This is a genomic window from Agrobacterium leguminum (genome assembly GCF_005144435.2).
GTDB lineage: Bacteria > Pseudomonadota > Alphaproteobacteria > Rhizobiales > Rhizobiaceae > Agrobacterium > Agrobacterium leguminum.
Window position 1 is genome coordinate 1,282,672 of the sequence record NZ_CP120212.1, and the last position, 113,798, is coordinate 1,396,469.

At 59.5% G+C, this 113,798-nt stretch carries 101 protein-coding genes and 1 pseudogene (2 of these 102 only partly in view); 66 read left to right on the forward strand and 36 right to left on the reverse strand.

Annotated features, from left to right (window positions below; genetic code table 11):
* The 5 genes in view from CFBP4996_RS20525 to CFBP4996_RS20545 are tightly spaced (at most 24 nt apart) and all read left to right on the forward strand, a layout consistent with a single transcriptional unit that may run on beyond the window.
* Positions 1–294, forward strand: partial view of an ABC transporter substrate-binding protein gene (locus tag CFBP4996_RS20525; protein ID WP_080854005.1) — the 3' end only. The gene continues 747 nt to the left of window position 1, outside the view; the window shows 294 of its 1,041 coding nt (coding positions 748–1,041); its start codon lies off the left edge, out of view; the stop codon is at positions 292–294.
* Positions 295–318: 24 nt separating this feature from the next.
* Positions 319–1,191 (forward strand): ABC transporter permease, encoded by an 873-nt coding sequence (locus CFBP4996_RS20530; RefSeq protein ID WP_080854004.1) that lies wholly within the window; start codon positions 319–321, stop codon positions 1,189–1,191.
* A 2-nt stretch (positions 1,192–1,193) separates the two neighbouring features.
* The gene (locus tag CFBP4996_RS20535; RefSeq protein WP_080854003.1) at positions 1,194–1,991 is read left to right on the forward strand and encodes an ABC transporter permease; all 798 of its coding nucleotides are present in this window, start codon (positions 1,194–1,196) and stop codon (positions 1,989–1,991) included.
* Positions 1,988–3,682 carry a GMC family oxidoreductase gene (locus CFBP4996_RS20540; RefSeq protein ID WP_080854002.1) on the forward strand — a complete coding sequence of 565 codons (1,695 nt, stop codon included), beginning with the start codon at positions 1,988–1,990 and terminating at the stop codon, positions 3,680–3,682. The genes CFBP4996_RS20535 and CFBP4996_RS20540 overlap by 4 nt, the downstream gene beginning before the upstream one ends.
* Before the next feature lie 17 nt (positions 3,683–3,699).
* Entirely contained in the window at positions 3,700–5,124 is a 1,425-nt protein-coding gene (locus CFBP4996_RS20545; protein ID WP_080854001.1) for an aldehyde dehydrogenase family protein, read from the forward strand.
* A 70-nt stretch (positions 5,125–5,194) separates the two neighbouring features.
* Here the strand turns inward: CFBP4996_RS20545 and CFBP4996_RS20550 are convergent, their stop codons facing one another.
* The 7 genes from CFBP4996_RS20550 to CFBP4996_RS20580 form a co-directional block, all read right to left on the reverse strand.
* Positions 5,195–5,905, reverse strand: coding sequence for an anti-sigma factor (locus CFBP4996_RS20550; protein ID WP_080854000.1), 711 nt, complete (start codon positions 5,903–5,905; stop codon positions 5,195–5,197).
* Positions 5,902–6,444: a sigma-70 family RNA polymerase sigma factor gene (locus CFBP4996_RS20555; protein ID WP_080853999.1), complete on the reverse strand. Its 543-nt coding sequence runs from the start codon at positions 6,442–6,444 to the stop codon at positions 5,902–5,904. The genes CFBP4996_RS20550 and CFBP4996_RS20555 overlap by 4 nt, the downstream gene beginning before the upstream one ends.
* A gap of 140 nt (positions 6,445–6,584) precedes the next feature.
* Entirely contained in the window at positions 6,585–7,013 is a 429-nt protein-coding gene (locus tag CFBP4996_RS20560) for a DUF2177 family protein (protein ID WP_080853998.1), read from the reverse strand.
* Positions 7,014–7,081: 68 nt separating this feature from the next.
* Entirely contained in the window at positions 7,082–7,459 is a 378-nt protein-coding gene (locus CFBP4996_RS20565; protein ID WP_031234429.1) for a DUF2147 domain-containing protein, read from the reverse strand.
* A 27-nt stretch (positions 7,460–7,486) separates the two neighbouring features.
* A complete protein-coding gene (locus tag CFBP4996_RS20570; RefSeq protein ID WP_080853997.1) occupies positions 7,487–8,719 on the reverse strand; it encodes an SAM-dependent methyltransferase in 1,233 nt (410 codons plus the stop codon).
* Positions 8,706–9,524, reverse strand: coding sequence for a DUF1365 domain-containing protein (locus tag CFBP4996_RS20575; RefSeq protein ID WP_080853996.1), 819 nt, complete (start codon positions 9,522–9,524; stop codon positions 8,706–8,708). Before CFBP4996_RS20575 ends, CFBP4996_RS20570 begins: the two co-directional genes overlap by 14 nt.
* The gene (locus CFBP4996_RS20580) at positions 9,521–10,891 is read right to left on the reverse strand and encodes an NAD(P)/FAD-dependent oxidoreductase (protein WP_080853995.1); all 1,371 of its coding nucleotides are present in this window, start codon (positions 10,889–10,891) and stop codon (positions 9,521–9,523) included. The genes CFBP4996_RS20575 and CFBP4996_RS20580 overlap by 4 nt, the downstream gene beginning before the upstream one ends.
* 192 nt (positions 10,892–11,083) lie before the next feature.
* Between CFBP4996_RS20580 and CFBP4996_RS20585 the strand changes: the two genes are divergently transcribed.
* From CFBP4996_RS20585 to CFBP4996_RS20595, 3 genes and pseudogenes are all read left to right on the forward strand, one after another.
* Positions 11,084–11,872 carry a DUF1295 domain-containing protein gene (locus tag CFBP4996_RS20585; RefSeq protein ID WP_080853994.1) on the forward strand — a complete coding sequence of 263 codons (789 nt, stop codon included), beginning with the start codon at positions 11,084–11,086 and terminating at the stop codon, positions 11,870–11,872.
* Positions 11,869–12,894, forward strand: a complete 1,026-nt coding sequence (locus CFBP4996_RS20590) for an SAM-dependent methyltransferase (protein ID WP_080853993.1) — start codon at positions 11,869–11,871, stop codon at positions 12,892–12,894. The genes CFBP4996_RS20585 and CFBP4996_RS20590 overlap by 4 nt, the downstream gene beginning before the upstream one ends.
* 509 nt (positions 12,895–13,403) lie before the next feature.
* Positions 13,404–13,592, forward strand: a pseudogene (locus tag CFBP4996_RS20595) (ISNCY family transposase); the annotation flags it as partial.
* Between the two features lie 617 nt (positions 13,593–14,209).
* Here CFBP4996_RS20595 and CFBP4996_RS20600 read toward each other — a convergent pair.
* Positions 14,210–14,836: a GDSL-type esterase/lipase family protein gene (locus CFBP4996_RS20600; RefSeq protein WP_080853990.1), complete on the reverse strand. Its 627-nt coding sequence runs from the start codon at positions 14,834–14,836 to the stop codon at positions 14,210–14,212.
* Between the two features lie 67 nt (positions 14,837–14,903).
* Positions 14,904–15,815, reverse strand: a complete 912-nt coding sequence (locus tag CFBP4996_RS20605; protein WP_080854831.1) for a 2-dehydro-3-deoxygalactonokinase — start codon at positions 15,813–15,815, stop codon at positions 14,904–14,906.
* A gap of 115 nt (positions 15,816–15,930) precedes the next feature.
* On the opposite strand from CFBP4996_RS20605, the gene CFBP4996_RS20610 reads away from it, so the two are divergent.
* From CFBP4996_RS20610 to CFBP4996_RS20660, 11 genes are all read left to right on the forward strand, one after another.
* Positions 15,931–16,839 (forward strand): dihydrodipicolinate synthase family protein, encoded by a 909-nt coding sequence (locus CFBP4996_RS20610; RefSeq protein ID WP_080853989.1) that lies wholly within the window; start codon positions 15,931–15,933, stop codon positions 16,837–16,839.
* On the forward strand, positions 16,836–18,002 hold the full coding sequence (locus CFBP4996_RS20615) for a mandelate racemase/muconate lactonizing enzyme family protein (RefSeq protein WP_080853988.1): 1,167 nt from the start codon (positions 16,836–16,838) through the stop codon (positions 18,000–18,002). Before CFBP4996_RS20610 ends, CFBP4996_RS20615 begins: the two co-directional genes overlap by 4 nt.
* Before the next feature lie 24 nt (positions 18,003–18,026).
* Positions 18,027–19,298 (forward strand): ABC transporter substrate-binding protein, encoded by a 1,272-nt coding sequence (locus CFBP4996_RS20620; protein ID WP_080853987.1) that lies wholly within the window; start codon positions 18,027–18,029, stop codon positions 19,296–19,298.
* 82 nt (positions 19,299–19,380) lie between these two features.
* Positions 19,381–20,307 carry a carbohydrate ABC transporter permease gene (locus CFBP4996_RS20625; protein ID WP_080853986.1) on the forward strand — a complete coding sequence of 309 codons (927 nt, stop codon included), beginning with the start codon at positions 19,381–19,383 and terminating at the stop codon, positions 20,305–20,307.
* Positions 20,308–20,317: 10 nt separating this feature from the next.
* Positions 20,318–21,148: a carbohydrate ABC transporter permease gene (locus CFBP4996_RS20630; RefSeq protein ID WP_046800465.1), complete on the forward strand. Its 831-nt coding sequence runs from the start codon at positions 20,318–20,320 to the stop codon at positions 21,146–21,148.
* 2 nt (positions 21,149–21,150) lie between these two features.
* Entirely contained in the window at positions 21,151–22,233 is a 1,083-nt protein-coding gene (locus CFBP4996_RS20635) for an ABC transporter ATP-binding protein (protein WP_080853985.1), read from the forward strand.
* The gene (locus CFBP4996_RS20640; protein ID WP_080853984.1) at positions 22,230–23,213 is read left to right on the forward strand and encodes an NAD-dependent epimerase/dehydratase family protein; all 984 of its coding nucleotides are present in this window, start codon (positions 22,230–22,232) and stop codon (positions 23,211–23,213) included. Before CFBP4996_RS20635 ends, CFBP4996_RS20640 begins: the two co-directional genes overlap by 4 nt.
* Positions 23,210–24,892, forward strand: coding sequence for an SMP-30/gluconolactonase/LRE family protein (locus tag CFBP4996_RS20645; RefSeq protein ID WP_080853983.1), 1,683 nt, complete (start codon positions 23,210–23,212; stop codon positions 24,890–24,892). Before CFBP4996_RS20640 ends, CFBP4996_RS20645 begins: the two co-directional genes overlap by 4 nt.
* Positions 24,893–24,895: 3 nt before the next feature.
* Positions 24,896–25,657: an SDR family NAD(P)-dependent oxidoreductase gene (locus CFBP4996_RS20650; RefSeq protein WP_080853982.1), complete on the forward strand. Its 762-nt coding sequence runs from the start codon at positions 24,896–24,898 to the stop codon at positions 25,655–25,657.
* A complete protein-coding gene (locus CFBP4996_RS20655) occupies positions 25,654–26,406 on the forward strand; it encodes a hypothetical protein (RefSeq protein WP_080853981.1) in 753 nt (250 codons plus the stop codon). Before CFBP4996_RS20650 ends, CFBP4996_RS20655 begins: the two co-directional genes overlap by 4 nt.
* Positions 26,407–26,505: 99 nt before the next feature.
* Positions 26,506–27,042 carry a hypothetical protein gene (locus CFBP4996_RS20660; RefSeq protein ID WP_080853980.1) on the forward strand — a complete coding sequence of 179 codons (537 nt, stop codon included), beginning with the start codon at positions 26,506–26,508 and terminating at the stop codon, positions 27,040–27,042.
* A 74-nt stretch (positions 27,043–27,116) separates the two neighbouring features.
* Here CFBP4996_RS20660 and CFBP4996_RS20665 read toward each other — a convergent pair whose 3' ends face one another.
* Together CFBP4996_RS20665 and CFBP4996_RS20670 are read right to left on the reverse strand one after the other, a co-directional pair.
* On the reverse strand, positions 27,117–27,863 hold the full coding sequence (locus CFBP4996_RS20665) for a hypothetical protein (RefSeq protein ID WP_080853979.1): 747 nt from the start codon (positions 27,861–27,863) through the stop codon (positions 27,117–27,119).
* A 246-nt stretch (positions 27,864–28,109) separates the two neighbouring features.
* Entirely contained in the window at positions 28,110–29,012 is a 903-nt protein-coding gene (locus tag CFBP4996_RS20670; protein ID WP_233283584.1) for a hypothetical protein, read from the reverse strand.
* A gap of 157 nt (positions 29,013–29,169) precedes the next feature.
* On the opposite strand from CFBP4996_RS20670, the gene tssI reads away from it, so the two are divergent.
* From tssI to CFBP4996_RS20745, 15 genes are all read left to right on the forward strand, one after another.
* Positions 29,170–31,281: a type VI secretion system tip protein TssI/VgrG gene (gene tssI / locus CFBP4996_RS20675; RefSeq protein ID WP_080853977.1), complete on the forward strand. Its 2,112-nt coding sequence runs from the start codon at positions 29,170–29,172 to the stop codon at positions 31,279–31,281.
* A 9-nt stretch (positions 31,282–31,290) separates the two neighbouring features.
* Entirely contained in the window at positions 31,291–32,436 is a 1,146-nt protein-coding gene (locus CFBP4996_RS20680; protein WP_137396278.1) for a hypothetical protein, read from the forward strand.
* Positions 32,437–32,452: 16 nt separating this feature from the next.
* Complete coding sequence (locus CFBP4996_RS20685) at positions 32,453–33,616, forward strand: hypothetical protein (RefSeq protein WP_080853975.1); 1,164 nt, start codon at positions 32,453–32,455, stop codon at positions 33,614–33,616.
* Positions 33,613–33,942 (forward strand): hypothetical protein, encoded by a 330-nt coding sequence (locus CFBP4996_RS20690; protein ID WP_080853974.1) that lies wholly within the window; start codon positions 33,613–33,615, stop codon positions 33,940–33,942. Before CFBP4996_RS20685 ends, CFBP4996_RS20690 begins: the two co-directional genes overlap by 4 nt.
* Before the next feature lie 5 nt (positions 33,943–33,947).
* Positions 33,948–34,973 carry a DUF2169 family type VI secretion system accessory protein gene (locus tag CFBP4996_RS20695; protein WP_080853973.1) on the forward strand — a complete coding sequence of 342 codons (1,026 nt, stop codon included), beginning with the start codon at positions 33,948–33,950 and terminating at the stop codon, positions 34,971–34,973.
* On the forward strand, positions 34,970–36,037 hold the full coding sequence (locus tag CFBP4996_RS20700; RefSeq protein ID WP_080853972.1) for a hypothetical protein: 1,068 nt from the start codon (positions 34,970–34,972) through the stop codon (positions 36,035–36,037). Before CFBP4996_RS20695 ends, CFBP4996_RS20700 begins: the two co-directional genes overlap by 4 nt.
* Positions 36,034–37,170, forward strand: a complete 1,137-nt coding sequence (locus CFBP4996_RS20705; protein WP_080853971.1) for a DUF4150 domain-containing protein — start codon at positions 36,034–36,036, stop codon at positions 37,168–37,170. Before CFBP4996_RS20700 ends, CFBP4996_RS20705 begins: the two co-directional genes overlap by 4 nt.
* A gap of 9 nt (positions 37,171–37,179) precedes the next feature.
* Positions 37,180–38,172 carry a type VI immunity family protein gene (locus tag CFBP4996_RS20710; RefSeq protein WP_080853970.1) on the forward strand — a complete coding sequence of 331 codons (993 nt, stop codon included), beginning with the start codon at positions 37,180–37,182 and terminating at the stop codon, positions 38,170–38,172.
* Between the two features lie 14 nt (positions 38,173–38,186).
* Complete coding sequence (locus CFBP4996_RS20715) at positions 38,187–39,179, forward strand: type VI immunity family protein (protein WP_121490319.1); 993 nt, start codon at positions 38,187–38,189, stop codon at positions 39,177–39,179.
* Positions 39,180–39,188: 9 nt separating this feature from the next.
* Positions 39,189–40,181, forward strand: a complete 993-nt coding sequence (locus CFBP4996_RS20720) for a type VI immunity family protein (RefSeq protein ID WP_080853968.1) — start codon at positions 39,189–39,191, stop codon at positions 40,179–40,181.
* A gap of 428 nt (positions 40,182–40,609) precedes the next feature.
* Entirely contained in the window at positions 40,610–40,894 is a 285-nt protein-coding gene (locus CFBP4996_RS20725; RefSeq protein WP_003524016.1) for a YMGG-like glycine zipper-containing protein, read from the forward strand.
* Positions 40,895–41,105: 211 nt separating this feature from the next.
* On the forward strand, positions 41,106–41,780 hold the full coding sequence (locus CFBP4996_RS20730; RefSeq protein ID WP_080853967.1) for a response regulator transcription factor: 675 nt from the start codon (positions 41,106–41,108) through the stop codon (positions 41,778–41,780).
* A gap of 1 nt (position 41,781) precedes the next feature.
* The gene (locus tag CFBP4996_RS20735) at positions 41,782–43,131 is read left to right on the forward strand and encodes a sensor histidine kinase (RefSeq protein ID WP_080853966.1); all 1,350 of its coding nucleotides are present in this window, start codon (positions 41,782–41,784) and stop codon (positions 43,129–43,131) included.
* A gap of 247 nt (positions 43,132–43,378) precedes the next feature.
* Positions 43,379–44,572, forward strand: a complete 1,194-nt coding sequence (locus CFBP4996_RS20740) for an efflux RND transporter periplasmic adaptor subunit (protein ID WP_080853965.1) — start codon at positions 43,379–43,381, stop codon at positions 44,570–44,572.
* Positions 44,573–44,580: 8 nt separating this feature from the next.
* The gene (locus CFBP4996_RS20745) at positions 44,581–46,530 is read left to right on the forward strand and encodes a MacB family efflux pump subunit (RefSeq protein WP_080853964.1); all 1,950 of its coding nucleotides are present in this window, start codon (positions 44,581–44,583) and stop codon (positions 46,528–46,530) included.
* Between the two features lie 67 nt (positions 46,531–46,597).
* Here the strand turns inward: CFBP4996_RS20745 and CFBP4996_RS20750 are convergent, their stop codons facing one another.
* Positions 46,598–47,482 (reverse strand): NmrA/HSCARG family protein, encoded by an 885-nt coding sequence (locus CFBP4996_RS20750; protein WP_080853963.1) that lies wholly within the window; start codon positions 47,480–47,482, stop codon positions 46,598–46,600.
* Positions 47,483–47,580: 98 nt separating this feature from the next.
* Here CFBP4996_RS20750 and CFBP4996_RS20755 point away from each other — a divergent pair, with 98 nt between their 5' ends.
* Together CFBP4996_RS20755 and CFBP4996_RS20760 are read left to right on the forward strand one after the other, a co-directional pair.
* On the forward strand, positions 47,581–47,985 hold the full coding sequence (locus tag CFBP4996_RS20755; RefSeq protein WP_080853962.1) for a winged helix-turn-helix transcriptional regulator: 405 nt from the start codon (positions 47,581–47,583) through the stop codon (positions 47,983–47,985).
* A gap of 52 nt (positions 47,986–48,037) precedes the next feature.
* Positions 48,038–48,376 carry a hypothetical protein gene (locus CFBP4996_RS20760; RefSeq protein ID WP_080853961.1) on the forward strand — a complete coding sequence of 113 codons (339 nt, stop codon included), beginning with the start codon at positions 48,038–48,040 and terminating at the stop codon, positions 48,374–48,376.
* Between the two features lie 301 nt (positions 48,377–48,677).
* On the opposite strand, the gene CFBP4996_RS20765 is transcribed toward CFBP4996_RS20760, so the two are convergent.
* The 7 genes from CFBP4996_RS20765 to CFBP4996_RS20795 form a co-directional block, all read right to left on the reverse strand.
* Positions 48,678–49,376 (reverse strand): glutathione transferase, Atu5508 family, encoded by a 699-nt coding sequence (locus tag CFBP4996_RS20765; RefSeq protein ID WP_080853960.1) that lies wholly within the window; start codon positions 49,374–49,376, stop codon positions 48,678–48,680.
* Positions 49,377–49,642: 266 nt separating this feature from the next.
* Positions 49,643–51,400 (reverse strand): gamma-glutamyltransferase, encoded by a 1,758-nt coding sequence (gene ggt, locus CFBP4996_RS20770; protein WP_080853959.1) that lies wholly within the window; start codon positions 51,398–51,400, stop codon positions 49,643–49,645.
* A gap of 356 nt (positions 51,401–51,756) precedes the next feature.
* On the reverse strand, positions 51,757–52,638 hold the full coding sequence (locus CFBP4996_RS20775) for a carbohydrate ABC transporter permease (RefSeq protein ID WP_080853958.1): 882 nt from the start codon (positions 52,636–52,638) through the stop codon (positions 51,757–51,759).
* A complete protein-coding gene (locus tag CFBP4996_RS20780) occupies positions 52,635–53,723 on the reverse strand; it encodes a carbohydrate ABC transporter permease (RefSeq protein WP_080853957.1) in 1,089 nt (362 codons plus the stop codon). Before CFBP4996_RS20780 ends, CFBP4996_RS20775 begins: the two co-directional genes overlap by 4 nt.
* A 13-nt stretch (positions 53,724–53,736) precedes the next feature.
* Entirely contained in the window at positions 53,737–55,005 is a 1,269-nt protein-coding gene (locus tag CFBP4996_RS20785) for a sugar ABC transporter substrate-binding protein (RefSeq protein ID WP_080853956.1), read from the reverse strand.
* 88 nt (positions 55,006–55,093) lie between these two features.
* Complete coding sequence (locus CFBP4996_RS20790; RefSeq protein WP_341715516.1) at positions 55,094–55,702, reverse strand: EAL domain-containing protein; 609 nt, start codon at positions 55,700–55,702, stop codon at positions 55,094–55,096.
* A 156-nt stretch (positions 55,703–55,858) separates the two neighbouring features.
* Positions 55,859–56,869: a LacI family DNA-binding transcriptional regulator gene (locus CFBP4996_RS20795; protein WP_170988586.1), complete on the reverse strand. Its 1,011-nt coding sequence runs from the start codon at positions 56,867–56,869 to the stop codon at positions 55,859–55,861.
* Positions 56,870–57,050: 181 nt separating this feature from the next.
* On the opposite strand from CFBP4996_RS20795, the gene CFBP4996_RS20800 reads away from it, so the two are divergent.
* From CFBP4996_RS20800 to iolE, 7 genes are all read left to right on the forward strand, one after another.
* Positions 57,051–58,004, forward strand: a complete 954-nt coding sequence (locus CFBP4996_RS20800) for a sugar ABC transporter substrate-binding protein (protein WP_080853954.1) — start codon at positions 57,051–57,053, stop codon at positions 58,002–58,004.
* A 127-nt stretch (positions 58,005–58,131) separates the two neighbouring features.
* On the forward strand, positions 58,132–59,253 hold the full coding sequence (locus tag CFBP4996_RS20805) for an ABC transporter permease (protein ID WP_080853953.1): 1,122 nt from the start codon (positions 58,132–58,134) through the stop codon (positions 59,251–59,253).
* A complete protein-coding gene (locus CFBP4996_RS20810; protein WP_003523955.1) occupies positions 59,253–60,041 on the forward strand; it encodes an ATP-binding cassette domain-containing protein in 789 nt (262 codons plus the stop codon). The genes CFBP4996_RS20805 and CFBP4996_RS20810 overlap by 1 nt, the downstream gene beginning before the upstream one ends.
* Positions 60,042–60,123: 82 nt before the next feature.
* Positions 60,124–60,915, forward strand: coding sequence for a TIM barrel protein (locus CFBP4996_RS20815; RefSeq protein ID WP_080853952.1), 792 nt, complete (start codon positions 60,124–60,126; stop codon positions 60,913–60,915).
* A gap of 26 nt (positions 60,916–60,941) precedes the next feature.
* Complete coding sequence (locus tag CFBP4996_RS20820) at positions 60,942–61,961, forward strand: Gfo/Idh/MocA family oxidoreductase (RefSeq protein WP_080853951.1); 1,020 nt, start codon at positions 60,942–60,944, stop codon at positions 61,959–61,961.
* A 55-nt stretch (positions 61,962–62,016) separates the two neighbouring features.
* The gene (locus CFBP4996_RS20825) at positions 62,017–62,319 is read left to right on the forward strand and encodes a MurR/RpiR family transcriptional regulator (protein WP_080853950.1); all 303 of its coding nucleotides are present in this window, start codon (positions 62,017–62,019) and stop codon (positions 62,317–62,319) included.
* A 51-nt stretch (positions 62,320–62,370) separates the two neighbouring features.
* Complete coding sequence (gene iolE, locus CFBP4996_RS20830) at positions 62,371–63,300, forward strand: myo-inosose-2 dehydratase (RefSeq protein ID WP_080853949.1); 930 nt, start codon at positions 62,371–62,373, stop codon at positions 63,298–63,300.
* A gap of 79 nt (positions 63,301–63,379) precedes the next feature.
* Here iolE and CFBP4996_RS20835 read toward each other — a convergent pair whose 3' ends face one another.
* On the reverse strand, positions 63,380–64,015 hold the full coding sequence (locus CFBP4996_RS20835; protein WP_080853948.1) for a TetR/AcrR family transcriptional regulator: 636 nt from the start codon (positions 64,013–64,015) through the stop codon (positions 63,380–63,382).
* Positions 64,016–64,102: 87 nt separating this feature from the next.
* Between CFBP4996_RS20835 and CFBP4996_RS20840 the strand changes: the two genes are divergently transcribed.
* Positions 64,103–64,876, forward strand: a complete 774-nt coding sequence (locus CFBP4996_RS20840; RefSeq protein ID WP_080853947.1) for an SDR family NAD(P)-dependent oxidoreductase — start codon at positions 64,103–64,105, stop codon at positions 64,874–64,876.
* 64 nt (positions 64,877–64,940) lie between these two features.
* Here the strand turns inward: CFBP4996_RS20840 and CFBP4996_RS20845 are convergent, their stop codons facing one another.
* Positions 64,941–65,342, reverse strand: coding sequence for a tautomerase family protein (locus CFBP4996_RS20845; protein WP_080853946.1), 402 nt, complete (start codon positions 65,340–65,342; stop codon positions 64,941–64,943).
* A gap of 89 nt (positions 65,343–65,431) precedes the next feature.
* Between CFBP4996_RS20845 and CFBP4996_RS20850 the strand changes: the two genes are divergently transcribed.
* Positions 65,432–66,274 (forward strand): LysR family transcriptional regulator, encoded by an 843-nt coding sequence (locus tag CFBP4996_RS20850; protein WP_080853945.1) that lies wholly within the window; start codon positions 65,432–65,434, stop codon positions 66,272–66,274.
* An 83-nt stretch (positions 66,275–66,357) separates the two neighbouring features.
* On the opposite strand, the gene CFBP4996_RS20855 is transcribed toward CFBP4996_RS20850, so the two are convergent.
* Positions 66,358–66,762 (reverse strand): VOC family protein, encoded by a 405-nt coding sequence (locus CFBP4996_RS20855; protein WP_170988587.1) that lies wholly within the window; start codon positions 66,760–66,762, stop codon positions 66,358–66,360.
* 27 nt (positions 66,763–66,789) lie between these two features.
* Positions 66,790–67,125: a cupin domain-containing protein gene (locus tag CFBP4996_RS20860; protein WP_003523945.1), complete on the reverse strand. Its 336-nt coding sequence runs from the start codon at positions 67,123–67,125 to the stop codon at positions 66,790–66,792.
* Between the two features lie 148 nt (positions 67,126–67,273).
* Between CFBP4996_RS20860 and CFBP4996_RS20865 the strand changes: the two genes are divergently transcribed.
* Positions 67,274–67,819: a MarR family winged helix-turn-helix transcriptional regulator gene (locus tag CFBP4996_RS20865; protein ID WP_080853944.1), complete on the forward strand. Its 546-nt coding sequence runs from the start codon at positions 67,274–67,276 to the stop codon at positions 67,817–67,819.
* Positions 67,820–67,934: 115 nt separating this feature from the next.
* Here CFBP4996_RS20865 and CFBP4996_RS20870 read toward each other — a convergent pair whose 3' ends face one another.
* Positions 67,935–68,831 carry a LysR family transcriptional regulator gene (locus CFBP4996_RS20870; protein ID WP_059756096.1) on the reverse strand — a complete coding sequence of 299 codons (897 nt, stop codon included), beginning with the start codon at positions 68,829–68,831 and terminating at the stop codon, positions 67,935–67,937.
* A 105-nt stretch (positions 68,832–68,936) separates the two neighbouring features.
* Here CFBP4996_RS20870 and CFBP4996_RS20875 point away from each other — a divergent pair, with 105 nt between their 5' ends.
* The 11 genes from CFBP4996_RS20875 (at position 68,937) to CFBP4996_RS20925 (ending at position 83,065) form a co-directional block, all read left to right on the forward strand.
* On the forward strand, positions 68,937–70,019 hold the full coding sequence (locus tag CFBP4996_RS20875) for a 4-oxalomesaconate tautomerase (protein ID WP_080853943.1): 1,083 nt from the start codon (positions 68,937–68,939) through the stop codon (positions 70,017–70,019).
* Between the two features lie 48 nt (positions 70,020–70,067).
* On the forward strand, positions 70,068–71,069 hold the full coding sequence (locus CFBP4996_RS20880) for an ABC transporter substrate-binding protein (RefSeq protein ID WP_003523942.1): 1,002 nt from the start codon (positions 70,068–70,070) through the stop codon (positions 71,067–71,069).
* 9 nt (positions 71,070–71,078) lie between these two features.
* Entirely contained in the window at positions 71,079–71,900 is an 822-nt protein-coding gene (locus CFBP4996_RS20885) for an ABC transporter ATP-binding protein (protein WP_080707329.1), read from the forward strand.
* The gene (locus CFBP4996_RS20890) at positions 71,887–72,663 is read left to right on the forward strand and encodes an ABC transporter permease (protein WP_003523941.1); all 777 of its coding nucleotides are present in this window, start codon (positions 71,887–71,889) and stop codon (positions 72,661–72,663) included. The genes CFBP4996_RS20885 and CFBP4996_RS20890 overlap by 14 nt, the downstream gene beginning before the upstream one ends.
* A gap of 118 nt (positions 72,664–72,781) precedes the next feature.
* Positions 72,782–73,108, forward strand: a complete 327-nt coding sequence (locus tag CFBP4996_RS20895; protein ID WP_080853942.1) for a hypothetical protein — start codon at positions 72,782–72,784, stop codon at positions 73,106–73,108.
* 125 nt (positions 73,109–73,233) lie between these two features.
* Positions 73,234–75,270, forward strand: coding sequence for a DUF4034 domain-containing protein (locus CFBP4996_RS20900; protein WP_080853941.1), 2,037 nt, complete (start codon positions 73,234–73,236; stop codon positions 75,268–75,270).
* Between the two features lie 77 nt (positions 75,271–75,347).
* The gene (locus tag CFBP4996_RS20905; RefSeq protein ID WP_233283603.1) at positions 75,348–77,168 is read left to right on the forward strand and encodes a M48 family metallopeptidase; all 1,821 of its coding nucleotides are present in this window, start codon (positions 75,348–75,350) and stop codon (positions 77,166–77,168) included.
* A 329-nt stretch (positions 77,169–77,497) separates the two neighbouring features.
* On the forward strand, positions 77,498–79,441 hold the full coding sequence (locus CFBP4996_RS20910) for a methyl-accepting chemotaxis protein (RefSeq protein WP_080853939.1): 1,944 nt from the start codon (positions 77,498–77,500) through the stop codon (positions 79,439–79,441).
* Positions 79,442–79,735: 294 nt separating this feature from the next.
* Positions 79,736–80,326 (forward strand): FMN reductase, encoded by a 591-nt coding sequence (gene msuE, locus CFBP4996_RS20915; protein WP_080853938.1) that lies wholly within the window; start codon positions 79,736–79,738, stop codon positions 80,324–80,326.
* 22 nt (positions 80,327–80,348) lie between these two features.
* Complete coding sequence (gene sfnG / locus CFBP4996_RS20920) at positions 80,349–81,452, forward strand: dimethylsulfone monooxygenase SfnG (protein ID WP_003523935.1); 1,104 nt, start codon at positions 80,349–80,351, stop codon at positions 81,450–81,452.
* Between the two features lie 185 nt (positions 81,453–81,637).
* A complete protein-coding gene (locus CFBP4996_RS20925; protein WP_080853937.1) occupies positions 81,638–83,065 on the forward strand; it encodes an FAD/NAD(P)-binding protein in 1,428 nt (475 codons plus the stop codon).
* A gap of 102 nt (positions 83,066–83,167) precedes the next feature.
* On the opposite strand, the gene CFBP4996_RS20930 is transcribed toward CFBP4996_RS20925, so the two are convergent.
* The 6 genes from CFBP4996_RS20930 to CFBP4996_RS20955 form a co-directional block, all read right to left on the reverse strand.
* Entirely contained in the window at positions 83,168–88,354 is a 5,187-nt protein-coding gene (locus CFBP4996_RS20930) for a beta strand repeat-containing protein (RefSeq protein ID WP_080853936.1), read from the reverse strand.
* Positions 88,355–88,549: 195 nt separating this feature from the next.
* Positions 88,550–89,707: a UDP-galactopyranose mutase gene (gene glf, locus CFBP4996_RS20935; protein WP_080853935.1), complete on the reverse strand. Its 1,158-nt coding sequence runs from the start codon at positions 89,705–89,707 to the stop codon at positions 88,550–88,552.
* A gap of 102 nt (positions 89,708–89,809) precedes the next feature.
* Positions 89,810–91,855: an O-linked N-acetylglucosamine transferase, SPINDLY family protein gene (locus tag CFBP4996_RS20940; protein WP_080853934.1), complete on the reverse strand. Its 2,046-nt coding sequence runs from the start codon at positions 91,853–91,855 to the stop codon at positions 89,810–89,812.
* Positions 91,856–92,074: 219 nt separating this feature from the next.
* Positions 92,075–93,040: a glycosyltransferase gene (locus tag CFBP4996_RS20945; protein WP_080853933.1), complete on the reverse strand. Its 966-nt coding sequence runs from the start codon at positions 93,038–93,040 to the stop codon at positions 92,075–92,077.
* Between the two features lie 94 nt (positions 93,041–93,134).
* Positions 93,135–96,467, reverse strand: a complete 3,333-nt coding sequence (locus CFBP4996_RS20950; protein ID WP_233283587.1) for a beta strand repeat-containing protein — start codon at positions 96,465–96,467, stop codon at positions 93,135–93,137.
* Between the two features lie 809 nt (positions 96,468–97,276).
* Complete coding sequence (locus CFBP4996_RS20955; RefSeq protein WP_080853932.1) at positions 97,277–98,176, reverse strand: LysR family transcriptional regulator; 900 nt, start codon at positions 98,174–98,176, stop codon at positions 97,277–97,279.
* Between the two features lie 119 nt (positions 98,177–98,295).
* Here CFBP4996_RS20955 and CFBP4996_RS20960 point away from each other — a divergent pair, with 119 nt between their 5' ends.
* The 6 genes from CFBP4996_RS20960 to CFBP4996_RS20985 all read left to right on the forward strand — a co-directional run bounded on the left by CFBP4996_RS20960 (position 98,296) and on the right by CFBP4996_RS20985 (position 104,633).
* Positions 98,296–99,228, forward strand: a complete 933-nt coding sequence (locus CFBP4996_RS20960) for a VOC family protein (RefSeq protein WP_003523923.1) — start codon at positions 98,296–98,298, stop codon at positions 99,226–99,228.
* A 143-nt stretch (positions 99,229–99,371) separates the two neighbouring features.
* Positions 99,372–100,064, forward strand: a complete 693-nt coding sequence (locus CFBP4996_RS20965) for a hydrolase (RefSeq protein WP_080853931.1) — start codon at positions 99,372–99,374, stop codon at positions 100,062–100,064.
* A 71-nt stretch (positions 100,065–100,135) separates the two neighbouring features.
* Positions 100,136–100,426, forward strand: a complete 291-nt coding sequence (locus CFBP4996_RS20970; RefSeq protein ID WP_003523921.1) for a XapX domain-containing protein — start codon at positions 100,136–100,138, stop codon at positions 100,424–100,426.
* Entirely contained in the window at positions 100,426–102,408 is a 1,983-nt protein-coding gene (locus CFBP4996_RS20975) for an amidohydrolase (protein WP_080853930.1), read from the forward strand. Before CFBP4996_RS20970 ends, CFBP4996_RS20975 begins: the two co-directional genes overlap by 1 nt.
* Before the next feature lie 189 nt (positions 102,409–102,597).
* The gene (locus CFBP4996_RS20980) at positions 102,598–103,038 is read left to right on the forward strand and encodes a DoxX family protein (RefSeq protein WP_080853929.1); all 441 of its coding nucleotides are present in this window, start codon (positions 102,598–102,600) and stop codon (positions 103,036–103,038) included.
* Positions 103,035–104,633, forward strand: coding sequence for an MFS transporter (locus CFBP4996_RS20985; protein ID WP_020811319.1), 1,599 nt, complete (start codon positions 103,035–103,037; stop codon positions 104,631–104,633). The genes CFBP4996_RS20980 and CFBP4996_RS20985 overlap by 4 nt, the downstream gene beginning before the upstream one ends.
* 54 nt (positions 104,634–104,687) lie before the next feature.
* On the opposite strand, the gene CFBP4996_RS20990 is transcribed toward CFBP4996_RS20985, so the two are convergent.
* Entirely contained in the window at positions 104,688–105,470 is a 783-nt protein-coding gene (locus CFBP4996_RS20990) for a pyrroline-5-carboxylate reductase (RefSeq protein ID WP_080853928.1), read from the reverse strand.
* Between the two features lie 160 nt (positions 105,471–105,630).
* The gene (locus CFBP4996_RS20995; protein WP_080853927.1) at positions 105,631–106,512 is read right to left on the reverse strand and encodes an alpha/beta hydrolase family protein; all 882 of its coding nucleotides are present in this window, start codon (positions 106,510–106,512) and stop codon (positions 105,631–105,633) included.
* A 78-nt stretch (positions 106,513–106,590) separates the two neighbouring features.
* On the opposite strand from CFBP4996_RS20995, the gene CFBP4996_RS21000 reads away from it, so the two are divergent.
* The gene (locus tag CFBP4996_RS21000) at positions 106,591–107,142 is read left to right on the forward strand and encodes a TetR/AcrR family transcriptional regulator (RefSeq protein ID WP_080853926.1); all 552 of its coding nucleotides are present in this window, start codon (positions 106,591–106,593) and stop codon (positions 107,140–107,142) included.
* Between the two features lie 137 nt (positions 107,143–107,279).
* Here the strand turns inward: CFBP4996_RS21000 and CFBP4996_RS21005 are convergent, their stop codons facing one another.
* From CFBP4996_RS21005 to CFBP4996_RS21015, 3 genes are read right to left on the reverse strand one after another with little or no spacing between them, the layout of a single operon-like run.
* Positions 107,280–108,971 (reverse strand): flotillin family protein, encoded by a 1,692-nt coding sequence (locus tag CFBP4996_RS21005; RefSeq protein ID WP_080853925.1) that lies wholly within the window; start codon positions 108,969–108,971, stop codon positions 107,280–107,282.
* A 6-nt stretch (positions 108,972–108,977) separates the two neighbouring features.
* Positions 108,978–109,637: an OB-fold-containig protein gene (locus tag CFBP4996_RS21010; RefSeq protein ID WP_020811314.1), complete on the reverse strand. Its 660-nt coding sequence runs from the start codon at positions 109,635–109,637 to the stop codon at positions 108,978–108,980.
* Positions 109,637–110,731, reverse strand: coding sequence for a PspA/IM30 family protein (locus CFBP4996_RS21015; RefSeq protein WP_137396280.1), 1,095 nt, complete (start codon positions 110,729–110,731; stop codon positions 109,637–109,639). The genes CFBP4996_RS21010 and CFBP4996_RS21015 overlap by 1 nt, the downstream gene beginning before the upstream one ends.
* Before the next feature lie 82 nt (positions 110,732–110,813).
* Here CFBP4996_RS21015 and CFBP4996_RS21020 point away from each other — a divergent pair, with 82 nt between their 5' ends.
* Entirely contained in the window at positions 110,814–111,425 is a 612-nt protein-coding gene (locus CFBP4996_RS21020; RefSeq protein WP_080853923.1) for a 3'-5' exonuclease, read from the forward strand.
* 20 nt (positions 111,426–111,445) lie between these two features.
* Here CFBP4996_RS21020 and CFBP4996_RS21025 read toward each other — a convergent pair whose 3' ends face one another.
* Complete coding sequence (locus CFBP4996_RS21025; RefSeq protein ID WP_162936051.1) at positions 111,446–112,300, reverse strand: LysR family transcriptional regulator; 855 nt, start codon at positions 112,298–112,300, stop codon at positions 111,446–111,448.
* A 130-nt stretch (positions 112,301–112,430) separates the two neighbouring features.
* Between CFBP4996_RS21025 and CFBP4996_RS21030 the strand changes: the two genes are divergently transcribed.
* Positions 112,431–113,798, forward strand: the 5' portion of a protein-coding gene (locus tag CFBP4996_RS21030; RefSeq protein WP_080853922.1) for an MFS transporter. The gene runs 153 nt beyond the window's last position; 1,368 of the gene's 1,521 nt are visible here — the first part of the coding sequence; it begins with the start codon at positions 112,431–112,433; the stop codon falls past the right edge of the window.

Genomic DNA, 113,798 nt, shown 5'->3' on the forward strand with positions numbered 1-113,798 from the left:
CTGCAGTATACATCGCTCTGCATTCTCAAGGGCGCGCCGAACCTCGAAACGGCTGTCAAGTTCGTCAATGCGGCGCTGACCCCTGAAATCCAGGCGAATTTCCCGGCCTATATCGATTACGGTCCAGGCAATCCTGAAGCGTACAAGACCGGCAAGATTTCGCCGGAACGCGCTGCCGAAATGCCGAGTTCGCCGAACAATGCCGCGCTTCAGGTTCTGGTGTCGGATGAGTGGTGGAGTTCCCCGGCCGGTGAGGAGGCGCAAAAACGCTGGGCGCAGTTCATCCAGAAATAATCATCGGCCTGTGGAGGGTCACTGATGGCACAGTCGAAACGAAATCCGTCGGCGATGCATGAGCAGCGTGAGCGACGGCTCATGCTGATGCTGCTGGCGCCAGCCCTTGCGGTCGTCGTCGTTCTGCTGGTCCTGCCGCTTCTGTGGCTGGGCTGGCAGTCGATCCGGCAGGATGGCGGCTTTACGCTTGATCACTATCAGCGGTTCCTGACGGATTCCGTCTACTGGATGACCTTCCTTCAAACCTTCCGCATTGCGGCGGTCGTCACGCTGATGACCGTCCTCCTCGGCTATCCCGTCGCCTATGTGGCGGCGGGCCTGTCTCAGCGCTGGAGCGTGCTTGTTCTCGCCATGGTGCTGCTGCCTTTCTGGACATCCGTTCTGGTGCGCGCCTATGCCTGGCTCATCCTGCTGCAACGCAACGGCATCATCAATTCGGCTCTGACGGGATCGGGCCTGATCGATGCGCCGCTCCGGCTGGTCAACAACGAATTCGGCACGGTCATGGCGACGATCCACATCCTGCTGCCCTTCATGGTGCTGCCGCTTTATGCGACGATGAAGAAAATACCCACGGAACTGACCATGGCCGGCGCCAGCCTCGGCGGCTCACCCATGCATGTATTCTGGCGGGTTTTCCTGCCGCTGTCGCTGCCGGGCATGATCGCCGGCATGGTGCTGGTCTTCGTGCTCACCCTTGGTTTTTATATCACGCCGGAACTGCTGGGCGGCGGGCGCACCTACATGGTCTCCATGCTCGTTTCGCGCAACATCGAGGTTTATAACGAATGGGGCGCGGCCTCGTCGATCAGCGTCGTCCTGCTTGTCTGCGTTTTTCTGGTTTTCCGGTTGGCGAGCCTCATCATTCCGTTCGAACGCATCATGGGAACGAGGTGACCATGAACCTGTCGAAAATCCTTCTCTACGGCTTTGTAGGCCTCGTTCTCGCCTGGCTGATGATCCCCATCCTGATCATCCTGCCAATGTCCTTTTCCGGCGCGCGCTTCCTTGCTTTCCCGCCGCCATCCTGGTCGCTGCGCTGGTATGAGGCCTATCTCGGCAGTGCCGCCTGGATGCAGGCAACGCGTGTAAGCCTGATCGTCGCCGTCTCCAGCGCCGTCATCGCCACCATTCTCGGGACTGCGGCGGCCTATGCGCTCAACCTCACGCAATCGCGGCTGGTGCGCAGCCTGCAGGCGCTGCTGCTTCTGCCGCTGATCGTGCCGATCGTCATCACCGCCGTCGGCGTCTTTCTGGTTTACGCACAGATCGGGCTTCTTGCCTCGCTGACCGGGCTGATCCTCGCCAATGTCATGCTGGGCCTGCCCTATGTCGTCACCTCCGTCCTGGTCGGGCTGCGCAAGTTCGACCACACGCAGGAGATGGTGTCGCGAAGCCTCGGCATGAACCGCTGGCGGACCTTCTTCATCGTCACCCTGCCGCAAATCCGCCCGAGCGTCATTTCCGGTCTGCTCTTCGCCTTCATCTCCGCCATCGATGAAACCGTGGTTTCGCTTTTCATTTCCGGCGGCGAATATCAGACGCTCACCAAGCGCATGTTCACAGCGCTGCGCGACGAGATCGATCCGACCATCGCCTCGATCAGCTCCCTGCTAACGGCGATCTCGTTCATCCTGCTGATGCTGGCGGCGATCAACGCCCGCAACACCGAATATTCGCAGGGACGGGCGACATGATCGTCGATCACCTGATCCTCGGCGGCGGATCGGCGGGCTGCGTGCTGGCCGCACGCCTTTCCGCAGATCCGCTGCGGACAGTCGTTCTGGTCGAGGCCGGGCGTAATATTTCGGCGGACGATATCCCGGATGAGGTGCGCAGCCGTTATCCCGGCCGTGCCTATCTCGATACGCGCAATATCTGGTCGCAGCTCACGGCGTTGATGGCTCATGCCCGTTCCAACGCGGCGCCCCGTCCACCGCGTCGCTACGAGCAGGCGCGGCTTCTGGGCGGAGGCTCGGCGATCAATGCGCTGATGGCCAATCGAGGTGCGCCGGCCGACTATGCCGAGTGGCAGGCGCTTGGGGCGGACGGCTGGGGCTGGGACGATTGCCTGCCCTATTTTCTGAAGATCGAAGCCGACAGGGATTTCTCCGGCCCGCTTCACGGCACGGCCGGGCCGCTGACGATCCGGCGCATATCAGACGATGGAATTTCACCCTTCGTCGACCGTGTCATGAAGACGCTGGACCGCCGCGGTTATCCGACAAGGCCGGACCAGAACGGACCCTGGGAAGACGGCGTCTTTCGCGGCGCCATCGCCGTCAGCGATAGCGGGGAGCGCTTGCCGACCTCGCTTGCCTATCTGACGTCGGAAGTGCGCAAACGTCCGAATCTCAGGATCATCACCGAAAGCGTCGCCGACCGCATCCTGTTCGATGGTCGTCTGGCTAAGGGTGCGAGATTGGCGGGTGCTACAGCGGAGACGATCCATGCGGCGGAAGTGATCGTCTCGGCCGGCGCCATTCACACGCCCGCATTGCTGATGCGCTCCGGTATCGGCCCCGTCGGTGACATCGCCGCCGTGGGGGGCAATGTCGTGGCCGGCCGCAGCGGCGTCGGGCGCAATCTGATGGAGCATCCTTCGATCGCCGTCGCTGCCTATCTGCCGCCGCAGATGCGGGTGCGTGACAGGGGAGAACACCACGAACAGGCGATCTGGCGTTTCTCGTCCGGTCTCGACGGCGCGCCGCAGGGTGACATGCATGCCGCCATCCTGTCGCGATCCGGCTGGCATTCCATCGGTTTGCGGCTGGGCAGCCTGTTCTTCTGGGTTAACAAGTCCTATTCGCGCGGCTTTGTGAAGCTTGCTTCGCTTGATCCCCATGTCGAGCCCGAGGTCGACTTCAGAATGCTGAGCGACGAGCGTGATCTGAGGCGGCTCAAGCTTGCGCTGCGGCTGGGGGCGGAGGCTCTGTCCGATCCTTTCATGGCCGGGCACAGCGGCACTGTTTTTCCATCGAGCTATTCGCCCCGGGTGGCGAAGGTCGCTGTACCAGGGACATGGAACGCGTTGCAGCGGGGTCTCTTCTCGGGTCTTCTGGATGTAGCGGGTCCGCTGCGCCCGGCATTGGTGCATTCGGCGATAACACTTGGCACGACCATGCGGGGGCTGCTTGAGGACGACGATGCGTTGACGGAATTCGTCCGCCGCCATGTGGGCGGCACATGGCATCCGTCGGGAACGTGCCGCATGGGATCGGCTGACGATCCCATGGCGGTGGCGTCGTCCACGGGCCGCGTGCACGGCGTGGAAGGATTGAGGGTCTGCGACGCATCGCTGATGCCGTCGATCCCTTGCGCCAATACCAACATTCCCACAATCATGATCGCGGAGCGGGTCGCCGACTTCATCCTGGCCGGCCGCTGAGATCATTGGAGACGGATATGGACAACTATCTCAAATTCTATATCGACGGGGCCTGGGTCGATCCTCTCGGCGGCCAGCGTCTATCCGTCGTCGACCCCGCCACCGAAGAGCCTTTCGCGGAGATAGCCATGGGATCGGCGGCGGATGCCGAGCGCGCCATCGCCGCCGCGCGTCGCGCCTTTGCTACCTTTTCGCAGACGACGCGGGAAGAGCGCCTCGGCCTGCTTGAGCGCATTCTTGAGATATTGAAACGTCGGCAGAACGAGATCGGCGACGTGATCTCTCATGAGATGGGCGCTCCTCGAAAAATGTCGCGGGATGAGCAGGCGGGTATCGGCGTGGCGCATTTCGAGCAGACGATCCGCGCCATGCGTGATTTTCCGTTCGAATACATGCAGGGCACGACCCGCATCGTCCATGAGCCGATCGGTGTCGTCGGCATGATCACGCCGTGGAACTGGCCGATCAACCAGATCGCCTGCAAGGTCGCCCCGGCGCTCGCCACCGGCTGCACCATGGTGCTGAAACCCTCGGAAATCGCGCCGCTCAACGCCATACTTTTCGCCGAAACCCTGCACGAAGCCGGTGTTCCCAAAGGCGTGTTCAACCTCGTCAACGGCGACGGCCCAACCGTGGGCACGGTGCTGGCGAGCCATCCCGATATCGACATGGTTTCCTTCACCGGCTCGACACGCGCCGGCATTTCGGTCGCGCAGGCGGCGGCCCCGACGGTGAAGCGCGTGCATCAGGAACTGGGCGGCAAATCGCCCAATATAGTGCTCCGAAGCGCTGACCTCGACGCTGCCGTGCGCGCCGGCGTGAGCAGGTGCTTTGCCAATTCCGGCCAGTCCTGCAATGCGCCGACCCGTCTTCTCGTCCCTGCGGAGCAAATGGACCGGGTGATTGGCATCGCCCGTGCGGCGGCGGAATCGGTCCGTGTCGGTACACCCGGCGATGCCGAAACGGATATCGGGCCGGTTGCCAGCAAAACGCAATTCGACAAGATCCAGAGCCTCATCCGCAAGGGAATGGAGGAAGGGGCGGAGCTCGTTGCCGGCGGGCTCGACCGGCCAGCGCATCTGAACAGCGGCTATTATATACGGCCGACAGTCTTTGCGCGTGTTACGAACGACATGACGATCGCGCGTGAAGAGATTTTCGGGCCTGTGCTTGCCATTCTCGGTTATGGCAGCGAGGACGAGGCGGCGGATATCGCCAACGACACGCCCTATGGGCTGGCATCCTATATTCAGGGCGCACCCGAGGAGGCGCGTGCCTTCGCACGACGGCTCAGAACCGGCATAGTGCGCCTCAACAGCTCCGCCTGGGATGGGGCCGCCCCCTTCGGCGGCTACAAGCAGTCGGGCAACGGTCGGGAATATGGCAAGTTCGGTCTGCACGAGTTCACCGAAATCAAGGGCATCGTCGGCTTCGAAGACTGACCGTTACGACCCATCTCGTATCGTGACGCGTTCATCGGGACTCGCCTCGAAATCGGGAAGCGTTAGACCTTCATCCCCATCGCGCCGTGCCGACGGCGATAACAGGGCCGGTTGCCTGACCAGTCGGCGAGCCGCCGAAAGGTTCGACGCTGATCGCGAAGGTGGTGCCTTCGGTGATGCTGTTGCGCATGTCTGGGGGGATTATAAGATCGCCATTCGTGCCGGGCTGGAAGACGCCGAGCGAGCGGGTCTTGCCGCCCTCCATCACCAGCCACAGTTCCAGCGATTTTTCATCGGTCTTGCCGGTTGCAACGGGCACAATGCGCATCCGCCCGGATTCCGCATCGTAGGAGGCGAGGAGATTAACCTGGCTGTCGGTCGTTGCAAGTTCGGCCACCAGCGGGGTGGCGCCCTGCCATTTTTCGGGGAAGGCGGCGTAAACGATGGCGGTCACGGCGGCTGCGCTGGTAGCAACCGAGATCCAGCGCCAGAAGGACGCGGAATTCCAGAGGCTGCCATTGGTATTGACGGTCCTGCTGCCGAACAGGCGTTCTTCGATACGCGCAAGAACAGTGGCGCTCGGTGCCTGCTCCTGGTAATCGGCATTGAAGTCGGAAAATTCCGCCTCCCAACGCTGCACCAGCTGTGCGAAGGCCGCGTCGTCCTGCATGCGTCGTTCCAGTTCACGGCGCTTTTCGAGCGGCAGCACGCCCAGGACATATTCACCGGCGAGGATGTCGTCGCGCGAATGCTTGCCGCCGCTCTGTTCGCCCGTCGTCATCGCTGCATGCACTCTCTGAGTTTGAGAAGACTGCGTCGCAGCCAGGTTCTGACCGTGTTGAGCGGCACGCGCAATTCTTCGGCGAGTTCGAGATAGCTCAAGCCCTCGACATAGGCCCGGCGCACCGCCTGTGCGTGTACGGTCTCAAGCTCGCGCATGCAGTCTTCGATCCTGCGGCCTTCATCGGCGAGAACGATCTGCTGCTCAGGATCGCGGACGCTCTCGTCGGCAAGATCGTAGGTTTCCTCAATGTCGTCGGTTATGGGCTTGCGCGCGCGGATCGTGTCTATTGCATGGTTGCGGGCAATGGCGGCAAGCCATGTGGCGGGTTTGCCGGCGCTGGCGGCAAATGTTCGCGCCCGCTGCCATACCTTGATATAGATTTCCTGCAGCGCCTCCTCGGCTTCCGTTCTGTCACGCAGAATTTTCAGGCAGATCGCGAAAAGCTTCGGACTGGTTGCCTGATAAAGCGAGACGAATGCTGAACGATCACCCATGCCGACGCGGTTGATAAGGCCTGCGATCTCTGTGCCCTGCATTCGAACCTTCCTTGCTGCGCCTCCTTTATAGGGTCGTCTTTCGCAGGAAGACAAGAGATGCATGCTCATGCTGCTAACCTAGCAACGACTGGGCCGCAGGGTTATCGCACTTAAGCGGCCGGTAAGAGGGGATGTCGTCATCATAGGCCCGTCGGATTTTCCAGCGGGCCGATCAGCCGCACCGTGATGAGATAGCCGATTGTAGCCGCTGCCGCGGAGACGAAGGTTCCCCATAGAAGATCGGCGACGGTCAGGGTCGCGGACCAGCTTTTCAACGTCGCCTGATTGGTCAGGTCGTAAGTGGCATAGGCCATGAAGCCGACCACTGCGCCATAAAGCAGCGCGGTCGTCCATTCCCCCGTCTGAAAGGCCGGGCGAACTGCAAGAAAAGTGAGGCCGGCGGCATAGATGAGGTAAAAGACAACCGCCGGAGCAAGCCGGAAGTTTTCTACCAGAAGATCGCCGATGGCCGGGCGGTAAAGACGCGACGCCATCGTGCTCAACCAGATGAAATCAATCACCAGAAAGGCGACGAGGGTAAAAAGGTAGGCTGCGAAATAGGTTTTCATTGGTGGTTTCCTTTGAAGGGCCTCGATAAGGAAGCGACGATGTGGGTCGAAGCAACGTGGAGATGTGGCTAGTCGATCCTTGTCCAGTTTATGCCCTTGCACAGCATACCGGCGACGATACAGCCTTTCGTGGTCATGCCGTTGCCGTTTATTGTCACTGTTATCCTGTAGGATTTATCCCGCTGGGGGTCGAAAGCGGTGCCGGAATAGCTGCCTGCCTCTGTCTGCTTTATGTCCATGATCAGCCGGTCCCCGGCCTTTTCCTTCGGAGTGCCCGGCTTGATCCAGGTGTTTGTGGCACAGATATTTTCACCGCAGGGCGCGATCAGTACTTTCGCCTTGCCGTCTCCGCGCGCCCAGTTGCCGTCGATATCGGCCGCCGTCGCGTTGGACGCGACCAGCAGTGGCCATAGGACGGAAGCAACCGTCAATCCGTTGATCATCATTCTCTCTCTCCGCAGTTTGGTCCCGCCTTATCTGTGTTCGATCGTGTAGACGCCGACGTTTATGCTCCCCTCGGCAAAGCCTGCCTCGCAATAGCAAAGGTAATAATCCCAAAGCCGTCGAAAGCGGTCATCGAAGCCGAGCAGGGAAATCGTCTGCCACCGCGCATGAAAACGCTGGCGCCATTCGGCGAGCGTGAGCGCGTAGGACTGGCCGAAAAGTTCCCTATCGGTGAGCTTCAGGCCGGTTTTGCCGACCGCCTTTTCGAGCGCGGCATTTGAGGGCAGAAAGCCGCCGGGAAAGACGTATTTCTGGATGAAATCCGCCTTACGCCGATATGTATCGAAGCGGCTTTCTTCAATCGAAATGATTTGCAGCACCGCACTGCCGCCCGGTTTCAGGCATCTTTTCAGTGTTTCGAAATAGCTCGGCCAATAGGCCTCGCCGACTGCTTCGAACATTTCGACGGAGACAATCCTGTCGAATTGGCCGTTCAGGTCGCGGTAATCCTGCAGCCTCAGATCGATGCGGTCTGTACTGTCGGCTTTTTCCGCCGCATTTTTTGCCCATTTTAACTGGGAGGGGGAGAGAGTGATGCCGGTGACGTTGGCTTTGGCCTGCGTAGCAAGGTGAATGGCGAGTGCGCCCCAGCCGCAGCCGATCTCCAATATGTTTTCGCCGCCGCTCAATTTCAGTTTATCGACGATACGTTCCAGTTTTTTCAGTTGGGCGGCTTCGAGCGTAGACGCCGTGTCGTCGAAAATCGCCGACGAATACAGCATAGAGGGATCAAGCCACTGCCGGTAAAACTCGTTGCCGAGATCATAATGCGCTTCGATATTGCGGCGGCTGCCGCGTCTGGTATTGGCATTCAACCCGTGCGCAGTGCGGTTGAGAAGGCGCATCGGCAGGCTGCCGCGCATTGACCTTGCGAACGCCTCGCGATTTTGGGCCGCAAAGCGGATCAGCGCCGTCAAATCTGGTGTGGTCCAGTCGCCTTCGATGAAACCCTCTGCAAAGCCGATGTCGCCGTTTAGCAGCATCCGCCGGATCGCCCGCCAGCTATGCAGGACAAGAATTGCCTCGCTGCCATTCGTTGCGCCGGATTTTTCAATGAAGCCGCCACCGGGAAGAATGACATGTAATCTTCCCCTGTCGATATTGCTCAACAGCCGGTTGATGAGCCACGTGCCTGGGCTGATGCGGTCGTTCAGGCGCGTATTCTTCGCCGATAATTCCGTGAGATTGTCAAACGGGGTCATGAATTTTGGCCTCGATTTGCGACGATGAAGGATGACGGAAGGAGACTGGACCGGCAGGCGGCAGCGGCCGTTTTCTGAGCTGCACGCCTTTCAGCCAAATTTTCAGGGCCTCCCAATGAATGCCCAGAATGACCTTGAGCGTCAGGAGGGGAATGGCGAAGAAAGCTTTCAGAAGCGCACCGTCCGTCAATTCGACACGCCGGGCCAGATGCCGGGCGGTCAGGATCAGGCCGTCATTGTCGAAAGTATCGATGACGATTTTCAGCCTGTCGCCGGGCGGGGCGACGCGGAAAACATAGTGGAGATCCATGTCCATGAATGGAGAGACATAAAAGGCCTTGTCGCATCGCTGGACGATCTCGGTCGATTTGCCGGCTTCCACCGGGATCAGGTATGAGTGTCTCTCGCCAAACGTGTTGTCCACCTCCCAGAGGATAGCTTTGAGCGACAAGTCGCGCCCGTAGCAGAAGAAGACACTGAGTGGGTTGAAGGCCCAGCCGAGTACGCGCGGCATGGTGAGCAGACGTATCGGCCCTCCGTCCACTGCCATGCCTGCCGCCGTCATGGCTGCCTCGATCTGCTGGCGCAGCCCGAGGGCGCTGCGGTTGCCGCGGTCCCTGCTGTGAAACGAGAACAGGTTGAACCGGTCTACGGAGAAAAATCGCAATTTCCGGTCGAGCACGTTCAACTCATCGAGGTCGACGAGCAGCGAATAAATCCGGTAGGCGAGCTTATGGGTTTTCGGCTTGAAACGCGCATGCGTTACATGGCCGGGAAAAAGCGCCGAGGTGAGGAGAGGCGTCATGCCATCGCCTCCATGATTTCCGTGTCTGTCGCAATCGTCGCCAAATCCAGGCGAATGATCCGGTTGTTGTCGTCAGCAACCTTCCATGGACGGGATACGCCGCCAAGATCTTCGGCGACGGCAAGGCCGGCCTGAAGACCATCTTCATGAAAACCGGATCCGAAATAAGCGCCGCAGAACCAGGTGTTTCGCAGACCCTGCAAGGCCCATAGCTCCTGACGCATCTGTTCGGTGCCAGCGTCAAAAACCGGATGGTGATAGGTTTCCTCGGCGATGATTTTTCCTTGATCCGGTTCCCGCGCCGGATTCAGCGTTACGAAAATGTCCGGGATTTCGCCCAGCGGCTGAAGCCTGTTCATCCAGTAGGTAATGCTCGGCAGGCTCGTTTTAATGCGCGTGTCGGCCACATAGTTCCAGCTTGACCAGGCAGCACGGCGGCGCGGCATGAAACTGCTGTCGGTGTGAAGCACGGCGCGGTTTTGGGTGTAGGCAAACGCGCCAAGAATGCGCCGTTCGGCGCGTGTTGCGTCCGCGAGCATGTCGAGCGCCTGATCCGCATGGGTTGCTATTACCACGTCATCGAAGCGCATGGCTTTGCCGTCCGCAGTGGTGATTTCGACGCCGTCCGGCAGGCGGTGGATGCGCTTAACCGGCGTCGAGAGGAGAATTCGATCCGCAAACGGCGCCGTGATGCGTTTCACATATTCGCGCGAGCCGCCGACGACTGTGCGCCAGACCGGCCGATTGCGCAGCAACAGCAGGCCGTGATTGCGGCAGAATTTGATGAAATGCGCCGCCGGATAACGGCCGACCTCCATGGCCGGCGTGGACCAGATGGCCGCAGCCATGGGGTAAAGATGATCGTCGCGGAACGCTGAACCATACCGGTTGCGGGAGAGATATTCGTCGAGAGACAGATCGCCCATCAAATGCAGGTCGCGTGGGGCATTGCGGTAAAAGCGCAAAAGGTCCGCAAGCATCGCCCAGAAACGTGGCCTCAGGATGTTGGACTTCTGGGCCAGCAGGCCAGGTCCGGTTCCGCCGGAATATTCGAAACCGCCATCATTCAGAGAAACGGCGAAAGACATGTTCGAAGCTGTAGTCGCCACGCCCAGTTGCTGGAAAAGCGCAGTGAGATTGGGATAGGTCTGCTCGTTATAGACAATGAATCCGGTATCGACATGGACTTGTCCATGGTCCGTGCTGAACGTCACCGTATTGGTGTGGCCTCCGATGCGGTCAGCCGCTTCGAAAACAGTTACATCGTGTCGTTGCGACAAAAGCCAAGCCGCTGACAAACCGGAAATTCCCGTTCCGACGACGGCGATGCGGCGGCTTTGTTCTTTTTTCGCTTCGGTATCGACCATTTTTCCTCGCTATAGCACTGCCAATCCAGTCTTGGGGACTGCGACATGTACGAGGAGGCCGCCCGATCAGTTTCACCGGCGCATCGATTTTTTGAAATTTTGTCCGGCGCCTGAAACTATTTTGCCGGTCCGCTCGTATTTGCCATCACGAAACCCGACCTCAAACCATTCAAAATGGCGAGCGAATTAGTGATGTTTTCTGTAGTCCTGACGCTTGCCATTCTCATGTCGCTTCTGATGGCGGGCGCTTGGGCGTTGCAGAGAGCAACCGGTTCAAGCGGCTGGATCGACGCGGTCTGGGCTGCGAGTGTCGGGCTTGGCGGAATTTTCGCTGTTGTTTTCGCCGTGGGAGACGGCTGGCGGCGCGGTGCTACACTTTTCCTGGTCGTTGTCTGGTCCCTGCGGCTTGCTGGCCATATCGGCATGCGTACGCAAGGAGGCGGGGAAGATCCCCGTTATGCAAAGCTTATGGAGCAATGGGGGAGCGCTGCCGCCCTGCGGCTGTTCATCTTCCTGCAGATACAGGCAATCGCCGCTTTCGTGCTCGTTCTTGCGGTCTATCTTGCCGCAAGCAACACCCATGTTTTTCCGCGTATGGTTGACGTTATCGCCATGGTGGTTGCCCTTGGTGCGCTGGCAGGCGAAGCGCTCTCCGACGTCCAGCTCTGGAAATTCAGAAAGACCGCAGCGGCAAAAAACAGTGTCTGCGAAACCGGGCTGTGGCGTTATTCCCGCCATCCCAACTATTTTTTCGAATGGCTTTTCTGGTGCGGTTTTCCGCTGCTGGCCATTCAGGGGCAGGCCTTGTCATGGGTATCGCTCGCCGCACCGGCGATGATGTACTGGCTGCTTGTCCATGTCTCCGGCATTCCGCCGCTTGAAGACCATATGCTCCAATCGCGCGGGGAAAAATTCCGCGCCCTTCAACAACGCGTCAACGCCTTTTTTCCGGGGCCGCGCAAGAACGAGGACAAGCCATGAACATGCTCGCACTCGCCATCAACGCCGCCGAGCGCGCGCCGCTCAGCGACAGCGTGACGCTCGCCGGAATAGATATGCTCTGCGCACGGACGAAGCGGCGGCTTGCCGCCATTACAGCGGATGCGGAAGAGGCTTTCGCGGCGGATATGGTGAAGTTTCCCGTCGCCAGCCATACCGACGATGCAAACAAACAGCATTATGAAGTACCCGCGGCATTTTTTGCGCTCGTTCTGGGAGAGCAGCGCAAATATTCCTGCTGTTATTATGACGATGCCACGACGACGCTGGATGAAGCTGAAAATATTGCTTTGGCCAAGACCTCGGCCCATGCCGGCCTTGAGGACGGCATGGATATTCTGGAACTCGGCTGCGGATGGGGTTCGTTATCCCTCTATATGGCCGGCCGTTTCCCAAATGCGCGCATCACGTCAGTCTCGAACTCCGTGTCGCAGCGCGAATATATAATCGGTCGTGCCCGAGAACGGGGTTTTTCAAACCTTTCTGTAGTGACGGCCGATATGAATGGTTTCACGACGGGCGATCGATTCGACCGTGTCGTATCGGTGGAAATGTTCGAACATATGTCGAATTGGCGCGTGTTGTTCGAGCGTGTTCACTCGTGGCTGAAGCCGGACGGCAGGTTTTTCATGCATGTGTTCAACCACCGCGACCGATCCTATCGTTTCGACCACAACAATCCTGCCGACTGGATCGCCCGGCACTTCTTCACCGGCGGCATCATGCCGGCCTTCGACCTTCCCCATCGCTTTAGTCAGCTTTTCGCCGTCGAGCGGGAGTGGCGCTGGTCAGGGTCGCACTATCGTCGGACAGCGCTCGATTGGCTCGAAAATTTCGACGAAAAAATTGACCGTATCCGGCCCATTCTGCAGCAAACCTATGGTGCCGACGCCCGGCTGTGGGAAAGGCGATGGCGATTGTTCTTCCTGGCGACCGCGGGGCTTTTCGGGCATGAGGGCGGTGACGTGTGGGGTGTGGGGCACTACTTTTTTAAGAGGGTTTAGTGTTAGCGCCACACAATCGGCGTCGGCACGTTCTAAAAACCGCGCTCGAAACGTTTGCACCCCCGCAACAATGAATAGGCTGGCCGCATCTTTTGAGCATGTCGAACGTTCTTGCACAGAGAGAGGCTGGAGAAAGTCGTGAGTTCAGTTACGCCGAAACTGGATAGTTGCGGCGCCTAGCCCATTCATATCCCCGACGCCATTCAGGAGCATGGGGCTCTTCTTGTCCTGTCTGCTAGGGAGCTTTTCGTGGTGCAGTTTTCTTCCATTCGGTTCCTTCCCGGAAAGCTACTATTATTCGGACGCCGACCTGGTCGTGCCAAACGCCGCCGCGACGCGTGCCATGGCGCTCAAGATGGCAGTTGTCACGACCCTACCGGAGGAACTTTTCCTGCTCCAAACCATGGGTGCGTGAGACGGTGCGCGGTTGGATGTCTAATTCTGGACTGTGGTTGTCGCGCAAGCAGCGCCGGACGTTTCGTCAGCCGCGGCTGCGACGCGAAGCTTATGGCGATATGCTGGGCGATATTAAGGAGCGTCAGGACCAGCAGGCCAAGCCGACGATAAAGAGTAACAGCGACAAGAATGGCTACGTCAAGCATGCCCGTAGGCCGGGCCGGCGGAAGGACATCATGAGCGATCCAACGGTGATTGCAGAACGAAAGAAGGCGCTGTTGCCACTCGATGCTGCCGAATAGCGCATCGATAAATTGTCTCAAAGCTGAAGCCGAAGGGGTGTATCTACCATCCGCCCCGATCTGAAAAGTCTCCGTGGATTCAGGCCCCCGCAACCAGATAAAAGCCCGCTTTATGCGGGCTTTTTTGTTTTTGCGGACAAAATCCTACCCGCACGGATATCGCGCAGCATGCGGCGGCCGAGCCGTGTCGAAGACCGGCTCATGAGGTCAGTTCGCAATTTCGGCCAATCGGACCATTATAACGGATATTTGGTGGATACGGCGCATCAGCAGCGACGGTTCAATCAGTAAGACAGGAAACGTCCACCGAAAATAACTCCCGTCCAAGACAGCATGGAGATCAAGGCGGCAAACCTTGGCAGTTAACTACGAGGCTCTGATTGCAAGAATTTCAACGAGATAGCTCGGCATCGTCACGCTAAAAGTGCATCGTTGATATTACTGAACACCTACGCCGATAATGCTCTACGATTAAAATGCCAGATATTTCAGCTGTTTGGGGATGGTTGAACATCAAGGTCAGCGGTTCGGTTCCCATTCACCGCAAAACGCTTTTGGAATCGCAGGGTCGAAGATCCTGTTCTCTTCAAGGCTAAAAGATAAAGTTGCTGCTTGCCTCAGTTCAGCAGACCCAACGTTTTTCTGAGCGCTTCCGACCAGACCGCATAGCCTGCCGCATTCAGATGAACCAAATCTGGCAAATAATAACGGAACATCGGCAGGCCATTTTCACCGATGAGGCCGGCGTTCGGATCAAGCCAAGTCGTGCGTTCGCGGCCGTTGCACCAGTCGCGCGCCGTCTGGTTGAAGAGACCGAATTCATGGCGGTATATCCAGCGCGCCGGACTGTGCTTGATCGCCAGAACAAACACGTCCGCCTGCGGTAGCGTTCGAGAGATGCCATCCCGCAAATCCTGCAGGTGCCGAAGCGTCGTCTGAGCCTTGAGGCCGTCGCTGGCAATATCGTTTTCGCCGAAATAAAGCACCACTCTGCCTGGCTTCAAGGGAACCAGGAGCTGGCGCAGGTAGTGGCTGGCGGAGAGGTAAGTGCCGCCGCCAAATCCCAGATTGACGATATCCAGCGAGCCGAGATCCTCGGTGACGGAGTTCCAGATTCGAAACGAGGATGAGCCATAAAAGGCGATCGGATTGTCTGGAAGGCCGATGCGCTGAAGGCGGGCCAGAATGGCGATGATATCGTTTTCGTGACGGCTGGTGCCGATATTGGCCGGGAAGTCGTACATGACGGTCCTGAAACATGTGGTTTGAAAGCCGGATGCCGCCATTTCGGCATCCCGCGGTCGGCTGAGGTTACGAAAGCGCTTGGTGAAGGACAGTCAAGGCCCCTTTCGTCAGGGCGTCATCCGCACCCATGGATGTCTTGAGGCCGAATACATCCGCGGCAACCAGGTAGAGGTCGTTCAGCCCGTCATTGCCGACGACAGCTGCCTCGTCTCCTTCCGCATACCATCCCGTCTCACGGGCCTGCCGAAACTCCTCCCCGATGACCAGTCCCCGCACATAGGAGCGCAGCTGATCCGGCGAAAGCCGGCCGGCAAGCCCGCCGGTTCGCGCCGAAAACAGCAGCGAGAGCATGGCGGCGGATCGTTTTGCCTCTTTCAGACCCCAGCGATATGCCTCGGGATCATCGACCGGCGGCTGCGTTGAGCCGCGCGCGATGAAGGAATGATTGATGAGCAGGTTGAAGATTTCACCGGTCACGAATGTCTGGAAACCGTCGATCCGCCCCGCCTTTACCCGCGCCCATTTGCTGTGGGTTCCGGGAATGATGAGGGTGGCGTCTTCGCCAAGGCCGTGGCCGACGATCTGGGTTTCTTCGCCGCGCATCACATCCGGAAAGGGCTGGCGGGCGGGGTCGTTTAGACCCGGCAGGAAGACGAGGTCGGAGCCGTTCGGCAGCGACCTGCGCACCGTGCCGGCGGCAAGTTCCGCCGGGCCTGCCGGGCAAGGCACATAAGCGACCTCGACCCAGCCATTGCGGCTGGTGATCATGCCGAGTGCGGCGACGGGCAAGGCCCCGTGGCGCGAGAACCAGGGTGCGAGTGCCGCCATCAGCGCCGCCTCATGCTCACCCTTGCCGAGGCTCGAAATACCGTCGGCTGTTTCAAGATGATCGAGCTCTTCGCCGCCTTCACCAACGAGCGCCGCCCTCAGTGATGTCGTTCCCCAATCAACGATGATCGATGTTGCCGCTGCTGCCATGTCTTGAACCTCCTCGTTCATTTCATCTTGGGGCTTGTCATAGGGTGCGAGTCTATGTAGTGTCAATTAGTGAATTCAAGGTATCAAAATATGATACTTATTTGGGAGGAAAAAAATGGTGGCTGGCCTCAAGGGGATTTTGCCTGTTCTGCCCACGCCGTTTCTGGCGGATGGCGGCATTGACGAAGCAGGTATGAAGCGGCTGGTGGTCTTTGCGCTCGACAAGGGCGTGGATGGTGTCGTGTTTCCCGGTTTTGCAAGCGAGGTGGAGACTTTGAATGCCGCCGAGCGTGCAACGTTGCTGAAGATCGTCGTGGATGCGGTGGCCGGTCGGGTGCCGGTTGTGGCCGGCGCCAGTGCGGCCGACTGGCGTGAGGTGGTCGAGCATGGGCGGGCGGCATCGGCGCTTGGCATTCGCCACCTGATGGTGCAGCCGCCCAAATCCGTCGGCACGGATGCGCCGGCGCTGATCGAATTCCTCGGCCGGATCGTCGAGGCGCTGCCCGAGGTTGAAATCATACTGCAGAACGCGCCTGCGCCGCGCGGCTCCGACCTTTCGCCGCAGGCGATCGTGGAGATCGTGCGCGCCTTGCCGCAGGTGACCTACGTCAAGGAAGAAACGCTTCCCGCCGGCCCGGCCATCAGCCACATCATCGCCCATGCGCCTTCGACCCTGAAGGGCGTCATCGGTGGCGGCGGCGCCCGTTACATTCTCGACGAATATGCCCGAGGTGCTACGGCGGCCATGCCGGCGCTGGAGATCGCCGAGGAACATGTGGCTATCGACCGGGCGCTTGTTGCCGGGCGGCAGGAAGAGGCTCGCCGGATCTATGTCCGCACCCTCCCGCTTCTGGTGTTGCAGGCGGTCTATCGCATGCGGCTGACCAAATATGTACTCGCCCGTCGCGGCGTGATCGAAGGCGTCGGTGTGCGTGCACCGACACCCGAGCTTGATGCGGCGGCCATTGCCGATATTGACGCAAATCTGGTCGAACTTGGCCTCGTTGCCGCGGAGGCCGCATGAACAGCCCCATCGCAACCGTCGAAGTCTTCACGCTGACCCAGCCGCGCAAGGTTCCCTATCTTGGCGCGCTCAGGGACGGCGAGGTGGTCAATCCCAACGGCTATATCGTGCGCAAGGGCAATCGCACGGTCTACCCCACCTTCGACCGCAGCGTGCTGGTGCGCATGACCACCGAGGCCGGCACTGTCGGCTGGGGCGAGACCTATGGCATCGTCGCCCCCGGCGCGGTTGCCGCCCTCATCAATGATCTTCTCGCCGGTTTCGTGATCGGCCGCGATGCGTCCGATCCTTCGACGATCTATGACGACCTCTACGACATGATGCGGGTGCGCGGTTATACCGGCGGCTTTTACGTCGATGCGCTCGCCGCGCTTGATATTGCGCTCTGGGATATTGCCGGACAGGAAGCCGGCAAATCGGTTCGCGACCTTCTTGGTGGCGGGGTAGATACGTTTCCGGCTTATGTTTCCGGCCTGCCTGAACGAACGCTGAAGGCGCGCGGGGAACTGGCGAAATATTGGCGGGATCGCGGTTTTGACGCTTTCAAATTCGCAACGCCGGTGGCTGACGACGGCCCGGCGGCGGAAATCGCCAATCTCCGGCATGTCCTTGGGCCTCAGGCGAAGATCGCCGCCGACATGCACTGGAACCAGACGCCGGAGCGGGCGCTGGAACTGATTGCCGAAATGCAGCCCTTCGACCCGTGGTTCGCCGAAGCGCCGGTCTGGACGGAGGACATCGCCGGACTGGAAAAGGTTTCGAAGAATACCAACGTGCCGATTGCCGTCGGCGAGGAATGGCGCACCCATTGGGATATGCGCGCCCGCATCGAACGCTGCCGCATCGCGATCGTGCAGCCGGAAATGGGCCATAAGGGCATCACCAATTTCATCCGCATCGGTGCCCTTGCCGCCGAACACGGCATTGACGTGATCCCGCACGCCACCGTTGGCGCCGGCATCTTCCTTGCCGCCAGCCTGCAGGCGTCGTCGACATTGTCGATGCTGAAGGGACACGAATTCCAGCACTCGATCTTCGAGCCGAACCGCCGCCTGCTGGACGGTGACATGGATTGCCGCGAGGGCAGGTATCACCTGCCGTCCGGATCGGGACTTGGGGTAAGACCGTCGGAGGCGGCGCTCGGTCTGATTGAACGTATCTGATTTGGTTTTTTGGAGGAGGAAACCATGACCGAAAGAATGAAAAAGCTGGCGCTCAGCACCGCGACCGCCGTTTTGATGACCATGGGCGCTGTTGCGCCTGCGATGGCCGATACCGTGCTGAAGTTCATTTCCTGGCAGACCGATGATGCCGGAACGGGCGAATGGTGGCACTCCGCCATCGCCGCCTTCGAGAAACAGCATCCGGGCGTGAAGATCGAATTCACCAAGGCGGAGCGCAGTTCCTACGCGGACACGATGACCACGCTTTTCGCCGCCAACCAGCCGCCGCAGATCGTGCATCTGGCGTCCTTCGAATTCCAGATGTTTGCCGATAGCGGCTGGCTGGAACCGCTCGACCCGTGGCTGAAGAAGGACGGCATCGACATGACCGGCTGGGCCGGCCAGCAGAAATGCGAATGGAACGGCGAAACCGTTTGCATCATGACCAACTATTTCGGTTTCGTCATGGCCTATAACAAGAAGCTGCTGGAAGAAGCGGGCGTTGCGGTTCCGAAGACCTATGACGAGTTTCTGGCCGCCGCAAAAGCCACGACCAAGGATCTGAACGGCGACGGCATCATCGACCAGTTCGGCACCGGCCACGAAACCAAGGGCGGCCCGGGGCAATATCTCACGGAAATGCTGAACTACATCATCGATGCCGGCGCCTACTGGACCGACAAGGACGGCAACATCACCATCGACACGCCACAGATGGTCGAGGGCCTTTCACGCTGGAAAACCGTGATGAAGAGCGGCATCAGCCCGGTCGACATGAGCGCCAGCGACGTGCGCAAGCTGTTTGCCGATGGCAAGATGGCGATGCGGCTCGATGGGCCGTGGCTTTACGGCACGACCGAAAAGGGTTCGGCCAAGAGTGACATCGTCTACGTCGCGCCGCCGCTTCATCCGCCGCTCGGCGGGTCTTCCAACGTACTGGCCATGCCGGCCGATATTCCCGACGACCAGAAGGCATTGGTCTGGGATTTCATCAAGCTGACGATGACGCCGGAATTCCAGCGCAGTTACGCCACCCTTGGCGGTAACACCCCGCCAAGCCCGAAGGCGGACGTCTCGGGTGTTGAAAAGACCATCCCGCATTTTCCGGTGCTGATCGAAACAATGAAGGCCGCGTCGGAAGCCGGTATCGACCGCATTCCGACCGGGCTTGAGCTTTTCTACAACGAGTTCAGCAAGATGGTGATGGAAGAAAGCCAGCGGATGATCATTCAGGATCTCGATCCGGCGGAGGTGGCGAAAACCATGCAGGCAAAGGCCGAAGCCATCAAGGGTTGATCCCCATTGTCCTGATCTTGTTGTCCTGCCATGGCCCGTAAAGGGCCATGGCCATCATTCGCATCCGGCAGGAGGACCATCCATGACCGAACCCGTTCGGGCTGGGCGTCGCAAGTTCTTCGATCTTGCGCGTCCCAGCCGGCAACATCTCCTCGGCTATATTCTGATCGCGCCCGCGGTCCTGATGGTTGCCGCCATCATCGTCTGGCCGCTCGTGCTGGCCATCGATCTGTCGTTCCAGCAGGTCAAGATACCAAGGCTTGGCGGCGCCAGCCGGCCGTTTTCGCTGAGCAACTACACCTGGCTGTTCTCGTCGCCGGAATTCTGGCTGGCCTGCTGGGTAACGCTGAAACTAATCATCGTCGTTACTGCCGGCAGCGTCGCGGTTGGCCTCAGCACGGCGCTTCTCGCCAATAACCGTTTCAAGGGCCGTACCGTCGCGCGGCTGGGAATGGCGCTGCCCTGGGCGGTACCGGAAATCATTGCGGTCGTTATCTTTGCGTGGATGTTCGACACCTCCTTCGGCCTGTTCGGCTGGCTGGCGATCAAGCTCGGTTTCACCGATCAGATGATCCCGTGGGTCAGCAGTTCCACGGCCGCCTTCTGGGCCGTGGCGATCACCATGGTGTGGAAGGGTTTTCCTTTCGTCTCGATCATGTGTCTGGCCGGCCTGCAGTCCATCCCCGCCGATTACTATGCGGCGGCCAAGGTCGATGGCGCGAGTGTGTGGCAGCGTTTCCGCTGGATCACCATGCCGCTTTTGATGCCGGTGCTGGGCGTGACGCTGGTGCTGACGCTGCTTTGGGTATTCCGCGACTTTTCCATCATCAAGGTTCTGACCGGCGGCGGGCCGCTGCGTTCAACCCAGACGCTGTCGATCATGACCTATGATCAGGCCTTCCAGTATCACAATTTCGGCCGTGCCGCCGCCGTCGGCGTGCTGACACTGGTGATCTGCATCGTCGCGAGCCTCCTGATGCTCGGCCGGCGTTCGAAATCGATCTATTGAGGAGGCTTTGATGAAACGGACATTTTTACAGAGCCTTGCCCTTTACGCGACTGTGATTTTCACGCTGGTGATGATCCTGTTCCCGGTCTACTGGCTGCTGGTCACAGCGCTTTCCACCACCGATGAGCTGTACCGCCTGCCGCCGACCTTCTGGCCGGACGATCCGCAGTGGGACATCTTCGCCCGCGTCTGGGCGGCAAAACCGATCCTGCTGTGGCTTTGGAACTCGATGCTGGCGGCCATCGGCTCGGTGGCGCTGTCGATGCTGGTCTCGGTCAGCGCCGGTTATGCGCTGTCGCGTTATTCCATGCGGGGCGGCGCGACGATGGGTCTCTTCGTGCTCACGGCCAAGATGCTGCCCGCGACGCTGCTGGTCATTCCGCTGTTTTCGATCTTTTCCAGCTTCGGCCTGATCGGCAGCCTGTGGACACTGGTGCTGGCGCATTCGACAATGATCATTCCTTTCGCCACATGGATGCTGAAAGGCTATTTCGACACCATTCCGAAGGAACTGGAACAGGCTGCCATGGTCGACGGCTGCTCGCCGATCGGCGCGATGGTGCGCGTCGTGCTTCCCATCGCCACGCCGGGGCTTGCCGCCACCGCACTTTATGCCTTCGTGCTCAGCTGGGCAGACTATGCCTATGCGCGCACCTTCCTCGTCAACTCGCCGGACAACTGGACGGCCAATCTCGGCATCACCACGATGCAGGGCGAATATGTCACCTACTGGAACGACATTTCCGCCGCATCCGTGTTCATCGCGCTGCCGATCATCGCAATCTACCTGTTCCTTGAACGTTATTTGGTCGGCGGCCTCACCGCTGGCGCGGAGAAATAAGCATGGCCAATATTTCCATTCGCAACGTCAGCAAGTCCTATGGCGCGCTCAACGTCCTCAGGCCCTTTTCGCTTGAGATCGAGAATAGCGAGTTCGTGGTGCTTGTCGGGCCTTCCGGCTGCGGCAAGTCGACGATGCTGAAAATCCTCGCCGGTCTCGAACCGGCAAGCGAAGGCCAGATTTTCATCGGCGAAAACGAGGTCACAGACCTTGCGCCGGGTGACCGCGACATCGCCATGGTGTTTCAGAACTATGCGCTTTATCCGCACCTGACCGTTCGCCAAAATATCGGCTTCGGCCTCAAGATGCGCGGCACCGACAAGGCCGAGATCGACCGCCGGGTTGATGATGCGGCGCGCATTCTGGAAGTGACACCCTATCTCGATCGCAAGCCCAAGGATCTCTCGGGCGGCCAGCGCCAGCGCGTTGCACTTGGCCGTGCCATCGTGCGCCAGCCGCAGGCCTTCCTGATGGATGAGCCGCTGTCCAACCTCGATGCCAAGCTGCGCGTCCATATGCGTGCCGAGATCGGCGCGTTGCACAAGCGCATCGGCGTCACCACCGTTTATGTGACGCATGATCAGGTCGAGGCGATGACGATGGCGGATCGCGTCGTCATCATGCAGGGCGGCATCATCCAGCAGATCGCCGCACCCGACGAGCTTTTCAACAATCCGGCCAATCTTTTCGTTGCCGGGTTCATCGGTTCTCCGGGCATGAATTTCCTCAACGCCGAACTGCGTGACGGCACTGTTACCCTGTTTGGGCAACAGGTCTCCCTGCCGGGGGTCCTTGACCGTCAGGGCAGCGTGATCGTCGGCCTGCGGCCGGAACACCTCGTTTTGGGCGATGCGCCTGTTACCTTCGAAGTCCGCCCGACGCTGGTGGAAAGCCTGGGATCGGAAAAATATGTCTATTTCGATGCGGAGGGCGCAAGGGTCGCAGATGGCGAAGAAGGCAAGTCCAAGGGGCTGATCGCGCGCGTCTCGCATACCGGCAATCTTCCCGGCAATGAGGCGCTCCGGCTCGGTTTCGATCCGGCGCAGCTTTATCTCTTCGATTCAAAGACCGGAGCAAGGCTATGATCCTTGTCACCGGATCGTCAGGCCGTGTCGGCCGTGCCGTTGTCGCCGCCTTGCGCGCGCAGGGCCGAACCGTTCGCGGCTTTGATCTCAGACCATCGGGAATCGGCGGCGAGGAGGTTGTAGGGTCACTTGAGGATGCGCAGGCTTTGTCCGACGCCATCAAGGGTGTGAGCGCCGTTCTGCATCTGGGGGCGTTCATGTCCTGGGCTCCGGCGGATCGCGACCGCATGTTTGCCGTCAATGTCGAGGGCACGCGCCGGCTTCTGGATGCGGCGTCAGCAGCTGGCGTGCGGCGGTTCGTTTTCGCTTCCTCGGGTGAGGTCTATCCGGAAAACCGGCCGGTGTTCCTGCCGGTCACCGAGGACCATCCACTTTGCCCCAATTCGCCGTACGGTCTGACCAAGCTTCTGGGCGAAGAGTTGGTGCGCTTTCACCAGCGAAGCGGCACGATGGAAACGGTGATCCTGCGTTTCTCGCATACGCAGGATGCGGCGGAGCTGCTGGATGAGGACAGTTTCTTTTCCGGCCCCCGGTTTTTCCTGCGGCCACGCATCCGCCAGCAGCAGAATTTCGGAAACACTGCCATCGCCGAATTGCTCCAGTCCCGCGATATCGGCGAACCCGCGCACATTCTGGCGCGCAACGAAAACGGCCGGCCGTTCCGCATGCATATAACCGAGACACGCGATATGGTGGCGGGCATTCTGCTTGCCCTCGACCATCCCGAAGCGGCGGGCGGCATCTTCAATCTCGGGGCGGATGAACCTGCGGATTTCGCCGTGCTTCTGCCGAAAATTGCGGCGCTGACCGGCCTGCCTATCGTGACAGTCGATTTTCCTGGCGACGGCGTTTATTACCATACGTCCAACGAGCGGATCAGAAACACTTTGGGGTTTGAAGCGGAATGGACGATGGACAGGATGCTGGAAGAGGCAGCGGCCGCAAGGCGGCAGCGGCTCGCGAAGGAGCTGAGGCAATGAAACCCGAGACGCCAGGCGGCACCGCGGCGCTGGCCAAGGGGCTGACCCTGCTTGACATGGTCGCCGATGCGCCGGAACCACCGCGTTTTGCGGAGTTGTTGCGCGCCTCCGGTCTGCCGAAGCCGACATTCGCGCGCATCCTGCGCACCCTCATCGCCTATGGCCTCGTCCGTCAGGATGAGGCCCGTGGCACCTATGTTCTCGGCCAGCGTTTTCTGGAAATGTCCCACAAGGTCTGGGAGAGCTTCGATCTCGTCTCGGCGGCGACGCCGGAACTGGAGCGGCTGGCCGCTGAACTGGGTGAGACGGTTGCGCTGTGCCGGCTTGACGGCACCATGACGCAATATCTCGCCGAACGCTCGCCGAACGGTCTTTCGGTGCGCGTCGAGGTGGGGCGCCGCGTGCCCCTGCATTGCACCGCACCGGGCAAGGCGCTGCTCGCCTTTCAGGACCCCGCCGTTGGCCGCGCGCTGCTGGATCGCCTGACGCTCGATCTGCAGACACCCAGAACCATTACCACCCTCGATGCGCTGCAGGCGGATCTGACGCTGACGCGGGCGCGGGGTTATTCGATTTCCTACGAGGAGCATCTGCCGGGCGTGAATTCGGTCGCTGCCCCTGTCATGGGCCGGGACAATACGCCGATGGGCGTGCTTGTTGCGCTCGGGCCGTCGTCGCGGCTGGATTCCTCCAATATCCATCCCGCCGGGCGTGAATTGATTGCCGCCGCCCGCCGCATTACCGGTGCAGCCGGGGCCGTGGCGATCAGCTCGCGACCGCGCCCGCGTTCGGCAACGGGCCGCCCCAGTGCCGAACTCAGCTGCATTCTGCCATGGGGCGCGCAGCTGGGGGAAAGCCCGGTCTGGCACGAGGGGGAAAACGCGCTCTATTGGGTGGATATCCTGCATCCGGCGGTGCACCGCTTCGATCCCGCTACTGGCCGCAACGAAACCTGCGAGACCGGCAAGCTGGTCAGCGCCGTCATTCCGGTCACCGGCGGGCGATTGCTGGTGGCGTCGCAGGATGGCGTCGAATGGCTGGATTTCGCCTCCGGCCGGCTGACACCCTTCGTCAGCCCGGAGGCTGGCATTGCCGATAACCGCCTGAACGACGCCAAATGCGGGCCGGATGGCGCGATCTGGGTCGGCTCGATGCGCATCGACGCTTCCAAGCCCACGGGTGCGCTTTATCGCATCAATGCCAATGGCGCATCCGAGCGCAAGGAAGGCGGCATCATCGTCTCAAACGGTCTCGGCTGGAGCCCCGATGGTAGGACGTTCTATTTCGTCGATACAGTGCCCGGCCTCATCCACGCCTATGATTGCGATCCGTCGACGGGCGCGCTGTCGCAGCGCCGTGAATTCGCCCGCATTCCGGTGGCCGATGGCCGGCCGGATGGTCTGGCCGTGGATGCCGAAGGCGGCGTCTGGTGCGCCATCTGGGATGGCTGGTGCGTGCGCCGTTATCTTCCGAACGGCAAGCTCGACCAGGTGATCGACATGCCGGTGCCACGCCCTTCCAGCATCGCTTTTGGCGGGCCGGACCTGTCGACGCTGTTCATCACCAGCGCCCGCACGCGCCTGCCTGCCTCCACACTCGCCGACGCACCGCTCTCCGGCGGCCTGTTTTCCTGCCGCCCGGGAATTGCCGGCGCGCGCATCTCGCTGTTTGAAGGATAAAGGATGCGTCTCGAAAGCGTCTTTGGTTTGAAGGGCCGCACGGCGCTCGTCACCGGTTCCAGCCGCGGCATAGGCGCCGCCATTGCCGAGGGGCTGGCGGGCGCGGGCGCCCATGTCATCCTGCATGGCGTAAAGCCGGGCGCTGCCGCAGCCGTGCAGCACCGGATCGTCGCAAGCGGCGGCACGGCGCAGGAACTGGCGGGCGATCTTTCCGAACCCGGTGCCGGTCGTGATCTCATCGAACGGGCCGAGGCGATAGCACCGGTCGATATTCTTGTCATCAATGCCAGCGCCCAGATCAACGCTGTGCTGTCGGAACTGACGCCGGACGATCTGGCGTTTCAGCTGGCGGTCAATCTGGGCTCGACGGTGGACATGCTGCAGGCGGCCCTGCCGCGCATGGCGGCCCGCAAATGGGGCAGGGTGGTTTCCATCGGCTCGGTCAATCAGCTGCGGCCGAAGGGCATCGTCACCGCCTATGCCGCGACCAAGGCAGCGCAGCATAATCTGATTCAGAGTCAGGCGCGGGATTATGCGCGCGACAATGTGTTGCTCAACACGCTCGCGCCCGGCCTCATCGACACAGACCGCAATGCCCACCGTCGTGATGAGGACCCCGAAGGCTGGGCGGAATACGTCCGGACGCTGAACTGGATGGGCCGTGCCGGGCAGCCGGAAGAAATGGTGGGCGCCGCCATCTTCCTGTCTTCCGAGGCCTGCAGTTTCATGACCGGGGAGAACATTTTTCTGACGGGTGGATATTGACGGATTTGCCGGCACGGCTTGCTACCAGCGGCATGCTGCCGTTCAGGCATATTCGGCGAAAAGAGGAGAGTGAATACCCCTTGAACAGCGTAACGTCAGCAGAGTGGCAGGAATTTGTGACCCAGAGGTCGAGGAAGCTTCCCGACCCCACCGTGGCCGAGGCCCTGTTGAGGTTTCAGCTGGTTCCCGGAGGCCCCCAAAACGAAACCGCGGACGCGTGCATTCATCGCGGCGATCTCACGATTGACGGGGATTTCGTCCCGTCTTCATGGATCACTGTGATCGACGGAAACCTGCATGTCAGCGGCAAAGTCTCAACATGCATCGAAGGGGGCGATGGCCATGTTACCCTCGTTGTCTTTGGTGATCTGAAGTGTGGCAGCATCGACAATGACTGGGCCAGCATTATCTTCGTCACCGGAGATGCCATCGTCAGGGACTGGGTTTTTGCGTCCAGGGAAGACTCGTCGATGGTTGTCGGTGGCGATTTCAGGACGCCGATTTTTATCGGTGCCGATATCTGGGTATCTGTCGGCGGCTCTGTCGAGATGGAATACGGATACGGGTATGCAGTCGCTCTTGCACGGTTCGCTGATGCCTATGGCGCACCCCAGGTACGGCCGACCTATGGTTGGCGCGAGTTGGCCATGAAGCTCGGCTTGGGGCAGGGTCGTATTCGCGAGGAGCAGCTTATGGAATTACTGGAAGAGCGTTTGCGAACGACAGGAAGCCTGTTGCGGCCGGTATGAACGCAGGGGCATGATCCTCAACTGGCTGTATGCATCCCACAACGTTTACTTTCGGACGCGGCAGTCTGATCCCATGGACGATGACGAACTGGAGAAGAAATGAGGAATACAGAGCGTTCAAGTCCGCTTCGGCACCTTGGGGTATCGACCATCGGCAGCTTTTGCTCTGCATTTTTGAGTTTCGGGGTGGCCACAGCAATGTCGGCGGACATGACGGCGGAGCGCCTTCTCACTATTTGTGAAGCGCCCACCGTGCAGACCGCGATGATCAAGGGTGACGAACTTGGCTGGCCGCGGCTGACCGATGCGGAAACGCAGGAGTGGCGTCGTAGCTTCGTCGCCTATAATGGCGGTTCGGTGGACGTTGTGGGCTGGCGGCACGAGAAGGCAGGCGGAGCCGAGTCATTGTCTTTTTGGCTTGCTACTGGTCCGAACGGACACAAAGCATGCGCATATTCCACGCCAAGACCTGCCGGTTTCCTGGATGCATTATCGGAGAGGCTTGGTGCACCGGATAATCTGGACAAGAATGACGCGATCGAAAGTACGACAGCCTGGTGGAAACGAGGTTCGGTCGAGTATTCTTTTGTTCAGGTAGGTTCGTCCGCCGTCGTCAATATCGGCTCAAGTCGGTGAGGTCGTGGCGTATATCGCAGGTAAATTGTCACGCAACCCGACGAACCGCCTCAAAACTCGAGACGTAAAAGGTTTCAGGTTTTTCGCGAGATAATATCGCTGGAACTGAAGGCGAAGATCGCAATCATCAAGAAGCTAAGTGCGGATGCCACTTGGGCACCCCATGACTGACTTTGAGCGACGAACATAATTCCCCAGCTGGGTTCAGGCGGCGACACACCGAGTCCGAGAATGTCCAGCACCGCATGTGACGCAACTGCCCACGCGAAGACGGAGATCGTGAGCGCGGCACCGGCACCAGGCGAAGTATCTCGTTGGAACACATACGCGATTGCGACACCCCACAGCGGGCCAAGCACAAAGCAGTTCGCCCAACCTGTCAGTCCCGCGCCGGCAATGACAATCAGTGAAATGATGAACAAGGGCAAAATGGCGATTGTGCAAAGTGCGGTTGTGAGCAAACGGTTTGGCCACCGCGGTGCCAACAGGAACGACGGAATGACAAAGCACACATATGCAAGCAGGACAATCGGACGCCCGAACCATTTTGGCGTTCCGGCTCCCATAAGATATCCCGATGCGCAAGCAAGGAGGGTCGTCGTGAATCCCGTCAGGAGCGTGTACCTGCTGCCCGCAAGAAATCGCGAAAGCATATCTCGTCCCAGTTCATCGGTGCCAAACAGATGGGCTGAGCTTGCCGGAACAAGGCGATGGTCCAGATTCACAACATATGCGCTTTGAAGCGGCATGAGCAGGGTGATCGTCAGCATTGCGAGAATGAAAGCAGCTCCTGCGACGCAGGACATCGTTCTGAAATTCATTCGGAAAAACCTCCCGTCTTGCACAGGATGCAAAACCGATCACCCAAGTGCGTTGGGCGATTTCTGACGCCGATCGTATATGACAGATTACGGTTACCGAACAGGCCAAGGACATCCGTCTACAGAGGAGGTTTGAGATTTCCTGGCAGGTCGTGGGCATCGATCAGATCGCGTGATACATGAGGTCTGTTTTCTGTGCGGTGTGTAGTCGCTCGCTCCAGCTAAACGTTTGACATCTGACTATTGTCACCGCCCCGGCACAATAACGAGGATATTGAATCCCTCATTGATATTGAAGTCTCGGGAACTGAGAAGTTCGCTTCCATGTTCGGCCATGAACCAGACCCAGGTGTCTTGGTCGTAAATGGCGGTAACCGTTTCCTCCATAGCACTCTCGATAGCGTCGATGATTTCGATCGCGGTCCTGCCCCGCGTATTGAGATGCGTGAGTTTTTTCCTCACCGGGCTGCCAGCATTGGAGATGGCGATGGACACTCTGTCCGTCGCGTAGCTTTTGACCCGGACCCGTAGCCGCTTCGGGCGAGCAGCATCAAAGCGGTCGTTGATGGCTCTGATACGCGCCTCAATGCCCTGATCGTCAGGATGAGCCTCGGGCAGGACGTCGCCTGCAGGCGCAAGCTCGTCGCCAAACTGCGTGTGTGCCACCTCGGCAGCGTGATGCGCGTATGCGAGATGAGTAACGGGTAGTGCCTTCAGCCATTTGCGGCGTTGCGTGATCGCCATCGACTTTGCCGCTTCCTCGCCCAGTTTTGCGATGGAGAAGTTTTCTCTTTTCTGTCCCTCATTGGTCATCAGAGTTGCCTGCCATATGTCGCCGTCGGTGGTCTCGATGCGCCTGACGCCGGAGATACCGCTTCGGTTGTTTCTGCGCAGAAGTACGGCCTGTTCGTGATTGGTGGCGGGCGGAATGGCAAGGATGATGGCGTCGCGGTAGGCGCGCGCCTGACGATAGGCGGCATCGCTTGAACCGTAGATGCTGTCCTTGAACAGCCTGACGATCCTGTGGCCGCGCCGCCTGACACTGACCCACCATCCTGCCCCATGGTGAGCGCCGGCGGCTTCTTCGCGGCGCAAGCCGTAACTGTCGGCGTCGTGTTTTATCTGCCTCGGGTTTCTTTCGAGCGTCACTTCATACCTCAACCTGTCAGATTTCATCGATGGAATTTTGGCATATCAAGGTTGCGGAATTCATGGTGAATCCATGGTTTCGCCACAATGTTTGATTGCATTCTGTCGAGATTTTGACAGCTGATTGATTTTTTTGGCTCTGCTATCGAGGTTCGCCATGAATGACCAGCCTTCGTTTTCCGATTTCGTTCAGGCGAGCCGCGTTCTGAAGGTGTCTTCGCCACTCGGCGAAGACCAGCTTCTGCCAGAGCGCCTGTCTGTCGAGGAGGGCGTATCGCAGCTCTTCGACATTCGCCTGACGGTGCGGGCCAAGAAGGAAGCGGTCAAGCCCGAAGAACTGATCGGACGGCTGGTCGATATCTCCATCGAGATAAGCCAGGGCGACGGCGATGGCGGCGGTGTTCGCCGCCCCTTCAACGGCCTGGTAACGGAGCTGCATGAAGGCCCGCCGATCACCCGCGGGATGCGCTCCTATGCGCTGACCATCCGCCCGCAAATGTGGCTTCTGTCGCGCCGGTCGGATTGCCGTATCTGGATGGACAAGACGGCGGTGGAGGTCGTCGAGACGCTGTTTTCCGAACACGGCATTCCCGCGCCCGATACATCGGGCATCATCTCGCCTCCGCCTGCACAGCACTACAGCGTCCAGTTTAACGAGACGGACCTCGATTATCTCACCCGCCGTTTCGAGGAGGACGGCCTGTTCTACTGGTTCAGCCATGAGGATGGTTCCCACAAGCTGCATGTGGCCGATAGCGCCAGCGGCTGGCTTGGGCCGTCGCCGGCCGCCCAGGGGGAGGGGACGGTGCGTCTGGCGCAGGGGTCCTCGGATCGCAACCACATCAACGACTGGGCGCGGCGTTTTTCCTATGTCTCGGGCCAGCGTGCGGGTGCGGACTGGAATTTCGAGACGCCGGGCATGGTGCCGGGTACGATGACGCCGTCGCTGGTGCAGATGCCGGATGCGACGAAGCGCGAGCTTTACGAATATCCGGCCCGCATCAGGACGGTGGAAGAGGCCGAGCGCGCGCAAAAACTGCGCACCCAGTCCATCGAAGCCGATCATGACCGGGTTTTCGGTTCGTCGACCGCGCGCATTCTGGAGGCCGGCCGCCGCTTCACGCCTTACGAGGTCGCCCATCCCGAACACGCTTATGAAGAGCATGTGATCATCAGGGCCAGCCACAATATCGTCGACCTCTCCTATGAGACCAATGGCAACGAGCCGGAATATCGCAATCACTTCGAGGCAATCCCCGCCCGTGTGCCGCTGACGCCGCACCGGTCAACAAAACGCCCGCGCATCGAAGGCACGCAGGTGGCGATCGTCGCCGGCCCCGAGGGCGAAGAAATCCATCCTGACCAGTATGGCCGCATCAAGCTGTGGTTCCCGTGGGACCGCAAGGCGAAGAAGGATGGCACGGATACGTGCTGGGTTCGTGTTGCGCAGAACTGGGCCGGCTCCACCTGGGGCGGCCAGATCATCCCGCGCATCGGCATGGAAGTCATGGTTGCCTTCGTCGACGGCGATCCGGACCGGCCGCTAGTGACCGGCGTCGTGCCGAACGCACGTCAGACCGTTCCTTATGATCTGCCGGCGAACAAGACGCGCAGCACATTCCGTACCAACACGCACAAGGGGTCCGGATTTAACGAATTGCGGTTTGAGGACGAGGCGGCCAAGGAGGAGGTATTTCTCCACGCCCAGAAGGATACGAATTTTGAAATTCTGAACGATTACTCCAAGCGTGTGGGACGCGATAAATCGGAACTTGTGGCCAACGACAAATCGACGGAAGTTGGTGGCGACCATGACGAGGTCATAGCGGGCAACATGTCGATTGCTGTCGGCGAAAATGCCTTGTCGAACCTTCTGAGGGACAAGACGAAGCTCGTCTTTGACAAGGTTGGAGCCGCATTGGGCAAACTCAAGATCCCGGACCCTTTCAATTTTGCAAAAGGAAATTTCCAGCTTTTCGTGGAGAAAAATCACTCGCAGGTCGTCGGTATTGGTTCTTCGGAGGTTGTCGGCGGGGCGAAGTCAACGGTCGTCGGACACACCTATCAAACGACGGTCGGTAAGTCTCACAGCGTCATCGTCCGGGGACGCTCCGACACAGATATCGGGCGTATCATGAACATCCGGGTGGGCGAACAATTGACGATTAAAGTGGGAGAGAACTCGATGCTGACGATGTCGCGCGAGGGGCATATCGTGATTCAAGGGAAGCATATTCATTTCCAAGCAGACCAGATTACACAGAACTGAGTGTAGGCCATGGCTGAGAAACCGTCAGGATTGCCGCCGTCTCGCATGCTGGGTGTGCCGTTTTCCGCATACGACGACGACAATGTCCTGGAGATGTTGAAAACTGACCTGTCGACGTTCAAACGTCACCCGTTTTTTCCGGTGTCTCCGGGGATCACGCCGCCATTTCGCGCGGATGCTCCCCAGCAGTCGTTCAATTCCAATGGCGGATTATGCGAATATATACCCGCTGTGAACGAGACCGTGCTTTTCGGACGATCGTCCAGCGCAAACAAACTCCTTCCTCAAAAGGAGCGTGAGAACGAGAGCAAGGAAAGCGCCTGGAAATTCGGTGAACTAAGCAAGGACTACAAGGACGCTGGCGTCGGCAAGAAATATCAGCGTGGCGTCAGGGAGTATCTTGCTTCGGGCTATACACGCCGCAACCCGGACGGAAAGACCGACCATGACACCGACTGGCGCGGCAAATGGAAAGAACGGAATTTCCAGGTTGCTGAATATACCTGGTGGAAAGCCGACAAAAAACTGGCTGGAGACAGTTTTGGTGATCCGGCAAAGGATTGGGCTTCAGGAGAATACAAGCTCGGAGCACTGGAAGGTGACGGAAAGGCCGGATTTTCTATCACCAAAGGCGGAATTGATGCCAAATTGAGCGCAAAAGCCAGTGCCGCCGCTGCCCAGGGCAAAGTCGAGGTTCTCAAGGACCAGGTCATCTCCGGAGCGGCAAAAGGCGCGGTGCTGAAAGGAGAGCTGGAGGGCGAGGTTGCTTTTGTCGGTAACCCTGAAGAGGTGACGGGGACGCTGAAACTTGCCGCCAAGGCAAATGTTATCGAGGGCTCGGTCAACGGAGAACTTTGCCTGACGCCAAGTCGTGTCGGCAATCCTGTCATCAAAGCGTGGAACTGGCTGTTCGAAGAGCACAACCAACTCATTGAGGACAAATGGGATATAGGTGTGTGCCTTGGCGGTGAACTGCAGGGAGCCGTTGGCGCTCAGGCTGAGGCATCTGCGGAAGCAGGCGTGAAAAAAGGAAAGGCGCGCGCCGAGGTCGGCGCCAAACTTGGTTTCGGCCTGGGCGGTGGCGCTAAAGTGTCCGGCGGCTTGACGGGTCTCGATAAGGCAGCAGACCTCATCAAGGGATGGCCGGGAAAATGATACGGAGAACCGAACGTTGAAGCCTCTATTTCTGGTGCTGCGCCGAATGTCTTTTTCGGCGATGGTTTTAGTGACGACCGCAATTGGATTGGATGTTATGGCCGAAGATTATACGAGTCGTTTGACCCTCGACAGCACGGCGAAGGCATCGGAGCCGTATAGCTTCCAGGAAGCCAAGGATCTTAACTTTCACTCGGTCAAGATCGATAAATTTATGTGGTTCAAGGAAAAGCGGGCACTGTCCGAATGGGATAAGTACGAAACCTTCGACAATGTGACCCTGCAGACGATCGGTTATGATCCTGCCAATCGCGATCATTTCGAAATCCAGATCATCACCGCCGAGATCAAACCGGAAAAGGTTGCGCGTGGGGTCGATTATGCCCGGCTCTTTGCGAAAGAATGGGCACCTTCGGTCGCCGCGATGAAGGAATATGGTCGCGACGCTGGCGATGTGTTTGCCCTCGGGCCGGATAATGGGTTCAACCGCCGTGAGAGGGTCGCGGTTTGGCGCGAGGACAAGTCTCTGCTCATCGTGCGCGCTGGCTACGCAGAAGAGGAGGCCGCCCGCGTCGAACCCCAGATTGCGCAATTTTTCGGAGCTTTGAAGCTCGACAACGAGACGACTGACAGCATTGATGGCGCGATGCATCTGGAAAAGCTGCCGTCGAGCGGTGGCGCCGCCTACTCCGCACGCCTGCCGGACGGATGGAAAAAACTGACGCAGAACAGCGATCCCAATCCGTCCTATACGGGAGCGATATTCACAAATTCCAATGATCCGGACGGAAACGCGGCTGTATCCCTGTTCGTCTTTCCAACACCCAAGTCGGATATGTCGCCAACTGACGATCAGTTGCGTCAGCTTGCCGCGAAGGTGGTGGAAATCGAACTGCAAAATCTCATGCCGGAGGTCGGCTTTAAGCTGGACGAGGACGTCAGCTTCGTTCCCGGCGAAAAAGTTGGCGATGTGGATAAAGGTTTCATCGACATCGTTACTCTCCAGGGCAGCGAGCAGAAGATACGCGCCAGAACCGTATTAAGCTTCCGGAAGGGCGTTGTCGCCGCAGTAGCTTCGCTCACGGCGTTTCCCGCCACGCCAAAAGACGTTGCAACAATGATCCATACCGATTTCGTCACACGCACCATCGGGGAGGGTTTGGCGGATCAACTGAAATGAAATCTTTGGTCGATGGGGCGCCGCTCATTTTGGGATCGGCCTTCCACCTGGGTGAATTTAGAGGGAGTTCGCACGATATGAACCAGATACCTGATCGTAAAGCGCTTTTAGGGGACGCTCTTCCGTTGCCGGAGGATGCATGGGGGAAGCTTCTGAAGCTCGCGACGATGATCGAGTTCGATGGCTCCGGGACGCTGACGATCCGCAATGGCGAGGCCCGAATTTCATTGGGTTCTGACGGCGTGGTGAGGGTGGAAGGCAAGAAGATTATCCAGATGGCTCGCCAGAATATTGCGCTGGACGCTGCGTATATCGACCTGAACTGACCGGCATGTGGGCTGTCAGCAACAACACACCTTTCTCCGCGGACGGCTATTTCATTCGCGACCGCGATGGAAAGGAACATTGGTGTGTCGCCGTACGCGGGCGGTTTCGCGCGCGTTCGGACGGCATGACCGATCTTCTTGAGCCGCAGCCCATCCGGCTCTCTCCGGCCTATCGTGATGACGAGGCAAATGAGCTTTTCGCGGATGCTGATTTCGCGCCTTTCAGGCCCGCCGCAGATATTCTTGTCAATGGCTCAGCCGTTGCGCCTGACGAGAAGCCCATAGACCGTATCGATGTCACGGTTGCTGTGGGCACAATGACCAAGAAGGCCGCCGTCACGGGCGAAGCGCGCATGGTCAAAAAAAAGCGCGGCTGGGAGGTTGTCGAAAAAGAGCGGGCCTCACGCGTCGAGCTGTCATGGAGGCGTTCGCTCGGCGGAAGCGATCTCTTTGTGGATGATGATGGGGCCGAGTGCGAAGCCAATCCAATTGGCCGGGGCTGGTCACGTCATTTCGAGCGAGCGCCGGAGGGAGCGGAACTGGCTATGCCGCAGATCGCGGCTCCCGCCGATGTCTTTGATCCCGGTCGTCCGCTTTCGCAGCCGGTCGGGTTCGGTGCGATTCAGCCGGCCTGGGCAACGCGGCGTATTCATGCCGGCACCTATGATGAAGCGTGGATGAAACACAGGTCTCCGCTTTTGCCTTCCGATTTCTCGGAAAATTTTCACCAGACCGCGCCCGTCGATCAAATCTATTCCGGCGAGTTGCGTGGTGGCGAACCGGTGCGACTGGAAGGGCTTCATCCGGAAGGCGGTTACGCATTTCGTCTGCCACAATGTGTCCTCGAAGCGGACACTCGGATCGCCGGCAAGACGCTGACGCACAGGTTCAGGCTTGTTCAGGTGGAAATCACTGGCGATGAGCGTCTCGTGGATTTGGTATGGAACGCCCATGTGCCCTGTGGCGGGCGCGATCAGGACGTTGAAGTCTCTTTCCTTCGACTGAGGCAAATGGCCGGGGTCGTCGCATGAGGGCGGCGGTTTCAATTCTGGCGGCCGGCCTGACATGTCCGGCGGGCAAAAATTTTGAAACGGCAATTGCCGCCTATTCGCGCGGCGAACGGTTCACCGAGAAGGACCGTAACCTGGTGATGGCGGACGGGCGACCACCGACCCTTGCGCCGGTCTATCCGTTGACGGAAGAGCGGGACTATGTCGAGCGGCTGCGAAAATTACTCGCCTGCGCGCTTGCCGATTGCGTTGCGCAATTGGCGAAGTTCGGACAGGAAAGCGCGGATTATGCGATGCTTCTGCTGCTGCCCTATTGGATGGAGGACGGACCTGTCGCTGAGGACTTTAATGCCCGGCTCCGCCAATTCCCTCTGCCGCAGGTGACGAACCTCTTCGTTTCCTTTGGTGGGCAGGCTGAAAGCCTGCAGCTTGTTGGCAGGGATGGTCCGGAAATCGTGAGGAGAACGGGGAGAATTGTTCTTGTTGCAGTCGTAGACAGTTATATCCACTCAGACATGCTCGACAGTCTGGCTTATCACGGTGAACTGCTGACACGTGACAACCCCTACGGTATGGTTCCCGGCGAAGCTGCGGCCGTGTTCGCACTTGGGCCGGAAGATGACGCGCGGCTCGGTCGAATTGCGCGCCTTTCTACCATGGAAGAGCCTGAAAACCCGATTGATCCCGAGCGCGGATTGATGGGTCGCGCCCTTGCGAGCTGTTATGGGACGCTCCTCGAAGGAGGCTTTTCTCCTGATCGCTTCATTGTCGATCTCAATGGCGATCGCGTACGCGCTGAGGAATTTGGATATGCGATCACAACCAATGCCGCGCAAATGGCCGACCTGTCCGACAGGGCAGAAATCCCCGCGCTTCAACTGGGTGATCTTGGGGCCGCGAGCGGGCTTGTGATGGCGGCGCTTGCCCTTGGGCCCGCGCCAGGATCGCTCGTAGAAAAGACAGAGCCGGGGGGCGAGGAATTTCTCTACAGCCTTCTGTCCGCCAGTTCCCGCGACGGGCTGAGAGCGGCAACAATTGTGGAAAGCGTCCAGCGCGACATAAAAACCGGCAGGATAGATGCATGAAGGAAACAATCCGCATCAATGGGATTACGCTCTGCCACAAAAACTCGAATGGCTATGTCCGCTCGACGCTGCCGGATGTATGCCTAACCCCGCCCAAGCCTGTGCCCGTGCCATACACGAATACTGCATTTGCCCGCGACCTTGCCGACGGGACCACCACGGTGTTCTCGCATGATGGAGCGATGAATGGCGTGCGCGGCTCGCGGTTCGCCAAATCGATCGGCGATGAACCGGGTTCGTCCGGCGGGATCAAATCCGGCACGCATCTGCATCAGGCCACCTTCCTGTCCTGGTCTCCCAACGTTTTCATGCAAGGTCGCGCAGTGACGCGCCTTACCGACAAGATGCTCCTCAACAAGGGCAACACCGTATCGGTCGGGGGTTACAAAACCGACCTGCCCGAAGGCAATCCCGAGCGCTATCTCTGCGAAGTGGGCTGCCGCTGCTATGCGCTGCATCGTCCGAGAAACAGCGTTACCGAGGGGCTTGAATGGGTCGATCAGGTTTTACCACGCGACGATGAGGCCAGCCCGGGGCGTTATCAGCGCTGTGTCGATGCAACGATCCAGGCGCAATATCCGAACACAGTCCTTGGCAGCAGCATGCCGGTCGGCGATCCGCGCACCAATTACGGCTATGTTTCCGAGCTTGGGTTCTGGGATCCCAACAACCCGAACAATCAGTTCCCGGACAAGCCGCCCGGCAATGTCATCCTGCAGGGAGAGGAACACGACATTCCGAAGGTTCCCCGCCGGGCGCCCTGGGGCGGCACGCGATGGTTCAATGTGCGTGGCTCCCGGTGGCTGGATGTGGTGAAAGTCGAAAACGGCCAGATGACCCACATGTATGACATGAAGTTTCCGGGGGACAAGTTTCCAAATGAAACCGCAAAGGATGATGCTTATCGCGCTATCGCACGGCGGCACAGAGCTCGCTACAAGGAATTCGTGGTGTTGGATGAGTGTGACAATTGCGAAGAGTCTGTGAGACAGCGCGAACAGGAGCGCCAGTGGGAGGCCGAAGAACGATGGCGACAGTTAAAAAAGGGGCTTGAGAATGCTCCACCGATCTGGCTCCCCTTGCCCGGACCACGGATCCCGGGTGGGCGCCTCCCACCCGTCCCAAGCTGGTAGGATGATGTCATGAATCTAAACGAACTGATCGCTGCCATGGCAAATTTCGAAGAGCGCGGTGAACTCGAAAAACTGGATGAAATCGGCCTGCCGCCCGGCAATGCCATCCAATGGTTGTTCGGGCTGACATCCGGGTTCTATTTTGCGGATGGTGAAACACGGCGTACACGCCAAGCCATGCTGAATCTGGCGCTACGTTACTACGACCTTGTGGAAGGCAACACAAATTTGTTGTCCTTTAACGAGCGAGTACGTCGCATCGCGTCACGGGAAGACGTTGCGCAAAATCTGTCACAAGACGAGTATTTTGACGAGGGGAAGATCGCAAGCTTCTATGTCAGGCACATGCCAAAACAGGCGCTGCGTTCGACAGATCCGGTTCACGACTACTTTACTGTCCTGCTTCCAAGCGCCGGCTACCGAGGCGGCAATGGGCGCTTGATGTATCAGACGCGGTTGTCGGAATTATCACGCGACCCAACTGGCGTGGTTCGCTTCTTCGTTGATGCCTGCCGTGGTCTCCGGGTTTTTTATGCTGTTTCGGGGATGTCGCTTTTTTTCTATTCTTATGCGACGGGTGCGACTGAAAAAGCGTATCCTCTATTCCGCCGGTTTCCTGGCCTCCTTTACGAAGATGGCAGTAATTTTACCTTGGAAATATTACACCGCACCGATGTGATCCGCGACGTGAATTGGCTGACAGCCATCAACGACGAGCTACTGGAGCGCGTCGGTGGTATTGAGAAGGCAAGGGAAACACTCGGAGACGAGGTCATCCTCCATCCCTATGAGGGCGGTGTCGTTTTCCAAGCGGGTGAACGGCCCGTGCTCGGCGATTTAAATAAGGGGCGCGTGCCTGCAGCATACCGAGCGGTCAACGATTTCCTCAAGCCCTTGCGCTACGAGAACTGGGACTATCCTTATCTGCGAGCACCGTACGATGTTGACGAGATGGAGTATACGCAATGGTGGACACATCGATTTGACGATGTCGAACGTTAAGGTCGCTCAGCCTCGTGAAGTTAAACGAACTCATCACTACAATGGCCATCTTTGAGGAGTATGGTGAACTCGAAAAACTGGATGAAATTGGATTGCCGTCCGGCAATGCCATCCAGTGGCTATTCGGGCTGACGGCCGGGTTCTATTTTGCCGACGGAGAAACGCGTCAAATACGCCAATCCATGCTTGGTTTGGCACTGCGTTACTACGATTTCGTAGAAGGTAACACCAATTTATTGTCGTTTAACGAGCGGGCGCGCCGCATTTTAGCAGCAAAACAGATTGAAGAATATCTGGCGCAGGGGGAGTATTACGACGAAAGGGAGACGGCGAGTTTCTACATAAGGCATATGCCAAAACAGGCGTTGCATTCGGCCGATCCGGTTCACGACTACTTTACTGCCCTTCTTCCTGGTGCCGGTTATCGCGGGGGAAATGGTCACCTCATGTGCCAGACGAGGCTATCGGCGCTGTCGCGCGATCCGGCAGGTGTGATCCGTTTCTTCGTTGCCGCCTGCCGCGACTTGCAGGTTTTCTATGCCGTGTCGGGTTTGTCGCTCTTTTTCTACTCCTATGCGTCTGGCGCAACTGCGAAAGCCTATCCTCTGTTTCGCAGGTTTCCTGGGCTGCTTTACGAGGATGGCACGCGTTTTGGATTGGCCATAAGAGACCGGGCGGACACTATCCGCGACGTGAACTGGCTGACAGCCGTCAACGATGAGCTACTCTCAAGGGTTGGCGGTCTCGACAAGGCACGAGCCGCACTTGACGAAGAAGTGATCCTTCACCCTTACGAGGGTGGCGTCGTTTTCCAGGCTGGTGAACGGCCTGCGTTCGGCGATCTGAACAAGGGGAGGGTGCCCGCAGCATATCGCGCAGTGAACGATTTCCTCAAGCCCCTGCGTTACGAGAACTGGGAGCGCGCCTATCTGAGAGCACCATATGATGTCGATAAGATGGAGTACACCGAATGGTGGACACGCCGCTTTGACGATGGCGAGCGCTAGGATGGCGTCTTGGATATAAACGAACTCATCGTCACAATGGCGCTCCTCGAAGAGCGCGGTGAACTCGACAAATTGGACGAGATCGGTTCGCCGCCGGGTAACGCGATTCAATGGCTGTTTGGTCTTACGGCCGGTTTCTATTTTGCGGGTGGTGAAGCACCGCGGACACGCCAAGCCGCGCTCTATCTGGCCTCGCGTTACTACGATGTGACGAAAGGAAACACCAATCTTCTGACGGTTGGTGAACGTTCGCGCCGTCTGTCTTCGAGAGATGACATCGAGCGGCATCTGGCACAAAGCAATTACGCTGATGAGAAGGAGACCGCAGGCTTTTATATCAGACACATGCCTGCCCAAGCTCTGCGGTCAACCGATCCCGTATACGACTATTTGACGGCGCTTCTTCCGGGCATTGGGTATCGTGGCGGCAACGGGCACTTGATGTACCAGACGAGGTTGTCAGAACTATCGCTAGATCCGATAGGTGTTGTGCGTTTCTTCGTTGACGTATGCCGTGACCTTCAGGTTTTTTATGCCGTGTCCGGCATGTCGCTTTTCTTCTATTCCTATGCGGCGGGCGCAACCGAACGGGCCTATCCTCTGTTCCGCAGATTTCCGGGCCTCCTCTACGAAGATGGCATCCGTTTTGGGTTAATCATTTCGCAGCGTACCGATGTGATCCGTGACGTGAATTGGCTTACAGCCGTCAACGATGCGTTGCTCGCGCGCGTCGGTGGTCTTGAGAAGGCAAGAGAAGTACTTGGAGACGATATCGTCCTCCATCCCTACGAGGGGGGCGTCGTTTTCCAGGCGGGTGAACGGCCTGTGCTGGGCGACTTGAATAAGGGGCGGGTGCCGGCGGCCTATCGCGCGGTCAATGACTTCCTCAAGCCCCTGCGCTACGAGAACTGGGATTATCCCTATCTACGAGCACCCTACGGTGTCGATGAGATGGAGTATACGCAATGGTGGACACATCGATTTGACGATGGTGAACGTTGAGTTTGTCCAGCCTCGTGAAGTTAAACGAAACTTATTGCCATCATTTCGTCTCGACGCTGCCTTCCGGCGCAGCTGATTGTGTCGCGACCGTTTTGGAAAATGCGGGATCGTCGTGATAAAGCGTGCTGCGGAAGAAGGCGGTTGAAAGGCGCTGGATCGCGGCGATCCGTTGGGGCCGTTCGTCGTCTCGCGCGCCTCATAACCAGGGATGTCGCCAAGAGCTTGCCCTATCGATTAGGCGGGCGGAGTTGCCTGAGAATGACTTATCGCGGAGACGCGCCTCCTACACGAATTTGCGCTTTCGACCGGTATCGATACCGACGGTTCTGCGTAACTTCCACGTAATTTTCGGTGTTCATACGTCTCCGCCTTGGTGCGTCTCAACGGTCGACGGGCGACCGTAGCGGCGATGGCTCGAAAGGACAGACATGAAAAAGATCATTTCAGGCGTACTCGTTTGCTTGACGCTGACAGCGTGCAGCCAGACGGAAAAGGGCGCGGGCATTGGTGCGGCGAGCGGCGCTATCATCGGTGGGTTGGCAAGCGGCACTTGGGAAGGCGCTGCAGTGGGAGCCGCCGCAGGTGGCGTGGGAGGGGCAGTCGTAGGCAACATCAGCGAACGTAACGACAGGAACCGCCGCGACCGCTGGGAACAACGGGACCGCCGCGACTACGGATGCAGATACCGGGATCATTACGGTCGCTGCCGATAAAGATTGCGGCCTGGGTGGCGGACGTCAAAGGCGAGATGGATACCGGACGAACTTCGGTTTCTCCGGTCTCCCACGTCCGCAGCAGTTTCATGATGTCACACAACCTGACGGTCGGAACGTCACAACTGTCGAGTTTATCTGAACCAGAGCCGTAGTTTTGCTGTAAAGACTGTCGGGAATGATAGTCCGAGATTGGACTGATTAGGTCACCATGAAACTTCTACTTATCGAAGATGATCCGGAAATGACGGATGCGTTGAGGGTGGCCCTCTCGCAGCATGGCATCGTATTTGACGCTGTTGGAGATCTGGCAATGGCACGGGAAGCAATCGCTATGGCGGACTACGACATTGTCCTTATCGACCGGCAACTGCCGGATGGTGATGGCAGTACCTTTCTCGCCGATTTGCGTAGCGTGGGTTCAAATACGCGATCGATCATCATCTCCGCTCTGAGGTCGACCGACGAGCGAATTTCCGGCCTCAATGACGGCGCCGATGACTATTTGCCGAAGCCGTTCGAAATTCCCGAGCTGATTGCCAGAATGAGCGCTGTGCTGAGGCGGGTCCCTACAACCGGCCCATTCGTCCTGTCGGCAGGAAACGTCACCTATGATCGTGTTTCATGCGATGTGCATGTCAACGGCGTCCGGCTTGCGCTCACCCGCAGGGAACTGCTTATCATCGAAACTCTTTTGAGAAACCGTGGTCGCACCGTGTTGCGCTCGTCCCTTGAGGGGCAGGTCTATTCCTTTGACGACGAAATCCAGTCGAACTCACTGGAATCCAACATGTCTCGCCTGCGCCGAAAGCTTGGCGAAGCGGAGGCCGACATTGTTATCAAGAACATTCGTGGCATAGGCTACTACCTTCATGAGCAGAAATAGGATGACCAGCACATCCCTTCGCTGGCGATTCACTTTTGGTTTTATTGTCCTGCAGCTCTGCGCGGTCATCGCCTCGCTCAGCCTGGTTTTCTATCTTCTTTCTGGCCTCAAGCCCGATGTGGCGATCACGTCCATCTGGCTGTCTCAGGAAATCGCAGACTCGGTCCGTCTCGAGCCGAATGGCCGGGCCCATCTGGTGCCGACGGCCAAACTTAAAGAGATTATGGAGGACGCGCCTGACCTGTGGTTCGTGGCAGACCTGGGCAAAGATATTGTCCTCGCACACGGTGCGCCTCCCGGGAAAATTGCCGACAACATGCCATTCCTACGGACGTTCAGAAGTGTCGAGCTCCATGGTGACCTGAACGATCCGTTGAGTGTCGCCCGCATGGAGCGTTTCGATACAGAGGCCGGTGAGGCAACGATTTTTGCCGGCGGTGTTTCGATGTCCCAATATGGTGTGACCGTGCTGTTGGGGAACCTTGCCATCGGCGTGCCGGCGCTGATCCTCGTCGCCATTTCCCTGATTGGCGTCCCGTTTGTCACACGCTGGGCTTTGCGGTCCTTCAGCGACCTGACCAGGCGTCTCGACAGGATCGATCTCGACACACGTGGCGCCCTGGTGGAAGAGCGGGGCCTGCCCACTGAGGTGCTTCGTCTGGTGCGCGACATCAACAGGGCGCTGCGTCGTCTCGATAGCGGCTTCGAGGCGACGGAGCGCTTCTTCGTCAACGCTGCTCATGAACTTCGAACGCCGATCGCTGTCCTGCAGGTGAGAATCGATACGCTCTCGCCAGGTGCGGACAAGACACACCTGCAGACGGCCATCAAGCGACTTACAGCAATCGCGAACCAGCTTCTCGACACCGAGAAGTACCGGCAGAAGCCCCAGCAGAATGCACCTGTCGATCTCAACAGCGTTGTGTCGAAGGTGGTCGCTGACCTTGCTCCCCTGGCGATTGCCGAAGGTTACGAGATTTCGTTCGATAGCGATGCGGAAAACCTGTTCGTTCCCGGGGATGCCGAAGCTCTGGAGCGTGCATTCGTCAATCTGGTTCGTAATGCAGTCCAGTACGGAGGCGGGCGAGGACAGATATCGGTCAGTATTGAGGCTGACGGCAGCGTGACTGTCGCGGATCAGGGCTGCGGAATTGCCGGCGATAAGCAATCGCGCATATTCGAACCGTTCTACCGGGTCAGCCCTCACGGCTCAGGTGCGGGTTTGGGGCTCAGCATGGTCAACGAGATCGTCACCCGTCACGGCGGTTACGTTGAGCTTTCGTCCGCTCCAGGCAAGGGCAGCATATTTGCCGTGCGCTGGCGCGAGAAGCGCGTTTTCCAGCAGCGGTAGGGGCCGTCGCCTGCGCCAACAGTTCAAGGCATCTTCGTCCGTCGACGTTGGCTGAGCACGGCCGCGATCACTTGATGTCTGGCGCACAATCTTTGGCACGCCATCCACATTGCAAGCACTCTTTGCCGATCGGTTGATCTTACAGCGCTTGCCTAACGGATAGGCGCGACGACCGCTCTCCGTAATTTTCAGGTAACTCTCGTGACAGAGAAAGCCCGCAAATTTCAATAGCATGGGCCACGACTAAATGACACGACACATTACCCGCAAGCGTTTGATCCTGGCGGCGGCAACCCTTGTCGGTCTGCTGGGCGTCTGGCTGCTGTTTCTGCGTCCGCCCGCAAAGCTTGAACTGGTGACAGCGCAGGCGCGAACGGGTGACATTGAAGAGGTGGTGCTGGCGACCGGGGTTCTCGAACCGTTCGAGCTGGTGCGTGTCGGAGCCCAGGCCTCGGGTCGCGTTGAGCGTCTGGCGGTCAAGATCGGTGACCTCGTCGAGGCTGGCCAATTGGTGGCCGAGATCGATTCCCAAACCCGGCGCAACGCCTTGCGGGACCGCGAGGCCGCTTTGGCCAACATCCGCGCCGTTCACGTCGCGCGCCGCGCCGGTCTGGTGAAAGCCGAGAAGGATTTCGAGCGCGAGCGTGACCTGCTGGCAGGTGGTTCGACGCCGCGCGCCCAGTATGACGCCGCGGTTGCGATGCGAGACACCGCCCGGGCTGAGGTTCAGTCGCTGGACGCTCAGGTCGCCCAAGCGCAGGTCGCGCTGGAGTCTGCGGGTATAGAACTGGACTATACCCGCATCACTGCCCCAATCGCCGGCACAGTGGTCGCGATCGTCACTGACGAAGGCCAAACCGTGAATGCCCTGCAGACCGCGCCGACCATCGTCATGATCGCGCGATTGGACACAATGACGGTACGCGCGGATATTTCCGAGGCTGACGTCGTGCGTGTACGGCGGGGCCTGCCGGTCTGGTTCAGCATTCTTGGCGATCCGAAGCGCCGTTTCGATGGGGAGTTGCGACAGGTGGAACCGGCCCCAGCCTCCATCGCCAACGAGAGCAACGCCGCCGCGAGCCGGATTGGCTCAACCAACGGCGCGGTCTATTACACCGGGCTGATCGACGTGGCGAATGCGGACGGCGTCCTCCGGCCCTCCATGACGGCGCAGGTGTCCATCGTTTTGAGCCGCGTCAGCGGCGCCGTGCTGGTTCCGCTCAGCGCAGTGGAAGGGGCGCCCCGGGCCGGCGATACGGCGCGTGTGCGCATACTGGACGCGATGGGCGAGGTCCAGATCCGGCAGGTCCAGGTCGGCATCGACAACGGCGCGGACATCCAGATCCTTAGCGGTCTTCAGGCAGGCGAGACCATCGTCCTGGGAGCATCCACGGACGAACGCACGGATGGCCAGGCTCAACTGGCTGCGGCGAAGCGGTAGGGCGTGCCATGACGGAGCCCCTGATCCGCGTACGCGGGGTATCCCGCGCTTTCCCCGCAGGCGACGAGATGGTGCGGGTGCTGAAAGACGTTGACCTCGACATTGAGGCCGGCGAGATGATGGCCATCATCGGTGCTTCTGGCTCCGGCAAGTCGACGCTGATGAACATCCTTGGCTGCCTCGATCGTCCGACGGACGGCAGCTACTGGATCGAAGGACGCGAGATCTCGAAGATGTCCGTGGACGAACTGGCGGCGCTGCGCCGTGAGCGTTTTGGTTTCATCTTCCAGCGCTATCATCTGCTTGGCGATCTCAGCGCGGCCAGCAACGTCGAGGTGCCGGCCATCTATGCCGGACGCAGCCGATCCGACCGGCACAAGCGAGCGATCTCCTTGTTGACCCGACTGGGCCTCGCCGAGCGGACGGGCAATATCCCGGGCAAGCTTTCGGGCGGCCAGCAGCAGCGGGTGTCGATCGCCCGCGCCCTGATGAATGGCGGCGAGATAATTCTGGCCGACGAACCGACCGGAGCGCTGGATACGCACAGTGGCGCCGAAGTCATGAAGATCCTGCGCGAGCTTCACGCCGAAGGGCACACCATCATCCTCGTCACTCACGACAAGAAGATCGCCGAACACGCGGATCGGGTCGTGGAGATCAGCGACGGCGTTATCATTTCCGATGAGCGCAATATATCCAAATCCGCCGTGACGGCCCGTCCCATCCGCGAGCACGCGCCGGGCGCTGGCTGGCGTGGCGCAATTGACCGGATGACTGAGGCCTTTCGCATGGCGGGCGCGGCAATATGGGCACACAAGATGCGCTCGCTTCTGACCATGCTCGGCATCATCATCGGTATCGCCTCGGTGGCGGCTATCTCGGCACTGGGAGCCGGCTCGCAGCAACAAATCCTGAGCAGTATCAGTTCGCTCGGCACCAACACGATCGAGGTGCGGGCCGGTAAAGGCTTCGGCGATCTGGAAGCGGGCAAGATACGGACGCTGGTTCCCGCCGATGCAGAAGCGCTGGTGAACCAGCCCTATGTCGACAGCGTGACACCAGCCGTCACGACGAGCGTAACTGTCAAGCGCGCCGCCGTGGCCGTCAATGCGTCAGTCACCGGAGTTGGCGCGGACTTCTTTCGTGTACGGGGCCTTGAGCTGGCGCATGGACAACTGTTCGACGCCCAGGATGTTGTCGCCTACAGCCAGAATGTGGTGATCGATGCAAATGCCGCGCGAGACCTGTTTCCAGACCGGGTTAACCCGGTGGGGCAGGTCATCCTTCTGGGCACAATGCCGGCGAGGGTCGTGGGTGTGACGAAACGGGAAAACTCCTTCGGCCCGGCGGTTGATACGTTGACCGTTTATGCGCCTTACACAACCGTCATGGGCCGCATGCTGGGTCGTCCGAACGTCGACGGCATAACGGTCCGTATCAGAGACGATGTCGATCCGGGCAATGTCGAGGCCGCAGTTTCCCGCCTTATCGAGCGTCGGCACGGCGCGAAAGACTTCTTTCTCACCAACTCGGCGACCATTCGCGAGACTATCGAGACCACCACGCAAACCCTGACGCTGCTGATTTCGTCAGTCGCCGTCATCTCGCTGATTGTCGGTGGCATCGGCGTGATGAATATCATGCTGGTGTCCGTGACCGAACGTACCAAGGAGATCGGCGTTCGTGTGGCCGTCGGCGCGCGCCGCAGCGATATTCTCTCCCAGTTCCTGATCGAGGCCATTCTGGTCTGCCTTGTCGGCGGCTTCATGGGAGTGATGCTCGCCCTCGGGATCAGCGCTCTTTTCAATTTGCTGAGCCCCGATTTCAAAATGATCTTCTCGTCGGGCTCCATCATGGTGGCCTTCGCCTGCTCGACCCTGATCGGAATCGTCTTCGGCTTCCTTCCTGCCCGCAATGCGGCAAAGCTGGACTCGATCGAAGCCCTGGCGCGCGACTGATGAACTGCAAACGTCTGCTCGGTAGCCGTTGTGGTTCGCTTGTCATTATTGAGGCTGGCGTATGTCCCTAGACCGACGGTTGCAAGGCTGCATCGAGCAGCTTGCGCCCATTGCCAGCGAGCCAGGACCTGAAAGTGAGAAGGTCGGGGTTAATTTCGCGCATGACTTTCAGATCGACGAGCTCGGCGAGCGGCCCGTCTACCAGGCTCTCTGCCATATGCGCGAGATCAGCGTTTGCAGCCAAAACATCGTCCGGAAACCGTTCATAGGCTATCGAGCGACCGGCTGCTTCGCTGAAGGCAGCCGCAAGCTCGGGGCCGGTCAGTCGATCACTGGCGATTTTAAGTGTTGCGCCGCCGAAGCGTGATTTGTCGGCAAGCACGGCAGCGACAAACCTGCCGATGTCTTCCACGGCGGTGAGCTGAATGGAATGGTCGGGTCGGATCAGGGACACCAGCCGGCCCTCATCCAGACCGAAGCCAGGTCGCACCAGCATTTCCATGAAAATCATCGGCCGGATGATGGTCGTAGCCATGTCGAGCTGTCGAATATGGGCTTCGATACGTGGCTTGGCGTCGAAACGCGGAACGCCTGTCAGTTCATTCCCCACGCTGGCGCCTGAGGAATAAACAAAATGGTTGATGCCGGTTTCGGCAGCGATATCCGCAATCGATATACCATGACGGACTTCGTCTTCGGCAGCCAGACTGGCTGGCAGTACGCTAAAGACACCGTAAGCGTCTTTCATCGCTGTGCGGACTACTTTGGTCTCTTCAAATGAACCCTGCACAAGCTCGACACCTGCATTCCGTAATTGCTGCGATGCAGCTTTGGTGGAGTCCGGAACGAGTGCGCGAACAGGCCATCCCGCCTTCAACAAGGCTTTGGAGACAGATCCGCCCTGCCTTCCGGTAGCGCCGAAAACCAGAATGGGGTGCTTGCTATTGGTCATTTGAAACCCTCGCGTTAAACAAGGGCCATCCATATATACGAATACCGTTCCGTCGGAAGACGGCACATTTTTCAGCATCAGGCACAAGGACGATACCCTTGGAAGAACAGATCGATGCCGGCCCATCGCGCGGATCAGAAAACGACAGACACTTCAGACCCATTCCGTCAAACGGAGTCTGCAGCCTGCTGAGTGACAAATGGACTGTGCCGGTTCTTTGGCGTCTTTCTCTCGCGGAAGATCATCGGCTCCGCTTTTCGACATTGAGAAAAGAGGTCGGTGAGATCACCCAGCGCATGCTGACGCTCACCCTGCGTAATCTCGAGCGTGAGGGATTTATTGTGCGTCACTATTTTCCCGAAGTGCCGCCGCGTGTCGAGTACGAACTGACAGAGATCGCCCATGGAGCTTTGCGCGCCCTTGAGGGATTTAACTTTTGGGTCCACGACAATCTGGACACCATCAGAGCACGCCGGCGCACTTACGATCAGGCGGAGTTGTAAATCCAAGTGACCGAAATTGGCTGAGAAGGTCAGATGTCGGTCCAGGTTAGCAATGCTCAGCTACGCCCGCTTTCCTCAGCGTCCCGCCTGCTACGAGGCCCGCCTGTTCAGCTTGGTGAGATCGATTCCGAACCAAGCAGCGCTTCTGGGGCTCGGAACCTTCAGTGTCACCAGCCAGTTCTTCTCGATGAAGCTAGAGGAACTGACTATGCCCAAGAAAATTTCGGCCCCCTCCAAGACGACCGACCCTAAAGAGCAGCCTGTCCGCCCTTCCGAGGACCAGGTGGCGCCCGCCGAGCCGGACGATCGCCAACATCCGCCGCGAGATACAAGAGAGACGCCGGCTCCGAACCCAAACGACAAAGGGCTTCCGAACAGGGCGCCTGAATAAGTCGGAGACCGAAGACTGACTTAAGGCGCGCGATCGGTAAGGGCGTTGGCTCCCTCCTGCTCGACGCCATGCCCTGAATAACGTCCCAAGGTTTGGGATCACCCCCAGGTTTGCCCTCAATACTCGAGCAAATCAGCGCGTGAAACCTATGTGCCTGATTTAGTGCATTTCATGCGGTGGCCGCTGGTTCGATTCCCTTCAACTACAGTGGCTGTGAAATGGTGCGTCGGCGGTGCGTATCTCTTCAAGACTTTTGACCGGCTGCAAAGCAGACAAAGCGATGGCGCCGCGCAGACGTAAATCAACCCGCTACCTTTCGGAGCGATTTCTCAATCTCTCCTCCGCAATAAGCGTTGCCGTATTCCTCAAAACTTTTATTGTTCAAAGCAGCCAGCGAAGTTGTGGCTCCCACTCTTCTGGAAAGACCCCAGATTGTAGGTGACGTATCCTCAATGATGCCCTGAATGACAGGGAACCGGTCGGCGACCGTAGTCCAAAGGATTGCAGTCGCTATATCTGCTACGCCAATCTTTTCTGTTCCCAGCATAAAGCCGGAACTAGCACTCAAGCCGTTTCGTGCCCCGGTATCCGCGAAAATACGGACCCATTTTTGGAGGCGTGGGACGAACTCTTCCCATTTTTCGGATGTCCACATTTCGCGCCCGCCGTTGAGAGTCAACTCATCAAGGACATCATTAGCATCGTTAACGATCTTGGCGCTGAGTGCGCGGCCCTCAATAGTTGTCGGCAACATATCCAGCCGCTCACCCAGATAGATGGCGATCGCCGGCATCTGGGAGATCGCAAAATTGCGCTCACGGTCAATCAGAACCGGTGGTCCCATGAAGGCAACCGGCTGCTTTTCCACCGCACAATCCATAATATCTTCAATCGCATCGGCATCGTGTTCATCCCAGGAGTACCCACAATGGGCCAGAATTCCGCGGATGAACTGACCTCGAAAAGGAACTGGCCAGTAATAAAGGGCAAAGTTTTTCATGCCGTCCTCCATTGGTCATGCAAACAACGAACGGAGTTGGTTGTTACCAGTTCCCCGACGTGCACTAAGAGTAAAAATGGAGCTCAAGGAATGCTCTGACGCTTTAACGGCTTCCATGGCGCAGCAAGAGTTGTTTTTGGATGTAAGGCCCTGTTCTTTACGGTTTCCTCGCTAAAAACAGAACACCATGCGGGGTAGTCATCTAACCTCCACACGAACGCTATGCTCAGTCTCTCGAGGCCGCCGTTTTTCCGCAGGCTGAGTGTTCACTCCCCCACCACCACTCCCTCGCGTCGTGGGTCGGCGCTGCCGGCCAAGCCTTGGGCGGTGATTTCGACAGCATGCAGACCGGAGTTCATCTCCCCCGGTTTCACCTCGTAACCCAGTGCCTTCAGCGGACCGACCAGTTCTTCCGCGCTGGTGCCGGCCTCGATGTCGTAGGTACCGAACCGGTTGATGAGATGCGGCTGGGCGACGATCGCCTCGACGGGCATGCCCCAGTCGATATAGGCGATCAGCGCCTGCGCCACATAACCGATGATCTGGCTGCCGCCGGGCGAACCAATGGCGAGCAGCGGTTTTCCATCCTTCATCACGATAGTCGGGGCCATGGAGGAGCGCGGTCGTTTACCGGGCTCGACGCGGTTGGCGATCGGCAGACCGCCGTCATGGGTCTTGAAGGAAAAGTCCGTCAATTCGTTATTGAGCAGGAAGCCATTCGTCATCAGACGCGAGCCGAAACCGCTTTCGATCGTCGTCGTCATCGAGACCACGTTGCCTTCCTTGTCGACGATGACGAAATGGCTCGTGGATGGCAACTCAAGCGCGGCATCCCGGCCGAGAAGCAGCGCGTGGTCCCATTCCGGCTCACCGGCCTCGACGGCGTCGTTGGCCAGCGCCTTGTCGCCGTCGAGCAGCTTTGCCCTTTCGCTTAGATAGGTCTTGTCCAGCATGCCCTTGACCGGTAGCGGCACGAAATCGGTGTCAGCGACGTAACGCTCGCGGTCGGCGAAGGCGAGACGCTGCGCGTCGCCGATAATGCGCCAGCTTTCGACATTTTTCGGCCCCAGAGACCTCAGATCGAAATTCTCCGCCATGCCGAGCATCTGGCCGATGGCGATGCCGCCTGACGATGGCGGTCCCATGCCGCAAACGTCAAGTGCACGATAGATAAAGCAGACCGGCTCGCGCTCGATGACGCGATAGTTGGAAAGATCGGAAAGCGACAGCACGCCGGGATTGTCGGCCGCCTCGCGCACGGTCTTGACGATCGCCTCGGCAATTTTCCCCTTGTAAAAGGCATCGGCGCCGCCTTTGGCGATCGCTGCGAGCGTCTCGGCATAAGCCGGGTTCTTCAACGGAGCACCGGCCTGCAGCGCGGCTCCGGAGGTGTCAAAGAAATAGGACCGCGCCTCTGAATATTTCTTCAGCCGGTCACCCTCTGATGCGATCAGGGACGCAAGGCGCGGCGACACCTGAAAACCGTCGGTCGCCAGCGTTTCCGCCGGCTTCAGCAGGCTTACCCATTCCGCCTTTCCATAGCGTTTGTGAGCTTCCTCCAGAAGTCGCACCGTTCCCGGCGTGCCAACGGAACGACCGCCGATTACTGCGTTCATGAATTTAAGCGGCTGACCTTTGTCATCCAGGAAAAGCTTTGGCGTGGCTTCCATCGGCGCCGTCTCCCGGCCGTCCAACGTCGTCAGCTTGCCGCTTTTTGCGTGGTAATAGACGAGGAAGGCGCCGCCGCCGAGACCGGAACTCTGCGGTTCAACGAGGCCCAGCACAGTCTGCACCGCCACCATCGCATCTATGGCGTTGCCGCCCGCGGCGATCACGTCGCGTCCCGCCTGGGCTGCCAGTGGATTGGCTGCCGCGACCATGAAGCTCTTTGACTGGACGCGTTTGGCAGTCGCAAGCCCCGTCGCTTTCTCGGGCGCCACCGTGTCGGACGCCTGCTGGGCGGAGGCGATTGCGATGGAAAACATCAAGGCGAGAACAACCCCGCTGAGAAATCTCATTTTCATTAGCCTTATCCTTCAGAGCGGCACGGCCCGTTAATGTGAGAAGGGCATCAAACTGAGTCAACAGGCAGGTCGAACCCGTAATGATTCAGGCGCGGATGATTTTCCGAAATCTTCCTTCACTCCCGCAAAGGCCCGGCCGTCGCCCGTATTTCAGCCCCAGCCGCGAGTATAAGTAAAACGTTTAAGCATTTTGTCGCTTTGTTTCAGGCGGTTTATCCGCCGGCAGATCACGTCGCGCGACTTGCCCTCCATGCAGTTGGATCGAAGCCACATGCTGTCGATCAGTGGCTTCACACTTCTGCCACCAGCTTGCAGGCTGTTATCGGTTACGCTCTCACCCTGTACTGGGTGAGGCGCTATCCCTTTATCCCGCTCGCCGCGATACTGGAGATGAACAGCCTCTGCAGGCAGAGATAAAAGATCAGCACCGGCAGCGTGATGATGGTGAGATAAGCCATGACTTCACCCCAGGGTGTGTTGAGCTGGAAAAAATATTGCAGCCCCACCATCACCGGCCTGTAGGCCTCGGATTGGGTAACGAGAAGCGGCCATAGATATTGCTGGCTGTACATGACGAGAAACTTCAGGATCGCAGCCGTTGCGATGACCGGGCCGCTGAGCGGCATCACCACCTGCGCGTAAATCCGCAGCCAGCCGGCCCCGTCGATGCGTGCCGCCTCCAGTAACTCCTTCGGCAGATCCTTGAAATATTGCACGAAGAGGAAAATCGTCAGCCCGTCTGCGATCCATGGGATGATCTGCACATGCCACGAATTGAGCCATCCCCAGGTAAACCCGTTGCTGCCGATCCATGGCAGATTGTTGACTTCGAGCAGCAGCGGCACGGCAATGGTTTCAAAGGGAATGATGAGCGTGGCGAGGATGACCGAAAAGAGAACATCCTTTCCACGCCAGTTCAAAAAGGTGAAGGCGAATGCGGCAAGCGAGCCAAGCAGCAGGGCGAGAAACACGGTAACGGTCGTTACCAGAACCGAGTTGAATATGAAGGTCGCAATCGGCGCCCGGGCGAAAGCCGCGGTGTAGTTTGCGAGCGACAGATCGCCAACCGGCAGGAAAGCTCGTATCGAGGTCGCATCACTGAGCAGCTGGTCGTTCGGTTTCAGCGACGAGAAGCCCATGAACAAGAGAGGCAAAATGAAGATCGCCGCGAAAGCGAGCATGAGTAGATAGTTGCCAATGAGAAAAGCGAGGCTCTTGCGTTGACCGGCCTGCATCATTGCTTCTCCCTTGTCAGGTATCGTTGGGTTAGAGAGATACACAGGACAAGCAGGAAGAGGACGACCGAGATTGCCGAACCTGCCGCGATGTCCTGCTGTCGGTATCCCCGCTCAACCGCCTGATAGACGATGCTTTGCGTCGAATCGCGGGGGCCGCCCTTGGTCATCACATCGATCTGCGCAAAAAGGGCAAAAGCCTGCATGGTGATGACGATGATAATTAGCACGGCCGTGTTGCGCAGCAGCGGCCAGGTTATCATGCTGAACTTCTGCCAGCGGCTCGCGCCTTCGATATCGGCTGCCTCGTAAAGATCCGGAGAGATTGTTTGCAGGCCGGAAAGCCATATGACCATGTGGAAACCGACCCCCTGCCAGACTGACATGACCAGGATGGCCCACAGGGCGGTATCGGTTCTGCCCAGCCAGTCGACTGGCTGGAACAACCCGAAGCTCATGTAACTCAAAAGGCTGTTCAGGAGCCCGTTATCCGCCGCATAAATAAACCGCCAGAGCAACGCCACGACCACAACCGACAGCACGACAGGCATGAAGTAGATCGCGCGGAAAATCGTGACGCCGGGAATCTTCTGGTTCACCAACAGGGCAAGAAACAACGCCAGCGCCGCCTGAACCGGCGCAACGACCGCCACGAAGGAAAGCGTGTTGACGAGCGCTGTCAAAAACACAACGTCGCGCGCCAGAATGACGATCTGGTTTTCGCCCCAGGTGAGACTCTTATATTCCCGCATCCCTTCCAGATGGGGATAGTCGGGATTGTTGCGGGTGAAAGTGCGAATGCGCGGATAGGAGGTTGCGCCATCCGCACCCTGCTTAAGGCTCCCATCCGCCTCCCTTTCCGGCTCGAGCGTCAGCACGCCGATACCCAGCAGCCGGGTGTAATTTTCAACGCCGACAAACTCGGTCGGATTGGGAGATGTCAGCCGCTGGTTGGTGAAGGAAAACCCGAGCCCCAGCAGAAAGGGCGTGATCAGGAACAGCCCGATCAGCACCATCGACGGTGCAGCCATGAACCAGCCCGTAAAGCTGTCCCGGGTCAATTTTCCCTTTGAAGACAAGAGCGCCATCGACAACCTTCCCTTATTTGGGTTGGTAACCGGAATTGCGTTCTATGTTGTTGTTTATCTCGTCGGCCGCGTTGTCCAGCGTATCGGCGACATCCGCGCCATTGGCAATGTCTGACACCGCTTTGGAAAACACCGGCGAGATGAAGGCGTAAGCCGGCGTCACCGGGCGCAACGTTCCCTGACGCTTGGAGAGCTCGAAGAAAACTTCGAGCGGGCCGCCCTGTTTATAGTTCTCCGTCATCTGGGCTGCCGAAGACGTGGCCGGGATTAGGCCGATCGCATCGGAGAACTGCGCGAGATATTTGTCCTGTATGGCGAATTCGATGAAGGCGGATGCGCCTTCGGGATGCTTGCTGGTGGCCGATACACCAAACTGCCAGGATCCTGCGCCGATCTTCGGACCATTCCCGAAATCAGGGGCAGGCAGGAACAGCAGGTCGTCTCCATATTTCTCCAGAGCCTTTACCGCAACCCAGTTGCCCATCCATTGCAGCGCGTGACGGCCTTCCAGAAAGCCGGTTTCATGGTCGGCAGGCGATTGCGATGTTCCGGGTGCCAGTTTTTTCTGGAACAGGGACTGCCACCATTCTCCGAACTTAATGGCATTCTCTCCGTTGAGGAAATCCTCGGCGGTCTGGTAATTTTCCTTGTCGATCAGACTTCCGCCGAAGCTTTCCAGAAATGGGCTGAAGGCATAGCTGTACCATTCGGTTTTATCGGCCATGCCGAGGTCGATCGCATATTCGAACTTGCCGCTGGCCGCGAGCTTTTCGAGCGCTGCATTAAATTCCTCGCCGCTCCACGGCCGCTCCAGCGTCGGAATGCGAATGCCATTTTCATCGAGAACCGATTTGCGGGCAAAGACCGCGACAGCCGCGTCCCACAGGCCGACCGAATAGAGCTTGCCTCCCCACTTTCCAACCGCGCCGGGCAGGAAATTGGCAAGCTTTGCCTCGTCTATCTGCAGTGGCTGCAGATAACCGGACCAGGCCCAGTTCGGCATGTTCGGGCCGTCGACATCCAGAATGTCTGGCAGCTTGTTGGAGAGCGCGGCGGCGGTGACGGATTCGTTATAGGCGGTTTGGGGGAATTCCTGAAGCGATACCCGCCAATCCGACTGGGACGAATTGAAGTCCTCGATGATGCCGGCCAGAATCTTGCGTTCTTCCACATTGCCCGCGCCGTGATACCACATGGTCAGGTCGGTCTGCGCCAGTGCCACAGTGGAAAAAAGCGTCGTCAAGGCAGCGGCTGCCCCCACAAAAATGGCTTTGATGGTCATAGATGGTTCTCCTCCTGAAGAAGAGTAACTTCAACATCTACCGATTGTTCCGCAGAAAATTTGCGTTCTGGCGGTCCGAAACCGACCATCAAGGTGAGGTTTTTTCCACCGCTTCGACAGACGCCGCTTGAATAACCTCCGGAGCGGCACCGTATTCCGATTTGTTTTGCCGCTGGAAGGCGATAAATTGCTGGGCGGGGAGGGGCCTCGAAAAAAGCCAGCCCTGACCGAAGTCCACGCCGTGTTCCCGCAGATAGGCTGCCTGCTCCTCCGTCTCGATACCTTCGGCGACGGAGAAAAGGCCAAGTTCACGCGCCATTCCGATAATATGCAGCGTAACGGTGCTGGTTGCGGTGTTCCTGCCGATCGTGTCGACGAAGGACTTGTCGATCTTCAGGGCATCCATGGGGAGCCCCTGCAAATATTGAAGGCTGGAATAGCCGGTGCCGAAATCGTCTATCGCGACGGAATGTCCCGCCTTGCGCGCTTTATCCAGGGTAATGCGGGCCGCGTCGATGTCGATGAAACCGCGCTCCGTCGCTTCGAGCCATATTTGCTCCTTGCGGATACCGAGAGGCCTCAGACGCTGATCGATAAACTCCAAAATTCGTCCGGTTTTGATGTCCTGGGCACAGAGATTGACGGCAATGTGCAGCGTACGGTCCTCAACGAGCACGGCGCGCGCAGATGTAATCAATCACTGCCTTCTCCGTCTTGAGGAATTGTTGTCGGTGACGGGGCTGGAGATTTGAAGGCGCCCATATCTTTGAATTAACAAGTCTCTGTGTGCTCAGGCCCCCGCAACCAAACATCCAAAACTCCCGGAGCAAACGCGCCGGGAGTTTTTTTGTTGTCACGTGGAATTTCGGACGATCATTTTACCGGGCAAGGTGACTGTTTCGGCTTCAATGGCTCCGGTGATCATTCCGATGATGGCCTCGATCATTTCGTGGCGAGGTTGTTCATATGTGGTGAGACCGTATGCGGGGGAACCTCCGAGTTCATAATTGTCGAAGCCGACGATAGCCATGTCTTCAGGCACTCTCAGGCCGAAGTTCCCGCGAATTTCATCCATGGCGCCGAAAGCCAGGATATCGTTCTCACACATAAGGACGTCGACGCGTTCGGAAGGTGCAGTTTGCGAGAGATATTCGCGGACGGAGGCTGCTCCCGCTGTGGCGCTGTATTTTTCCGCAGACAGCAGTTCGATCTCGCCGACGCCTTTTTCCGCCCAGAAATCCGTAAAGTATTGTCGGCGTCTGAGCGCTGTCGAAAGCGCCGTCGCGCCACTCATGAAGCCGGGCTTTCGATATCCCCGTTCGTATAAATGATTGACGATGTCTCTCAGCGCCAGCTCGGCGTCGCATACGACGGCGGGCACGCCGTCGATCTGGCTATCGCGTGCCAGAACGAACATGGGCGGCATTCCGTGGCCGAGCTGACGGTCTGTCAACGTTTCATCGCGAAATGCGGTGCCAAAAAGAATGATGGCGTCAACCTGACGCTGGTCGGCATGCAGCAGGGCGTGCACGTGATCGAAGTGGCTATTGATGTTGATGAGCATGGCAACGAGGCCGGCGGCCTGCAGACGCTCCGTCAGCGTTTCAAGAAACGGCAGTTTCTGGGGATTGGCGAAATCATCGACGAAGACGGCGACCTGATGGGTCAGATTGGTGGCAAGGCTCCGGGCAAGAAGATTTGGCGAGTAATTCAGGGCAGCCGCCGATTCCAGCACGCGCCGTTTGCTTTCCTCGGTAATCGACGCACCGGGTGTGAAAGCCCGGATAACGGTCCATTTCGATACGCCGGCTGCGGTCGCCACCTCTTTCGCCGTCGCTCTCCTGGTAGTTTCCCGCTTGCGCATAGTGCCTCCGACCAAAATGGAACGAACATTCCATTTCGGATTCCGATGAAATGAACGCTTGCTTTTAACCCATTCGCGGCTATGATGCACCTGTTTGCACCCGGTAGCAAGATATTTGCACCCGGTAGCATTTACATTTTACCGGCTTGAGGAGTGGGCCGGTACAAGGAGGAGGAACCACATGAAATCTATTCTCAGGAAACTCGCCCATGGCGCACTCGTCGCCGGAATAGCCGTGTCATGCTCTGCGACGGCCAGAGCGCAGGATCAGGTGACCATCATCGCGGTCACCCACGGTCAGGCGTCCGATCCTTTCTGGTCTATCGTCAAAAATGGCATGATGCAGGCGGGCAAGGACAGCAATGTCCGGGTCGATTATCGCGCGCCCGAAACCTTCGACATGGTCGCGATGGGTCAACTCATCGATGCGGCTGCAAACCAGACCCCGGCGGGGATAGTGATTTCCAATCCGGACCCAGATGCCCTTGGTCCAGCGATTGAAAAAGCAGTTGCCGCGGGCATTCCGGTCATCTCGATGAATTCCGGCATCTCGGCCACGGAAAAGCTCGGCATCAGGCTGCATGTCGGTCAGGATGAACTGCCTGCCGGCGTCAAGGTTGGGGAGAAGCTGAAGTCTCTCGGTTTGAAGCATGTTCTTTGCGTCAACCAGGAGGTGGGCAATGCGGCTCTGGACCAGCGCTGCGCCGGAACGGAAAAGGGTTTTGCAGGCGGCAAGGTAACGGTGTTACCGACGACAGCCGACCCGGCGAAAATCGAAGCTAAGATTCAGGCGGCGCTCACCTCAGATCCCTCGGTGGATGTTGTTCTCGGCCTTTCTGCGCCGCTGGTCGGCGAACGCGCGGTGGCGGTCGTCGAAAAGTTGGGTGTCGGCGACAAGGTCAAGGTTGCATCCTACGATCTGTCGGCGGGTTTTCTGAAGGCGGTTGCGGACGGGAAGGCACTCTTTGCGGTTGATCAGCAACCCTTCCTGCAAGGTTATCTACCGGTGACATTTCTTGCGCTGAACGCACGTTACGGCACCATTCCGGCGGGCAACGTCGCCTCCGGCCCAAGCTTCGTCGAGAAGGACACGGCGGCCGCAGTCATCGAAAAATCCTCCCAGGGCATCCGCTAGGCCGGATGGAAGCGTGGCTCCCGCCAGAGCGGGAGCCACCCCGAATGCAACCTTTGCCTCGATGCGCGACCATTTCGGCCGAATGCCGTTGCGCGCAAAGACGACACCCAATCTGAGGAACAAACCCATGACGCTGGCCAACGAACAGAACGGGTCCCCGACCCGATCCGACGAGCGGCTAAAAAAGGTTTCGATGATGACCGCTCTCCTGCGTCGTCCGGAACTCGGCGCTGTCGCCGGGCTGGTGCTTGTCACTATCTTCTTTTTCTTCACCGCCAATCCGGCCATGTTCACGCTGGCCGGCGTGGTCAATTTCATGGCCCCGGCTGCCCAGCTCGGCATTCTTGCCATCGGCGCCGCTTTATTGATGATCGGCGGTGAATTTGATCTGTCGATCGGATCGATGGTCGCCTTTGCCGGTCTCGTATTTGGCACGGCGCTGGTGGTTCTCAATCTTCCGCTCAGTGTGGCGATCCTGATTGCGCTCGGATTTGCCGTGGTCATCGGCGTCACGAATGCCCAGCTCACGATGCGAACGGGTCTTCCCTCGTTCATCGTCACGCTTGCATTCCTCTTCATTCTGCGTGGCGTCACGCTGGTTGGCCTCAAATGGGCAAGCGGCGGAGCGACACAGCTTCGCGGCATGAAGGAAGCCGCCGCCGACAGCCCGCTTGCCCCGATTTTTTCCGGCGACGCCTTTACCGGCCTGTTCTCCTGGCTCGGCAGCCGGGGCATCATCGAGACATTTCCAAATGGAACACCGAAGGTCCCCGGTATTCCGGTGGAGATCCTGTGGTTCCTCCTGATCGCCCTGCTTGCTACCTGGGTGCTTTTGCGGACGCGTTTCGGCAACTGGATCTTTGCCGCCGGCGGTGACCCGCGTGCGGCGCGCAAGTCGGGCGTGCCAGTGGCGCGTGTGAAGACCACCCTGTTCATCATAACGGCCATGTGCGCCACACTCGTAGCGATCCTCACCGTGCTGGATGCCGGCTCCACGGATGCCCGCCGTGGGTTTCAGAAGGAATTCGAGGCCATTATCGCGGCCGTCATCGGCGGCTGCCTTCTGACAGGCGGTTACGGTTCGGCGATCGGCGCGTTCTTCGGCTCTATCGTCTTCGGCATGGTGCTGATCGGCCTCACCTACACGTCGATAGATCAGGATTGGTACCTCGTGTTCCTCGGCGGCATGCTGCTGACGGCCGTCATTTTCAACAATGTGATCCGCAAACGCGTCACGGGAGAACGCTGATGAGCACATCTCAGACGCCAATCGTCGAGGTAAGGAACCTCGTCAAATATTTCGGCTCCATCATCGCGCTCAACGGCGTATCGCTGAGTGTCAATGCCGGCGAGGTTCTCTGCCTTCTCGGAGACAATGGCGCCGGCAAATCCACCCTCATCAACACCCTGTCCGGTGTGTTCAAGCCGACATCGGGAGAATTCCTCGTCGAAGGTCAGCCACGCATATTCGACGGTCCGCGGAATGCGCTCGATGCTGGCATCGCGACTGTCTATCAGGATCTTGCGATGATCCCCCTGATGTCGGTGACGCGGAACTTTTTCATGGGCCGCGAACCTCTGAAGGGTTTCGGCCCCTTCAAAAGCATGGACATGGATTTTGCCGACAGGGTCACGCGTGAGGAGATGCGCAAGATCGGTATCGATGTGCGTGAGCCGGATCAGGCGGTGGGCACCCTGTCGGGCGGTGAACGGCAATGCGTCGCCATCGCGCGCGCTGTCTATTTCGGGGCGAAGGTGCTCATCCTTGACGAGCCGACGTCGGCGCTCGGCGTCGCGCAGACCTCGATGGTTCTCAAATATATCAACCAGGTCCGCAATAACGGGCTCGGCGTCATTTTCATCACGCATAATGTCCGCCACGCCTATGCCGTCGGCAATCGGTTCACAGCGCTGAATCGCGGCAAGACCCTCGGAACCTATTCGAAGAGTGAAATTGGCATCGACGATCTGCAGAACCTGATGGCAGGCGGCAAGGAGTTGCAGTCTATCTCCGAGGAGCTGGGCGGAACCATCTGACTAGACATTCCCGAACGAATATCCGGTTCGGCGCGATCGCGCCGCGCCGCGACCCCTCATACTCATCAGCAAGGTATTACCCATGAGCGCTTCTGCGAACTCCTTCCCACTGGCGGTCTGCGCCGAGATGTTGTGGCGTGACAAGCCGATCGAATGGCGCGCTTCCCGGCTCAAGGATCTGGGCTTCGGTGTCGGCCTGTGGAACTGGCCGGAACATGACATCAGCAGACTTGAAGCGACCGGCGCGACCTTCACCATCATGAACGGCTATCTCACCGGCCGGCTCACGGATGACGAAGGCGCGGAGGAGCTGCTCAGCACGGCCCGGCAGACCGCCCGGGTGGGCAAACGTCTTGGCGTTCAGCGGCTGAACCTGCATGGCACGGGCCTTGGAGATCGCGGGCTGCCGGTGCAGCCTGTCGAGGTGGTCACGGGCGCCATGTGGCTAAAGGCGCGTGACACGCTTTGCCGTATCGTTGACCTCGCGGAAGAAGAGGATGTGGTTTTCACTCTGGAGAACCTCAACCTGCCCGTCGATCATCCCGGCGTACCGTTTGCGCGCGCGGAAGATACGCTGGCGCTGGTTTCCAGCATCAACCACCCGCGTCTGCGCCTCAATCTCGATCTTTACCACGCCCAGATCGGCGAAGGAAACCTCATCGAACTCTGCCGCAGGGCCCTGCCGTGGATCGGGGAGATTCAGGTTGCCGACGTGCCCGGCCGCTGCGAGCCCGGTACGGGTGAAGTCAACTGGAATGGCATTGCCCGGGCGCTGAAAGCGATGGGCTATGCCGGGCCGGTCGGCATGGAGGCCTGGGCATCCGGCGATGCCGCCGCAGCGCTCTCGGCTTTCCGCGCCGCATTCACAATCTGACAACATAAACCCACAGGACGATCCCCATGCCCAAGACAAAACCCGTTAATGTCGGTCTCATCGGCGCCGGCCGCATCGGCTCTTTCCACGGTGAAACCGTCGCCCGGCGACTGGTCGATGCCGAACTCGTCGCCATTGCCGATCCCGCACCGGGTGCGGCAGCAGGTCTTGCGGAAAAACTCGGCGTCGACGCCGCCTATACCGACATTGCTGCATTGCTTGCACATCCCGGTCTCGACGCCGTCATCATCGCAACGCCGGCCCGTTTCCATACCAATGTTCTTGTTCAGACTGCCGAGGCGGGAAAAGCGATTTTCTGCGAAAAGCCGATGGCGCTAACGCTGGAGGATGCCGATCGGGCGATTGCCGCGGCACGCTCGGCCGGTGTTCCCCTCCAGGTGGGCTTCAACCGCCGGTGGGATCAGGCCTTTGCGGAAGGCCGGGCCGCGATCGACGCCGGCAAGGTCGGCGCGCCGCAGCTCATCCGCTCGCTGACGCGTGATCCCGGCCCATTCGCCGCAGACCCCGGCCGTATTCCGCTCTGGACGATTTTCTACGAGACCCTCATCCACGATTTCGACACGCTGTTATGGCTGAACCCCGGCGCCAGACCCGTCGAAGTCTTCGCCATGGCGGATGCGCTTGTCCGCCCTGACGCAAAAGGTGAAGGCTTTCTGGATACGGCAGTGGTTAATGTCCGTTTCGACAACGGCTGCATAGCCGTTGCGGAAGCCAATTTTTCGGCGCTCTACGGCTATGACATTCGCGGCGAGGTTTTTGGATCGGCCGGCATGGTGACGATGGGCGATGTGCGTCGTTCAAGCATGACGCTGTTCGATGGCTGCGGCGTCTCGAATGAGACCTGGCGTCGCGATACCAATCACTTTGTCCATGGCTACACGGCGCAACTTGCCTCTTTCGTAACCGCCGTTCGTCAAGGGACAATGAGTGAAGGGCCAACGGGCCAGGATGCACGCAACGCACTGGCGGTCGCCCTTGCCGCCATTCAATCGGTATCCCGGAAACAGCCCGTTGCCCTGAATTGAACTCCATGCGCGCTGGCTTACCGGCGTGCTTTCCGATCGACAAGGAGCAGGCTCCATGCGTACGCGGCAGACCTTTAAAACGCCGACCAGCATTCAGGACATGAAGGGTCTGATCGTAACGGGGAGCCTGCGATTGTCGGAGCAGCAGGACCATGTCGCGCGAACCATTCTGGCTCGTCCGCATATCGTCGCCTTTGGAACGATCGGTTCCCTCGCCAGCGAATGCGCCGTGTCTCCATCCACCGTCGTGCGTGTCGCCAACTCGCTGGGTTTTGATAGGTTCAGCCAATTCAGGCGGGTTTTTCGCACGCACGTACTGTCGGAGAGGAGGGAGCGTAACATAAAGAATTTTCTATAGATTTTACCCTGTGAAAGTGAAAATCGCAGGTTTTGCGCGGTGGAGAAGAAAATGAATATTGGCGAGATTTTGCCGATGGGGGTCCGCCTCGCCGTCAGCCCACTTTCCTGGTCGAATGACGTTCTTGAGGATCTTGGAGCGGACATCTCACTGGAGAGCTGCCTGACGGACACTGCGGATGCGGGGTATCAGGGCATCGAACTCGGGCGGAAATTTCCGCGTGATGGGGCTGTTCTGCGACCTTTGCTTCAGCATCACGGATTGGCTCTGGCGTCCGGCTGGTACTCGGGCAGGCTTGCCGAGCAAAGCGCCGGAGAGGAGATGCTGGACGTTTTCTCCCATGCGGAATTATTGCGCCTGATGGGTTGCCAGGTGATGGTTTACGGAGAGGTGGCGATGATGTCTCCAGGCTCACCGCTGGACACGCCAATGTCACAGCGCTTGGTCATGCCCAGAGAGGATTTTCCGGCATATGCCCTGCGCCTCACGGAATTTTCCAAACGCCTTGCGGGGGATTTCGGCCTGCAGCTCGCCTATCACCATCATCTCATGATGGTTGCTGAAACTTTCGATGAGATTTCTCTTCTGTTCGACAGGGTTGGTCGCGAGACCGGGCTCCTTTTGGACACCGGCCATTCTGTTGCTGCGGGCTTTGACTATCAACGTCTCATCGAGCGTTTCGGTGACCGTGTCGCTCACATACATCTCAAGGATGTCCGCGGCGCTGTCATGGAAAATGTCCGGAACCACGATCTCAGTTTCAATGCCGCGGTGCGAAGCGGGATGTTTACTGTTCCGGGCGACGGCGTGATCGATTTCCAGCCCGTTGCTGCATTCGTGCGGGACAGCTGTTATCAGGGATGGCTGGTGGTGGAAGCCGAACAGGACCCGGCCGCAGCGCCGCCGAGAGATGCGGTGACACGCGCATTCAGGCATGTCGAGAACTTTTGGACGGCTGGGTCAACACCGCATGATGTGTAAATATACGCCTAAGTCCCCATGATCGAATGCCGTTTTGCTCGTCTCCGGTCCTCGGACGATCCGTTCAAGAGGTTGCGATTCAACCTTGAGGGCCGGCGGCTCCACGCTTTCCGGGCCAGGCTGTCAGCGCGACATCGACCAAAGCCTTCAACCTGGCCGTACATGCGCCATCGCAAGCCTGCGCAGACATGCCCTGAATGATGGCGCCGTAAAAGCGTGCGAGCGTATCCGTGTCGGTTTGCGTGGGTAGTTCGCCCTCGCTCACGGCGCGGTCGAACCGCGTCTTGAGAATCTGTATTGCCGCCTCGCGCAATCCTGCCGTTGTGCGGGCGACAGAGGCGTTTGCTTCCGAATGCTGGAGAACGGCGGTGGAAACGATGCATCCGCGCGGCTTGTCGGGCTGGGTGTGTCCTTCAGCAATATCGTAAAGGTAAGAGGCGAGCGCCTCATAGGCGGGTATTTGCGCCTGCAGCACTTCGGCGCGGCGTTCGCTTTGCTGCGCAATGCTATGATCAAGCGCCAGCCGAAATAATTCTTCCTTTGAACCGAAGGTCGCGTAAAGGGACGGCGGGGTGATGCCCATCGCATGGGTGAGGTCCGCTATCGAGGTTCCCTCATAGCCGTGTTCCCAGAATAGCCGGGTTGCGACATCGAGCCCGGCATTCCGATCAAGCAGGCGCGGTCTACCGCGTTGTTTTCGCGTCATTTCAGACATTTTTATATCGATCACTATAAAAACATTGACAGATCATAGTCGGATTTTATTATAACGATCGCTAGTTAAATCGCAACGGAGTGATCCATGTCTCAGAAACTATCGAACAAAGTCGCCCTCATAACCGGCAGTTCACGCGGTATCGGCCGTGCCGCGGCCCTGGCGTTTGCGAAAGAGGGTGCAGGTCTTATCGGTGTTCATTATGGCGCGAACCCCGATGCGGCAAAGGCAACGATCCGCGAGATCGAGGCTCTCGGTTCGAAGGCGGTCGCTCTCAATGCCGATCTGCGGGCAGGAAAAGCGGCGACGGACAGCTTGTGGGAGCAGTTCAGGGAAGCCACGGTCGCTTTCACCGGTTCGCCATCGCTTGATATTCTTGTCAATAATGCGGGCATTGCCCCGGCGACATCGTTGAAAGAAACAACGGAAGCCGCGTTTGACGAGTTGATGACGATCAACTTCAAGGCGCCATTCTTTCTCATTCAGGCTGTTGCCGATCATCTCCGCGACAATGGCCGCATCATCAATGTCTCGACCGGTTTCACGCGCATCGCGGCACCGACACATCCCGCCTATGCGGCGTCCAAGGGTGCGCTTGAGACATTGACGCTGGCGCTTGCCCCGGAATTCGGCCGGCGCGGAATTACGGTCAATTCGGTTCTGCCGGGTGTTACTGAAACCGACATGAACGCCGGATGGCTGGCAGCGCCGGAGGCCCGTGCCGGTGCTGAAGCCCTGTCTGTCTTTTCACGTATCGGTCGCGCCGACGATATTGCGGACGTCATCACATTCCTTGCCTCGAATGATGCCCGCTGGACGACTGGACAGATGATCGATGCGACGGGCGGTGCGCGGATTTGATCCAGGCATAGCAAATATCCCTGGGCGAGCGGCGTCGGGCGGTTTCGCCTGACGCCTGCCGATACTAGCCGTGTTTGCGTGCCCACCGCAGATTCTGGGTTTGCCCGCCATAACCATAGGCATCGCCATCGACGGCGTGAACCAGCACATAGCTCGCCTCGTGCACGGGGCCCAGCAGGGCGTTCATCTCGTTATAGACCCGCCGGACCCATTCGGTCGTCTCGTCCTTTATATTGGTGTGTTCCGTAATCGAAACCTCGACATAAAAGCTTCCGACCTTCTGGTCGGCGACGCTCGCTCCGGCGATGATCCAGTCATCGGGATCGGCGCTCTCGACGAGAACCGCGGTGACAGCGGGGTCCTTGTGCAGGATTTCCGCCGTTAGACGAGAAAGCAGAGCCGCGACTTCCAGCTTTGGGTCGCGTCCGTTCCGGGGTTTGGTGTAGCGCGCTTTGATCATGGGCATGGTCTTGTCTCCTTGTTGCAGAGACACCTTGCGCAAATTTCTTCATAATGAGAATATGGCATTGGATATTCCATACATAGCGATTTTATATGATTGACCTCGAAAGCGTTCGCCTGTTCATTTTCTCCGTAGAGCTAGGCAGCCTGACAAAGGCGGCGGAGGCGGCAGGAACCGTGCAACCGGTCGTCAGCCAAAAATTGAAGATGCTGGAGCAGCGTGTCGGCAGGCGGCTGATCGATCGTTCGCCGCGGCATCTGCGGCTCACGGAGGATGGCCAGGTGTTCCTGCCCAAGGCTCGCGAACTGCTCGCCAAACACGAGGAAGCGCTGACCTTCGGTCATGAATCGCCGCTGCACTTTAGCCTGGCCGCCAGTGACCACGCGATCGGGGGCCGCCTTTCGATGGCCATACGGGCGATGCGCGCGGCACTCCCCGCCAATGCGGTGATTGACGTGAATATCGGCTTTTCCCGGCACGTGAAGGAAAGTTTCGCGTCCGGACAGGCCGACGCCGCCATTATCCGGCGTAACGGCGGTGGCTCAGACGGCGAAATCCTGCGTACCGACAGGCTGGGATGGCGGGCCGCCCCGGGTTGGCGGCCACGCTCCAACAGCGCCATTCCGCTGGTGTCGCTGGGGTCCGGGTGCGGTGTTCGGGAAATTGCGGTGTCGGAGCTTAGAAGAGCGGGCGTGGAGTGGCGCGATGCTTTCACTGCCGGAAGCTGTTCGGTGCTCCATGAAGGAATTCTTGCAGGTGCGGGTGTCGCGCCGATGGGCGATATTAGCGCCCGCGGCCTGCCTGACAGGGGTGTGGAACTGGGGCTGCCTTCATTGCCGCCTTCCGATATCGTTCTTCTTTCCCGCGCAAGAACGCCCGCACATGCATCGGCGATCAGAGCCCTGGCCGCAGCCGTATCCGGCACCGGCGACTAGGTTGAGTGGTTCCCCGACGCTTTTGGGCATTTCCGCTCCAGCCCATCAACAAGTTCGCCACGTCGCGCGCGCGAATGATGACGTCAGCCCGCATTGCTCAAATCCATGTAAGCGGGTTCAAATTCGTGGCCATCGGGATCGGCGAAGGTGCGGAGATACATGAAACCCAGATCCTGCGGTTCCCGGACATCCGCTTGCCCGCCCGCTTTTGCGGCGGCGCCAACCATGGCGTCGACCTCTTTGCGGCTGTCGCGCGAAAGGGCGATCAGCATGCTGTTTGTCGTATGGGCATCGGCGATCGGTTTGGCGGTGAAGGTCTTGTAATAATCGTGCCGCAGAAGCTGGAAGGTGATGGTCTCCGACCACACCATCGAGCTTGCGTCTTCGTTGGAAAACTCTTCGTTCTTCACGCAGCCGATCGCCTCATAGAAGGCAGTCGAAACGGCCAGGTCTTTCACCGGCAGGTTCAGGAAAATCATTTTGGCCATTGTCTTTCTCCTCATGGTGGAACGGGGTTACAGGAAGGTCTGCTGAAAGGTCTCGCTCGGATGGATACAGATGATCTCCAGCCGGTCAGTGCCGATATTTTCGAAGCGATGGGGGATATTGGCAGGCCCAACGACAATGTCTCCCGACGAGCCGCGCGCCCGCTGATCGCCGATTGTGAACTCGGCCTCGCCTTTGCGCACCACCCAGGTTTCGGCATAGGGATGAACATGCAGATCAGGGCCGCGACCCGGATCGGCATTGACGAGAAAGATGGATACGGCGCTTCCGTATTCGCATCCTTCATAACGCACCGTCCGGCTCTGGCCGGGGTTCGGTTCCTGATGGCGACGGATGGAAAACATCTGGTCTCCTCCCTGAGACAAAACTATCTTCGCGAGAAGATATATGTGCGATTTATCTTCCTGTCAAGATATCTATCTTCTCGCAAAGATATATTCACGGAGCAGGCAAAGCCGTATATGGTTTTCGAAGTGCTGATGGGGTGATGAGATGAAGCAGGCGATGCCGGACACAACGACGGATCGGACGATGGAAGCTGACAGGGAAGATCATGTCGACCGTCTCCGTGGCCAGTGGGCGCGGGAACTGCCTGATATCGACACGGAACCGATGGCTGTCTTCGGGCGCGCCAAACGGCTCAGCAACCTTCTGGCGCCATCAATCGAAGAGACATTTGCCGGCTTCGGTCTCGACCGCGGCGAGTTCGATGTCATCGCGACATTGCGCCGGTCCGGACCGCCCTACCAGCTGACGCCGACGGAAATGTATACGACGCTGATGCTCTCCTCAGGCGGTCTGACGCACCGGCTTGATCGATTGGAAAAGGCCGGCCTCATCGAGCGCAGAAAATCGAAGCTCGATGGGCGCAGCGTCGTTGTCTGCCTCATGCCGGCGGGCATTGAGCTGGCGGAAAAGGCGTTTCGCCAGGACATGGCGAGCGAGCAGACTTTCCTGCAGGGGCTCACTTCGGACGAGCGCGATAACCTCGCGGCGCTGCTGAAAAAGCTGGTGCTGGATATCGAGGCCCGCGTGTAGCTTCTGGCGCAGTTCTTTCATTCGAGCGATCTGCAAATCAGAGGCTGTTTGCCGGCACCTACGGTTCGCGCCGCCATTGGCCGCAGCATGCCCTAGAAGCATCTCTCTCAAGCGATCACTGTGTTTTCCAGGTCTCGAGCAGCATCCGCACAAATTTTTCGGCGGCTGGGGAAAGAGCGCTGCTTCGTCTTTGCACGATGCCTATCGTACGGGAGACCACCGGGTTGACGATTGGCCGGGTGATGAGGAATGGGTGCTCGTCCTGCGGCGTTGCCAGCCGCGGCAGGACGGAAATGCCAAGTCCGGCTTCGACCAGACCGAGCGACGTGTTGAGATGCGTCACCTCATAAAACCAGTTCAATTTTAGATTGTGCCGTGCAAGCGCGCTGTCGAGAAGCGTCCTGTTGCCGCTCGAGCGGTCCACGACGACCAGCGGATAGGCCTCCAGCTGGTCCCACTCGATCGTTTCGAAAGCTGCCAGAGGGTGGTCTTTCCTCATTGCCAGCACGAAGGGGTCATCGATGAGGGGCTCGAATGAAAGCTCGGGATCGGAATTGCCCATCAGGTTGATGCCGAATTCCACCTCGCCTCTGGCGACCGCCTGCAGACCCTCATTGGCTGTCAAATCCCTGATCCGCAGCCTTATATGGGGATATTGCTGGCTGAAGGTCTTGATGACGGTGGGAAGAAAGTAAAAGGCGGCGGTGGGAACGCAGGCCATGGTGATAAGCCCGCGCCGTTGCGCGCCGTCCTTCATGGCAAAAAGCGATCCGTCAAATTCCTCGAGCATACGCCGAACGAGCGGCATGACTTCCTGCCCCATGGCGGTGGGTGCGACGTGGCGCGTCGTTCTTTCAAGAAGTGGCGCGCCGATGGCCTGTTCCAGTTTCTGGATACGGCGGGTAAGCGCCGGTTGCGAGATATGCAGCGCCTCGGCGGCCCTGTGGAAACTGGCCAGTTCAACCACCGCTTGAAACGCCCGCAGATCCAGAATTTCACAATTGATGCTCATACCGCAATAAAACTCCAAAACATTGCATTTAACAGATTAGACTCTTTTGCTCATATTGCAACAACACGGCGCATTGATCCGCCAAATGCAATATTGAGGCAACCCATGAACGATCTGCTGAAGATACCCTGTGTGCTGATGCGCGGTGGAACGTCGCGTGGACCGTTCTTTCTCGCATCCGATCTTCCCCGTGATCGGGCAGACCGGGACGCGGCCCTTCTTTCCATCATGGGGTCTGGCCATCCATTGCAGATCGACGGCATTGGCGGGGGCAATCCGGTCACGTCCAAAGTTGCGATTATCGGCCCTTCCACGGTCAGGGGCGCCGACATCGACTATCTGTTCGCACAGGTTCGCACCGACAGGCAGTATGTCGACTATTCGCCAAACTGCGGAAACATGCTGGCCGCCGTCGGGCCCTTTGCCATCGAAGCGGGGCTTGTCGAAGCGCAGGGCAACGATACTCTTGTGCGAATCCATAACGTGAATACCGGCAAGCTGATCGAGGCGAAGGTTCCGACACGCGGCCGCGAGGTTATTTATCTCGGCGACGCCTCGATCGACGGTGTTCCGGGTCTGGCGGCGCCCATCGCATTGACATTCATGGATGCGGCGGGTGCGAAAACCGGCAAGCTGCTGCCCACCGGAAAGCCGGTCGATCTGATCGATGGCGTCAATGTGACGGCCATAGACTGCGCCATTCCGATGGTTCTCATCCGCGCAGCCGATCTCGGCGTGACGGGGTACGAGGATCCGCAAACCCTGAGCGCTCACAAGGATCTCATCGCACGGATGACCCGCATCCGCATCGAGGCCGGAAAGTTGATGGGAATGGGTGATGTGAAAGACATGGTCATTCCGAAACCGGTGCTCATTGCACCGGCCCGCAGAGGCGGCACTCTCTCTGTACGGTATTTCATGCCCAACGAGTGTCATCCTGCACTGGCGACGACCGGTGCCGTTGGCATCGCAACCGCGGCTGTCACCAAAGGCTCCATCGCTTATGATGCCGCCGGAGGCCTTTCGGTGCCGACCCAGATCCGCATCGAACATCCCGCAGGCTGCCTCGATGTGCAGCTGGAGATGCGAAACGGCGCAATAACGGCCGGACTCGTGAGAACGGCGCGCAGGCTTTTCGAAGGCTTCGCCTTCGCCAAACCAACTGCTGCGATTGAAGACGCAGCCTAGACGCGGCCATAGTGGCGCAAAATATAGTCAAACCGGGAGGAGACCCTTATGCGTAAATATCTGCTTGCAACCGCGGCGCTCTGTGCGCTGGCGGCATCTGCCAATGCCGAATCCGTCAGGATGAGCGTTGGCTCGTACAACCTCAACAACCTGCCTTTCCCCGTGGCGGCGAGCCTTGGCTTCTACAAGGAGGAGGGCCTTGATGTAACGACCGAGAACTTTGCCCAGGGCGGATCGAAGGTTCTGCAGGCGCTTGTTGCCGGTTCCACGGACGTTGCCGTGGGCTTCTACGATCATACGATCCAGATGCAGTCGCAGAACAAGCACGTGGTCGGCTTCGTGCAGCTTGCCCGCAACTCGGGTCTGGTTCTCGCCGGCAAGAACGACACGGACTTCGACCCGGCCAAGCCTGAGACGATCAAGGGCAAGAAGGTCGGCATCACGTCGCCCGGCTCCTCTTCGGACTTCTTCATTCGCTACTACATGAAGCAGCATAATCTCAGCGACAATGACATCTCCATCATCGGTGTCGGTTCGGGTGCTGCGGCCGTTGCCGCCCTGCAGCAGGGCAAGATCGATCTGCTCGTCAATTACGATCCTGCCGCAACCATCGTCGTGGAGCGCGGGCTGGGCAAGATCCTCATCGATGCCCGTAGCGATCAGGGCGCAAGGGATGTCTATGGCGGCATCTATCCCACCTCGGTCCTTTACGCCACGCAGGACTATATCAATGCCAATCCCGAAGTGATCCAGAAGGTCACCAATGCGACGGTTCGGGCGCTGCACTGGATGAAGCAGCATTCTGCGGAGGAAATCGTCGCAAAGCTTCCCGATGATTTCGTGTCCGGCGACAAGCAGACCTACATCAAGGCCGTTGAAGCGGCCAAGGCGATCTTCTCCGAAGACGGCAAGTTTGAGCCTGCCGATCTCGAAACGCCGCTCGCTGTTCTGAAAAGCTTCAATGATGCGGTCGCCAAGGCGACGATCGATCTCAACACCACCTACACCAACAAGTTCGTCGAGGCTGCGGCCTCGAAGGCCGCAAACTGAGAGGCCGCCATGTCTTCGCCAGCCAGAAAGCTAGAACCCGTGACGGAACTCGAACCCCAGCCGATGGTGGCAATCGACGACGTGACCATGGCGTTCGGTTCGTTCGTTGCCGTGCAAAATGTAAATCTCAAGGTCGGCGATGGTGAGTTTCTCTCCATCGTTGGGCCGACGGGATGCGGAAAGTCCACCATTCTCAACGCTATCGCGGGCCTGTTGAAGCCAGCGCAGGGCAGGGTTTCCATCGACGGTTCGCTCGTCAAGGGCGTACAGAACAACATCGGATATCTGTTCCAGCAGGATGCGCTTCTTCCCTGGAAGACAGCGTTTCAGAATGTCGAGCTTGGCTTGATGTTCCGCGGCGTTCCCGAAAATGAGCGGCGCGCCAAGGTTCAGGCCTGGCTTGAAAAAGTTGGCCTGAAGGGCTTCGGAGACCGCTTTCCGCACCAGCTCTCCGGTGGACAGCGCAAACGCGTGCAGATGGCGCAGGCTCTCATCACCGAGCCGAAGGTCATCCTGATGGACGAACCCTTCTCGGCATTGGATATCCACACCCGCCACCTCATGCAGAACGAGTTGCTGCGCCTGTGGCAGGAGGACCGCCGTGCGGTGGTCATGATCACCCATGATCTGGAAGAGGCGATTGCGCTCGGAGACCGGGTTGTCGTTCTCGCTGCCGGCCCGAAGAGCCGCGTCATCGAGAGCTTCCCTGTCGATCTCGAGCGGCCCCGCAACGTCGCGGAAATCAAACTCGATCCAAAATTCATGACGCTCTATCGCGATATATGGGCGTCCCTGCGTGGCGAAGTGGAGAAAAGCTATGCAAGCCGTTAATGTTCGTATCATCCAGATCGCTCTTCTGGTCGTGCTTTTGGGCGGGTGGCAGCTCGGTGTGACTTCGGGCGCCATCGACCGCTTCTTCTTTCCGGCACCCTATGACATCGTCAAACAGGTGATTGACTGGGTTGCCGATGCCGGTTTTTACAAGCATGTCGGCATCACGCTGAGCGAAACGGTGCTGGGCTATCTCATAGGTACAGGTCTCGGCGTCGGCGCCGGCGTCTGGCTGGGCCTCAGCCCCTTCGTCGCGCGGGTGCTCGATCCGTTCATCAAGGCCGTGAACGCCATTCCGCGTGTCGTTCTGGCCCCGATCTTCGTGCTCTGGCTCGGTCTTGGCCTGTGGTCGAAGGTTGCGCTTGCGGTTACGCTCGTCTTCTTCGTCACCTTCTTCAATGCCATGCAGGGCGTGCGCGAAGTGAACCCGGTCGTGCTTTCCAATACCCGCATTCTGGGCGCCAAGCGTTCGGATTTGCTGCGTCACGTCTATTTCCCGGCGGCGGCGAGCTGGATTCTGTCGTCGCTGCGCACCTCCGTCGGATTTGCAGTGGTTGGCGCAATCATCGGCGAATATCTGGGAGCTTCCGCCGGCCTCGGTTATCTGATCGCCCGTTCGGAAGGCAATTTCGATGCGGTCGGCGTCTTCGCGGGCATCATCATCCTGGCGGTCTTCGTTCTTGTTATTGACCTCATTCTGGATTTTGCGGAGAAGAGGTTGATTACCTGGCGACCCAATGCAGGCGAGGAGCGTCCCGCGTAAGCGGACTGAAACAAGACTATTTCCGTTGGGGCGGTCCGTGATCGCCCCTTTTTAAATGGCTGAGCCTTGCAAGCGAAATGGGGACGTCCAAATCCTTCATTCGTTGGACAAATTGCACATGCTGGATATCTATTACACTGATTTCGACACCACCGTCATACCCTCGGACCCGGGCTGCCTGGAACTCGCCGGCTCCATCGATCTTGATGCGCACCGTTTACTTGCGGCCCTGTTCGACAAGGCCCGGCAGGCCGGCGTCAATCTCAGATATTTCGAAGATACGCTGCTTGAACCGAAGCAGGTCGTGATATTGCTGAACATTCTCCTGGCAAACGAACATGTTTTTGAAGGTAACGAACACGCGCTGGCCGCGTTCAATTCGATGCGTGATCTCCTGCAACGGGCTGCAAAGCGAGGCGTGGGGCTCGTGGCTTTTGCTGATTGAGCGCTGGTGCATTGTGTTTCTGGCGGTGAGATTTGTAAAAGTGCCGGGAAAAGTCTCCTTCCATATCTCGACACAGGGGGTTCTTTGGTGCTCCAAGGAAGGACGTATCCGCTGAGGAGCCATTCATGAAAACAGTCACAAGTTCGTCGCCCCTGCCACTGGATGGCCCGCAATGGGCGAGATTCCGTCAGCGGGATGAATTGCGAAAGGCGATGCTTGAACGGCGCTTCGACGAGGTCGAGCGTATACTCGCGGCGCTTGAAGCGGCATGGTGGCAGTCCGACGATCTGGCGGACGATCACTATATCCATCTTTCGACCGACACTGGCCTGTTCGACAGCGCCAGCGTCGACGCAGCCCTCAGACTGGAACTGCTCGATGCCTGGAGGCAGGCATACCCGGCTTCGTATCATGCAAGGCAGGTCGCCGGTCACTATTATTTCCGCCGGGCCTGCGACATCCGAACGGCGACCTGGGCATCGGATGTTGGGGAAGACCAGTGGACCGCCGCCCACATGGCCTGCATAATTGCGGCAGAGCATTTGCTGAAGGCGATGACCCTTTCCGCGCGGCCTGCTCTTGCTGCGGAAACCATGATGGAGATGAGCCAGTATCTCGGGCAGCCGGATTTCGTCGATGCGCTGTTTCTGGGTACGCCGGTTGAAAAGACGGTAACGAGCGATGAGTTGGAACCGGAGCTTTACGAAGCCGCATGCGCCCGGCTTGCCAGACACGGATTGACGCCGCCCGGTATCATAACGGCGACGCTTCCTGCCTCGCTTCCGCCCCTGCAGCAGGGGGACGCCGAAAATCCCGGCTATTACTGGTTGCGCTACTGCCTTTCGCTTCGGCCCCGTTGGCCGGAAATCCTGGTTTCTTACGCGCAATATTTGAGCCCGCGATGGGGTGGCGATGAGGGTGAGGTCGAAAAATTCGCCAAAGGCCCCTTATGTTCCGCACTGAGCGAACAGGAGCGCAATTCCGTGCGCTGGCCCGGGGTGCAGGATGCGCTGACCATCCCCGATTATCCCGAACCCGGCGATACCCGCGAAATTGCCGCCCGGGAGAGGATTTTCAAGAATTGGCTGGCGCGGGATCTCACCGATCGCCTGCGTTTCGTTTCCCTCGGAAAATACGCCAATTTCACCCATTATTCTCTCCAGGACGAAAAACTGGCGCACCAGCGCCATGTGGAATCCATCCGTTACTGCAAGGCGCCGGGAACCTATCCGGCCATTGACGGCCCGTTCCGGGACTTCACCAATCTGATGCTGATCCAGCATTTCGAGGATCACGACGGCGCCTATGCAAACGTGCTGCAAACGGCCATCCGTCGTTTTGACGAGCCGACCATGCTGACCATGGCGGCATTTGCCTGGCAGTTCGGCATGTGGGGAATAGAGGCGAACCCGGCCATCGCCACGCAGCTGGTCGACCGGGTCGCGCAACTCGAACCGCTCTACGAGCCCGATGAGTTCACGCCGATGCATGCCTGCCGGATGATCTGGGATGGAGGCTTCCAGCAGGAGTCGGCCTGGTTGACCCGCGCATTCGCTGAACGGCGCGTCTATTCGGCCGCGGCAAGCATGTATGATATCGCAACGGGATTCCGGCCCGATACAGACCCGCAACTGCTCGACGGCGACGAAGCGGGTCGCTGGCTTCAGCAGGCAGTCGAGGAGGGTGAACCGGTCGCACTTTATAACTATGCCTGGCGGCTGGAAAATGTCGACAATCTCGATCTGTCGCTCCGGGAAAATTTCGAACGGGTTCAGGAATATTACCGTGGCGCGATGGAAGGCGGCGTGGATATGTCCCTCATTCGACTGGCGAGCGTCGACCGCCGGCATGGCACTGCGGAGGAAAAACAGCAGGCCGTCGCCAATATGAAATCCCTCATCGACTATCATGACGACCACATTGCCGGAGAGGCTTATGGCCAGGTCGTTCTCGCCTATAAATACGGCGATGGCGTTCCCAAAAGCGAGTTCATCGCCATGCAATGGTTCGACCGTTACAAGGAACTCTTCCCCGATCATTCGTCACTGGAGTGGATGGAAACGCAAGTTTATGGATCGAGCGGATTGCAGATGGCCGGGCGGGCGTTGAAGGCCTTCTTCCTCGGCAAGAAACTTTCAAGCGACCATCTTCCACCGAAATAAGCGTCGGCATGGCGAGCCCCCTCCAGTCACCGCGCGAAGGCAGATGGCGAGCCCTGGCCTGGCTCGCCTTTGGTGACATGTTCTTGTTGGCCAGCGGCCTTACGCTGATCCTGTCGCCTCTTTTGCTTGTGTTGCTGGTGCCTTCGCGGCTTCTGCTGGTGCTTCTTGCTTTGCCGGCGCTGTCATGGGTCCTTTACGGGCTGATGGTCCTGCGAGCCTATGCGGCAGTGCCGCCCCCACCGGTTTCGGATGGAATATTGCTGGAGGCCGACAAGGTTCCCGCTCTTGCCGAAGAGCTTGAACGGCTGCGCCTCGCCTGCGATGCGCCAGCCTTCACGGCCGTCTATATCAATGCAGAGCTTAACGCGTCGATCTATCAGACGGGCTCCCGTGGCGGCCAGCCGAGGCATGTTTTGGTGCTCGGCCTGCCGCTTCTCGCCCTGTTGACGGGACGGCAGGCCGCGGCCGTCATCGCGCATGAATACGCCCATATTTCCCGGTTGCACGGTCATTTCGCGCGCTGGGCCCATGTGGCTCGCCAACGCTGGGCGGCACTCGGTAAATTGCATGAGCGCAATCATCGGCTGGTCACCGCGCCGCTCAGATTGTTTCTTGCCTGGTATGTGCCGCGCATGATGCGCGAGACGCTGGAGTTTTCCCGTCGCTGCGAGGCGGTTGCCGATGCTCGGGCGATCACGGTTTGCGGCGCCGACATCGCATTTGAGACGGAAATCGCTCTCACATTGCGGCAAAGAGCCCTGTCCAGCCAATTCTGGCCGGATATGTTTGCTGGGGCAGACAAGGATGACATCGCGCAGGCGCGACCCTTTGCCCTGATGTTGGCGGAGCCGGAGAACAGCCGCCCGCGAGATGGCGCACAGGCGGCCGTCTGGCTGCATGAGGACCTCTGCCAGAAACCGGATAGTCATAGCACCCATCCCGTTTTGTCGGAACGCATTGTGGCAACGGGGTTTGATCCGGCAGGCCCGCTTCCCGATCATCTGCCCTGGCGTCTCGAAGAGATCTCCGCCGCCGCCGAATGGCTGGGGAAAGAAGCCCCCGGCATCGCGGCACGGCTTGATGCAGACTGGCGCGACAATGCCGAACGAGGCTGGCAGGACGCAAAAGACTGGCATATCCGTCAGCGCAGCGAATTCTCAAGGCTCCTGCAGCGTCGCGAACAACAGATGTTCGACGAGCAGGACTGGCTGCAACTGGCGCTGCTTTCAGAGAAATTCGATCCATCAGGCATGCTGCGCGCCGAGGCTATCGCGGAAGGATCGCGGTATTCGCCCGAAGAGACGACGCTTCTACAGCTACGGGCAGAGGATATGGAGAAAGCCGGAGACATACACGGAGCAATGTCCTTGTGGCACCGTATCGGCCGGAACCCCTCTTTCTCCAGGTATCGGCTCCATCGCCACCTCTGCGAACTCTGCCTGCGGGTGGGAGACAGGCCGGCGGCGGAGCAGCATCGGCAGATCGCTGACCGTCTGTGGACGAGCGAAGATGCCGTCCGATCCGCCGCCAACCATACCGGTCTCCATCCTCACGGGTTGGAAGCATCCGAACTCACCTTGCTGCAAGGCACGCTTCATCCGCTGTTTCAGCATGCACATGCCATCTGGCTCTGCCGCGACACGCCGCCCGGCGCGCCGGACCCGACACGCTGGTTCCTTTATGTGCAGGCCTATGACGGCTGGTTCATGCGCCTCATCGGCAAATTGACCGGCGAGGAGGACAGGAACGCTTCCGCCTGCAAGCGGCTGTTTGAGCGTTTGCAGGCGCGGCTGCATCTTCATCTGCAGCTTCGTTTTATCGGGCCGAACGATCCAGTCCCGGCCCATTGCAGGCACGATAGCCTGATTGCCCGAGCGGGCACGGCCGTGGTCGCGTAGGTTACAGGCTTGAATAACGGTGCCGGCTGCTGCCAGGCTTGAAAACGATGCTCGAACCGGTCTGCGGCGCGGCGAATTGTCAGCACTTGCCTATCCCGGGTAACACTTCATTTAGTGATTTTGTGAAATCTAAAATACGCAGGTTCCAAGGTTTCATCGGCGGAGCCGGTAGAACAAGCGGACCCATGACGACCCGCCCGGCGGCGGCTCGAAAAAGGCATCCGCTTGTCGCCCCATGAGGAGGGGCAACAGCTACCCGCGATGTTTCATTATATATTCCCCGGCCTCCTGAGAGGGCGGCTGGAGGAGTGCTTGCCTTGAGGCCATTCATGTCTTTCCTGAACAATACCAAGATAAAAACGAAGGTCGTTTTTGTCATCTCTCTGATGAGCCTGATGTCGCTTTCCGGAATAAGCTACGTCAGCCTGCAATATAAAGGCACCGACAGCGTCTATAGCGATTTCATCGGCCATGAGGCCCTTGCTGCGGTTCTGAACGCCAGAACCAGCGGGAACCTCAATGCACTCGGCATGCAGATGCTTCGCGCCAGCCTTAACGACCCGGCCAGCGCTGATTTCGAAGCTGCCGTCAAGACCTTCAGAGCCGACCGTAAGCAGCTCGAGGAACGCCAGAACAAGATCATGGAGCTTGTGCCGGCGCGCACGGATGCCGCCCGCGATATCCTCAAGGGTGTCGTCGAAGTCGAGGAGATCGGCAATCAGGTCATCGCCCTCATGCAGGCAGGGCAACGCGCCGAAGCGCAGCAGATGGCGCTCAACGTGCTTCGAAAAATTGCCGAAGTCTCGCCAAAGATCAGCGCCGGCAATGAGCAGCTCATCCAGGTGATGAATGAGGGGAGAGAACGCCTTACAGCCAGCACCAATACGACGATCTGGACGGGCCTGATTACGCTCGCGCTCGTTTCGCTGGCCGTGATCGCACTTGGCCTGCTCATTTCCTCCCGGGGCATCACCACCCCGATTGCGCGGCTTCGCGCGCGCATGGAATCGCTCGCGGCCGGTGATACGGCAAGCGAAATTTCCGGAATGGATCGCAGGGATGAAGTCGGCCAGATGGCTGCTGCGGTTCAGGCGTTTCGCGAAAGCGCAATCGAACGCCTCCGGCTTGAGAATGAGACGGAGGCCAACCGGTCGACTTCGGAAAAGGACCGGATCGAGCGCGAGAAACAGAAGGCCAGGGAAGCTGCCGACGTGCAGTTTGCCGTCGACAATCTTGCCACGGCCCTTTCGAAGATCGCCCAGGGCGACGTTACTTACCGGATCGTTCAGCCGTTCGTCTCCGGTCTTGACGGTATCCGCGGCGATTTCAACCGGGCTGCGGAACAGTTGCAGTCGACCTTGAGCCAGGTGGCGCAGAACGCGCGCGGCATCGATGCCGGCGCCAACGAGATAAGGTCTGCGGCGGACGATCTGGCGAGACGCACGGAGCAGCAGGCTGCCGCCGTTGAAGAGACTGCGGCTGCGCTGGAAGAAATCACCACGACGGTGAAGGACGCCACGAAGCGGGCGCAGGAAGCGGGTCACCTCGTCGGCCGCGCGAAAGTCGGCGCTGAAAAATCCGGAGAGGTGGTGCAGCAGGCCGTCGCTGCAATGGAGCAGATCGCGACATCCGCCAATGAGATTTCCAACATCATCGGCGTGATCGACGAGATCGCGTTCCAGACCAACCTTCTGGCGCTGAATGCGGGCGTGGAAGCTGCCCGTGCGGGTGAGGCGGGCAAGGGCTTTGCCGTCGTCGCGCAGGAGGTTCGCGAACTGGCGCAACGCTCCGCCGGTGCGGCCAAGGAGATCAAGAACCTGATCACGACATCCAACGGTCAGGTTCAGCAGGGCGTGCAGCTGGTTGGTGAAACCGGCAAGGCGCTGGAACTGATCGTGACGGAGGTGCAGGAAATCAACCGGCACGTCGCCGCCATCGCGGAATCGGCACAGGAGCAATCCTCCGGTCTTCAGCAGATCAATACGGCCGTGAACCAGATGGATCAGGACACCCAGAAGAACGCCGCCATGGTGGAGGAAAGCACCGCCGCCAGCCACGGGCTTGCACGCGAGGCGTCTTCGCTCAACGGGCTGATCGCACAGTTCAAACTGTCCGAAGGCGGTTATGGCGAGGCCTCCGCGCCCGTGCGCACGGCATCGGTTGCCGGCAGGCCCGCAGCGTCTCCCGCGCGTGCGCTTGGCGGCAGGATAAGGGCGGCGTTTTCAGGCAATGCCGCGTTGAATACCACCCCCGACAACTGGGAGGAGTTTTGATCCTTGCCCTGCCTTTACGTCGCCTTCAATTGAGGCGCTGAAAGCATCGCTCTAGATATTGGCACCGGGGATCGGAGATCCCCGGTGTCCTGCTTTTGGGCGATATCTGCCCGTTGAGGGCGTGAGTGCTTTCCCCTTCGGCACTTGCAGCGACCGCCTTGCCCCGTGTGAAACAGTCGGCGCTTTGGCCCAAATACGCGAAAGCATTTCTCAAAATATGCGGCTTTTGGAATGAGCGTCTTTGATAGCCTATTAAAAACATAGAAAATACACACAAAAGAAGGGCGAACGGATATGAAGATCCTTGGCATTTCCGGTAGTGTGAAGCGGCCATCTCGCACGGCGCATGTCGTTGAACGAATTGTTGCCGCGATCGGGCGGACGGCGAAGGTTGAAACCGACCTCATCGATCTTGCCGATGCCGCCCCGGTTCTATTTCGGGCATTGCGCGCAGATGAGCTCGACGAGGCCGGGCGTGCAATTGTCGATGCCGTCGAGGCTGCCGATGTGCTCGTCGTCGGTTCGCCGGTCTATCGCGCCTCCTATACGGGCGCGCTCAAACATTTATTCGATCTCGTCGATTTCCGTGCCCTGCAGGGTCGACGCGTGATCCTTGCCGCGACCGGCGGCTCGCCGCTGCATGGCCTGATGCTGGAACACCAGTTCCGTCCGCTGTTCGGCTTCTTCGGTGCTGTCACCGTGCCGACCACGGTTTATGCCGTCGAGGCGGATTTTACCGGATACACGCTTTCAAACCCGGCCGTCGAAGCGCGCATTGAGCGCGCCGTCGCCGATCTGTTCGAGCTTCTGCCCGCCAAAGCGCTTGGTGGCGGCGATCACCATCCGACCCTTTCCGTCGTTTCACGCGAAGCGGCTGCCAACTGAGATTGCAAGAGAGGAATTTATCATGACCGCACGCACAGCCGAGCCCGTTAAATTCGCCTATTGGGTTCCGAATGTTTCCGGTGGCCTCGTCATCTCGAATATCGAGCAACGCACCAGCTGGACCATCGACTATAACCGCAAGCTCGCGCAGATCGCGGAAGCGAGCGGTTTTGACTATGCGCTGAGCCAGATTCGATTCACGGCTGGCTATGGCGCCGAGTTCCAGCATGAATCCGTGTCTTTCAGCCATTCCCTACTGGAGTCGACAAAGACGCTGAAGGTCATTGCCGCCATTCTGCCGGGGCCGTGGAACCCGGCGCTCGCTGCAAAACAGATCGCCACGATTAACCACCTCACCAATGGCCGCGTTGCGGTCAACATTGTCAGCGGCTGGTTTCGCGGCGAGTTCCATGCCATCGGCGAACCGTGGCTCGACCACGACGAGCGCTATCGCCGCTCGGAGGAGTTCATCCGTGCATTGCGCGGCATCTGGACGGAAGACAGCTTCACCTTCCGCGGCGATTTCTATCGCTTCAACAATTATTCCCTGAAGCCGAAACCGGTCGATCCGCAGCCTGAAATCTTTCAGGGCGGTTCTTCGCGCGCAGCCCGCGATATGGCGGCTCGCGTTTCCGACTGGTATTTCACCAACGGTAACACCCCGGAAGAGATCGCAAGGCAGGTCGATGACATCCGTGCCAAGGCGGCTGAGAACAATCATTCGGTCAAGGTCGGCGTAAATGCCTTCGCCATCGTGCGTGAGACGGAGGAAGAGGCAAAGGCCGTGCTTGCCGAAATCATCGAGAAGGCCAATCCGGAAGCGGTCAATGCTTTTGGCCATGAGGTGAAGAATGCCGGTAAGGCCTCCCCGGAAGGCGAAGGCAACTGGGCGAAATCCAGCTTCGAGGATCTCGTTCAGTACAATGACGGTTTCCGCTCTAACCTCATCGGCACCCCCCAACAGGTGGCGGAGCGCATCGTGCGCCTGAAGCGCGCCGGCGCCGATCTCATCCTGCTCGGTTTCCTGCATTTCCAGGAAGAGGTCGAGTATTTCGGCAAGCACGTCATTCCGCTGGTGCGCGCACTCGAAGAGGCCGAGGAAAGCGCGGCGATTGCAGCCGAATAACGCAGGCAGAACAGGTGGAGCGGCGGCCTTCGCCGCTCATCCGCCGAAAGCGCCGCAGCCGAACCGGACGGGACGCATGCGTTCGAACTTGCGCGACCTGGCACGCATCGCTGTGAATTTTTCATCCCGGCTGCTAAAATTGGACGTTATTCGGTCCGTGAGCCGCCGAGATCGCGTGAGTTGAAATGTCAGTGAGCCGGAATAATGCCATTGTCGCCATCATAGGCGGTGGATTTAGCGGGGCAGCGATTGCCCTTCATCTCCATCGAGCCGCTGGGGCGTTCGAAAATGTGCGGATCGTCGTGTTCGAGCCGAGAGCGGCATTGGGTGCAGGGCTTGCCTATTCCACGCCGGAGCCGACCAACCGGATCAACGTGCCGGCCGGCCGCATGACGCTTTATCCTGATGATCCGGATAATTTCCTCCATTATCTCGACAGGTCGAACGCGCTTGCGGGCGATGCAGCAGCGGTTTTGCCCGACGGGCAGGCCTATCCGCAACGCAGGGTCTTCGGCGCCTATGTCGCGGCCGAGATCGCGCCCCTGCTGGATGCGGGCATTGTTGAGCACAGGCGCAGCACGATAGAACATGTGGCTCGCCATGCAGACGGTTGGGAGTTGCAAACCGCAGACGGCGATAGCCATTTCGCGGACATCGTGGTGGTTGCGACAAGCCATCCGCCGCCGGCGCTTCCGCAGGTGTTGAAACCGCTTGCCGGTCATCCGAAACTGGTGGCGGATTTGAATGCGGACGCTGCGCTGGAAAATATCGCTGCAGGTGACCGTATTCTGATCGTCGGCAATGGCTTGACCGCGGCTGATGCCTTTGCCGCGCTCCACCGGCGCGGCCATCATGCGCGGGTCGTTTCGCTGTCGCGCCGCGGCTTGCGGTCGCGTGGCCATCCGGCCTTGCCGCAGGAACCCTACGGCGATTTTGTCGATCCGCCGTCCAAAAGCGCGTCGGAACTGCTACGGCGGATTCGAGAGGCTGTGCGAGTGTCGCAAGCGGGCGGTGCGAGCTGGCATGGCGTTCTGGACGCCGTTCGCCTGCAGGGACGCGACATATGGCGGAACCTTCCCCTGATCGAAAAGCGAAGGGTGGTGCGGTGGCTGCGGCCCTTCTGGGACGCGCACCGGTTCAGGATCGCGCCGCAGGTGGAGAAACTTCTGGATGAGGCCATAATTTCGGGCCGGTTACAGATCGTCGCCGGGTCGCTTGTGTCCGCAAAGGCTGGCGAAGACGGTTCGTTGCATGTCGATCTGCGGTTTCGCGGCAAATGGGACATCGCGCGGCTCGACGTCGATGCGATTATCGTGACGACCGGTCCCGCTCATGGTGGAATTCTGAAATCGCAGGCTTTTCTTTCCGGTCTGGAGCAGGCGGGTTTTCTGACCTTTTGCCCGACGGGGCTGGGCATCCACTGCGACGAGCGATCCCGCGCCATCGACAGCCGCGGCCAGGCCATTGAAACGCTGCTGATCGGCGGTCCGCTGGCGCGCGGAACCTTCGGTGAGCTGATGGGCCTGCCCCAGGTTACCGAGCACGCGATCTTCGTTGCCGGAGAAATCGCACGGAGCCTTACGCCAGTGACGAGCAGCCCGGCCCCGGTCTGAACGCACACTGACGCGGCGTTGATGAGCCGGCGAAATAGCGGCTGCCATCAGGCGATGGCAGCTATCCCGGCCCGGTTATTTCCCTCTATTCGCAGGCCAAAGTCAGACGTCCAGATAAGACAAAATGGTTGCAGCGACGTCAGACGCCTCCTGCGTTTCACTCGAAGCCTCCACTGACGTGCTGGTCGCGCTGTCCTGGGTCGAAGTCGTCTCGTCGGTGGTTGAGATCAGGGAGGCGATATCCTGGACAGAGCTGTTGGTGGTCTTGGCACTGTTCAAGGCCGTAACCTGCGCCGATGTCATGGCGGCGACCTGGCCTGGCGTGAAGGCCGCCGCCTGGGATGCCGTCAGGGCAGCGAGCGTACCGGTGCCCAATCCCGAGATTGCGCTCGAACTCAGGCTGATGATCTGCTCGGTGGAAAATGCCGTCAGGTCGTCGCCGCCAAGCGCGGCTGCCTGCAGCGCGTTGAGGACGCTGACCTGTGACAGTGACAGCGCTCCGATTTGCGCGGACCCCATGGCCGCGACCTGACCGTAGCTCAGCGAAGCCACCTGGCCCGTCGTCAAAGCGGCGATCTCCTGAGAAGACAGGGAGGCTACGACGGTGGCGGACAGTCCCTTGATCGCCGTCGAACTGATGGCGGCGAGTTCCCCGGTGGAGAATGTATCCAGATCATCCGCCGACAACCCCGCAAGTCCGGCCGAACTCAATGCGGCGATCTGGCTGGTGGAGAGTGCTTCGATCTGGTCCTTGCCGAGGGCATTGATCTGATCGCTGGTCAATCCGGCGACGCCAGCCGTGCTCAGGGCCGCAACCTCGGCGGTGGAAAGAGCGGCGATAAAGTCCGTGGACAGTCCCTTTATCGCGCTTGAGCCGATAGCCGCGAGTTCCTCCGTCGAGAAGGTTTCCAGCATCTCCGCGGACAGGCCCTTGAGCGCATCCGAATTCAGCGATGCTATCTGCCGGGTGGATAATGTCTGGACCTGTTCAATGCTCAACGCGCCGGTCTGTGCGCTGCCAAGGCCTGCAATCGCCTTGGCGTCCAGAGCCGCTATCTGGCTAACGGAAAGGGAGGCGATGTCGGCCGTATTCAGGGCCGCAACCTGTTTGGAGGTGAGGGCGCCGATCTGCGCATTGGTCAGCGCGCTTACCTGACCGGTGCCGAGAGTCGCGATCTGATCCGTGGTCAGGCCCGGTATTGCCGCCGCGCCGAGCGCGGCGATCTGGGCGGTCGTCAACGAGGCGATGGTCGCTGTCGACAGGCCCGAGACCGCATTCGAACTGATGGCGGCCAGCTCGGCGGCAGTGAATGTATCGAGATCGCCGGCGCTGAGGGCCGCGATCTGTTTCGAACTGAGAGTGCCGATCTGACTGCTGGTCAGGGCCTCGACCTGAAGGGTGTCGAGGGCCGTGATCTGATCGGTGGTCAGGCCCGCCGTACCCGCAGTGCTGAGGGCGGCTATCTGGGCTGCCGAGAGCGAGGCGATACTGGCGACGCTCAGAGCCGCAACCTGCTTGGAGGTGAGGGCGGCGATCTGGGCGCTGGTGAGGGCATCCACCTGACCGGTGCCGAGGGCCGCGATCTGGGCGGTGGTCAGGCCGGGTACTGCGGCCGTGCCGAGGGCGGCGATCTGCGCCGTCGTCAGCGAAGCGATTGCCGCTGTCGACAGGCCCGAGATCGCACTCGAGCTGATGACAGCCAGCTCGGCGGCAGTGAATGTATCAAGGCCACCGGCGCTGAGGGCCGCAATCTGTTTTGCGCTGAGGACGCCGATCTGAGCACTGGTGAGGGCCTCGACCTGAGCGGTGTTGAGAGCGGCGATCTGATCGGTGGTCAGGCCCGCTATGCCCGCCGTGCTGAGAGCGGCTATCTGGGTTGCCGAAAGCGAAGCGATGCTGGCCACGCTGAGGGCGGCAACCTGTCTGGAGGTGAGGGCGCCGACCTGGATACTGATCAGGGCGTCGACTTGATCGCTCGTCAGGACGGCGACCTGCCCGGTGTTCAACCCTCCAACGCCAGCCGCACTCAAGGCTGCGACCTGGGCCGTGGTCAGCGACGCTATGGTCTCCGTCGACAAGCCCGGGATGGCACTTGAACTGATCGCGGCAATGTCCTTGGTCGAAAACGTTGCCATGTCGTCCGTGCCCAAGACCGCAATCTGTTTCGAGCTGAGAGCACCGACCTGTGTATCGGTCAAAGCCTCGACCTGCGCGGTGTCGAGGGCCGCGATCTGGTCAGTGGTCAGGCCCGTTATGCCTGCAGTGCTGAGGGCGGCTATCTGGGCTGCTGACAGCGAGGCGATGTCAGCCACGCTCAAGGCCGCAACCTGTTTTGAGGTGAGTGCCGCGATTTGGGTACTGGTCAGGGCGTCCACCTGATCGCCAGTGAGCGCTGCGACCTGTCCGGTGCTCAGCCCACCAATGCCAGCCGTACTCAAGGCTGCGATCTGCGCTGTCGTCAGCGACGCTATGGTTTGGGTGGACAAGCCCGGGATGGCATTCGAACTGAGGGCGGCAATGTCCTTGGTCGAGAACGTCGCCATATCCTCCGCGCTCAGGACCGCTACCTGCGTCGAGCTGAGCGCGCCGACCTGGGCGCTGGTCAAGGCCTCGACCTGAGCGGTGCTCAGGGCGGCGATCTGCGCGGTGTTCAATGCACCGATGCTTTGCACGTTCAGGGCGGCAATCTGCGCTGTCGTCAGGGAGGCGATGGTCTCTGCCGACAATCCGGCGATCGCACTGGAACTGATCGCGGCGATATCCTTGGTCGAGAATGTCGCAATGTCGTCCGCGCTCAAGGCGGCGATCTGTTTCGAGCTGAGAGCGCCGACCTGGGCGGTGGTCAAGGCCTCGACCTGGGCGATACTCAAGGCGGCGATCTGCGCGGTGCTCAACGCACCGATGCTTTGCACATTCAGGGCGGCAATCTGGGCTGTTGTCAGGGAAGCGAGGGTCTCTGCCGTCAGTCCTGCGATTGCGCTGGACGTGATCGCGGCGATGTCCTTGGTCGTGAATTTCGCCAGATCGTCCGTCCCCAATTGCGAAATCTGTGTGGAGCCGAGATTGACGATCTGCGCGCTCGTCAAGGCTTCGGCCTGGCTGGTGGTGAGGGTCGCCAGCTGCTGCGCGCTTAGTCCCGTAATGCCCGCAGCGCTCAGGGAGGCGATCTGGGCTGTCGAAAGAGCGGCTATGTCGTCTGTGCCGAGGGCGGCAATTTGTGCCGCGCTCAACCGCGCCATCTGCTTGGTCGACAGCTTGGAAACCTGATCGGTGCTGAGGGCGGCGATCTGGCCGGTCGAAAGTCCCAGGATGCCGGAGGTGCTCATTGCCGCAAGCTGGGCCACGGAAAGCGATGCTATATTGTCCGTGCTCAATGCCGCAATCTGTCCCGAGCCGAAAGCCGCGATCTGGGCCGTGGTCAGGGCCGCGAACTGATCGATGCTGAGGGCCGCAACCTGATCGCTGGTCAGGCCCTTGATGCCCGATGTGCTCAACATGGCCGTTTGGCTGGTGGACAGGGCGGCCACATCGTTGCCCAGGGCGGCGACCTGAACCGAACTCAACGCCTTGATCTGCGCGGTAGATAGAAGGCTGACCTGATTGCCGCTCAGGGCTTCGATCTGATCGGAAGTGAGGCCGGCAATGGCGCTGGTGGTGAGGGCGCCGATCTGAGCGGTGGTGAAGGCGGCGATAACATCGGTGTTCAAGCCTGACATGGCTTTATTCGTGATCGCTGCGATATCGGCGGTCGAGAATGTCGCCAGATCCTCGATGCTCAGGGCTGCGAGCTGCGCTGAACTCAGGGACTTCACCTGCGCCGGAGACAGCGCCTCGACCTGCTCGGCGCTCAGAACTTCGATCTGATCGGCCGTCAGGCCGGCAATGGCGCTGGTGGTCAGGGCGGCGATCTGGGCGGTGGACAGCGCCGCGATTGCATCCGCGCTCAGGCCGGACATGGCTTTGCCGGTGATCGCCGCGATATCGGCGGTCGAGAATGTTGCTATGTCCTCGGCACTCAGGGCCGCAAGCTGGATCGAGCTCAGCAACTTTACCTGTGCCGAGGACAGGGCCTCGACCTGCTGGGTGCTGAAGGCTTCGATCTGGTCGGCTATCAGGTTTGCGACCACGCCGGTGCTGAGGGCGGCAATCTGAGCGGTTGACAGGGCCTCGATCTGAGCCGCGCTCAAGGCCTGGAACTGCGCTACGCCGAGGGCGTTCATCTGGGCCGTGGTCAATGCGGCGATCTGCTCTTTGGTAAGCATGCTGATCGTCTCCGTGCCCAGACGGGGCATGGCTTTGCCGGTGATCTCCGCTATATCGGCGGTTGAGAATGTCGCGATGTCCTCCGCGCTGAGGGCCACGAATTGTGCCGCGCTCAGCGACCTCACCTGTTCCGGCGACAGGGCTTCGACCTGGCTGGTGCTCAGGGCGGCGATGTGCGTCGTCTTGAGTGCGGCAATCTGCGCCGTCGTCAATGCAGCGATCTGGGCGGTGCTCAGGGTTTCGATCTGGTCGATCGTCAGGCCGGCAATCGTGCTTGCGCTGAGGGCGGCGATCCGATCCGGGCTAAACGCCGCGATTGCCTCGGTGCTGAGACCCGGCATGGCCTTGACGGTAATCGCTGCGATATCGGCGGTCGAGAATGTCGCTATATCGTCCGTGCCGAGAGCAGCGAGTTGCATCGAGCTCAGCACTTTGACCTGCGCCGGCGACAGGGCTTCGGCCTGATCTGGGTTCAGGACCGCGATCTGGTCGGTCGTCAGGCTCGCAACGGCGCTCGTGCTCAGGGCCGCGATCTGATCCGGCGTCAGCCCTGCGATCACCTCGGTGCTCAAGCCCGGCATGGCTTTACTTGTGATTGCGGCGATGTCGGCGGTTGAGAATGTTGCTATATCTTCCGCGCTTAGGGCGGCAATTTGCGTCGCATTGAGGGCGCGCACCTGAGATGAGGTCAAAGCCTCCGCCTGTTCCGTCGTCAGGGCATGGAGCTGGGTGGTGGTGAGCGCAGAAATCTGGCTCGAATTCAGGCTTTTGATGGCGTACTGATCGAGAATGTTGAGCTGATCCAGCGTCAGGCCAACGATGGCGCCCTGCGAAATGGCGCTCAACTGTTGTGAGTTGAGGACTTTGACATCCTCCACATCCAGTGCCGCGATCTGGGCCGACGAGAGCGCTTTGATCTGCGTTGTGGAAAGCGACGCCACGTCGTCGGTTGTCCAGGCTGCGACCGCCTCTGTCGAAAGATATCTGATCTGATTGACGTTCAGGGAAGAAATGATCGACGTCATGTCTGAAAAATCCTAAAGTCCAGGCCCAACAGGTGGATTTTCTGCTAAAGCCCCGGAAAGGGCGTCGGTTGCGCAGATCCACCATTTTTCAGATGTTGAGTACGCAATCGGGCTTGCCTGAACCTGAAGTTGCTACGCTTCGGTCGTCGGAGCGTTAATTGCCTGCATTTATGGTGAAGAACGAACGTATCCGCCTCAAACGGGTGAATGCAGAAATGCTGGCATGGGAGCGCCTTCCAATCGCCGGGCGAGATAGAGGCGGGCGGTGTCGAGCGCCTCTCGAATGGTCGCATCCATGTCGAGATAACGATAGGTCCCGAGCCGCCCGACAAAGGTTACCGACGCTTCCCGTTCGGCACGCGCCACATATTCGGCGAGCTGTTCTTTGTCCTCGACCAGCCGGATGGGATAATAGGGAATGTCCTGCGGGCCGCATTCATGGGAGAACTCCCTGTAGCAGACGGAGCCGGCATGGTCTTCCCACGGAGAAAAGTGCTTGTGTTCGGTGATGCGGGTAAAGGGCACCGAAACGTCGCCATAATTCATCACCGCACAGCCCTGATAGTCGCCGTCATAGGTGAAGCGTTCGAAGTTGAGCGTCCGATATGCCAGACGGCCGAATTCGAAGTCGAAATAGCCGTCGAGCGGACCGGAATAGAAGACGTGTGCAGAGGCCGGCGCTTCGGCGCGCTGGAAATGTGTGCCAAGTTTGAAGCTGATGTTCGGATGATCGAGGATGCGTTCGATCATGTCCGTATAACCGGTTTCCGGCATGCCCTGATATTTGTGGAAGAAGTAGTTGTCGTCATAGTTGAAGCGCACGGGCAGGCGTTTCAGGATCGAGGCCGGCAGTTCCGTCGGCGAGCAGCCCCATTGTTTCTCGGTGTATCCCTTGAAGAAGGCCTCATAGAGATCGCGGCCGACGAAGCGCAGCGCCTGCTCCTCGAAAGTCTGTGGATCAGTAATCGACTTGTCGGCCTTTTCCTCGATGAAGGCTCTGGCTTCATCGGGCCGGAAATTCTTGCCGAAGAACTGGTTGATCGTGTGCAGATTGACCGGCAGCGAATAGACGCGCTCGCCGCTCGTCGTTTTGACCCGGTTCTTGTAAGGCATGAAGGTCTGAAAGCCGTTCACATAGTCCCAGACTTCCTTGTCGTCGGTGTGGAAAATATGCGGCCCGTAAACATGCACCATAACGCCGGTCTCACCGTCGCGTTCGGTGTGGCAATTGCCGGCAATGTGATCGCGGGCATCGACGATATCGACCCTGTGGCCTGCCAGCGCCAACTCCCGGCCGATGACCGCGCCGGAAAGCCCGGCGCCGACAATGACAATTCTTTCGTCCGCGAACATTGGTAATCAGTCCCGTTCATATGTCGCCCGGTGGGCGGTCGAGATTTGCATCGAAGATGTGCCGTGCAGCGCATGCCCCGGCCGGTCGAGACTATCCCGTGCTCAGTTATCCGGTATCCGCCAGAGGCGATTGTCATATGGAATTGGCGAATAGTCGTGCCATTGAGAGAGCTTCTTGAGATAGCGATTGCGATAGCTCTGCTCGTCTTCAAACTCCACGTTTTCGAACACGGCTTCCGCGCCCAGTTCATAATAGAGGTCGAGATTGCTGAGATCCGGCACCGGCGTCTCGCCGCGTTCGCATTCGCCCTGCATTTGCCAGAACAGCTCTTCCAGACGGCGCGCCAGAGCGGGAATATCCCGCAATACGCTGGTATCCCGCTGCCGGGCGATCGATTCTCTGACCTCCAGAAGCTTCTTCCTGTCGCGTTCGAAGCCGATGGCGCGGGCGACATAGTCTTCCGGCGAAGAACAAATCATTTCCGGAACACCCGCTGCGGTGACGATGCTGCCGCAGAAGCGTGCCGCAAATGTCTTGCCGGACATGGTGAGGACGGGCAGGCCGGATGTTATGGCGTCCGCGGCCGTGGAGTGAGCGCCATAGGGGAACGTATCCAGAAACAGGTCGGCAACGCCGATACGGGCGATGTGCTGCGGGTTCGGAACCTTCGGCGCAAAGACGAGCCGGTCAGGTGAGACGCCGCTTTTTTCTGCGATTGCCTGCAGGTGCTGATTGACGTCCTCATCGCCCGCCAGCAGCCACAACAGGCTGCCCGGCGTCTGCGACAGGATCGTCATCCATCGCGCAAAGCAGCTTTCGGTAATCTTCTGCATGCCGTTGAAGCTGGCATAGACGAACGCATCCTCCGGCAATCCGACCTCGGCCCGGCTTGGCCGGGCGGCGATGGGCCGCTTGCGGTCGAGCGGCTGGTCGCAGGCGATGCGCAGGACCTTTTCGGAGTAATAGATGTCGTTCTCCGGCGGGATCATGTAACCGTCCGAAATCAGGTACTGATGGAACGGGCTTCCCATCGATCCGGGGTAACCGCAGAAACTGACGATGACCGGCGCGGGGCGATAGGCGAAAATCTTCGTGCGCGCGTCCTTGGTGTAGCCGTTCACGTCGATCAGAATATCGATTTCGTCGGAGATGATCTGCGATGCCGCTGCGGCATCGTCCAGGCCGTGGATATCCCGCCAGCAATGGACTGCTGCCTTGATCCGCTCCTGCGTGCTGTCCGTGTTGCGGACGTTACCGCAATAATAGGCGAAGACCTCAAGGCTGTCCTTGTCATGCAACTCCAGAACCTCGCAGAGAGCGAAGCCCACGGCATGATCGCGAAGATCCGACGAGAGGTAACCGACGCGCAGCCGCTCACCGGTTCCGGACTTCAGCTTCGGCGACCTGCGCGGAAAACGGCTGAGGTCCGGCCGCGTGCCGACCACCGTTTTGCTGTAGCGATATGCCTTGGCAAGCTGGAACATCGGATCGTCGGCATAGCAGCTCAGCGTCAGCGAGGACATCGCATCGAGCATCTTGCGCGCGGGGACATGGTTTGAAGGAGCAAGCACCGGCCACTTGCACTGGCGCTGCCGCAACGACACCCAGTGCTGGCCTGCCTCCGGCAATTCCGGACGCAGCTCGAATGCCTGTAGCAAGGCGGTTTCAGCGTCCTCGAGCTTTCCGGCGCCTTCGAGAACCCGGCCGATGTTCTGCAGGGCCATGTGCCGATGGCCGATCGCTTCGGCGTCGAGGTGCTTCGTCGTTTCGGCATATTGCGACCACTGTTCCACGGCCTGGCCGATCAACCCGCTATCTTCGAGGACACGACCGAGATTGATGTAGCCGGGAGCGAATTGCGGATTGGCCTTCAAACAGGCGCGGAACGCCTGCACGGCGCCCGCGCGGTCGCCAAGCTGGCTGAGCGCAACGGCATAGTTGAAATAGGCAAGATGAATGACGGGATTGTTGTCGTTGAACGCAACCCAGGTCTTGTAGAGTTCCGCAGCCGCGGCTCGCTGACCGGCGGCACTGAGCGCCTCGGTTACGCTCAGCAGATCCATGAGACTCATCCGCTGGTTCCGCGCAAGATCAAGGGCGCTGGGAGCGGCGGCGTCGTTTGAAGGTGAGACGGGATTGGCGGTCATGACATCCTGCGGCAAGCGACAAAGGGTCGAAGATAAGAACAGCCTGTTGATGGGCCGTCCTTAGCTATCGCAGGTAACTTGCCTGTGGCTGGATGTGTTGGAAGCCGGGTTGCTTGCCCAGATCAGCCGGTAGCGTGGCCGCACGAAGTTTCCTCCCGATCAGGCGTCGGCTTCCGGGAGATTGATGCTGTCATGCCGCAGTAAGGATCGCTCACATCTCTAACGATGAGAGTATTTCATCCTGTAGCTCGCCAGCGCGATCGACGGGTTGATCCGATAGACACTGTCGAAGTCTTCATCCGTGAAGTATTGATATGAATGTGCGACATATTCGCGGAAAAGACCGTGCAGGTCCTGCCGCATCTGCTTGGCCGCCCATTCCAGCAAACCCGCCTTGAAGACGATGAAGATCGGGTAATATTTTGCCCTGAAGATCGGATTGTCCAGGAAAAGCTTCTCGATGTCTTTCAGTGCCGCGAACATCTCAAGCCGGCGCTCGTCGAACGTGCTCGTATGCTGCTCCCGCCCCGGGACGAGGCGGTGTGTTGTCAGGCTGCTGTTAATGGCCAGAAACCGTCCGGCATTCATATAGGCCGCCCAATGCGGCAGGATATCTTCGTTGATCCGCGCCGTGGAGAAACGCCAGTTCGTCCGGCGAATGAAAGATGTCCGCAGTATCTTGTTCCATGGGTAATTGATCGTCACCAGGAATTGCGCGGTCGAGTCTAGGTCGATCATTGCGCTGTCGCGGCTGCCGAGGACGCTATCCCAGATATTCTTGTCGATAGGCGCCATTTCGCCGGCAGGGCCATCGGTCGTTCTCAACACGCTATATCTGAATGCGGCGACATCGATATTCGTCTCATCCATCAAGGGCAGAACGGTATCGATGGCTCCGTCGTGCAGGAGGTCGTCAGCATCGTGAAACAGGCAATATTGGCTGTCGATGGTCGCCAGCGCCCTGTTGCGGGCAACGCCCGGCCCGGTGTTCGTCTCGCTGCGCATCAGCCTTATATTGGCGTGCTGAGCGATGTATTGCTCGACGATGTCGCAGGTATTGTCGGTGGAGGCATCGTCGACGACGACGATATCCATCTCGGTTTCATTGCGCAGAACACTGTCGAGTGTCTCGCCGATAAGACTGGCCATGTTGTAGGCCGGGATGATGACGGATATTTTTGCCATGACAGATACTGAATGTCCTTCTGGGGCATTCTGCAATTAAAATGTTACGACGCGGCCTGAGCCGCGTCGTAGGTTTTGTCGGGTCGTTTAAGGCTTATACTGCCTTGTAGGCTTTGATGACCGCCTCGACCTGTGCATCGTTCATGACCTTCAGCTGCTGGGCCGAGAGCGCACCGGCCTGGCTGCTGCTGAGACCAGCTATGGCAGCGGTGGAAAGGCCTGCGATGGCATTGGCGCTGATGGCCTTGATCTCGTCGGTCGAGAAGAGGCCCAGTTCAGTGCTGTTCAGGGTCGCAATCTGAGCGGAGCTGAGGCCGGAGACCTGATCGGAGTTGAGGGCTGCGATCTGGTCGGTCGACAGGGCTGCGAACTGCGTCGAGGAGAGCGCTGCTGCCTGTGCTTTGCTGAGGGCGGCGACGTTGCCGGTGCTCAGCTTGCTGGCGTCGATACCGGCGAGGGCCTTGGTGCTGATCGCCTTGATCTCGTCGGTCGAGAAGGTGGCAAGGCTCTCGGAAGACAGGGCGTTAAGCTGTGCCGAAGACAGGCCGGCGATCTGCGTCTTGGTCAGTGCAGCGGCATTTTCAGTGCCGAGACCAGCCAGAGTAAGGCCGGCGACAGCATTGGCGCTGATGGCCTTGATCTCATCGGTCGAGAACAGAGCCAGTTCGGCGCTGCTCAGGGTCGCAATCTGAGCGGAGCTGAGACCGGAGACCTGCTCCGAACCGAGGGCCTTGATCTGATCGGTCGACAGGGCTGCGAACTGCGCCGAAGAGAGCGCTGCCGCCTGTGCTTTGCTGAGGGCGGCGACGTTGCCGGTGCTCAGCTTGGTGACGTCGATGCCGGCGAGGGCCTTGGTGCTGATGGCCTTGATTTCATCGGTCGAGAAGGTGGCAAGGCTCTCGGAGGACAGAGCGTTAAGCTGCGTCGAAGACAGGCCGGCGATCTGCGTTTTCGTCAGAGCGGCGGCGTTTTCAGTGCCGAGACCAGCCAGGGTAAGGCCGGCGACAGCATTGGCGCTGATGGCCTTGATCTCATCGGTCGAGAACAGAGCAAGTTCGGCGCTGCTCAGGGTCGCAATCTGAGCGGAGCTGAGACCGGAGACCTGCTCCGAACCGAGGGCCTTGATCTGATCGGTCGACAGGGCTGCGAACTGCGCCGAAGAGAGCGCTGCCGCCTGTGCTTTGCTGAGGGCGGCGACGTTGCCGGTGCTCAGCTTGGTGACGTCGAGGCCGGCGAGGGCCTTGGTGCTGATGGCCTTGATTTCATCGGTCGAGAAGGTGGCAAGGCTGTCGGAAGACAGAGCGTTAAGCTGCGTCGAAGACAGGCCGGCGATCTGCGTTTTCGTCAGAGCGGCGGCGTTTTCAGTGCCGAGACCAGCCAGGGTAAGGCCGGCGACAGCATTGGCGCTGATGGCCTTGATTTCATCGGTCGAGAACAGAGCCAGTTCGGCGCTGCTCAGGGTCGCGACCTGAGCAGAGCTGAGGCCGGAAACCTGTTCCGAGCCGAGGGCCTTGATCTGGTCGGTCGAGAGGGCCGCGAACTGTGCCGAGGACAGTGCCGTGATCTGCGTTTTGCTGAGGGCAGCGACGTTACCGGTGCTCAGCTTGGTGACATCGAGGCCGGCGAGGGCCTTGGTGCTGATCGCCTTGATTTCATCGGTCGAGAAAGTGGCAAGGCTATCGGAAGTCAGGGCGTTGAGCTGTGCCGAAGACAGGCCAGCGATCTGCGTCTTGGTCAGTGCAGCGGCATTTTCGGTGCTGAGAGCAGCAAGCGCTGCTGCGGAAAGGCCGGCAACGGCGTTGGCGCTGATCGCCTTGATTTCATCGGTCGAGAAGAGTGCCAGTTCGCTGCTGTTCAGGGTTGCGACCTGCGCGGAGCTGAGGCCGGCGACCTGATCGGAATTGAGGGCCTTGATCTGGTCCGTCGACAGGGCTGCAAACTGTGCCGAGGAGAGCGCTGCGGCCTGCGTTCTGCTCAGGGCGGCGACGTTGCCGGTGCTCAGCTTGCTGGCGTCGAGGCCGGCAAGGGCTCTGGCGCTGATTGCCTTGATCTCGTCGGTCGAGAAAGTGGCAAGGCTATCGGAAGTCAGAGCGTTGAGCTGCGTCGAAGACAGGCCAGCGATCTGCGTCTTGGTCAGGGCGGCAGCGTTTTCGGTGCTGAGAGCAGCGAGTGCTGCTGCGGAAAGACCGGCAATGCCGTTAGCGCTGATCGCCTTGATCTCGTCGGTCGAGAAGAGTGCCAACTCGCTGCTGCTGAGGGTCGCAACCTGCGCGGAGCTGAGGCCTGCAACCTGATCGGAGTTGAGGGCCTTGATCTGGTCGGTCGACAGGGCTGCAAACTGTGCGGAGGACAGTGCTGCGGCCTGTGTTCTGCTCAGGGCGGCAATGTTTCCGGTGCTCAGCTTGGTAACGTCGAGGCCGGCGAGGGCCTTGGTGCTGATCGCCTTGATTTCATCGGTCGAGAAAGTGGCAAGGCTCTCGGAAGACAGGGCGTTCAGCTGTGTCGAAGACAGGCCGGCGATCTGCGTCTTGGTCAGGGCGGCGGCGTTTTCAGTGCCGAGACCGGCCAGGGTAAGACCGGCGATGGCGTTGGCGCTGATGGCCTTGATTTCATCGGTCGAGAACAATGCCAGCTCGCTGCTGTTCAGGGTTGCGACCTGAGCGGAGCTGAGACCGGCGACCTGATCGGAGTTGAGGGCCTTGATCTGGTCCGTCGACAGGGCTGCGAACTGTGCCGAGGAAAGCGCCGAAATCTGCGTCCTGCTCAGGGCGGCGACGTTGCCGGTGCTCAGCTTGGTGACGTCGAGGCCGGCGAGGAGCTTGGTGCTGATGGCCTTGATCTCGTCGGCGGAGAAGGTGGCAAGGCTATCGGAAGACAGGGCGTTAAGCTGCGTCGAAGACAGGGCGGCGATCTGAGACTTTGTCAGGGCGGCGGCGTTTTCGGTGCTGAGAGCAGCGAGCGCTGCTGCGGAAAGGCCGGCGACTGCATTGGCGCTGATGGCCTTGATCTCGTCGGAGGAGAAGAGTGCCAGTTCGCTGCTGTTCAGGGTCGCAACCTGTGCGGAGCTGAGACCGGCGACCTGAGCCGAGTTGAGAGCCTTGATCTGGTCGGTCGAGAGGGCATCGATCTGGCTGGTATAAAGCGCCGTAACCTGAGACGCCGACAGGCCGCTGATCTGAGCGGAGCTCAGCTTTGCGATCTGGGTCAGCGTCAAGCCCTTGAAGGCGCTTACCGAAATGGCGCGGAGATCTTCAGAGCTGAAAAGAGCAAGGTTATCTGTGCTCAAAGAAGCGATCTGAGACGACGAGAGGGCCTTGATCTTGGTGCTGTCCAGCGCATTCACGTCTTCCGAGGTTAGGCTGGCGATCGTGGAGGTGGAAAGCTTGGAAATCTGCACAGCAGACAGTGAGGAGAGAATCGAAGTCATGAACGTGTCCTTTACCGGATGGCGACTGGTCACGCCTATCTGCTGCCAGACACTGCCCGTGATGACAGCGGTCCGACATCCGCAAATAAAGCGAAATTGTGGAGAACATGGCTCATGTGAACCTGCGCTGGAAACGCATCATGCAATTCGAGCCGGAGAAGGGGGCCCGGATTTTCCACGCTAGCTTGTGCGAATGCCGCTTAATAATTTCTGCCGCTTAAGATTTTCGCGACGTGCGTGTCATATCAGGCCAACATTTAAAGCCTAGTTAATATTTGGAGGCGGCGCATTTTATTCTTGATGTTTGCGTATCTTAGAGTCTTATAGAGTATAAAATTACGAAGCTAACTATCGATTCGATCAGCTTCCACTGCGGGCAATCAGACGTGACCGCTCCCGGATAAGTAGTATCCGTTTGGAGGGGAGAGAGCGCAAGGGTTTGACCGTTATTTTCGTCTAAAACTGTCCTGCGATGCTTGCCGGGAGCTGACCCGCCTATGTAACGGCTGCCAGAATCGGACAATGCTTTGCTTTGTCGCCTTTATTTCGGGTGCCGTGTAGTTAGTTTTTTCGAAGCGGAAGCTGTTATTTCCGGTTTCCGGGCCACGGCAATGCTTTGGACGGACGGGCACGGGTCGCGCGATGATTCGGCGACGCCATTCAAGAAATCGGATATCGAAAGCGACGGGTCGTTCCCGTCATCGACCATCCATCCGGTGCCGTGAAGGAACAATCCCGATCTTGGTGCGCGGGCCGTGGCGGTGCGTGGATTTGTGACCGCCCCATGCCGGAGAAAGCGTGGTGCGGGCCTAGTCCAGCATCACCATATGTGCCGGCAACTGCTCTTCGAAGAATTTCGAGAACGTCGCGATGCGGGGCGGCAGCGCCTGATAGGGCGGATAATAGAGTGTCAGCCAGAGTTCGGGCGGCGCCCAGCCGGGCAGGACATGAACGAGCCGGCCGCTGCGGATATGTTCTGCGATGTGAAATCCCGGCAGCATGGCCACACCGGCGCCTTCCGCCGCCATATCGGCCAGAACCTCACCGCTATTGGCGCTGAATGCGCGGCCGGCCGAGATGGCGATGCTCGATCCGCCGTCCGACAGGACCCAGTTCTCCCGCCGGCTTTCACCGCTATAGGCAAGGCAATCGTCAGGGGTCAGTTCGCTTGGATGTTCCATCTGCGTAAACCGGCTGCCCGGGGCCGCCACCAATATTCTTGGCACGGCCCTGATCTTGCGCCAGATGGTGAATTTGTCCGATGGGGCCGACGAAATGCGGATCGCCAGATCGTAGTCGTCATCCACGATATTGATCAGGCCGTCCGAGAGCGAAATTTCGAAGCACATTTTCGGATAGAGTTCCCGGAAGCCGGACAGGATCGGCGGCAGCACCGTCTTGCCGAGCCATGTCGGCGCGCTGATCCTCAGACGTCCCTCATCCGCCTTATGGGCGTTGCGGACATCGCGCCGGGCATTCTCCAGCGCCTCGACCGCCGGCTGGATCTGTGCGGCGAAGACGGCGCCGTCGGTCGTCAACGACACCTGGCGTGTGGTGCGGACAAACAACTGCACACCCAGATCATCTTCAAGCGCGGCAATCGCACGGGTGACGGCAGCTGCCGTCATGCCCAGTTCGCGGGCGACCTGCGCGAAGTTGCGCTTTTCGGCCGCCATCAGAAAGGTTTTGAGAGCTTTGTGATCGTTCATCGCCATTATTTCAAAAATCGCAATTCATTCGAGAAAAATATTGCAATTCCGCGATGCAATCAAGCGGGTTACATCTTTGTCCATCGAAACGGACACACCAAAGACGAAAGGCGCCGATGATGATCAAGGATATCAAGGGCCTGCACCACGTCACCTCCATGGCGTCGGATGCGCGGCAGAACAACAGTTTCTTCACCGATACGCTCGGCCTGCGCCGGGTGAAGAAAACCGTCAACTTCGACGAACCCAGCGTCTATCACCTTTATTACGGCGACGAAAAGGGAACGCCCGGCACGGTCATGACCTATTTTCCCTTCGCCAACATGATGGCCGGCCGTCCCGGCGTCGGCGAAGTGGGCGAGACGCAGTTTTCCATCCCGAAGGGTTCGCTGGGCTTCTGGAAAGAGCGTCTCCTTGCCAAAGGCGCCGCCGGCATTCAGGCCGACACGGTCTTCGGCGCCAATCGCCTGCGCTTCACCGGTCCCGATGGCGATGGCCTTGCACTGATCGAAACAGGCGATGACGCCCGTGCTGCCTGGCTGGCCGAGGGAATTTCCGAAGACAACGCCATACGCGGTTTCACCGGCGCACGTTTTAATTTGCATGACACTGCCGCAACCGAAGAACTGCTGCGTTTCATGGGTTATGAGCGGACTGACGTTGAAGGCAATGTGACGCGCTTCGTCATTCCCGGCGGCAACGGGGCAGATACGATCGATCTTGCAGCCTTGCCCAAGACACCCTTTGCCCGGTCGGGAGCAGGCTCGGTCCACCATATCGCCTTCGCAGTCGAAAACCGCGAAAAGCAGCTGGAAGTGCGCAAGGCGCTGATGGATACGGGTTATCAGGTCACCCCCGTCATCGACCGCGATTATTTCTGGGCGATCTATTTCCGCACGCCGGGCGGCATCCTGTTCGAGATCGCCACCAATGAACCCGGTTTCGACCGTGACGAGGATACCGCGCATCTGGGCGAAGCGCTCAAGCTGCCGAACCGCTACGAGCCTTTCCGCAATCAGATCGAGGCGAACCTCGCTCCGCTTGCAGCATAAAGCGGGTCTCTGATCCGCATCCACTGACCAAGATAGATCCTCGCTTTTCAAGACGGCTGCCCCTGCCGGGCAGCCGGCCGGCGAAGCCTTCTCAATTTCCACCGCCGCAGATCGGCAATCACCACCTGAACGGAGAACTGAAAATGTCCAAGCTCGAAGTCCTTACCCCCGCCAACAGCCAGCTCATCTTCATCGACCAGCAGCCGCAGATGGCTTTCGGTGTGCAGTCGATCGACCGGCAAACCCTGAAGAACAATGTCGTCGGCCTCGCCAAGGCGGCAAAGATTTTCAATATCCCGACGACCATCACCACGGTCGAAACGGAAAGCTTCTCCGGCAACACCTTCCCGGAGCTGCTCGCGGTCTTCCCGGAAAACGACATTCTCGAGCGCACCTCGATGAATTCTTGGGATGACCAGAATGTCCGCGATGCGCTGGCGAAGAATGCGGCGGCCGGCCGCAAGAAGATCGTCGTCTCCGGCCTCTGGACGGAAGTGTGCAACACCACCTTTGCGCTCTCCGCGCTCCACGATATCGCGGATTACGAGATCTACATCGTGGCGGACGCCTCCGGCGGCACCTCTGTCGATGCGCACAAATATGCCATGGACCGCATGGTGCAGGCCGGCATCATTCCCGTCACTTGGCAGCAGGTGCTGCTCGAATGGCAGCGCGACTGGGCACGCAAGGAAACCTATGACGCCGTCACCTCGCTGGTGAAGGAACATTCCGGCGCCTACGGCATGGGCATCGACTATGCCGTCACCCATGTCCATGGCGGCGAAGAGCGCGTCAAGCACGGCAAGCGCATCGGCCCCAACCCGGCCAAGAAATAAGCTTTCAACCGCGCCGCACCGGCAGGATCGCCATCCAGCCCGGTGCGGCTTTCACCCATCAGGAGGTTCCCATGAAAGTCTATCTTCTGTCCCTTGGCGCCGGCCTGCTGGTCGGTATCGTTTACAGCCTGCTCAATGTGCGCTCTCCCGCACCGCCCGTCATCGCTCTCGTCGGCCTGCTCGGCATCCTGGTTGGAGAGCAGATCATTCCTTTCGCGAAGACGATCGCCGGCAAGGAACCGGCCGTCGTTTCGTGGATCAACCAGATCAAGCCGCACATGTTCGGCCATATGCCGAAGGGTGGCGCTGAAACCACGGGTCTCGCCGAAGTTAAACAGCCGACCGAGCGGGAGAGAAGCTGATGCCGACACGACGCACCTTCCTTGGCGCGGCCTCGAGCCTTGCCTTTCCGAATCTGTTTTCGCCGGCCAAGGCCGCTGATCCCATCAAGACCGGAGGTTCTTCCATGCATCCAGATACGATCCTTCACAATGGCCGCTTCACGACGCTCGACCGCGGCAATCCGAATGCAACGGCAGTCGCCATCAAGGATGGGCTGTTTCTGGAGGTGGGAAGCGATGCCGAGGTCATGGCCCTTGCCGGGCCGGATACGAAGATCATCAACCTGAAGGGCAAGCGGGTTCTGCCCGGCCTGATCGACAACCACACCCACGTCGTGCGCGGCGGCCTGAACTTCAACATGGAACTGCGCTGGGACGGCGTGCGCTCGCTTGCCGATGCCATGGACATGCTGAAGCGTCAGGTGGCGATCACCCCGGCGCCGCAGTGGGTGCGGGTCGTCGGCGGCTTCACCAAGCATCAATTCGTCGAAAAGCGCCTGCCGACCATCGAGGAGATCAATGCGGTGGCGCCGGATACGCCGGTCTTCCTGCTGCATCTTTACGATCGGGCGCTGCTGAACGGCGCGGCGCTTCGCGCCGTCGGCTACACGAAGGATACGCCGAACCCGCCCGGCGGTGAGATTACCCGCGATGCGAACGGCAATCCGACCGGCCTGCTGCTGGCCAAGCCGAATGCCGGCATCCTCTATTCGACGCTTGCCAAGGGGCCGAAGCTGCCGCTCGATTATCAGGTCAATTCCACCCGCCACTTCATGCGCGAGCTGAACCGGCTGGGCGTGACCGGCGTGATCGATGCGGGCGGCGGCTTCCAGAATTATCCTGACGATTACGAGGTGATCCAGAAACTGTCGGATGAGAACCAGATGACGGTTCGGCTGGCCTACAACCTCTTCACGCAGAAGCCGAAACAGGAGAAGGAAGATTTCCTCAACTGGACGTCATCGGTCAAATACAAGCAGGGCAACGACTATTTCCGGCACAATGGTGCCGGCGAAATGTTGGTCTTTTCCGCTGCCGATTTTGAGGATTTCCGCCAGCCGCGCCCGGACATGCCGCCGGAAATGGAAGGCGAGCTCGAGGACGTCGTCCGGATTCTGGCGGAAAACCGCTGGCCGTGGCGTCTGCACGCCACCTATGACGAGACGATTTCGCGGGCGCTGGATGTCTTCGAAAAGGTCAACCGGGACATTCCGCTCGAAGGCTTGAACTGGTTCTTCGATCATGCCGAAACCATCTCCGACCGCTCCATCGACCGTATCGCAGCCCTCGGTGGCGGCATCGCCACCCAGCACCGCATGGCCTATCAGGGCGAATATTTCGTCGAGCGTTACGGCCAGGGCGTGGCGGAAGCCACACCGCCGATTGCGCGGATGCTAGAAAAGGGCGTGAACGTTTCGGCCGGTACGGATGCAACGCGCGTCGCCTCCTATAATCCGTGGGTGTCGCTGTTCTGGATGGTGACGGGCAAGACTGTCGGCGGCATGCAGCTTTATCCGCGCGCCAATTGCCTCGACCGCGAGACGGCGCTGCGCATGTGGACCGAAAAAGTCACCTGGTTCTCGAATGAGGAAGGCAAGAAGGGCCGCATCGAAAAAGGCCAGTTCGCCGATCTCGTGGTGCCGGACAAGGATTATTTCTCCTGCGCGGAAGATGAGATTTCCTTCCTCACCTCGGAACTGACCATGGTGGGCGGCAAGATCGTTTATGGCGCCGGTGACTTCAGAACGCTGGATGAAAGCAATATCCCGCCGGCGATGCCCGACTGGTCGCCTGTGCGAACCTTCGGCGGTTATGCCGCCTGGGGTGAACCGCAGGGCGCCGGAAAGAACTCGCTCAGACGGGCCGCGATCTCCTCCTGCGGCTGCGCCAATGATTGCGGCGTTCACGGCCACGACCATGCCGGCGCATGGACGTCGAAATTGCCGATTGCCGATCTGAAGGGCTTCTTCGGAGCGCTGGGCTGCTCTTGCTGGGCAGTCTGAGCTGCGGCCAGCAGAAGATCCACCGGGCAGCGGATCGCCGCTGCCCGATGCGCCCGAGAATATTGCATAGTGCGCAATTATATCGAAACTATTGATGCAATTGTTGGCGGTAATCCTTTGCGCCAATATCGCTCCATCAGATGAACGCAGCGCCGCTCGAACCGACCGGCCAGATCGCAGGAGCAGAAAATGACTGAGCCGTCTTCAACCCTTCGCCTTCGCGGGCTTCTCGCGGATATCGTTGCCGCACCCGCCACAAAAACCTTAGCGCTTCTGGCGCTCTGCTCGGCCTATATTCAGGGGCCGCTGACCAAGATCTTCGACTTCCCCGGTGCGATTGCCGAGATGAACCATTTTGGCCTTCAGCCGGCGGTCGCATTCGCTGTCGTCGTCATCCTGTTCGAGCTCACCGCCTCCGCTCTGGTGGTGTCGGGTTTCCTGCGCTGGGCCGGTGCTCTGGTGCTTGCAGGCTTCACGCTTCTCGCCACCCTCATCGCTCTCCGCTTCTGGGAAATGGCGCCCGGCATGGACCGCATGATGGCCACCAACGCCTTCTTCGAGCATCTTGGCCTTGCCGGTGCCTTCATCATCGTCGCCGCAATCGATCTCACGAAAGGAACAGGCAAATGAGTGCCGCAAAATCCTCGGCGAGCAGCTTTGCTCCCCTTGCACAACCGGTTTTCGCTGTCCTCTGGGCGGCGACGGTGCTCGGCAATACCGGCAGCTTCATGCGCGATGTCGCCAGTTCATGGTTGATGACCGATCTTTCTGCTTCGCCGGCGGCCGTCGCCATGGTTCAGGCGGCCGGAACCCTGCCGATCTTTCTTCTGGCGATCCCGGCCGGCGTGCTGACCGATATTCTCGACCGCCGCAAGTTCCTGATCGCGGTCCAGCTTCTGCTGGCCTCGGTCAGCGTCACCCTCATGGTTCTTTCCCATACCGGCCTGTTGTCCGTCAGCGCGCTGATCGGGCTAACCTTCCTCGGCGGTATAGGTGCGGCACTGATGGGGCCGACCTGGCAGGCCATCGTGCCGGAGCTGGTGAAACGTGAGGATATCAAGAGCGCCGTGGCGCTGAACTCGCTGGGCATCAATATCGCCCGTTCCATCGGTCCCGCCGCCGGCGGCATCCTGCTTGCGGCCTTCGGGGCGGCATTCACCTATGGTGCCGATGTCGCAAGCTACTTCGTTGTCATCGCCGCGCTTCTATGGTGGCCAAGGGCGAAGAACGCCAATGATGCACTGGCCGAAGGTTTCTTCGGCGCATTCCGGGCGGGCCTTCGTTACACCCGCGCCAGCCGGCCGCTGCATGTCGTCCTGCTGCGGGCTGCGATCTTCTTTGCATTCGCCAGTGCCGTCTGGGCGCTGTTGCCTCTGGTCGCCCGGCAATTGCTCGGCGGAGATGCAAGCTTCTACGGTATCCTGCTCGGCGCTGTCGGGGCCGGCGCCATCGGCGGTGCGCTGGTCATGCCGAAGCTGCGCGACCGGTTCGATGCCGATGCCCTGCTGCTGGGTGCGGCTCTCACCACCGCGCTCGTCATGGCCGGGCTGTCCTTTGCGCCGCCAAAGTGGCTTGCCATCGTCATCCTGCTGTTTCTCGGCGGTGCCTGGATCACGGCGCTGACGACGCTGAATGGCGCGGCCCAGGCGATCTTGCCAAACTGGGTGCGTGGCCGCGGTCTCGCCGTCTATCTCACCGTCTTCAACGGTGCGATGACAGCGGGCAGCATCGGCTGGGGTGCGGTGGGTGAAGCGGCGGGTGTGCCGGGCACGCTGCTGATCGGTGCGGCCGGCCTTTTCATTGCCGGTCTCGTCATGCACCGCCTGAAACTGCCTGCCGGCGATGCGGATATGGTGCCGTCCAACCATTGGCCCGAACCGCTCGTTGCCGAGCCGGTGGCCCATGATCGCGGCCCGGTTCTGATCCTCATCGAATATAATGTCGAAAAGCATCACCGCTCCGCTTTCCTGCATGCGCTGGATGAACTTTCACAGGAGCGTCGCCGCGATGGCGCCTATGGCTGGGGCGTGACGGAGGACTCCGCCGATCCGCAGAAGATCGTCGAATGGTTCATGGTGGAATCCTGGGCCGAGCATCTGCGCCAGCACAAGCGGGTTTCCCACGCGGATGCGGATTTGCAGGGCAAGGTGCTGGCTTATCATTCCGGGCTGGAAAAGCCGGTGGTGCGGCACTTCCTCACAATCAACCGGCCGGGGAAGGCGTAAAACGGAAAGGGGCCGAAAAGGCCCCTTTTTCGTTGTTGCCATGCGATTGTCCGATTATTGCGTGATCCGCTCCAATACACGGCTCAGTGCATCTTTCAGCGCCCCTGAGCCGCCCTTGCCGTCGAAATCCAGCAGCACCTGCTCGTTGAGGCCGCCCTTGGTGGCGAATTCGCGGCTGAGATCGATGAAATCCGTCCTGCTTCCGGCAAGCAGGGCCACCTCGGAAAGGCCGGCAAAGAGGGGCGCGAGATAGGCGCGCCCCTTTTCTTCCGGCAGACCGTTCTCGGCAAGCCATTCCGTCGTCGTTTGCATGATGCCGAAATAGGTGGCCATCAAAGCGCTGGCGGCGGCCAGAAGATCGTATTCCGCCTTGGTTTCGCATTCCACCGCATTGCCGAGCACGTTGAACATAGCAGCCGTATCCGTATCGGCAGGATAAATGGCGGTGACGCCCTTGCGCCGGGCAACGAAGGGCAGCGGGATCGCCTGGCTGAGACGCACATCCGCGCCGATCCACTCAAGAAGCGCCTCGCGGCCGGTTGCGGCAACGACGCTGACGATCTTCTGCCCGTCCCGGAACCGCAGCGGCTGGATGACTTCTTCAGCGATCTGCGGCCGGATAGCCAGCATGACGGTATCGCAGCCATCGACGATTGCCTGATTGTCGCCGGAGACGATCACCTGCGGGAAATCGGCGGCAAGCCTCGCGGAAATATCGGCACTGCGCTGGGACACCATGACATGCGGCACGGCGGCAGGTCTGGCGAGCAGGCCCCTGACCATCGCATCGGTGATGGCTCCCGTTCCGATAAAACCGATTTTCTGGGGAAGTGACATGATTGCTCCGCTGCGGCGTTTCGCGTGATGCTAATTTTTCCGTCCGGAATTGTCGACAAGCAGAGGGGGAAATTTGCGGTGGGGGCGGAGCCGCGCCCGGTTTATGCCGGCTGATCAATACGGTCACGGACCGGAACACAGCTAATCGGGCACCGTAAAATCAATGCACATCCTTCCCCGTGCGCGTTTCTTCCAACCCCAATATCGCCGGCCATGCAGGTGCTGCACGCTCTGACATGACCTCGATATGGCGCAGCGAGGTGAGACCGAATTCTTCCGGGCGCAGGGTTCTGCGGTTGACGCTTCCCTGCGGGAAAACGTCGGCATAACGCCAGACGGCGGCGGGCGGCACCACCACATCGTCTGCCATCGTCATCATGCGCAGATCGAAGCGGGTGGCGGAAAAATCCGGTTCTGGCAGCGATTTGCCAATATCGCGCCGGAAGAAATCCCGGCTCGTGCACCAGCGCCGCCATTGCCAGTAGATTCCGGCGGGCAGATCCGCACCCAGTAGCAGCCTTCGGCCGGGAAGATAGCCGGCGAGTGTCGTGCTGACAGGCCCAAGCAGATACCAGAAGGCGATAACCGTGGGCCGATAGGTCCATGGATGATCGCTGACATGGGCAAAGCCCGAACCGATGGTGATGACACGCTCAAGCCGTTCGTCATGGCGTCGAAAAGGAAATGTCAGCCCGCCGAGGGAATGGCCGAGCAGCCAGAGGGGGCCTTCCGGTGCTATCTCGCAAAGTGCGGCCTCGGCCGCTGTTTGATCGGCAATTCCCCAGTCGGCCATGGTGGCCCGGCTTTCGCGGACGGGGCGTTGTCGGGATGCGCCGAAATCGCGATAATCATAGGTCAGGACACCGATGCCCTGAGCGGCCGCCCATGTGGCGAAGGCGCGATAATAGCGCGCCGGAACACCTGTTGCGCCGTGAAGGACAAGATGCGCGCGGGCTGGCCCCCTGGGCGGAAAGAACCGGCCGGCGAGCCTGTGCCCTTCCGAAACAATGTCGATCTCCCGGCTCTCTGCAATATCAGTCATCCATCCCTTCCTCCTCCTGGACCGTTTGGTCTAATAACATCTCTGGACCAAACGGTCTACGGCGCCTAAAACAGGCGAATGGACGAAAGCAAGAACCGCCACGCTTTGATACGAGCCACCTCCGCGCTGTTTCGGCGGCGCGGTTATGCGGGTGTGGGACTGGCTGAAATTCTCGCGGAGACAGGCCTGCCGAAAGGCTCTCTCTATTATCATTTTCCCGGTGGCAAGGAGCAGCTTGCCGCCGAGGCGACGCGATGGGCGGGCCGGAAGGTCGCAGAGCTGATCGATGCGAGTTTCGAGGACGCGGAGAGCTTCGCTTCGGGCTCGGTGGCGCTGTGCCGTGCGATAGTCCGCCTCTCGCAGGAAAATGGCCGCATCATGGGTTGCCCGGTGCTCAGCATCCTTCAGGCCGGCGATGAAAAGCCCGATTTGCGCCAGATCGGTGCGGATGTGCTCAACGACTGGACCGCAAGGATCGCAGCACAGGCAAGTCGCCTGGGCAGTCACGATCCGCAGGCCGATGCCGAAAGACTGGTGATCGGGCTGCAGGGCGCGTGGGTTGTTTCGCTGGCCCGTCAGGATGTCACGTCGTTTAAGACGCTGGAGAGCAGCCTGCTTCAGTCTGCCTAGGCGTATGCCGATGCGTTTTCACGCGGAGGCCTGATCGGAGCCATCAGTGCTTGTGGTGCCGCATGCTGCGGAATAAATGAAAAGCGCGGCCGCCTTCAGGCTGACCGCGCTTGTTGTCGTAGAAGAGAATAGAACTTTTACGTCTCTTTAGTCTGCTGCTTTCCCGGTGTCGGCTGATCCGTGGCGTTCGCGATTGATGCAGCCAGCAGAGCCTGTGTCGGGTCCGTACCCTTGAAGCCGGCCTGTGCAAGGATTTCGTCAAGAACCGGCTTTTGCGCAGTGAAGCTCAGAAGCTGGCTCGAAAGATCGCCGAGGCCATTGCCGTTTTTGACGTCGCCGCCGCCACCGAGGGCGCCGGCCAGATTACCCGCGCTGAAGATGCGGATATCGGAGATCTTCTCGATGGGCTTCATCGCCTCGGAAAGTGCTTCGGGAATGATGGCGATCCTTGCACGGGCGAGCTCGAATGCGATGATGTCGCCCGATAGCGCATTGCGTGCATCGTTCTTTGCGCGTTCCGCCTGCGCCTCTGCATCGCCGAGAGCGATGACGCCTTCGGCACGGATTTTCGCGGCCTGTGCCTCGGCTTCGGCGCCGATCTTGGTGGCGGCAGCCAGGTTTTCGGCGGCTTGCCGTTCGGCTTCCGCCTTTACCGTGATGGCCGTCGCCTCCTGCTCTGCCGCCTTGCGGGCGTCGATCACGGCGATGCGCTTGGCGCGTTCGGCTATTTCCACTTCGCGGGCTGTTGCCACCTGTTCTTCCGCAGTGATGGCGGAAGCCTTGGCTTCGTCCGCCTTGGCGCGGGCGGCCTGTTCCTGCTCCACCTTCTGTGCCACGGCGATAGCGGCTTCGATTCGCGCCGTTTCGGTGATCTTGCGCGCTTCCGCCTCGCGTTCGGCAATACCGCGCTCGGCTTCGATGCGGGCAGTTTCACGCGCCTGGCGGGCTTGAGCATCCCGTTCGGCGATGCCGCGTTCCGTATCGAGCTTTGCCGTTTCCTCGTTGAGGCGGGCCGCCTGCTCGGCCCTTGCCGCTTCCGCCCGCGTTTCCGCCGTCTTGTTGGCGATATCGCGCTCCTGCGTCAGCTCCGCATCGCGCTGTTCGCGTTCGATGGTCAAGCGCCGCAGCACCGCTTCGCGGTCCTTCGTGGCAATTTCGACTTCGTTGTCGCGGACAATCTGGTTGCGTTCGCGTTTACGCTCTTCGGTGATCCGGGTGAGCGCCGTCAGGCCCTCCGCGTCGAACGAGTTGTTGGGGTTGAAGTGCTTGATATCGGTTTGATCGAGCCGTGTCAGCGAGACCGATTCCAGTTCCAGACCGTTGGACTGCAGATCGTGCGCGACGGCCGCCTGCACGGATTTGACGAATTCGGCACGCTGCTCCTGAAGATCGCGCAGCGACATGGTCGCGGCAACCGAGCGCAAACCGTCGACAAATTTCGCTTCGACCAGTGACTTCAGCGCATCGGCATCATTTGTCCGGTCGCCGAGTGTCTGGGCGGCAAGTGCGATGTTTTCTGCATCGGGTTTAACCCGCACGTAAAATTCGGCAGTGATGTCGGCTCGCATGCGATCCTTGGTGATCAGGGATTCATGTTCGGATCTTTTCACTTCCAGCCGCAATGTGCTGAGAGAGACCCAGGAATAGGAATGGAAGATCGGCAGGATGATGGCGCCGCCATCGAGAACGACTTTCTTACCGCCGAGGCCGGTCCTTACATAGGCTTTGTCGCGTGTCGACCGCGTGTAGAGCGATGTCATGATGATGCCGATGACGACGATGGCCGTGACGATGGCCCCCGCAATCAGGCCCAGAGAAAAGAAATCCATGGTGAGTTAGCCCCTATGATGCCCGCTATGGTGAATTTCCAGGTCCGTCGGTACGGGAATGGCCTGAAAAAGCCCGTCCGCACCGTCGACGATCAATACCTGCGCACCCGTATCGATCGTGTGACCGGATGCAGCCTGTGTGCGCAGGAAGTGAATATTCTCGTGCCGGTCCTTGACCCGCACGGTGCCGGGCTTGCCCTGATCGAGAGGCCCGATGGTGACCGTGCCCACAAGTCCCAGAAAATCGGTCTGCTCGAGCGCGTTTGTCTCATCGCGTGGAATGACCTTCGCAACAGCGCGGCTGAGTGACCGCGTGGCCGGCAGGGCGGCGGCAATGGCACCGGTCATGGCCAGATAGGGTGGCAAGGGCCCGAGCGGCGTTGCGGAAGCGATCCCCTGAATGAAGAACCCGGCGACGGAAAAAGCCGAGAGCAGGATGACTGCCAGAACAAGAAGCGGCACGCCGCCCGCATTAAGCCAGGACATCCAGCTGCCGAGTAACCCCGCCTCGGCATCGCCGGGCGCGTGGTAACTGAAGTTGTCGTCAAGCAGTCCCGAAGCCGATACACCAAGAAGGACCGAGACGAGTTCGACGATGCCGAGGCCGAAGACCGTCAGCAAGGCGATCCAGAAGGGAGCAGTGCCTGGCTGGACAATGCTCTCCATCAGCGCTGCCCCTCACGAAATGCCTTGAGCCGTGCTTCGATGGCGCTCTGGCGCTGCATCCGGCCGAGTTCTTCAACCTCCGCCGTTCCGTTATTGGGCTTGGCGGGGGTGCCGGTTACTCTTTCGATGGCGTCGAGCGCATCAGCCAGACGGCGGTCGTTGCGCTGGGATGGGGTCGTATCGGTTGCCGGTGCGATGCGTTCGGCGCGCTTGGCGTCCTCAAGCCGCTTTTGCGCATCCGCCTTTGCGGAAGCGATGCTACGCAATGTGGTTTCCGCCTCGGCAATTTCGGCAGCGTTCTCGAGTATCGCCTTGTTCAGCGCTTCCCGCTGCGCTTCCAGATCGATCTGCAGCCCGGTTGCCGCGCGGGCCAAATCCTCGCGGCCGTTTTCAAGTCCGATCCTGATCTTGTCGTCGAGGTCGCGAATTTCTTCGTCGAGATCGGCGGCCTTGGCTTTCAAGCGATGGCCGGCTGCGACCGCCACGCCAAGCGCGGATCGGGCCTCATCGGCGATCTGAGCGATTTCCCGCACCGCCTGCTGCGCTACCGCAACCGGATTGGACGCCTCCGCCGCATCGACAGCATTGTTCATGACACCGGCGATGACACGCCCGAGTCGCCCAAGAATACCTTCATTGTTCATCGAAGCCTCCCTGTTTGGTTGAAAGCCGGTTTTTATTCCGGCATGGATGCTGATGGTTTCGCCCTCGAACACGAGGCGCGCTTCTGAAAAGTCATTCCAGCCGTCGTGATAGCCACGAACGGTATAGGGCACCACGACGCGGCCTGAGAGGGTGGCGATGCTCACCGTATCCGGCCCCTTGACCGAAAAGAGCTTGCTGTCGAGCGGAATGTCCCGCACCGGCTCTTGCGGATCGCGCTGGCTATGGTCGCGCAGAGCCAGCGTCACCATGCGGGAAGGAAGGCTGGTCTTGACCCTGATCTCTTCATAAGCTGCGGCATGCAGGGCTACGAGATTGGCGCCTTCAGTCCGGTCAAGGATCGCCATCGCCCGCCGATAGGCAAGGAGCGTTTCTTCGAGAGAAGAGCGGTTCCCCTCCGAGAGATTCAGTGCCAGGACAACGTTGGACAAAAGTTTCGTGCTCATGCGAAATATATAAAGCACTTCATTTGTGCTTTCAAGATATGGCCCATGCGAAATGAAAGGCTGGTTCATGAAAAAAGCAATCATATTCGACTGCGAGTTCCTCTGCCTGGAAGGTTCCCAGCGCAGGTTCTGGTGTGCGGCTCATGATCCCGATCCGGTTATTGCGCAGATTGGTGCCGTCAGGCTTGGGCTGGAGGGCGATTTTCCGTTTCTGGGGACCTATAAGGCCTATATATGTCCGGTCGACCGTCATGGCGGAAGATACGCGATCGATCCGTTCTTCACCCGGCTGACGGGTATCACCGGGGAAATCATCGAAGCGGAAGGCGTTCTCTTGCAGGAGGCCCTTTCAAGCTTCGACAGTTTCACGGAAGGTGCCCAATGCTGGTCATGGGGCAAGGACGAGCTGAATATGCTGGCGATCAGCTGCTATGTCGCCGGCATACAGCCGCCCATCCCTGCCAAGCGTTTCGACAATGCCGTCAAACTTCTGCTTGCAGCGGGAATGCCGGTGGAGGAGCTGGCAAAAACGCCGAGCAACAGGCTGGCCGATTATTACGGTGTCGAGCATCCGCCATTGCAGGGGCACGATGCGCTCGATGATGCGCTTTCGGTTTCCTATACGCTGCAACATCTCCTGAGGGGCGGAAAACTGACGCCGGAGGTGTTCGGCGTTTAGCCGGTGTCAGACGGATTGCGTCACGATCCCGGCCGATGTTCGCGAAAGGCGGCGGCGAGCGTGCGTAAGGCTTCCCGGGATCTGCTGTCCGTCAGGGTGGAGAACATGATGATTTCCGTGGAGGGCAGGGGCGGCAGGCCAAAACGCTGGCTGACCTCCACCGTGCCGGGCGGTGCGAGGCGGGAAGAGAAGGCGGAAACCGCAAGCCCGGCCGAGACGGCGGCGGTCACCATCGACGATGTGCCGCCGAGAAACACCTCCGTCCACGCAATCGCAGCCGCGTCGAGGGTGCGGGTGGCGATGTCGCGCACGCCACAGGCGGGAGAGAGTGCCGCCAGCCGCAGCGGTTCACCCTGACGGTGTTCGAATTGCGGGGTTGCATACCAGCCGAAATGTTCCGGCCCGAGCACCTCGCCGTCGCGCCGGTCGTCCTCGCGCCGGATGATTGCCGCATCGATCTCCCCACGGTCGAAGGCGTCCAGCAGGGATCGGGAATGATCCATGCGCACTTCGATCGTAAGTCCGGGGTCATGGTCGTTGAGACGTGCAAGCAGGGTCGGAACCTCCGGTCCCGCCACATGGGCGGCGATGCCAAGGCCGAAGCGGCGGCGCGGGGAGGAAAGACCCGCCAGCGCCCGGTCATGCGCGGCGAGAAACTCGCGGGCAGGCGCCAGAAACACCGCGCCCTGCGCTGAGAGCCGCACTGAGCGCGGTGTGCGTTCGAGCAGCCGCTGGCCGAGCCTGTCTTCCAGTCGTTTGAGCTTGACGCTGATGGCGCCCTGGGTGGTGCCAAGCGCTTCGGCAGCACGGGTGAAGCTCTGCATATCGGCGATGGTAACGAAGGCTTCGACGGCCTCCACATCCAGCGTGCTCATATCGATTATTCCAATTTGTTGTCTCTGAAATAGCCAATCATCCAATTCAGTTATGGTCAAGCTTTGTCTAGCGTGCCTCCTCCACAGATCGGTTTTTGCAGTTGCGGGCCGACCCATGAAAGGCTGAAGAATGACCCTTGCCGTTGCCGCACCAGCAAGCAGCAGAAGCGCCATGGCGCTTGCTGCCGTTTGTCTCTCCGCCCTGATGTTCGGACTGGAAATTTCCAGCGTTCCGGCGATCCTGCCAACACTCGAACAGGTGCTGCATGCGGATTTCCGCGAGCTTCAGTGGATCATGAACGCCTACACCATCGGCGTGACGATAGTGCTGATGGCGACGGGTGCGCTGGCAGATCGCTTCGGCCGCAAACGTGTCTTTATCGCCAGCATCGTCGCTTTCGCGCTGTCCTCTCTGGCCTGCGGAATGACGGAAAACGTCTCGGTGCTGATCGGCGCCCGTTTCCTTCAGGGGCTGAGCGGCGGGGCGATGCTGGTGTGCCAGATCGCCATCCTGTCGCATCAGTTTCGCACGGCCCGCGAACGCGGCATGGCGTTCGGCTGGTGGGGCATCGTCTCGGGCGTAGGGCTGGGCTTCGGCCCGATCATCGGCGGCGCCATCGTTGCGCTGTGGAGCTGGGAATGGGTGTTCCTCGTTCACGTCGTGCTTGGCGCGGGAACATGGCTGCTTGCCACGGGTGGCGTCGGAGAATCGCGCGATCCGGAGGCGGCGCGTCTCGATCTTGCCGGCATGGTCACCCTTTCGGCCGCCGTTTTTTGCCTTGCCTTTTTCATCACGCAGGGACCTGCGCTCGGTTTTGTGAGCCCGGCGGCGCTTCTGATCCTCGGCGTCGCGGCTGCGAGCTTCATTGCCTTCGTGATTGCTGAAAAGCTTAGTTCAAGACCGATGTTCGACTTCTCCGTGTTTCGCATCCGGCCTTTTTCCGGGGCGATCATCGGTTCGGCGGCGATGAATATCAGCTTCTGGCCGTTCATGATCTATCTGCCGATCTGGTTTCAGGCGGGCCTCGGTTATGACAGCGTCACCGCCGGCCTCGGCCTGCTTGCCTATACGCTGCCGGCGCTGGTGATGCCGCCGCTGGCGGAGCGCCTGTCGCTGCGCTATCAGCCGCGCCTCGTCATTCCGGCCGGGCTGTTCACCATCGGCCTCGGTTTCATGCTGATGAAATTGGGAAGCGGCATCGAAAATGCGAGCTGGCTTACCATGCTGCCTGGCTGCATCCTCGCCGGTATCGGGCTCGGGCTGACCAATACGCCTGTTACCAACACCACCACGGGTGCGGTTTCCCCCGCCCGTTCCGGCATGGCCTCGGGCATCGACATGAGCGCACGGATGATTTCGCTCGCCATCAACATCCCGATCATGGGCTTTATTCTGGTCGAGGGCGTCCGGGCTTCGCTTCGGGCGAACCTGCCGTCCGGTGCGGATGTGCGTGAATTGCAGTCGCTGGCGGAAAAGATCGCGGCGGGAACTGCCGGC

What these genes read in the sequence shown, in the direction of transcription:
- CFBP4996_RS20575 (WP_080853996.1), bottom strand. Translation starts at nt 9,524, where the DNA reads ATGACGCCTCTCCTCACCTCGGCGCTTTTTCCCGGCCATGTAACGCAT.
- CFBP4996_RS20615 (WP_080853988.1), top strand. Translation starts at nt 16,836, where the DNA reads ATGAACAGCCCCATCGCAACCGTCGAAGTCTTCACGCTGACCCAGCCG.
- CFBP4996_RS20820 (WP_080853951.1), top strand. Translation starts at nt 60,942, where the DNA reads ATGCCCAAGACAAAACCCGTTAATGTCGGTCTCATCGGCGCCGGCCGC.
- CFBP4996_RS20570 (WP_080853997.1), bottom strand. Translation starts at nt 8,719, where the DNA reads ATGACCCCGTTTGACAATCTCACGGAATTATCGGCGAAGAATACGCGC.
- CFBP4996_RS21025 (WP_162936051.1), bottom strand. Translation starts at nt 112,300, where the DNA reads ATGAGCACGCTGGATGTGGAGGCCGTCGAAGCCTTCGTTACCATCGCC.
- CFBP4996_RS20975 (WP_080853930.1), top strand. Translation starts at nt 100,426, where the DNA reads ATGCCGACACGACGCACCTTCCTTGGCGCGGCCTCGAGCCTTGCCTTT.
- CFBP4996_RS20590 (WP_080853993.1), top strand. Translation starts at nt 11,869, where the DNA reads ATGAACATGCTCGCACTCGCCATCAACGCCGCCGAGCGCGCGCCGCTC.
- CFBP4996_RS20545 (WP_080854001.1), top strand. Translation starts at nt 3,700, where the DNA reads ATGGACAACTATCTCAAATTCTATATCGACGGGGCCTGGGTCGATCCT.
- CFBP4996_RS21005 (WP_080853925.1), bottom strand. Translation starts at nt 108,971, where the DNA reads ATGGATTTCTTTTCTCTGGGCCTGATTGCGGGGGCCATCGTCACGGCC.
- msuE (WP_080853938.1), top strand. Translation starts at nt 79,736, where the DNA reads ATGAAGATCCTTGGCATTTCCGGTAGTGTGAAGCGGCCATCTCGCACG.
- CFBP4996_RS20620 (WP_080853987.1), top strand. Translation starts at nt 18,027, where the DNA reads ATGACCGAAAGAATGAAAAAGCTGGCGCTCAGCACCGCGACCGCCGTT.
- CFBP4996_RS20960 (WP_003523923.1), top strand. Translation starts at nt 98,296, where the DNA reads ATGATCAAGGATATCAAGGGCCTGCACCACGTCACCTCCATGGCGTCG.
- CFBP4996_RS20885 (WP_080707329.1), top strand. Translation starts at nt 71,079, where the DNA reads ATGTCTTCGCCAGCCAGAAAGCTAGAACCCGTGACGGAACTCGAACCC.
- CFBP4996_RS20970 (WP_003523921.1), top strand. Translation starts at nt 100,136, where the DNA reads ATGAAAGTCTATCTTCTGTCCCTTGGCGCCGGCCTGCTGGTCGGTATC.
- CFBP4996_RS21000 (WP_080853926.1), top strand. Translation starts at nt 106,591, where the DNA reads ATGGACGAAAGCAAGAACCGCCACGCTTTGATACGAGCCACCTCCGCG.
- CFBP4996_RS20845 (WP_080853946.1), bottom strand. Translation starts at nt 65,342, where the DNA reads ATGCCCATGATCAAAGCGCGCTACACCAAACCCCGGAACGGACGCGAC.
- CFBP4996_RS20710 (WP_080853970.1), top strand. Translation starts at nt 37,180, where the DNA reads ATGAATCTAAACGAACTGATCGCTGCCATGGCAAATTTCGAAGAGCGC.
- sfnG (WP_003523935.1), top strand. Translation starts at nt 80,349, where the DNA reads ATGACCGCACGCACAGCCGAGCCCGTTAAATTCGCCTATTGGGTTCCG.
- CFBP4996_RS20610 (WP_080853989.1), top strand. Translation starts at nt 15,931, where the DNA reads ATGGTGGCTGGCCTCAAGGGGATTTTGCCTGTTCTGCCCACGCCGTTT.
- CFBP4996_RS20925 (WP_080853937.1), top strand. Translation starts at nt 81,638, where the DNA reads ATGTCAGTGAGCCGGAATAATGCCATTGTCGCCATCATAGGCGGTGGA.
- CFBP4996_RS20650 (WP_080853982.1), top strand. Translation starts at nt 24,896, where the DNA reads ATGCGTCTCGAAAGCGTCTTTGGTTTGAAGGGCCGCACGGCGCTCGTC.
- CFBP4996_RS20530 (WP_080854004.1), top strand. Translation starts at nt 319, where the DNA reads ATGGCACAGTCGAAACGAAATCCGTCGGCGATGCATGAGCAGCGTGAG.
- CFBP4996_RS20665 (WP_080853979.1), bottom strand. Translation starts at nt 27,863, where the DNA reads ATGAATTTCAGAACGATGTCCTGCGTCGCAGGAGCTGCTTTCATTCTC.
- CFBP4996_RS20690 (WP_080853974.1), top strand. Translation starts at nt 33,613, where the DNA reads ATGAAATCTTTGGTCGATGGGGCGCCGCTCATTTTGGGATCGGCCTTC.
- CFBP4996_RS20580 (WP_080853995.1), bottom strand. Translation starts at nt 10,891, where the DNA reads ATGGTCGATACCGAAGCGAAAAAAGAACAAAGCCGCCGCATCGCCGTC.
- CFBP4996_RS20550 (WP_080854000.1), bottom strand. Translation starts at nt 5,905, where the DNA reads ATGACGACGGGCGAACAGAGCGGCGGCAAGCATTCGCGCGACGACATC.
- CFBP4996_RS20585 (WP_080853994.1), top strand. Translation starts at nt 11,084, where the DNA reads ATGTTTTCTGTAGTCCTGACGCTTGCCATTCTCATGTCGCTTCTGATG.
- CFBP4996_RS20645 (WP_080853983.1), top strand. Translation starts at nt 23,210, where the DNA reads ATGAAACCCGAGACGCCAGGCGGCACCGCGGCGCTGGCCAAGGGGCTG.
- CFBP4996_RS20850 (WP_080853945.1), top strand. Translation starts at nt 65,432, where the DNA reads ATGATTGACCTCGAAAGCGTTCGCCTGTTCATTTTCTCCGTAGAGCTA.
- CFBP4996_RS20800 (WP_080853954.1), top strand. Translation starts at nt 57,051, where the DNA reads ATGAAATCTATTCTCAGGAAACTCGCCCATGGCGCACTCGTCGCCGGA.
- CFBP4996_RS20940 (WP_080853934.1), bottom strand. Translation starts at nt 91,855, where the DNA reads ATGACCGCCAATCCCGTCTCACCTTCAAACGACGCCGCCGCTCCCAGC.
- CFBP4996_RS20855 (WP_170988587.1), bottom strand. Translation starts at nt 66,762, where the DNA reads ATGGCCAAAATGATTTTCCTGAACCTGCCGGTGAAAGACCTGGCCGTT.
- CFBP4996_RS20725 (WP_003524016.1), top strand. Translation starts at nt 40,610, where the DNA reads ATGAAAAAGATCATTTCAGGCGTACTCGTTTGCTTGACGCTGACAGCG.
- CFBP4996_RS20900 (WP_080853941.1), top strand. Translation starts at nt 73,234, where the DNA reads ATGAAAACAGTCACAAGTTCGTCGCCCCTGCCACTGGATGGCCCGCAA.
- CFBP4996_RS20765 (WP_080853960.1), bottom strand. Translation starts at nt 49,376, where the DNA reads ATGAAAAACTTTGCCCTTTATTACTGGCCAGTTCCTTTTCGAGGTCAG.
- CFBP4996_RS20705 (WP_080853971.1), top strand. Translation starts at nt 36,034, where the DNA reads ATGAAGGAAACAATCCGCATCAATGGGATTACGCTCTGCCACAAAAAC.
- CFBP4996_RS20560 (WP_080853998.1), bottom strand. Translation starts at nt 7,013, where the DNA reads ATGAAAACCTATTTCGCAGCCTACCTTTTTACCCTCGTCGCCTTTCTG.
- CFBP4996_RS20930 (WP_080853936.1), bottom strand. Translation starts at nt 88,354, where the DNA reads ATGACGTCGATCATTTCTTCCCTGAACGTCAATCAGATCAGATATCTT.
- iolE (WP_080853949.1), top strand. Translation starts at nt 62,371, where the DNA reads ATGAATATTGGCGAGATTTTGCCGATGGGGGTCCGCCTCGCCGTCAGC.
- CFBP4996_RS20745 (WP_080853964.1), top strand. Translation starts at nt 44,581, where the DNA reads ATGACGGAGCCCCTGATCCGCGTACGCGGGGTATCCCGCGCTTTCCCC.
- CFBP4996_RS20805 (WP_080853953.1), top strand. Translation starts at nt 58,132, where the DNA reads ATGACGCTGGCCAACGAACAGAACGGGTCCCCGACCCGATCCGACGAG.
- CFBP4996_RS20630 (WP_046800465.1), top strand. Translation starts at nt 20,318, where the DNA reads ATGAAACGGACATTTTTACAGAGCCTTGCCCTTTACGCGACTGTGATT.
- CFBP4996_RS20895 (WP_080853942.1), top strand. Translation starts at nt 72,782, where the DNA reads ATGCTGGATATCTATTACACTGATTTCGACACCACCGTCATACCCTCG.
- CFBP4996_RS20955 (WP_080853932.1), bottom strand. Translation starts at nt 98,176, where the DNA reads ATGAACGATCACAAAGCTCTCAAAACCTTTCTGATGGCGGCCGAAAAG.
- CFBP4996_RS20875 (WP_080853943.1), top strand. Translation starts at nt 68,937, where the DNA reads ATGAACGATCTGCTGAAGATACCCTGTGTGCTGATGCGCGGTGGAACG.
- CFBP4996_RS20785 (WP_080853956.1), bottom strand. Translation starts at nt 55,005, where the DNA reads ATGACCATCAAAGCCATTTTTGTGGGGGCAGCCGCTGCCTTGACGACG.
- CFBP4996_RS20535 (WP_080854003.1), top strand. Translation starts at nt 1,194, where the DNA reads ATGAACCTGTCGAAAATCCTTCTCTACGGCTTTGTAGGCCTCGTTCTC.
- CFBP4996_RS20730 (WP_080853967.1), top strand. Translation starts at nt 41,106, where the DNA reads ATGAAACTTCTACTTATCGAAGATGATCCGGAAATGACGGATGCGTTG.
- CFBP4996_RS20605 (WP_080854831.1), bottom strand. Translation starts at nt 15,815, where the DNA reads ATGGCAGCAGCGGCAACATCGATCATCGTTGATTGGGGAACGACATCA.
- CFBP4996_RS20750 (WP_080853963.1), bottom strand. Translation starts at nt 47,482, where the DNA reads ATGACCAATAGCAAGCACCCCATTCTGGTTTTCGGCGCTACCGGAAGG.
- glf (WP_080853935.1), bottom strand. Translation starts at nt 89,707, where the DNA reads ATGTTCGCGGACGAAAGAATTGTCATTGTCGGCGCCGGGCTTTCCGGC.
- CFBP4996_RS20760 (WP_080853961.1), top strand. Translation starts at nt 48,038, where the DNA reads ATGCTCAGCTACGCCCGCTTTCCTCAGCGTCCCGCCTGCTACGAGGCC.
- CFBP4996_RS20555 (WP_080853999.1), bottom strand. Translation starts at nt 6,444, where the DNA reads ATGCAGGGCACAGAGATCGCAGGCCTTATCAACCGCGTCGGCATGGGT.
- CFBP4996_RS20985 (WP_020811319.1), top strand. Translation starts at nt 103,035, where the DNA reads ATGAGTGCCGCAAAATCCTCGGCGAGCAGCTTTGCTCCCCTTGCACAA.
- CFBP4996_RS20625 (WP_080853986.1), top strand. Translation starts at nt 19,381, where the DNA reads ATGACCGAACCCGTTCGGGCTGGGCGTCGCAAGTTCTTCGATCTTGCG.
- CFBP4996_RS20890 (WP_003523941.1), top strand. Translation starts at nt 71,887, where the DNA reads ATGCAAGCCGTTAATGTTCGTATCATCCAGATCGCTCTTCTGGTCGTG.
- CFBP4996_RS20735 (WP_080853966.1), top strand. Translation starts at nt 41,782, where the DNA reads ATGACCAGCACATCCCTTCGCTGGCGATTCACTTTTGGTTTTATTGTC.
- CFBP4996_RS20660 (WP_080853980.1), top strand. Translation starts at nt 26,506, where the DNA reads ATGAGGAATACAGAGCGTTCAAGTCCGCTTCGGCACCTTGGGGTATCG.
- CFBP4996_RS20600 (WP_080853990.1), bottom strand. Translation starts at nt 14,836, where the DNA reads ATGTACGACTTCCCGGCCAATATCGGCACCAGCCGTCACGAAAACGAT.
- ggt (WP_080853959.1), bottom strand. Translation starts at nt 51,400, where the DNA reads ATGAAAATGAGATTTCTCAGCGGGGTTGTTCTCGCCTTGATGTTTTCC.
- CFBP4996_RS20865 (WP_080853944.1), top strand. Translation starts at nt 67,274, where the DNA reads ATGAAGCAGGCGATGCCGGACACAACGACGGATCGGACGATGGAAGCT.
- CFBP4996_RS20775 (WP_080853958.1), bottom strand. Translation starts at nt 52,638, where the DNA reads ATGATGCAGGCCGGTCAACGCAAGAGCCTCGCTTTTCTCATTGGCAAC.
- CFBP4996_RS20680 (WP_137396278.1), top strand. Translation starts at nt 31,291, where the DNA reads ATGGCTGAGAAACCGTCAGGATTGCCGCCGTCTCGCATGCTGGGTGTG.
- CFBP4996_RS20945 (WP_080853933.1), bottom strand. Translation starts at nt 93,040, where the DNA reads ATGGCAAAAATATCCGTCATCATCCCGGCCTACAACATGGCCAGTCTT.
- CFBP4996_RS20635 (WP_080853985.1), top strand. Translation starts at nt 21,151, where the DNA reads ATGGCCAATATTTCCATTCGCAACGTCAGCAAGTCCTATGGCGCGCTC.
- CFBP4996_RS20910 (WP_080853939.1), top strand. Translation starts at nt 77,498, where the DNA reads ATGTCTTTCCTGAACAATACCAAGATAAAAACGAAGGTCGTTTTTGTC.
- CFBP4996_RS20695 (WP_080853973.1), top strand. Translation starts at nt 33,948, where the DNA reads ATGTGGGCTGTCAGCAACAACACACCTTTCTCCGCGGACGGCTATTTC.
- CFBP4996_RS20565 (WP_031234429.1), bottom strand. Translation starts at nt 7,459, where the DNA reads ATGATGATCAACGGATTGACGGTTGCTTCCGTCCTATGGCCACTGCTG.
- CFBP4996_RS20700 (WP_080853972.1), top strand. Translation starts at nt 34,970, where the DNA reads ATGAGGGCGGCGGTTTCAATTCTGGCGGCCGGCCTGACATGTCCGGCG.
- CFBP4996_RS20835 (WP_080853948.1), bottom strand. Translation starts at nt 64,015, where the DNA reads ATGTCTGAAATGACGCGAAAACAACGCGGTAGACCGCGCCTGCTTGAT.
- CFBP4996_RS20860 (WP_003523945.1), bottom strand. Translation starts at nt 67,125, where the DNA reads ATGTTTTCCATCCGTCGCCATCAGGAACCGAACCCCGGCCAGAGCCGG.
- CFBP4996_RS20840 (WP_080853947.1), top strand. Translation starts at nt 64,103, where the DNA reads ATGTCTCAGAAACTATCGAACAAAGTCGCCCTCATAACCGGCAGTTCA.
- CFBP4996_RS20640 (WP_080853984.1), top strand. Translation starts at nt 22,230, where the DNA reads ATGATCCTTGTCACCGGATCGTCAGGCCGTGTCGGCCGTGCCGTTGTC.
- CFBP4996_RS20905 (WP_233283603.1), top strand. Translation starts at nt 75,348, where the DNA reads ATGTTCTTGTTGGCCAGCGGCCTTACGCTGATCCTGTCGCCTCTTTTG.
- CFBP4996_RS21010 (WP_020811314.1), bottom strand. Translation starts at nt 109,637, where the DNA reads ATGGAGAGCATTGTCCAGCCAGGCACTGCTCCCTTCTGGATCGCCTTG.
- CFBP4996_RS20780 (WP_080853957.1), bottom strand. Translation starts at nt 53,723, where the DNA reads ATGGCGCTCTTGTCTTCAAAGGGAAAATTGACCCGGGACAGCTTTACG.
- CFBP4996_RS20815 (WP_080853952.1), top strand. Translation starts at nt 60,124, where the DNA reads ATGAGCGCTTCTGCGAACTCCTTCCCACTGGCGGTCTGCGCCGAGATG.
- tssI (WP_080853977.1), top strand. Translation starts at nt 29,170, where the DNA reads ATGAATGACCAGCCTTCGTTTTCCGATTTCGTTCAGGCGAGCCGCGTT.
- CFBP4996_RS20990 (WP_080853928.1), bottom strand. Translation starts at nt 105,470, where the DNA reads ATGTCACTTCCCCAGAAAATCGGTTTTATCGGAACGGGAGCCATCACC.
- CFBP4996_RS20980 (WP_080853929.1), top strand. Translation starts at nt 102,598, where the DNA reads ATGACTGAGCCGTCTTCAACCCTTCGCCTTCGCGGGCTTCTCGCGGAT.
- CFBP4996_RS20870 (WP_059756096.1), bottom strand. Translation starts at nt 68,831, where the DNA reads ATGAGCATCAATTGTGAAATTCTGGATCTGCGGGCGTTTCAAGCGGTG.
- CFBP4996_RS20540 (WP_080854002.1), top strand. Translation starts at nt 1,988, where the DNA reads ATGATCGTCGATCACCTGATCCTCGGCGGCGGATCGGCGGGCTGCGTG.
- CFBP4996_RS20965 (WP_080853931.1), top strand. Translation starts at nt 99,372, where the DNA reads ATGTCCAAGCTCGAAGTCCTTACCCCCGCCAACAGCCAGCTCATCTTC.
- CFBP4996_RS20740 (WP_080853965.1), top strand. Translation starts at nt 43,379, where the DNA reads ATGACACGACACATTACCCGCAAGCGTTTGATCCTGGCGGCGGCAACC.
- CFBP4996_RS20995 (WP_080853927.1), bottom strand. Translation starts at nt 106,512, where the DNA reads ATGACTGATATTGCAGAGAGCCGGGAGATCGACATTGTTTCGGAAGGG.
- CFBP4996_RS20810 (WP_003523955.1), top strand. Translation starts at nt 59,253, where the DNA reads ATGAGCACATCTCAGACGCCAATCGTCGAGGTAAGGAACCTCGTCAAA.
- CFBP4996_RS21020 (WP_080853923.1), top strand. Translation starts at nt 110,814, where the DNA reads ATGAAAAAAGCAATCATATTCGACTGCGAGTTCCTCTGCCTGGAAGGT.
- CFBP4996_RS20795 (WP_170988586.1), bottom strand. Translation starts at nt 56,869, where the DNA reads ATGCGCAAGCGGGAAACTACCAGGAGAGCGACGGCGAAAGAGGTGGCG.
- CFBP4996_RS20950 (WP_233283587.1), bottom strand. Translation starts at nt 96,467, where the DNA reads ATGACTTCGATTCTCTCCTCACTGTCTGCTGTGCAGATTTCCAAGCTT.
- CFBP4996_RS20825 (WP_080853950.1), top strand. Translation starts at nt 62,017, where the DNA reads ATGCGTACGCGGCAGACCTTTAAAACGCCGACCAGCATTCAGGACATG.
- CFBP4996_RS20880 (WP_003523942.1), top strand. Translation starts at nt 70,068, where the DNA reads ATGCGTAAATATCTGCTTGCAACCGCGGCGCTCTGTGCGCTGGCGGCA.